Source organism: Longitalea arenae (assembly GCF_016924755.1).
GTDB classification, from domain to species: Bacteria; Bacteroidota; Bacteroidia; order Chitinophagales; family Chitinophagaceae; genus Niastella; species Niastella arenae.
In genome coordinates, this window is record NZ_JAFFJX010000001.1 from 1,038,089 (window position 1) to 1,153,431 (window position 115,343).

Annotated in this window: 69 protein-coding genes and 1 pseudogene (2 of these 70 running past the window's edge); 60 read left to right on the forward strand and 10 right to left on the reverse strand. The window is 47.0% G+C overall.

Annotation, left to right across the window (positions count from 1 at the left end; all coding sequences use genetic code 11):
- Positions 1 to 4,151, reverse strand: the 5' portion of a protein-coding gene (locus JT717_RS04415) for a LamG-like jellyroll fold domain-containing protein (protein WP_205508958.1). It extends 526 nt beyond the left edge of the window; only the first 4,151 of its 4,677 coding nucleotides appear in the window; its start codon is at positions 4,149 to 4,151; its stop codon lies beyond the left edge, outside the window.
- 785 nt (positions 4,152 to 4,936) lie between these two features.
- Here JT717_RS04415 and JT717_RS04420 point away from each other — a divergent pair.
- From JT717_RS04420 to JT717_RS04440, 5 genes are all read left to right on the forward strand, one after another.
- Positions 4,937 to 5,404 (forward strand): RidA family protein, encoded by a 468-nt coding sequence (locus JT717_RS04420; RefSeq protein WP_205508959.1) that lies wholly within the window; start codon positions 4,937 to 4,939, stop codon positions 5,402 to 5,404.
- A 219-nt stretch (positions 5,405 to 5,623) separates the two neighbouring features.
- On the forward strand, positions 5,624 to 6,838 hold the full coding sequence (locus JT717_RS04425) for an aminotransferase class V-fold PLP-dependent enzyme (RefSeq protein ID WP_205508960.1): 1,215 nt from the start codon (positions 5,624 to 5,626) through the stop codon (positions 6,836 to 6,838).
- Positions 6,839 to 6,931: 93 nt separating this feature from the next.
- Positions 6,932 to 8,182: an amidohydrolase/deacetylase family metallohydrolase gene (locus tag JT717_RS04430; RefSeq protein WP_205508961.1), complete on the forward strand. Its 1,251-nt coding sequence runs from the start codon at positions 6,932 to 6,934 to the stop codon at positions 8,180 to 8,182.
- Positions 8,183 to 8,205: 23 nt separating this feature from the next.
- On the forward strand, positions 8,206 to 9,126 hold the full coding sequence (locus JT717_RS04435; RefSeq protein WP_240347807.1) for an RraA family protein: 921 nt from the start codon (positions 8,206 to 8,208) through the stop codon (positions 9,124 to 9,126).
- 162 nt (positions 9,127 to 9,288) lie between these two features.
- Positions 9,289 to 10,422 (forward strand): bile acid:sodium symporter family protein, encoded by a 1,134-nt coding sequence (locus JT717_RS04440; protein ID WP_205508963.1) that lies wholly within the window; start codon positions 9,289 to 9,291, stop codon positions 10,420 to 10,422.
- 16 nt (positions 10,423 to 10,438) lie between these two features.
- On the opposite strand, the gene JT717_RS04445 is transcribed toward JT717_RS04440, so the two are convergent.
- Complete coding sequence (locus JT717_RS04445) at positions 10,439 to 10,816, reverse strand: winged helix-turn-helix transcriptional regulator (protein ID WP_205508964.1); 378 nt, start codon at positions 10,814 to 10,816, stop codon at positions 10,439 to 10,441.
- 264 nt (positions 10,817 to 11,080) lie between these two features.
- On the opposite strand from JT717_RS04445, the gene JT717_RS04450 reads away from it, so the two are divergent.
- From JT717_RS04450 to JT717_RS04515, 14 genes are all read left to right on the forward strand, one after another.
- Positions 11,081 to 11,782 (forward strand): DsbA family oxidoreductase, encoded by a 702-nt coding sequence (locus JT717_RS04450; protein WP_205508965.1) that lies wholly within the window; start codon positions 11,081 to 11,083, stop codon positions 11,780 to 11,782.
- Positions 11,783 to 11,943: 161 nt separating this feature from the next.
- On the forward strand, positions 11,944 to 12,513 hold the full coding sequence (locus JT717_RS04455) for a YceI family protein (protein WP_205508966.1): 570 nt from the start codon (positions 11,944 to 11,946) through the stop codon (positions 12,511 to 12,513).
- Between the two features lie 11 nt (positions 12,514 to 12,524).
- A complete protein-coding gene (locus JT717_RS04460; RefSeq protein WP_205508967.1) occupies positions 12,525 to 13,058 on the forward strand; it encodes a YceI family protein in 534 nt (177 codons plus the stop codon).
- Between the two features lie 13 nt (positions 13,059 to 13,071).
- Positions 13,072 to 13,461 carry a hypothetical protein gene (locus tag JT717_RS04465; RefSeq protein ID WP_205508968.1) on the forward strand — a complete coding sequence of 130 codons (390 nt, stop codon included), beginning with the start codon at positions 13,072 to 13,074 and terminating at the stop codon, positions 13,459 to 13,461.
- A gap of 374 nt (positions 13,462 to 13,835) precedes the next feature.
- Complete coding sequence (locus tag JT717_RS04470; RefSeq protein WP_205508969.1) at positions 13,836 to 15,083, forward strand: Pycsar system effector family protein; 1,248 nt, start codon at positions 13,836 to 13,838, stop codon at positions 15,081 to 15,083.
- Positions 15,084 to 15,096: 13 nt separating this feature from the next.
- Positions 15,097 to 17,148, forward strand: a complete 2,052-nt coding sequence (gene ppk1 / locus JT717_RS04475; protein WP_205508970.1) for a polyphosphate kinase 1 — start codon at positions 15,097 to 15,099, stop codon at positions 17,146 to 17,148.
- A gap of 9 nt (positions 17,149 to 17,157) precedes the next feature.
- A complete protein-coding gene (locus JT717_RS04480) occupies positions 17,158 to 18,027 on the forward strand; it encodes an SdiA-regulated domain-containing protein (RefSeq protein WP_205508971.1) in 870 nt (289 codons plus the stop codon).
- 12 nt (positions 18,028 to 18,039) lie between these two features.
- Positions 18,040 to 20,577, forward strand: coding sequence for a BamA/TamA family outer membrane protein (locus tag JT717_RS04485; protein ID WP_205508972.1), 2,538 nt, complete (start codon positions 18,040 to 18,042; stop codon positions 20,575 to 20,577).
- Between the two features lie 170 nt (positions 20,578 to 20,747).
- Positions 20,748 to 23,111, forward strand: a complete 2,364-nt coding sequence (locus JT717_RS04490) for a GAF domain-containing protein (protein WP_205508973.1) — start codon at positions 20,748 to 20,750, stop codon at positions 23,109 to 23,111.
- A gap of 94 nt (positions 23,112 to 23,205) precedes the next feature.
- Positions 23,206 to 24,228 (forward strand): lipid A deacylase LpxR family protein, encoded by a 1,023-nt coding sequence (locus JT717_RS04495; RefSeq protein WP_369411684.1) that lies wholly within the window; start codon positions 23,206 to 23,208, stop codon positions 24,226 to 24,228.
- A 254-nt stretch (positions 24,229 to 24,482) separates the two neighbouring features.
- Positions 24,483 to 25,706 carry an ROK family protein gene (locus JT717_RS04500; protein ID WP_205508975.1) on the forward strand — a complete coding sequence of 408 codons (1,224 nt, stop codon included), beginning with the start codon at positions 24,483 to 24,485 and terminating at the stop codon, positions 25,704 to 25,706.
- Positions 25,707 to 25,831: 125 nt separating this feature from the next.
- The gene (locus JT717_RS04505) at positions 25,832 to 29,203 is read left to right on the forward strand and encodes a SusC/RagA family TonB-linked outer membrane protein (protein WP_240347808.1); all 3,372 of its coding nucleotides are present in this window, start codon (positions 25,832 to 25,834) and stop codon (positions 29,201 to 29,203) included.
- 25 nt (positions 29,204 to 29,228) lie between these two features.
- Complete coding sequence (locus JT717_RS04510) at positions 29,229 to 30,782, forward strand: SusD/RagB family nutrient-binding outer membrane lipoprotein (protein ID WP_205508976.1); 1,554 nt, start codon at positions 29,229 to 29,231, stop codon at positions 30,780 to 30,782.
- Positions 30,783 to 30,874: 92 nt separating this feature from the next.
- Positions 30,875 to 32,242: a DNA recombination protein RmuC gene (locus JT717_RS04515; RefSeq protein ID WP_205508977.1), complete on the forward strand. Its 1,368-nt coding sequence runs from the start codon at positions 30,875 to 30,877 to the stop codon at positions 32,240 to 32,242.
- 187 nt (positions 32,243 to 32,429) lie between these two features.
- On the opposite strand, the gene JT717_RS04520 is transcribed toward JT717_RS04515, so the two are convergent.
- On the reverse strand, positions 32,430 to 33,212 hold the full coding sequence (locus tag JT717_RS04520) for a DeoR/GlpR family DNA-binding transcription regulator (protein ID WP_205508978.1): 783 nt from the start codon (positions 33,210 to 33,212) through the stop codon (positions 32,430 to 32,432).
- A 412-nt stretch (positions 33,213 to 33,624) separates the two neighbouring features.
- On the opposite strand from JT717_RS04520, the pseudogene JT717_RS04530 reads away from it, so the two are divergent.
- From JT717_RS04530 to JT717_RS04575, 10 genes and pseudogenes are all read left to right on the forward strand, one after another.
- A pseudogene (locus JT717_RS04530) lies at positions 33,625 to 36,774 on the forward strand (SusC/RagA family TonB-linked outer membrane protein).
- A gap of 22 nt (positions 36,775 to 36,796) precedes the next feature.
- Complete coding sequence (locus tag JT717_RS04535; RefSeq protein ID WP_205508981.1) at positions 36,797 to 38,326, forward strand: SusD/RagB family nutrient-binding outer membrane lipoprotein; 1,530 nt, start codon at positions 36,797 to 36,799, stop codon at positions 38,324 to 38,326.
- Between the two features lie 191 nt (positions 38,327 to 38,517).
- Positions 38,518 to 40,155 (forward strand): alpha-L-fucosidase, encoded by a 1,638-nt coding sequence (locus JT717_RS04540; RefSeq protein WP_205508982.1) that lies wholly within the window; start codon positions 38,518 to 38,520, stop codon positions 40,153 to 40,155.
- 3 nt (positions 40,156 to 40,158) lie between these two features.
- The gene (locus JT717_RS04545) at positions 40,159 to 42,456 is read left to right on the forward strand and encodes a family 20 glycosylhydrolase (protein WP_205508983.1); all 2,298 of its coding nucleotides are present in this window, start codon (positions 40,159 to 40,161) and stop codon (positions 42,454 to 42,456) included.
- Positions 42,457 to 42,471: 15 nt separating this feature from the next.
- The gene (locus tag JT717_RS04550) at positions 42,472 to 43,788 is read left to right on the forward strand and encodes a gluconate:H+ symporter (protein WP_205508984.1); all 1,317 of its coding nucleotides are present in this window, start codon (positions 42,472 to 42,474) and stop codon (positions 43,786 to 43,788) included.
- Between the two features lie 23 nt (positions 43,789 to 43,811).
- The gene (locus tag JT717_RS04555) at positions 43,812 to 44,273 is read left to right on the forward strand and encodes a RidA family protein (RefSeq protein WP_205508985.1); all 462 of its coding nucleotides are present in this window, start codon (positions 43,812 to 43,814) and stop codon (positions 44,271 to 44,273) included.
- 87 nt (positions 44,274 to 44,360) lie between these two features.
- Positions 44,361 to 45,398, forward strand: a complete 1,038-nt coding sequence (locus JT717_RS04560) for a sugar kinase (RefSeq protein WP_240347809.1) — start codon at positions 44,361 to 44,363, stop codon at positions 45,396 to 45,398.
- A 115-nt stretch (positions 45,399 to 45,513) separates the two neighbouring features.
- Positions 45,514 to 46,623 (forward strand): dipeptidase, encoded by a 1,110-nt coding sequence (locus tag JT717_RS04565; protein WP_240347810.1) that lies wholly within the window; start codon positions 45,514 to 45,516, stop codon positions 46,621 to 46,623.
- A 533-nt stretch (positions 46,624 to 47,156) separates the two neighbouring features.
- Positions 47,157 to 48,242, forward strand: a complete 1,086-nt coding sequence (locus JT717_RS04570) for a glycosyltransferase (RefSeq protein WP_205508986.1) — start codon at positions 47,157 to 47,159, stop codon at positions 48,240 to 48,242.
- A gap of 28 nt (positions 48,243 to 48,270) precedes the next feature.
- The gene (locus JT717_RS04575) at positions 48,271 to 48,675 is read left to right on the forward strand and encodes a hypothetical protein (RefSeq protein ID WP_205508987.1); all 405 of its coding nucleotides are present in this window, start codon (positions 48,271 to 48,273) and stop codon (positions 48,673 to 48,675) included.
- A gap of 6 nt (positions 48,676 to 48,681) precedes the next feature.
- On the opposite strand, the gene JT717_RS04580 is transcribed toward JT717_RS04575, so the two are convergent.
- Positions 48,682 to 49,251 (reverse strand): RNA polymerase sigma factor, encoded by a 570-nt coding sequence (locus tag JT717_RS04580; RefSeq protein WP_205508988.1) that lies wholly within the window; start codon positions 49,249 to 49,251, stop codon positions 48,682 to 48,684.
- 149 nt (positions 49,252 to 49,400) lie between these two features.
- On the opposite strand from JT717_RS04580, the gene JT717_RS04585 reads away from it, so the two are divergent.
- From JT717_RS04585 to JT717_RS04655, 15 genes are all read left to right on the forward strand, one after another.
- A complete protein-coding gene (locus JT717_RS04585) occupies positions 49,401 to 50,405 on the forward strand; it encodes a FecR family protein (RefSeq protein ID WP_205508989.1) in 1,005 nt (334 codons plus the stop codon).
- 33 nt (positions 50,406 to 50,438) lie between these two features.
- Positions 50,439 to 54,161: a SusC/RagA family TonB-linked outer membrane protein gene (locus JT717_RS04590; protein WP_205508990.1), complete on the forward strand. Its 3,723-nt coding sequence runs from the start codon at positions 50,439 to 50,441 to the stop codon at positions 54,159 to 54,161.
- Between the two features lie 4 nt (positions 54,162 to 54,165).
- Positions 54,166 to 55,779, forward strand: coding sequence for a SusD/RagB family nutrient-binding outer membrane lipoprotein (locus tag JT717_RS04595; RefSeq protein ID WP_205508991.1), 1,614 nt, complete (start codon positions 54,166 to 54,168; stop codon positions 55,777 to 55,779).
- A gap of 240 nt (positions 55,780 to 56,019) precedes the next feature.
- A complete protein-coding gene (locus JT717_RS04600) occupies positions 56,020 to 57,462 on the forward strand; it encodes an alpha-L-fucosidase (RefSeq protein WP_240347811.1) in 1,443 nt (480 codons plus the stop codon).
- A 52-nt stretch (positions 57,463 to 57,514) separates the two neighbouring features.
- Positions 57,515 to 58,978: an alpha-L-fucosidase gene (locus JT717_RS04605; RefSeq protein ID WP_205508993.1), complete on the forward strand. Its 1,464-nt coding sequence runs from the start codon at positions 57,515 to 57,517 to the stop codon at positions 58,976 to 58,978.
- A gap of 33 nt (positions 58,979 to 59,011) precedes the next feature.
- The gene (locus JT717_RS04610; RefSeq protein WP_240347812.1) at positions 59,012 to 60,886 is read left to right on the forward strand and encodes a beta-galactosidase; all 1,875 of its coding nucleotides are present in this window, start codon (positions 59,012 to 59,014) and stop codon (positions 60,884 to 60,886) included.
- Positions 60,879 to 63,041, forward strand: a complete 2,163-nt coding sequence (locus tag JT717_RS04615) for a glycoside hydrolase family 3 N-terminal domain-containing protein (RefSeq protein ID WP_240347813.1) — start codon at positions 60,879 to 60,881, stop codon at positions 63,039 to 63,041. Before JT717_RS04610 ends, JT717_RS04615 begins: the two co-directional genes overlap by 8 nt.
- A gap of 86 nt (positions 63,042 to 63,127) precedes the next feature.
- Positions 63,128 to 65,737 carry a glycoside hydrolase family 2 protein gene (locus tag JT717_RS04620; RefSeq protein WP_205508994.1) on the forward strand — a complete coding sequence of 870 codons (2,610 nt, stop codon included), beginning with the start codon at positions 63,128 to 63,130 and terminating at the stop codon, positions 65,735 to 65,737.
- Positions 65,738 to 65,784: 47 nt separating this feature from the next.
- A complete protein-coding gene (locus JT717_RS04625) occupies positions 65,785 to 67,776 on the forward strand; it encodes an SUMF1/EgtB/PvdO family nonheme iron enzyme (protein ID WP_205508995.1) in 1,992 nt (663 codons plus the stop codon).
- 507 nt (positions 67,777 to 68,283) lie between these two features.
- Positions 68,284 to 71,364, forward strand: coding sequence for a SusC/RagA family TonB-linked outer membrane protein (locus JT717_RS04630; RefSeq protein ID WP_205508996.1), 3,081 nt, complete (start codon positions 68,284 to 68,286; stop codon positions 71,362 to 71,364).
- A gap of 33 nt (positions 71,365 to 71,397) precedes the next feature.
- Positions 71,398 to 73,014 carry a SusD/RagB family nutrient-binding outer membrane lipoprotein gene (locus tag JT717_RS04635; RefSeq protein WP_205508997.1) on the forward strand — a complete coding sequence of 539 codons (1,617 nt, stop codon included), beginning with the start codon at positions 71,398 to 71,400 and terminating at the stop codon, positions 73,012 to 73,014.
- A gap of 72 nt (positions 73,015 to 73,086) precedes the next feature.
- Positions 73,087 to 76,428: a VCBS repeat-containing protein gene (locus JT717_RS04640; RefSeq protein WP_205508998.1), complete on the forward strand. Its 3,342-nt coding sequence runs from the start codon at positions 73,087 to 73,089 to the stop codon at positions 76,426 to 76,428.
- 1 nt (position 76,429) lies between these two features.
- Positions 76,430 to 77,875, forward strand: a complete 1,446-nt coding sequence (locus JT717_RS04645) for a vanadium-dependent haloperoxidase (RefSeq protein WP_240347814.1) — start codon at positions 76,430 to 76,432, stop codon at positions 77,873 to 77,875.
- A gap of 741 nt (positions 77,876 to 78,616) precedes the next feature.
- Positions 78,617 to 79,477, forward strand: a complete 861-nt coding sequence (locus JT717_RS04650) for a helix-turn-helix domain-containing protein (protein ID WP_205508999.1) — start codon at positions 78,617 to 78,619, stop codon at positions 79,475 to 79,477.
- Positions 79,478 to 79,535: 58 nt separating this feature from the next.
- Positions 79,536 to 79,943: a DinB family protein gene (locus tag JT717_RS04655; protein ID WP_205509000.1), complete on the forward strand. Its 408-nt coding sequence runs from the start codon at positions 79,536 to 79,538 to the stop codon at positions 79,941 to 79,943.
- Positions 79,944 to 80,060: 117 nt separating this feature from the next.
- On the opposite strand, the gene JT717_RS04660 is transcribed toward JT717_RS04655, so the two are convergent.
- The 3 genes from JT717_RS04660 to JT717_RS04670 form a co-directional block, all read right to left on the reverse strand.
- Positions 80,061 to 80,243 (reverse strand): hypothetical protein, encoded by a 183-nt coding sequence (locus JT717_RS04660; protein ID WP_205509001.1) that lies wholly within the window; start codon positions 80,241 to 80,243, stop codon positions 80,061 to 80,063.
- 15 nt (positions 80,244 to 80,258) lie between these two features.
- The gene (locus JT717_RS04665; RefSeq protein ID WP_205509002.1) at positions 80,259 to 81,920 is read right to left on the reverse strand and encodes a sodium:solute symporter family protein; all 1,662 of its coding nucleotides are present in this window, start codon (positions 81,918 to 81,920) and stop codon (positions 80,259 to 80,261) included.
- Between the two features lie 310 nt (positions 81,921 to 82,230).
- Positions 82,231 to 83,238, reverse strand: coding sequence for a LacI family DNA-binding transcriptional regulator (locus JT717_RS04670; RefSeq protein ID WP_205509003.1), 1,008 nt, complete (start codon positions 83,236 to 83,238; stop codon positions 82,231 to 82,233).
- 177 nt (positions 83,239 to 83,415) lie between these two features.
- On the opposite strand from JT717_RS04670, the gene JT717_RS04675 reads away from it, so the two are divergent.
- The 7 genes from JT717_RS04675 (at position 83,416) to JT717_RS04705 (ending at position 95,514) form a co-directional block, all read left to right on the forward strand.
- Positions 83,416 to 84,303 (forward strand): inositol oxygenase family protein, encoded by an 888-nt coding sequence (locus JT717_RS04675; protein WP_205509004.1) that lies wholly within the window; start codon positions 83,416 to 83,418, stop codon positions 84,301 to 84,303.
- A gap of 233 nt (positions 84,304 to 84,536) precedes the next feature.
- Entirely contained in the window at positions 84,537 to 87,563 is a 3,027-nt protein-coding gene (locus tag JT717_RS04680; RefSeq protein WP_205509005.1) for a SusC/RagA family TonB-linked outer membrane protein, read from the forward strand.
- 22 nt (positions 87,564 to 87,585) lie between these two features.
- A complete protein-coding gene (locus JT717_RS04685; RefSeq protein ID WP_205509006.1) occupies positions 87,586 to 89,235 on the forward strand; it encodes a RagB/SusD family nutrient uptake outer membrane protein in 1,650 nt (549 codons plus the stop codon).
- Between the two features lie 306 nt (positions 89,236 to 89,541).
- Complete coding sequence (locus JT717_RS04690) at positions 89,542 to 91,803, forward strand: GH92 family glycosyl hydrolase (protein ID WP_205509007.1); 2,262 nt, start codon at positions 89,542 to 89,544, stop codon at positions 91,801 to 91,803.
- Between the two features lie 19 nt (positions 91,804 to 91,822).
- Positions 91,823 to 93,268, forward strand: a complete 1,446-nt coding sequence (locus JT717_RS04695) for a glycoside hydrolase family 28 protein (RefSeq protein ID WP_205509008.1) — start codon at positions 91,823 to 91,825, stop codon at positions 93,266 to 93,268.
- Between the two features lie 301 nt (positions 93,269 to 93,569).
- A complete protein-coding gene (locus tag JT717_RS04700) occupies positions 93,570 to 94,211 on the forward strand; it encodes a hypothetical protein (RefSeq protein WP_205509009.1) in 642 nt (213 codons plus the stop codon).
- 349 nt (positions 94,212 to 94,560) lie between these two features.
- Positions 94,561 to 95,514 (forward strand): CvpA family protein, encoded by a 954-nt coding sequence (locus JT717_RS04705; protein WP_205509010.1) that lies wholly within the window; start codon positions 94,561 to 94,563, stop codon positions 95,512 to 95,514.
- A gap of 94 nt (positions 95,515 to 95,608) precedes the next feature.
- On the opposite strand, the gene JT717_RS04710 is transcribed toward JT717_RS04705, so the two are convergent.
- Positions 95,609 to 95,776 carry a hypothetical protein gene (locus JT717_RS04710; RefSeq protein ID WP_205509011.1) on the reverse strand — a complete coding sequence of 56 codons (168 nt, stop codon included), beginning with the start codon at positions 95,774 to 95,776 and terminating at the stop codon, positions 95,609 to 95,611.
- 201 nt (positions 95,777 to 95,977) lie between these two features.
- On the opposite strand from JT717_RS04710, the gene proB reads away from it, so the two are divergent.
- On the forward strand, positions 95,978 to 97,012 hold the full coding sequence (proB, locus tag JT717_RS04715; RefSeq protein WP_205509012.1) for a glutamate 5-kinase: 1,035 nt from the start codon (positions 95,978 to 95,980) through the stop codon (positions 97,010 to 97,012).
- Positions 97,013 to 97,023: 11 nt separating this feature from the next.
- Positions 97,024 to 98,265 (forward strand): glutamate-5-semialdehyde dehydrogenase, encoded by a 1,242-nt coding sequence (locus tag JT717_RS04720; protein ID WP_205509013.1) that lies wholly within the window; start codon positions 97,024 to 97,026, stop codon positions 98,263 to 98,265.
- 10 nt (positions 98,266 to 98,275) lie between these two features.
- Here JT717_RS04720 and JT717_RS04725 read toward each other — a convergent pair whose 3' ends face one another.
- Positions 98,276 to 98,428 carry a hypothetical protein gene (locus JT717_RS04725; RefSeq protein ID WP_205509014.1) on the reverse strand — a complete coding sequence of 51 codons (153 nt, stop codon included), beginning with the start codon at positions 98,426 to 98,428 and terminating at the stop codon, positions 98,276 to 98,278.
- A 54-nt stretch (positions 98,429 to 98,482) separates the two neighbouring features.
- Between JT717_RS04725 and JT717_RS04730 the strand changes: the two genes are divergently transcribed.
- The gene (locus JT717_RS04730) at positions 98,483 to 102,604 is read left to right on the forward strand and encodes a hybrid sensor histidine kinase/response regulator transcription factor (RefSeq protein WP_205509015.1); all 4,122 of its coding nucleotides are present in this window, start codon (positions 98,483 to 98,485) and stop codon (positions 102,602 to 102,604) included.
- Between the two features lie 187 nt (positions 102,605 to 102,791).
- Here JT717_RS04730 and JT717_RS04735 read toward each other — a convergent pair whose 3' ends face one another.
- A complete protein-coding gene (locus tag JT717_RS04735) occupies positions 102,792 to 102,980 on the reverse strand; it encodes a hypothetical protein (protein ID WP_205509016.1) in 189 nt (62 codons plus the stop codon).
- Positions 102,981 to 103,230: 250 nt separating this feature from the next.
- Here JT717_RS04735 and JT717_RS04740 point away from each other — a divergent pair, with 250 nt between their 5' ends.
- From JT717_RS04740 to JT717_RS04765, 6 genes are all read left to right on the forward strand, one after another.
- Positions 103,231 to 106,092, forward strand: coding sequence for a TIM-barrel domain-containing protein (locus tag JT717_RS04740; protein ID WP_205509017.1), 2,862 nt, complete (start codon positions 103,231 to 103,233; stop codon positions 106,090 to 106,092).
- An 87-nt stretch (positions 106,093 to 106,179) separates the two neighbouring features.
- Positions 106,180 to 109,287 (forward strand): SusC/RagA family TonB-linked outer membrane protein, encoded by a 3,108-nt coding sequence (locus JT717_RS04745; protein ID WP_205509018.1) that lies wholly within the window; start codon positions 106,180 to 106,182, stop codon positions 109,285 to 109,287.
- Between the two features lie 18 nt (positions 109,288 to 109,305).
- Positions 109,306 to 110,877, forward strand: a complete 1,572-nt coding sequence (locus JT717_RS04750) for a RagB/SusD family nutrient uptake outer membrane protein (protein ID WP_205509019.1) — start codon at positions 109,306 to 109,308, stop codon at positions 110,875 to 110,877.
- Positions 110,878 to 111,067: 190 nt separating this feature from the next.
- Positions 111,068 to 111,886, forward strand: coding sequence for a hypothetical protein (locus tag JT717_RS04755; protein ID WP_205509020.1), 819 nt, complete (start codon positions 111,068 to 111,070; stop codon positions 111,884 to 111,886).
- Between the two features lie 610 nt (positions 111,887 to 112,496).
- On the forward strand, positions 112,497 to 113,492 hold the full coding sequence (gene mgrA / locus JT717_RS04760) for an L-glyceraldehyde 3-phosphate reductase (protein ID WP_205509021.1): 996 nt from the start codon (positions 112,497 to 112,499) through the stop codon (positions 113,490 to 113,492).
- Positions 113,493 to 113,865: 373 nt separating this feature from the next.
- On the forward strand, positions 113,866 to 115,343 hold the 5' portion of the coding sequence (locus JT717_RS04765; protein ID WP_205509022.1) for a glycoside hydrolase family 2 TIM barrel-domain containing protein. It continues 862 nt past the right edge of the window; the window shows 1,478 of its 2,340 coding nt (coding positions 1-1,478); the start codon lies at positions 113,866 to 113,868; its stop codon lies off the right edge, out of view.

Consider the following 115,343-nt stretch of genomic DNA (forward strand, 5'->3'; position numbering starts at 1 on the left):
GTGGGCGCAAACACCGGATTGGCAATGGCTGAATCGCTTAGGCCAGCGGCGGGGCTCCAGCTAAATGCTGCTGTTGTTGTATCGGTGGCCGTTAATTGCAATTGCTGGGAACCATAACCCAGGTAGATGGTATTGGCCTTGCCGCCCGTGTAGACCATATTGCGGCTTACTGTAATAGCAGGGGCTGGCATGGAACCAATGACTGTAACTGTTGCCGTAGCGCTGGCGCTGTTGTTGTTAGAATCTATTACAGTCAATTGTACTTCATTGGCGCCGATGTTCGAGCAATTGAACAAAGTTTTATCAAGCTGGTATAAGAGAATGCCATACCTGTCTGAAGAACCATTGTCAAGATCCTGCGGGGTAATGGATGCGCTTCCATTGGCCAGAGTAATTGTTATGTTTTTGGTGCGTACGGTTGGCGGCACGGTATCAACAGGTGCCGTAAATAAAGCGGTTATTTCTCCTGGTGATAATGCATAGTTGTATAGGCGCAGATCATCCATTACATCATGAAATGGTTTATTCTCCGCTGAATTGCCGATCAACAGGGGCAGTGCTTTGCCGATGGTGCCATTGGTGGTATACGTTTTAGAACCGGCCAGCACGCCATTTACATATAATCGCAGCTGTTTGGCCGCGGTATCTTTTACGGCAACTATATGGCTGAAATTATTATTAAAGATATGGTGCGCAGAAGCTTTCTTCAGGCTTGCCGTAACATCGCTTTTGGCCGATGCATCGTCTATGGCAAAAGTAAGGGCACTGTCACGTAACTGAATGCCATACCACTTGCCGCCGGGGTCAGTGAACTGCCCTTTGTGGATCAGGTAACAGTCTTTCCCGGAATTATAATTACTGGAGCCGTTGGTGAGTTTTACCCAAAGTGAAATAGAAAAGGAATTGGCATCGAATAGCAGGTGTTCTGCATGGGGCACCTGCACAGCACTGCTTGCCACCGGATCGAGATAATGCAGGGCATTGTCAAATTTACCGGCGGTAAAGGTGGCTGCAGGCATATTCACAATGGCGCCGTTCTGATGGTAATTGCTGTTATCGGCAACCATAGTACCGCTGCTTTCATTAAATGTCCAGTGGCCGGTCATGCCCTTTGGCGATACCGCCCTGAACTTCCAGGTGGCGCCGGTAGTTAAACCAGCGTCGCCTTCCGCATCTACACGCCAGTAATAATCTGTTCCTGCAGTAAGGTTGGTAAAAGTATAGGTGGGGTTATTCAATGCCAGGGTTGAGACAAAAGCCAGTTTGCTGGAATCCGTTCCGGCGTATAATTTATAACTATTGGTTTTCAGGCCGCCTTTCCAACTGATGCGAAGGCTATCACCATAACCTTCCAGGGCAGCGCCATTGGCTATCGAGGGGCTGTGCGGCTGCAGGGGGAGTGGACTCGTATGATACAAAGCCATTACTTCATCGGCGCTGAGCGCATAGTTAAAGATTTTCAATTCGTCGAGTTTGCCTTTGTAAGGCGACGGTTTGTTGGCGGTAGAAAGAAATTCCAGGGCACCAATATTACCGATGATAAGATCGCTTGCCTCCCCGATGCCTGCATGGGCTTTCGTAATAGCCGTTTCTTTTACCAGGGCCCCGTTCATATATAAACGCAGTCTTTTAGCTGCCGTATCCCTGATGGTGGTAACATGCACCCAGTTATTGGAAAAGAAGGGCGTGCCGTCGGCCTGCAATTCATCTTTACCACCTCCATTCGCGTCGTTATCATCGTCGATAGCAAAACGCAGTTGTTTATTCTTGAATTCAATATCGAACCGTTTACCGGTGGCGCCGGTAGTGGCATTGCGGGTAATAGAACCTTTGCACAGCAGGTAAGCGCTGGTGCTGTTATCAGCTGGCAAAAGAGAAGGATCGGCTTTCATCCAGAACGACAGGGAGAAAGAACTTTTATCCAGGTACAGGTGATCCTGGTGCGGCACATTCACCACATACATATTTTCACTGGCAGTAGAAAAATCAAGCGCATTGTTGATCTTGCCGGCTACCCGGATGTTCTGGTTATCATCATCGAGGCCCAGGACCCCGTGCGCTTCATAAAGAGAAGAATCAGTTACCTGCCGGCCTTCGGTCTCATCGAAGCTCCAATGGCCAACAATGCCTGGTGGAAATGCTTTCGATGTTCTGAACTGCCATATAACGCCCTGGGTGGTACCCAGCGCATTGATGGCATCGATACGCCAGTAGTAAGTAACAAATTCAGCGAGGCCGGTGATATTATAAGAAGCGTTGGCGGCATAAGCGATCTCTGCCTTCTTGACCAGCCGTGCCGTGTCGGTGCCAAAATAGATCGCATATTTTTCTGTATTGCTGCTGCCCGACCATCTTAAAGTAAGGGCGCCGCCGTTTAATTCAACGTATAATGCACCACTGGCAGGCACCGGCGAAGCGGCGGCTGCAGGAGCGGAAGGCAAGGGCGGTGTTTTTACGGAAGCAGGTGTACTGTAAGAGGAAAAACCGGAAGTATTAACGGCTTTGAGGCGGTAATAATAAGTGGTATTCGGTACCAGTGCGTTACTGTCGCTATAGGAGGTGGTATTCGCTGCCGGTTGCGCGATCTCGGAATACGTAACCGCATCAGTTGATCTTTCGAGCACGAAATGGTCTTCATTGCTGGCATTATCGTTCCATTGCACCAGGATCCTGCTGTAAGGTGCGGGCAGCTCAAAAGTGGAAGCCGTTAACAGCAGGTTGGAAGGCGGCCTGATAAAAGCGGCCGGTGGCGTTGATAAAAGCGTATTCACGTATACCTCAATGTTCAGGTATTCAGGATGTGCAGTATTGTTTGCGACGGCATCCTGCGCATTGTTTTTGTTCAGCCCATGGGCATCCTCCCAGCTATCGGGCATACCATCCTGGTCAGCATCCGGTGGGGCGGGAGCATTGAAAACATTTCCCAAACCGCCATTGGTAAAGGGCAGATCAGATTCGCGGTATACGTAATAACCTTTTGTTCCGCGGGAGCGTACTTCTTCTGCCAGTAATGAATCTACCTGGTCGCGGCGCGGATAGCAGGCGCCTACACTATCGATGACCCATGCATATGCCTGGTTGGCAGTAAAGAGCCGGTTTGCCTGCGGATAGGGGTAAGGCTGCGTTCTAAAACCTTCCGCAGCGATGCCCGGATAGCCTGTTGTGTCGTAGGGAACAAGGCTTCCATCTGCAATGCCATTTTGGTTATTATCGAAATAATTGCCGGCGCCGTATAAATAAAAAGTGCCGGTACCACGGGAAAAGGGTGTTGTTTTGGCAGGAGGCGTTAGCGGCCCGCCCATAAAATAGTTGTTAATGATATTCACCTCAGAAACGCCGGAAGAACCGCCCATAATATAGGCATCGGCCGACCAGCCATAGTTGAGGTTATCACCCAGGCGGTTTCCATTGCCCCAGCCATAGACCACGTTGTTTACAAATTCATTGATGCCTTTTACTTTGGGATTGCGTGTTTTATTGCTGATGTAGAGGTTCCTGATCAAACTTACTTTGCCGCCATCAGGTGTTTGAATAAGGCCGCCGGCAGAGTGATTCTCCCGGTGCAAACCCTGTGCAATGATGGAGTTTTGAATGGTGATATTGTCGGGCGCAGTTCCTTTGTTGTCCCAGTTAATGGAAAAAACTTCATCCATACCCCAGCTGAAAGACATATGATCGAAGATGATATTGGCGCCATTGGCAAGGCCGGAAGCATCTTTGCCCGAGTTGTTGGTGGCGCCCAGGCGGATGCGTAAAAAGCGACAAATAGTATTATTGGCGCCGGTAAAGGTTACCCGTTTATTGAACAGCGTAATACCATCGCCCGTTGCGGTTTGTCCGGCAATGGTAACATTGGGAGCAACCAGCACATCGGTTAGCAGGTTAATGATACCCCCAACCGCAAAAACCACAAAGCGCCCGGGTGTACTCACGGCATCGCGGAAAGATCCCGGGCCGCTGTCATTGAGATTGGTAACTACATACACGGATGGATGGGCTACACCCCTTGCTCCTGTGGCAAAGCGGCCGAAACCGGTAGCTCCGGGAAAAGCGAGTGTTTGGGCATGGGAAACAGAAATGGAATGGAAAAATAACAGGGAAAGCACTGCAAAGCCAAGGGCTTTGCGCCTGGCTGGGTCAAATTTTCGCATGGCAATTAAATATGGATTGGTGTTATTGGCAATCGTTTAGTGCACACTGTATACAACATCCGCAATTGTGATCAATGTTAAAGAATTGCAATAAAGGCATTGTCCTGCACCATCCTGAAATGAGGCGAAGGAGAACAAAGCTAAGCGTTTGATTAAATGGGGTTCGTTTGAGCGGGCGATTAGAAGAAGTATTGGTTTACTGTCTGGAGTGGTTCTGCAAAGCTTGTAAGTAACCAGTGGAACGAAAATGAGAGGGCGATGCAGTGAAAGAAATCGCTCCGTCACTTCAGTTCATTCTGGAGAAATGTTTAAAGACTTTTCCTGTTTGAGCACCTGGAAGAATTGTTCGTTCACCTCGGTGATTGTGCTGGTTTAATTAAAAGAGTTGTTGGTTCAACTAGAAGAGTTGCTGGTTCACTCATGACCGAAATAATATAATCGAATGGGTGATTGATTTGACTATTCGCCGGCCATGAATCCCCAGGGCTTTTAATTGAATCGACTGGTGAAGCAATTTACTCGTGTCATCCGTTTCAGTAGAGTACTTGGAGGTACAATACAGGAATTCTTTTGATCATGAGTTATGGTCCTTGTCCGCAAAATTTGCGGATTCCTCCCTTGTTAGCTTCGTATTGAGCGCTGGAAATCATCCTTATTTTTGCTCAGTCAGTGGATTTCTGCAAATAATTTGCAATTCTTTTTGCAAATTTCCGGAATGGGGGCTAAATTAGTGGAACGATTGCAAAATGGGTTTCCGCTATCACTAACACTTTAAAGTAATGCAGATGATCAGCCAACGCAGAAATGCCCTGAAAAAGCTATTGACCACGGTTGCGGGAACGCTGGGTTTCAGCGTTTTAGCCAAAGCCGAAACTACTGCCTCCGCACCAGACGAAAAGGAAGTATACAATGTAGTGGACGACCAGGATGTGCCCCTGTTTTCCGGCGCCACCAAATTCAAGGGACTTATATTCATTGCTGGTAAAGGTGCACACTTTGCCGGTGATATTAAAGCTCATACCGATCACGTATTAAAAGAACTGGAAAAAGAACTGAAGGCCGCGGGTTCCTCCATGGAAAAAGTGCTGAAAGTAAATGTATACCTCGACGATATAAAAGATTACAAAGACATGAACGAAGTGTATAAAGGCCGTTTTGGTAAGAAGCCGCCGGTACGTACGACGGTGGCCGTTGCCAAAGGCGGCGTGCCGGGCGATTCACTCGTTGAAATGGATTGTATTGCCTATGTATAATTCCTGTTTATTGCTACAGTTGCAATGGTAGCATTAACATAAAACAGCATTCAGGTTAAGGTTCGATTATACACCGCAGTGTCGCAGTTCTTACTCTCTTATCGCAGCGACCCTGCGGTTCTCAATGTTTTTGTTCATACCCGCTTACCCGTTTCCGATTTCCCTGTTGATGAAAATGTAAGTGATCCAACCAAACGGGTTCACGCTAAAACTAACTGTATGCAACGGAGAGAATTGCTGAAATTTTTTTCGCTGGTTCCCATGGCTGGCAGCGCTGCGCTTATTCCCGGAGCCGCTGCTATGGCCGCACCACCACCTGGCCGAAGGCGCAATCTGTTTAAAGAACTCGGCGTGCGTACTTTCATTAATGCGGCTGGTACCTATACCGCTATGACGGGTTCCCTCATGCACGACTATGTTGTTGACGCCATAAGGTCTGGCGCCGACGAATTTTGTTACCTCGATGAATTGCAGGATAAAGCGGGTGAAAAGATCGCTGCCCTTGTGCATGCGGAAGCCGCCGTGGTGACCTCCGGCGCTTTTGCCGGCATGACCCTGGGCCTGGCCGGCATTTTAACCGGTATGGACCAACGTAAAGTTGAACAGTTGCCGCACCTGGAAGGTACGGGCATGAAATCGGAAGTGATCATTCAAAAGTCGCATAATATCGTATATAATCATGCACTGAAAAATACCGGTTGCAAGCTCATTTATGTAGAAAGTTCCGCCGAATTAGAAAATGCCATTAACGAGAAAACGGCACTCTTACACTTCCTGAACATCGAAGCAGACAAAGGAAAAATTCAACATGAGGAATGGGTAGCGCTGGGGCGCAAACACCATATTCCAACTTCAATTGATATTGCCGCAGATGTTCCGCCTGTATCCAATCTCTGGAAGTTCAATGATATGGGATTCAGTTTCGTGGTGATCTCCGGCGGCAAAGCAATTCGCGGTCCGCAAAGCGCAGGACTGTTAATGGGTAAAAAGGAGATCATTGCCGCAGCGCGTTTGCACATGCCGCCCCGGGGCTTTAATATCGGCCGCGGCTTTAAAGTAAATAAAGAAGAGATCCTGGGCATGTATGTAGCCCTTGAAAAATATATTCAACGGGACCACGACAAAGAATGGAAAAGATGGGAAACGGCTATTGCAAAAATTGAGCAGGCGGCCGGATCGGTAAACGGGGTAACCACCAGTATTACCATACCACCACTCGGGAATGTAACCCCAACATTAGAAATAAGCTGGGATGCAACTGCGATTAAACTCACCGGGAAAGAGCTGCAGGAAAAATTGCGCCATGGGCGTCCTTCTATAGAGATCGGTGGTGTAAAGGATAACAGTATTACCATTACCGTTTGGATGCTGAAGCCGGGACAGGAAAAAATTGTGGCCAGGCGTATCCGGGAAGAATTGATGAACGCCCGCTGAAGACGGAAGGTGAGCCATTCACCATTGACCCCGCCCGAACGACGTTCAGTCGGGCGGGCATTCACCCTTCCGGCAACCATAAACCTGTAACAGATGTTCAAAGCATATACTTTACTCTCGCTGTTAACGATCGCCTGGCAGCTATCAACAGCCCAGCCGTACCATATATTAATTAAAGGCGGGCATGTGATCGATGCGAAGAACAATATCAATGAGGTGATGGACATCGCCGTGCAGGACGGTAAGATTGCCCGGGTGGCAAAAAATATCGATGCCACAAAAGCCAGCCAGGTCATCAATGCCAAAGGACTTTATGTAACGCCCGGACTGATCGATGTGCATGTTCATGTTTTTTATGGAACCGATGCCGACCGCGCTTACAGTAATGGACCACTGGCTACTATTCCAGATGCTTTCACGTTCAGGACCGGGGTCACCACCGTTGTAGATGCGGGCAGTTCGGGCTGGCGGAATTTCGCCCTTTTTAAGAAACAGGTGATCGACCTGTCGCAAACCCGGGTGCTGGCATTTATTAACATCGTTGGCGAAGGCATGCGGGGAGGCGTATACGAACAGGATACCAAAGATATGGATGGCAAGCTGACGGGCATGACAGCGAGGCGCTATAACGATCATATCGTGGGTATTAAAGTAGCGCATTTTGTGGGCAGTGAATGGACGCCGGTGGATGAAGCGGTAAAAGCGGGCAAGCTGTCGAACAAACCCGTGATGATCGATTTTGGCGGCAGCACGCCGCCCTTATCGATAGAGGAACTATTCACCCGGCATTTGCGGCCCGGCGATATATTCACGCATTGTTTTGGGCAGTTGCGCGACCGCGAACCGGTCGTGGATGTTCAATCGCAACAGATAAAGCCCTTTGTTGTGGAAGCGCAAAAAAAAGGAATTGTATTTGACGTAGGTTATGGCTCCATCAGTTTTGCTTTTTCGCAGGCAATACCTGCATTGAAAAGCGGATTCTATCCCAATTCCATCAGCACCGATATTCATGCCAACAGTATGAATGCTTCCATGAAAGATCTGCTGAATGTAATGTCTAAATTCATGAGCATCGGCATGAGCCTGCCCGGCGTCATACAGGCTGTTACCTGGAATCCGGCCCGCGAAATAAAACATGAAGAGCTGGGGCATTTGAGCGAAGGCGCTATTGCCGACATTGCCATCCTGCATTTACGCAGCGGTAAATTCGGCTTTTTCGATCATACAGGCTATAAAGTAGAAGGAACCCAGAAACTGGAATGCGCCCTAACCATAAAAGGCGGAAAAGTCGTATATGACCTCGATGGCCTGGCCACCCCGCCTGTTCCGGCCAGGGGCGGCTAATTAAAACATTACTGACCATGAAAATGAGCGCTATTATATTTCCTGTTATAATCATGTGTTGTTTAACAGTTGCCGTGCAGGCCCAAACCATACCGCGCGATGAACTGATCTTTCTGACCTCGGCCTGGAAAGGGGAGCGGTTTGGGGATGGGCGGCCAAAAATTCCGGAGGACCTGCTTCGGCGCGCGCGCCATATTGCCATTGAAGATGCATGGACGATCCTGAACAATGAAGGGTACATCTGTCAATATGAAGGCAACTGGAAAATGGTGCATACCGATACCCCGGTAGTGGGCAGGGCCTTCACCGCCTGCTTTATGCCTACCCGTCCGGATGTAGAGAAGAACATCAAAGAAAGAGGTAAAAAGGAAGGACGCGTTGGCAATACCAATGCATGGCCCATTGATATGCTTAGTAAAGACGATGTATATGTAGCGGATGGCTTTGGCAAAATATCCGGCGGAACCTTGATCGGAAGTAACCTCGGTAACGCCATTTATACCAAAACAGGCACCGGTGTCGTATTTGACGCCGCCGCCCGCGACCTGCAGGGCTTGTCGGAGATAAAAGGATTCAATGCGTATGTGCGGGACTGGGACCCATCCTACCTGAAAGATGAGGTGCTGATGGGATTGAACGCACCTATCAGGATCGGGCATGCGATGGTAATGCCCGGTGATCTGGTAATTGCCAAAAAAGGCGGCGTATTATTTGTTCCGGCACATATGGCCGAAACGGTGATCGTCACTGCAGAGTTCATCACATTGAAAGATAAGTTCGGGATCAGCATGCTGAAAGCAGGCAGGTATACGCCCGGTGAGATCGACAACCAGTGGACCGATAAAATAAAGCAGGATTTTCTCGACTGGTTACAAAAGAACCCGCAGGAGATACCCATGACCCGGGCACAGCTGGATGAATATATGAAGAAGCGCACCTGGTAAACCAATGTGGTCATTGGTCAATCCCGCAGCCGGGGATACGTTGTGCAATACGCTGATGGGAATACTGTCACTGCGCCGCTCCCGGCTTTGCGCCCTGTAGTTTATCTCATGCAACGAATGCCATAATGTAAGCATCTATAACCTCTCATAACCATACTGACCATGACAAAAATTGCCTTGCCTGTAGCAGCAGTATTCCTGGTAGCATTTATTGTATTTTCCATTATCAATGGTGCTGCACATGCCGGGCCCTGGCTGATCGCTTTTTTTATCAGTTTGTCAATCGGTTGCCGGTCGTACGAGGCCCTGAAAGGATTTTCATTTACCATGCTCATCTTTGCTGCAGTTTCTACAGCACTTTATTATCCGCAATACTTCGACAGCTGGGGTGGTGTTAAGCTGGCTGGCTTTTTCACGCCTTTATTGCAGATCATCATGTTTGGAATGGGCACTGAGATGGGTATTAAAGATTTCGCCAATGTAATTAAGATGCCCAAAGCCGTGCTGATCGGTTTGGCGGGCCACTTTACATTTATGCCCCTGGCCGGTTATACGCTGGCAAGCCTGTTTAATTTTCCACCCGAGATAGCGGCTGGTGTGGTATTGATCGGCAGCATGCCCTGCGGCATGGCATCCAACGTTATGTCGTACCTCGCCAATGCCAACCTGGCCTTGTCGGTAACGCTAACGGCCATCGCTACCTTATTATCGCCTTTTTTAACGCCGCTGTGGATGAAGGTGTTGGGCGGACAATTCATTACTGTTGATGCAGGCGCCATGATGTGGGATATCATCAAGATCGTTGTACTGCCCATTGGCGCCGGTTTATTGTTCAATCGCTTTTTTAAGGGCAAAGTGAACTGGCTCGATAAAATAATGCCGCTGATCTCGATGTTTGGTATCGCCTTTATCATTGTGATCATTGTAGCGGCCGGGCGCGATAATCTGATCGTGATCGGACCGGCGCTGATCATTTGTGCCCTGATCCATAATACCACCGGTTACCTGTTCGGGTACTGGATAGGCCGCCTGTTTAAATTGGGTGAACGTGATGCGCGTACTATTGCCATTGAGGTGGGTATGCAAAATGGGGGATTGGCCTCGGGACTGGCGCGTGAAATGGGCAAGGCGGCTACCCTCGGATTAGCCCCTGCGATATTTGGTCCGCTCATGAATATCACGGGATCGATATTGGCCTCTTATTGGCATAAGCATAAGCCGGTTGATGAAGCCGTTGGTGAGGAGAACGCAGTTGGTAAGGTGGACAGGCTTGCGGTTGATGAGTTGACTCGTTAAGGAGTTGGGTGTAAAACTAACCCGTTTTGCTTTGTGCATACTCCGCCCTGTTCTTCAAGATACAGTCCATATGTTTGGCAGCCCATTCTGCCAGCTGTTCAATATGCGGTAATAAACTTCTGCCGAGGTCGGTCAATTCATACTCCACGCGCGGCGGAATCTCCGGGTACAGTTTACGCGAGATCAGTCCATCCGCTTCCAGTGACCGCAGGGTAACGGTCAGCATCTTCTGCGAAATATCCCCGATCTGCTGGTTCAATTCATTAAAGCGCTGCTTTCCAACATGTCCCAGGATTGAAATGATCAATATACTCCACTTGTCGCCAAAGCGATCAAGTATATGCCGGATCGAGCAATTAGAGTGCTCTGGTTTTTTTTCTGAACAATTTTTCATGTCTGAACATTGATAATCAATTACTATACTGTGTGTAAGTTACTATCAGACAGGTTACTACTTGGATGGTATTAACTTACTTCTTAGCTTTGACTCTCCAAAAGAGAGTAAGGAACTAATAGAATGCAAGTTAAAACAAAAAACTATTTAACACAAGTTCGGCGCTAAATTGACCCTATTCATGCTTATAAGTTTCTGAGAATGATCAGGATATGAAAGCGCTTGCCGAAATATAAGTTCTATAAAGCTCTGGAGGGAAGTATTATGAAAATAGAGATATGGTCAGATGTGATGTGCCCGTTCTGCTACATTGGCAAACGGCGCTTTGAGAATGCATTACAGGAATTACCATTTAAAAATGAGATTGAAGTGGAATGGAAGAGCTTTCAGCTCGATCCTTCCCTGAAACATGAGCCCGGTAAAAATATCAATCAGTACCTGGCGGAGCGGAAGGGCATGTCTGTGCAAAAAGCAAAAGAACTGAATCAACAGGTTACCAGCATGGCAGCTACAGAAGGATTACAATATGATCTTGATAAAGCGGTAGTCGCAAATTCATTTGATGCGCACCGGTTCTCGCACCTGGCCGCAAAATATGGCAAAGGTGATGCGGCGGAAGAAAGTTTATTCAGGGCCTATTTCACGGAAGGTAAGAACATAGCCGATCGCGATACCCTGGTTGAATTGGGAAAAAATATCGGCCTTGATGGCGACGAAGTAAAACGAACCCTGGAAAGCGATGCCTATGCGCAGGAAGTGCAGCAGGATATTGCAGAAGCAGAAGCGATAGGCGTGCGTGGCGTACCTTTCTTTGTTATTGACCGCAAGTACGCTGTATCGGGCGCCCAGGCTGCCGATACTTTTAAACAGGTTTTTGAAAGGGCCTATTCCGAATGGAAAAAAGAGAAAGGTCAGTTCACAACCATTCAGGGCGAAGTTTGTTCTACTGACGGCGACTGCAAATAAGTTCGGTTACAGGATAAAGATATATATTTGCTGCCCCCTGAGCGGCTTACCGTAAACGATTGCATTTTACATTTTTATTTACAATGAATTTTTTCAAACGAATACGTATTGGAAAAGTTACGGATCATTATATATACATTAAATACTCAAACAATAGAAACATGAAAAAAGCAACTATCATCGCAGCCTTATTGATCTCATCAGCAGCCACATTTGCACAAACCTGGACTGTTGACAAAGCGCACTCAAGATTAGGATTTAACGTAACGCACCTGTCAGTAGCAGAACTGGGTGGTACTTTCAACAGCATCGATGCCAAGATCACTTCATCAAAACCTGATTTTACCGATGCAGTGGTTGAATTGACCGCCGATATCAACAGCATTAATACCGACAACGAACAACGTGATAATCACCTTAAAGGCGCTGACTTTTTTGATGCTGAAAAATTTCCTACCCTTACTTTCAAAAGCACTTCATTCAAAAAAGTAAGCGACAAGAAATATAAAGTGAGCGGTAACCTCACGCTGAAAGGGGTGACCAAACCCGTAACACTGGATGTAGTACTGGGCGGTACCACTACCAACCCAATGAGCAAGAAACCTGTTGTAGGTTTTAAGATCACCGGTACCATCAAACGTTCTGATTTTGGTGTAGCTGCTGGTATGCCTGCTGCCATGTTAAGTGATGAAGTTAAATTGAACGCAGGCACTGAATTCGTAAAAGAATAATAAGATCTGATATGAAGAAGCTGATCTTTTCTATGGCAACACTGCTGGTTTTTACAGCAGTGTTCGCCTTCGCGGTAGCTCAAAAATGGGCCATAGCCGGTAATTACAGTATCAAGTTCTCGAGCAGCGATGTTTCGGGGATCTTCAAGACTTTTTCCGGAAATATCGTTTTCGATGAAGCGAACCTCGCCGCTTCAAAATTTGATGTATCCATTGATGTGAACTCTATCAATACCGGGAACGGTTTACAGAACAAACACGCCAAAGGCGCTGAGTGGTTCGATGCCGCCAAATACCCGGCGATCAAATACAGTTCCAAAAAGATCGTAAAAGCAGGTAATGGTTACCAGGTAACAGGCGACCTGCAGATCAAAGGGATTACAAAGGAATATACGATCCCGTTCACCTTTAAAAAAGCCGGCGCCGGTGCTACATTCAACGGCAGCTTTACCGTAAACCGGTCCGATTTCAATATCGGTAAACCCGGTGGCGATGTAGCTGAACAGATCAAAATTGACGTAGCTGTTCCGGTTAACAAAGGCTAATAAACCAACATGTATGTTTAAAAGATTATTGTTACTGGGGTTGGTATCGGGTGCGCTGGCGGGGCTGGCGGCTTTGATCTATCAAAAAGTATATTTCAAAGCAAATGAGGCTGATTTCTCCGCCATTGTAACGCCGGCGAAAATCTTCATCGGTGGTATATTGATCAACCTGCTGGCTTCGGTTGTTTACGGGTTGCTGATCAAATGGGCGCCAAAGACCGGTGACATCCTGTTTAACCTGCTTTTCGTAATACTCACGTTTGCCGCAATAGTAGTGCCCATCGGCTATATACTGCCACTCGATTACGAGCAGCCCGAATTATTCCCCGGATTGACCGTGCCTATGCTGTTTTTCCCGGCGTTGGCCTGGTTTACGTTCAAACCGGTTTTCATTAAGAAGTAAACAAGGATCCTGCGACTTGCAGGTAAAACGAGCTGTTGATGCGAGTTTACAAGGCCGGAAGTGTGAATCAGAAGATTACAGTCATTGAAAGGTTATATCGAAAGGATGATAGTTGTAAACTTCCGGCCAATTTTTGCATTTTTCAGCGCAGATATACATAAGGAATATTGCTCAGGCCCTGACGCTACCGTCAGGGCTTTTTTGTGTAAGCCGCGCCCGGCACGGGTCAGCGGCAGAGCAACCATTTTTTATACCCCCGGTCTTCATAAATGAGTTTACCTTTGGGTTATACAGGCATAATTCTCAATAGCTGACAAATAATTTTACCTGATTATATTTGTTATATACTTGTAGACAGTAAAAGAATTCCTTATATGAATTACTATACGTTATTGGATGATATAAAGCAATACGTAACCAATTTCTTCCACACCCACCCGAGTGATAAAATAATTTATCATAATCTGGTGCATACCGAAAATGTAGTGAATGCAGCTGTTGAGATCGCCAATCATTACCGGCTGAACGACCAGGATTATTTCATCGTTGTGACGGCCGCCTGGTTCCATGATATCGGTTATTATACCGACCCAGCCCGGCATGAAGAGAAAGGGGCCGAAGAAATGGCTTCTTTTCTGAACAGGAAGGGAGTTGAAGAAAAAGTCATCCAAACCGTAGCCAACTGTATCAGGGCCACCCGTATGCCGCAAAATCCGGAAACAATGCTTGAGAAAATTGTTGCCGATGCCGACCTCTATCATTTGGGCACCTCCCGGTTCAGTGAATTCAATAAGGAATTGCGAAAGGAATTTATCGCATTGCATAATATAGATATCAGTAAAGACGAATGGCGTACCAAGACCATCCGACTGCTCGAGACACACCAGTACCATACCGACTATTGTCGGTTGTTGCTGAGCGATACCAAGGCCAGGAACCTGGAGAAATTGAAGACAAAAGTGAACGGGAAACAGCCGGAGCTTAAAAATGCCAAACCGGTTTTACCCGAAATACCATTGCAGCAGCCGGCCAAACCGAAAGTGAAACCGCTCCTGCCCGAACTGGCAGACGATGATAAATCTAAACGGAAGAGCCGGCCCGACAGAGGTATTGAGACCATGTTCCGCATAACATCGGCCAACCACCAACGGCTAAGCGACATGGCCGACAGCAAGGCGCATATTATGATCTCGGTAAATTCGATCATAATATCCGTTCTGCTCAGTGTATTATTAAAGAACCTGGAACAATTCCCTCAATATACTTTGCCTGCACTGACCCTGCTGACCGTTAGCCTGGTGACCATTGTTTTTTCAATACTGGCTACCCGGCCCAATATACCCCGCGGAACATTTACCCAAACCGACATCAGTGAAAAAAAGGTAAACCTGTTATTCTTTGGAAATTTCTTTAGAATGAGCATGGAAGATTATACTTCGGGTATGTTGCAGATGATGGACGATCGCGACTTTTTATACCGCAGCCTTATTAAGGATGTGTATTCACAAGGGGTAGTGCTGGGGGCCAAATACCGGCGTTTGCGCATCTCCTACAACGTATTCATGTATGGATTGATCATATCTGTGATCGCATTTTCCATTGCCGCAATTGTAACTACTTAGAACCGGTAACAGCATGCAATCAGCATTTTTTTTCGATAGGGATCTCAGCTGGCTTTCTTTTAACGGACGGGTGCTCGAAGAAGCAGGTAATAGTCATGTGCCAATACTGGAGCGCATCAAATTCTTATCTATCTATTCGTCCAATCTCGATGAATTTTACCGGGTACGCATGCCCGCGGTCATGGCCCTCGAAAAGATCCATCAAAAAGGGGCCGACCAGCAGGCGGCGGAGGCCAAAACTGCCATATTAAAAGAGATCACTACCATTATCAACCGGCAGCAGGAAAGGTTTGGTGCTATCTTCACCACCGAGATTTTGCCCTTGCTGAAAGAAAAAGGCATTCATTTAGTGTATAATGAGCCTATGCCCGACAGTATAAAAGAAGAAGTGTCGGCCTACTTTTATACCCATGTAATGGCTTTTTTGCAACCGGTGTATTTATCCATTTCCGGCATTAAATTCTTTCCGGAAAATAACAAATTATACCTGCTCACTGTAATAGAAGGCGAGCGGGGATTCAATGAGCTGGTCATAATAAATATTCCTTCCGATAACCTGCCACGCTTTTATGCGGTTAAAGCGGATAATAAACAATATGTAGTTTTTCTGGATGATATTATAAAGGATAATCTATCGGCCATTTTTAAACATGCTGTTATTAAAGGATGTTTTAGTTTTAAAATAACCCGCGATGCCGAGCTCGACGTGGAAGATGATTATGAAGGCGACCTGGCCCGTAAAATTGAAGATCAGCTGACCAAACGCGATTTTGGTTTGGCTACCCGCCTCCTGCATGAGCCCGGCATTGAAGACGGACACCTGCAATTATTGGTAATGGCATTGAAACTGCAGCATGCCAGCATTATCAGGGGAGGCTGTTATCACAACCTGAAAGACCTGGGTTCTTTTCCCGTGAACGAAGCAGGTATGAGCTATGATAAATGGCCGGCGATCAGGGTAAAGGCCGGCGATGGCTCCCTGTCATTATTTGAAGCAATTGAAAAGAAAGATCTCTTATTACATCCGCCGTATCAGTCTTACGACCTGGTCTTGCGGTTCTTCAATGAAGCGGCGGTTGACCCCGATGTTTCTGAGATCTATGTTACATTGTATCGAATTGCGAGTGATTCAAGGATCGGCCATGCGCTGGTGAGTGCTGCCCGCAATGGTAAAAAAGTGTCGGTGCTGGTTGAATTAAAAGCCCGGTTCGATGAAGCCAATAATATCCGCTGGGCAAAAAAGATGAAGGCGGCGGGGGTTAAAATAATCTACAGCGCCTTATCGCTGAAAGTGCATGCTAAAATTGCCCTCGTAAAAAGGAAAAAGGAGAAACGGATTTCCTGTGTAGGACTGCTGGCAACGGGCAATATGAATGAAAGTACCGCCCGCTTTTATACAGATCATATCCTGTTCACGGGGCATCCTGAAATGCTCCGCGAGATGGAATTGCTGTTCATCTTCCTGGGGCACCGGAAAAAAGCCGGCAATCCCGGCCTTATCAATTTCAACCACATACTGGTAGCGCAGTTCAACCTGCAGGAGCGGTTCCTGCAAATGATCGACCGCGAAATAACCAATGCCCGGGCCGGTAAGGAGGCTGCCATCACCATCAAGATGAACAACCTGGAAGAAAAGGTTCTGATCAGCAAGTTGTACGAAGCTTCACAGGCAGGTGTACAAATCCGCTTGATCGTGCGAAGTATTTGTTGTTTGAAACCCGGTGTGCCCGGCTTAAGTGAACATATTACCGTTAAGCGGATCGTTGACAGATACCTGGAGCATGGGCGGATCTTTGTTTTTCACAATAACGCGGCTACAGAATTGTACATGGGCTCGGCCGACTGGATGAACCGGAACATTTACCGGCGTATTGAAGTGTGTTTCCCGGTGTATGATGAAACCATCAAAGATCAGATGCTGCAATTGTTGCAACTGCAGCTCGACGATAACGGGCAGGCGGTGGCCATTGACCAGCACCTGAACAATGTACCCCTGCCAAAAAATGGAACCCTGGTGTATTCGCAAAAGGCTATCTATGAACTGTTGGCCAAACAGCAGGGATAAACAATGACTATGTGTACTATAAAAATAAATACAGGATGGTTCATTGTGTTGGGTTTTGCCCTTACCGTGGCCGCCTGTAAACCAAAACGAAAATTTGAAGGACCACCTGGTTATGATGTCAATGCCCCCAAAAAATTTGTTATGCCGCCCAGTTTGCAGGAGATCTCGGGCATTGCTTTTTACCAGGGCAATAGCGATACCGTATATGCCCAGGAAGATGAGAATGGTAAACTGTATTTCCTGAAACCGGGCGATAAAAAATCTTCCAATTTTAAATTTGCCAGGCATGGCGATTATGAAGATGTAGCCATCTGCAACAATACGGTGATCATGTTGCGCAGCAATGGCATCCTGTTCAGTTTTCCATTTGCCGATATTCACCTGGTAGAAGAGAAAGGGAATGTTATTGAATGGAAAGACCTTTTGCCCAAAGGCGAATACGAAGGCATGTATGCCGATGAAGCAAGCAGGCTGATCTATATCATTTGCAAGGATTGTGCGAATGAAAAAAGCGGTAAAACGGCAAAAGGGTATATCTTGCAGCTGTCAACCGATGGAAAGATCAGCCAGCAAGGCGAGTTTGCGGTGGATGTGAAGGAAATAGAAGAGGTTACCGGCGTCAGGAAAATAAACTTTAAGCCATCTGCTCTCGCATTTAATCACATTACCAGGGAATGGTACATCATATCATCGATCGGTAAATTACTGGTGGTAACCGATAGTAACTGGAAAGTAAAAGCTGCCTACAATTTAAATCCAGCCCTGTATTATCAACCTGAGGGAATAGCCTTTGATAAAATTGGCAATCTGTATATATCCAATGAAGGCGGAGATCTGCATGCCGGAAATATTTTAAAAACTACCTGGACGGGAAAGTAAACCTGGGAGCCTATGCCAAAGCGAATTTTACACCTTGCACTGCTTATTGTATTGTCTGCACCAATTGCCAATGCGCAAACCGATAGCGCCATTGCTCAGGCGCATCCTTCTTATGACAGTGTAACCCGCATGCATCGAAGATTGTTCGGTGAAAATTTCCGTAAGGAATGGGCCGCTCCTGTAAAGCTGCCGGTGATCAAATTATCAGAACGTGGCCTTACCATATTACAACGGGGTGGCGGCAAACAAACCCGTTCCCTTCGCCTCAAAGATGCCAGTGGCAGGGAATGGGTATTGCGCAGTATTGAAAAAAATCCCGAGATCATTTTGCCCGAACCTTTGCGGGTAACCTTTGCGGCCGACTGGTTTCGGGATGCCATGAGTGCACAACATCCCTACTCACCATTAATAGTGCCTGTGTTGGCAGAAGTTGCACAGGTACCACATGCCAGTCCTTTGATTGGATATGTAGCGCCGGATCAAAACCTGGGTCAATATGAAAAGGAGTTTGCCAACACCATGTGTTTACTCGAAGAAAGGGAGCCTTTCGGCGACTCAGACAATACGCTCAAAATGCTGGAGCGCCTGAATGAGGACAATGATAATATAATAGACACCATTGGCTTTTTCAGGGCCCGGCTGCTCGATATGTTCATCGGCGACTGGGACCGCCATGAAGACCAGTGGCGTTGGTTTGATGAACAGCAGGGCAGTGGCAGGAAGTATGTAGCCATACCCCGCGACCGCGACCAGGTACTGCGCCGTACGGAAGGATTTTTTCCGAAAGTGGCTGCCCGCAAATGGATCGCTCCTTTCTTAACCGGTTTCGATGGTGATATCAAACGCCAGAATCACTTCTTCTTCAATAGCCGCAAACTGAATGCCCGCTTCCTGATCCAGCTTGATCATGACCGATGGATGGCGATGACACATGATTTTTTGGCGCTTATGACGGATGAGCTGCTGGAAAAAGCCCTGTTGAGGTTGCCCCCGGAAGTATATGTGATGAAACACGATGAGCTGTTACAGAAAATGAAAACGCGGCGAGCCAACATGCCCAGGGCCATGGAGAAATATTATTATTTCCTGAACCGGATCGTTGATATACAGGTATCAAATAAAAACGAACTGGTGGAGATTACCGATGGTCCCAATAATGGTTTGTCGGTGGTCATTCATAAACTGTCGAAAAAGGGAAAGGCAGATACTCAACTGTTCGCCCGTACCTTCTTTCCCAGGGAAACCAAAGAGCTGCGTTTCTTTTTGCGCAATGGTAACGACAGCGTAGTGCTGAACAATTCCCAAAAGAAAATAAAAGTAAGGATTGTAGGCGGCGAGGGTGCGAAGGTGTATGCCGTACAGGCGTCAGGCAAAAAAGTGAACGTATATGAGAAGGAAACCGGCGCCACTTTTACCGGGAACACCAATCGGTTGAAAAAACACTTGTCGAACGATACGGCCAACACCGCTTTTGTACCTACCAATCCCTATGGCATCGTAAGGCCGGTGGTGGTGGCCGGTTTCAACCTGGATGATGGCCTTTTGCTGGGGGGCGGCGTTAAGATCATAAAACAGGGATTCAGAAAAATACCATATGCCAGTGTGCAGCAGATAAGCCTGGCGCATTCTTTTTCAACAAGCGCCTTTCGCATCCGCTATAAAGGCGAATGGTTACAGGCGGTTGGAAAAGCAGATATCACCATGCAGGCTGATATCTTTGCGCCCAACAATACCCGCAATTTTTTCGGCCGGGGCAATGAGACCGAGTATATTAAGGTGGGCGATTTCAGAAGGTTCTACCGTACCCGCTACAATGTGTTCCAGGCCAATCCTTCCCTGCGCTTTCATATAGGCAAAAGCACCACTTTGAGTGCTGGTCCGGCCATTCAATACTACCATTCAGACAGCGTCGAGAACAATGGACGTTTTATAAACAATAAGGCACTCATTAATTCATACGACAGTAACACTGTGCATGTAGACAGGTTGCATGGAGGTGTAATATTAGGCCTTGTACGCGACAGACGTAATAACATACTGATACCCTCGGAAGGGCATTATTTTAGTGTTATAACGCATGCCTATGCCGGCTTAAATGATGAAAGTGAATCATATGTGCAGGTAATACCGGAAATAGCCGTGTATAAGAACCTGAGTAAAAAAGGGACCGTGGTGCTTGCAGAACGCTTAGGCGGTGCTGTTACTTTCGGTAAATCAGCTTTTTATCAATCTGCTTTTTTAGGCGGACATGAAAACCTGTGGGGATACCGGCAGTACCGTTTTGCCGGTGAGCATATGTTGTACAACAATCTTGAGTTTCGTATAAAGCTTGGTAACTTTGTAAATTATATCCTGCCCGGGCAATATGGCGTTACTGGTTTTTATGATGTAGGCCGGGTATGGGTGAAGGACGAATCATCCACCATCTGGCACCAGGGAGTAGGCGCGGGAATTTATTTTGCACCTGCTCAAATGGCAGTATTCCAGTTTACGACCGGATACTCAAAAGAAGGCTGGTTCCCCTATGTGATCATGGGTTTCAGGTTTTAACAACGGCGGCTTTCATATGTTATTATAACCGGTAAACCGGTGCGCGGGATGACAATCCTGCTGTTTTTCAGTTGTGGCATCTTATTGGGAGTTAGCTCCGGGCTAAGTGTGCCACACCTGGTTATTACGCAAATTAGGTGTGGCACACCTTGCGACAAATAGGCTCTGGTATGCAAACGATGACGATCAACATTAATGAGAAGTTTACGCTGGATCATGTGGATACGGCTTTTTCACTGCGCCCATTCATTAACTTTTTAAGAAAATCGCTCAAGAACGATTCGTCATTAAAAGATAAACTCACCGCATTTTTACTGGAAAAGATGGAACAGTATCCTGAACTGGAAGGAGATGTGGCCATCGATTACATGGACAAATACCGCGACATCCTGGAGCTGATCTTTGTGAGCATGTCGAATGTAACGGAAGATGAGAACCGCTTACCGTGGGCGCTGGGTATGCCTTTACGGCCGCTGTTTGTATACGGCACCAATGCTTTTTATAACCTGATGATCGACGGCAAACACAAGAAACTGAAGAAAGCCGTGACGCAGAGCGATGATAAAATGATGCGCATCCGTAACCTGCGCATTGCCTATTCTTTTATCCTCGAGCGCTTGTACAATTTCTCGCCATTTCATAAAAACGAGATCATTCATACGTTTGTTGATGAAGACACCGGCTTGCTGAGGCATTTAAAAATAAATATAGACACCCGTTTTATCGAAGTTACCCCCGTTGGCGAACTGCCCAGTTTTGCCAGCATTTCCAATCATGGCCACCTCGACGAAGAGCATGGTTTTGAAAGGCTGCAAAAGCTGTTGCCATTGAGCCTGTTCAAGTTCAGGGGTATGTCGGTAGTAACCATAACCGATGAAACTGTAAAATATGCGGTAGAAACGATTAAGAATACCATGATGACACGTCACCAGCTCTCGGAAAATGAGTGTTACTGTGACGTTTCCAAATCGCTGAAAACACTGGTGCAGAACAATGCCATTGACTTCAATATAACGCCCCTGTTCCGCATCAATGATAAATTAGTGCTGCCGTACATGCACGAGATCAAGAGTGTGCTGATAACAGAGGATTGCCAGAGCGAGGCGGCACACAGCGCTTATCAATCTTTTGCAGAGGAATATATCCGCAATCCGCGGCCGCTTATTTATAAAACCATTTCGAGCAAGGAAGCTAAATTATATCCCTTCTTATCAACCTGTACCCGAAGCGGCATACAATCGTTCATGGTATTACCGCTTTTTTCCAATAATAAGATCTCGGGGATCCTGGAAATTTTTACGAAGGAACCGGGCATACTGGATGAGAAGATCCTGGCCATGCTGGAGCCGGCTTTTCCGGTGCTGGAGCAACTGGTGCAAATTTCGATCGACGATTTTAACCAGGCCATTGACAATGTGATAAAAGAAAAGTTCACTTCGTTGCAACCTGCCGTGCAATGGAAGTTCAACGAAGCGGCCTGGCATTATGTGCAGGAGGTTGACAGTAAGGGCAAGGGAAAGATTGAGACCATCAGCTTCGAAAATGTGTATCCGCTGTATGGCGCCATCGATATTCGCAATTCAACAGTAGAGCGTAATAAAGCCCAGTTTGGCGATCTGCAAATGCAATTTTCTATTCTGCTGGAAACCTTGCAGGAAGTGAAAAAGCATTACAATCTCGCGTTGACCGACGAAATGATCTACAAATGCCGTAAATGGAAAAATACGCTGGACGATACGTTAACACCCCATGGCGAAGTAAAGCTTACCGATTTCCTGGAGAAAGAAGCGGTCTCCTTTTTAAAACATTTCAAGCTCACCCATCCCGGATCGGCCGGTATTGTTGAAAGATATTTTGAAGCCATTGAAGAAACCAAGGGCATTGCATGGACGAACAGACGCCAGTTGGAGGAGTCGATGCAGATGGTGAACACGGCCGTGAACAACTACCTCGATCTGATGAAGGATGAATTGCAGTTATCGTATCCCTGCTATTTTGAGCGCTTCCGCACCGATGGGGTAGAGTATGATATTTATATCGGGCAATCCATTGCACCGCAAAAGCCTTTTGATATCCTGTACTTGAAGAACCTGCGGCTTTGGCAGTTGTCATCGATGGCCGCCATTGCGAAGATCACGCATGAAATGCTGCCCAAGCTGTCGAAACCATTGCAAACCACCCAGCTGATATTTATCCATAGCAATACGATCGATATCAGCTTCCGTAATGATGAGCGGCGTTTCGATGCAGAAGGCGGCTACAATATCCGTTACCAGGTGATCAAGAAACGGATCGATAAAGTACATGTGGCCGATACCAATGAACGGTTGACCCAGCCCGGAAAAATTGCGCTGGTCTATTTTAACCGCCGGGATGCCGATGAATATATATCTCACATTCAATACCTGCAGGAGCAGGGGATCTTACTGGATGACCTGGAATTCCTTGACCTGGAAGAATTGCAGGGTGTGGCCGGATTAAAAGCCCTGCGCGTTGGCATTAATCTCGAATATGATCATAACCAGGCTTCCTGATAAATACAAATCAGGTAACGAAATTTTAATAGAAGAAATCCTTTTATAATTTCGCCCTCGCTGCAAGTTGACTTATCTTCAATGGATAGTACTTATGAAGCGAGGGCGATATTTTTTTCTGGCGTTGTTAGCAGTTTGTATAGCAGGGGCTGTACATGGGCAGCAGACCTATAGGCATATGCTGCGGCTCTATGAAGACAATGACCTCTTTAATGTAGTGGGCGGCATTACTGACCGCGGTTACACGAATGGCACCCGGCTCGATTATTTCTTCCAGCACCATAATTCATCCCGTTTTTTTCTCAACCGGATATTACCGAAAGCCGGCGACAGCAGCGTTAATACGAATGGCTTCAGCATTATGCAGGTAATAGTTACGCCGAAGAACATTTTAAAGAGAATACCTGATAAAAATGATTATCCCTATTCAGGGGCGCTGTTCGCAACCCATAGTTTGCATTCGACCAATGCCGTCAGAAAATACAGTCTGCAAACGGTGTTAATGGCCGGTATAATGGGGCCGCCTTCGATGGCCAAAGAAACCCAGCAATTCAGTCATCGCCTGGTGGGTTACTTAAGGCCCCAGGGCTGGGACTACCAGCTCAAGACGGACCCGCTGCTGAATGTGCAGCTGGCCGCAGAAAAACAGCTGGCTCAGATTCAGAAAAGCGTTGAGGTCATCGGCGGAGCGCAGGCTTTCGCAGGTACGGCCATGAATGGGCTTGGCGTTTATTCGCTCATCCGCCTCGGCAAAATGGAACCCTATTTTAATGGATATCTCACACGGTTTGCCACGCCGCCAGGGAGGGGGCGCCGTCAACAGCTTTATCTGGTGATCAGGCCGGCGCTTGAATGGATGCTGACCAATGCCATGATCGATGGCGGCATTTTTAATGGACATAAGAAAATACTACCCGACCAGCCTGACGATCCCAATGATGATGAACCACCCATGGGCGACAGGGTGCGTAACCGCCTGGTAGCCAGGTGTGATTATGGTGTGGTGCTGTCCCTGGGCCGCATCTGTTTTTCCTTCACGCAATCTTCCGCTACGCCCATGATAAAGGGAACGGGCAGGAAGGACATGGCCAATATTTCTATAGAACTTGCCTGGTAATATATAAGCCGTTTTGGTAAAGCCACCACGTTTTGAGCGTGGTGGCTTTACCATTTTTAGCCGGTCTTTAACAGAAATGAACGGCGGATATGGCTGCATGTCCTCATAGAACAGCACTGCTTTAGAATTTTTTTAATTTGATAGTCAATAAACTAGCGTCAGTAATAGAAAAAAGTTAAATACTTTTCTAAAAAAATTAAAAACATATTTTAACTTACCGTTAAATTTGAAAAAAGAACCTGCTAAGGACGCACATGGAAAAAAACTTATTGTATAAAAGGAGGATCGTAAAACACCTTTATTTTGGCAATATGCTTTCATGTGCCGATTTGAGCGACAAGATCCATAAAAGTATACCACTTACCACCAAGATGCTTGGTAAGTTGATGGAGGAGGGGATGGTGACAGAAACAGGGTATGCCGCCTCGACGGGCGGACGCCGGCCTGTGATGTATTCGCTGAAGCAGGATATCATGTATGTGGTGTCGGTGGCCATGGACCAGCTGGTTACCCAGATTGCCATCCTTGACATGCAGAACAGGAATGTGACCGATATTGAGCTGTTTGAGCTGCCTCTGACAAAAAATCCAAACGCCCCCGCAGCACTCGCCGAAAAAATAAATGAGATCATCACCAGGTCTGGAATTCCGAAAAACAAAATTGCCGGGGTAGGTATTGGCATGCCTGGTTTTGTGAATTCGGTAAAAGGCATCAACTATACCTTTCTCGAGACAGACGGCTATACCATTAGCCAGTACATTGCCGGCAAAGTAAAATTACCGGTGTTCATCGATAACGACTCGCGCCTGATCGCATTGGCCGAACTGAAGTTTGGTGCGGCCCGCAACAAAAAGAATGCGCTGGTCATCAATGTGGGTTGGGGTGTAGGATTAGGAATGATCCTGGAAGGCGAGCTGTTCAGGGGGCACGATGGCTTTGCCGGGGAGTTCAGCCATATACCGCTTTTTCTGAATAACAAATTATGCAGTTGCGGTAAAAGCGGTTGTCTGGAAACGGAAACCTCCCTGCTGATCGTGATTGAAAAGGCCAGCAATGGATTGAAGAATGGGAAATTGTCGATGCTGAAGGAAAAAGAATTATCGGCTGATCATCCTGAAAAGGCTTTCCAGAATATAGTAACGGCTGCAAGCAAGGGCGACAAGTTTGCGGTAGAGATCTTATCGGAAGCCGGTTACAATATTGGCAGAGGTGTAGCTATCCTCATCCATTTATTGAATCCTGAAGCGGTGATCCTGAGCGGACGCGGTTCTTCGGCCGGTAAGATCTGGCAGGCGCCGATACAGCAGGCATTGAATGAACATTGCATCCCCCGTTTATCGGTGAATACCGAGATCGCCGTTTCGGTGCTGGGGTACAATGCCGAGCTTACGGGTGCAGCTGCCCTTGTTATGGAGAATTATGAAAGAGAAGAAGCCCGACCCCTTATCTATGAAAATAAACCGGATGTGTTCATTTGATCCGGTTCCTACCTTACCTATTTCACCTACCTACCTATGAAAGAATTGAGCACATGATTGCGAAAGCAATCCAATATCTGCAACATAAATCATCAAACTATTTATTGACAAACAAACAAACTGCTATGACGAAAGCAACAATCCGGTTACTTCTGATCATGCTGGCAGGAATCTGGGGCCTTACAGGAACTGCACAGGAAAAAAAGATGATCACAGGAGTAGTAAAGGATAGCGCTGGTAAAGCCTTGCCAGGTGTATCCGTTTCCGAAAAAGGAAGTTCTTCTGCTACTGTTACCGACATGAACGGTATGTTCAGGGTCCAGGTTTCCACACCAAACCCGGTCCTGGTTTTCACATCCATTGGTTTTGACCGAAAAGAAATTGCTGTAGGGAGCCAAACCTCCCTCGATGTTAGTCTCTCTGGTGAGGTTACCAGCCTTGAGGGCGTGGTGGTCACTGCGCTGGGTATCAAAAAAGATCAACGAAAACTGGGGTATGCTACTACACAGGTGTTAGGGAAAGACATCGTGCAATCAGCGCCTACCAACTTCGGCTCAGCATTGTATGGCAAGGCGCCCGGCGTTACTATTAACACAAACCCTGGTGGTGCCACCAGTGCGGTTGGTATCCAGATCAGGGGAGTTAACTCAATTAACTATCAACGCCAACCCTTACTGGTTGTTGACGGTGTAGTTACCCGCAACGGCGACGCCAATAGTGAAGGATATTGGGGTGGCAACCAGCGCCTGAATGGTAATGGTTTGCTGGACATTAACCCTGAGAACATCGAAAGCATCAACATCCTAAAGGGAGCTGCCGCCTCTGCGTTGTATGGTTCTGATGCCAACTTTGGAGTTATTGTAATTACTACAAAGAATGGTAAAGGCCGTAAAGGATTGGGTATTGAAGTTAACCTCAGTGGTAATGTGGAAAATGTGGCAGTTACACCTGACCTGCAAACAAGTTGGGGCCCGGGTTATGAGCGCACAGTTAACATTGCGTCATTTGGTGCAGATGATAAAGGCTGGTTGTACAATGCAAATGGGGATAGATATCCCATTTTCCGGGCATGGGCACAGTATGGCCCTAAACTCGATAACGGCCAAGTGTACTGGTGGGATGGCCAGATGCGTGAATACAAAGCCCAATCCAACAACTGGAAAGAGTTCTACAGAACAGGGCATAGCGAGATCGCTAACATTGCCGTCAGTAATTCCAGTGAAAAGATGAATTATCGTTTTTCTTATACCCGCAACAATTATAAAGGTATACAGATAGGCGGTAAACAAGAGAAAAACACATTCAACTTCAATTCAACCTATAAGCTTAACAATAAGGTTTCAATTGACTTGGTTGCCAGTTATGTAAATGAAAAGGTGCATAACAGACCACGTCAGCTGTTTTATGTAACCAACAACTTTGGCGGTTTCTTCAGTCCGGCTGAGTATATGGACGTTTTATTTGATAAGTATAAAACCTCCAAAGGTTATAAATGGGTTCCTTTTAATTCAAACGTTGATGTTGATGAAAGAATAAAATATAACATAAGGGCAACGGACTTTCTCGACTTTTTGTGGAATCAACTGGCGAACAGTTTTGATGAAACCAGCAACCGTTTTCTTGCCTCTGCGACAGTTAATTACAATATCGCTAAAGGCTTGAACTTCCGTGGCCGTTATGGTACTGATTATACTGGTTATTTTGCCGAAAACAAGGAGCGTTCAACGCAACCCATTTCCTTTGGAGCAACCGGCCGGTACTCTACCAACACCAATCGGTTTGTATTTAATTATGGTGATGTGCTGTTAACATATGAGCGTAATATTACAGACGATCTGAAAGCCACTGCATCTATCGGTTACCAGGGCCGCAGGGAGGAGTATCGTTACAATGAAGCTTCCACCCGGGATGGATTGTCGCAGGAGAACTGGTTCAGTTTAAATGCTTCCAAAGGCAATGCTACGGGTTCTGCCCGGAGAACGGTACTTGTAAAAGATGGCATGTTTGGTATGCTTAACCTGGAATACAAAGACTTCCTTTTTGTGGAAGGTACTTTGAGAAGAGAACGTACTTCATCTTTGGCGCCGGGCAACAATACTTTCTATTATCCTGGTGTCAGTGCTGCTTTGGAATTGAATAACGCATTTGAATTGCCTGAATTCGTTAGCTACAGCAAACTGCGTGCAGCTTATGGTGTGGTAGGTAACCCACCTGATGCTTACGTAGGCAATGTATTGTACTTTGCCAATCCAATATCTAACATCGAAGGAATTCCCATTCTTTATCCTCCAACTGAAAAATATGGTAATAAAGAGTTGAGGAACGAGATGAAAAAGGAAATGGAGTTTGGCTGGGAGAACAGGTTTTTCAATAACCGTTTAGGTTTTGACCTTACTTATTACAATAACAAGATCATAGATCAGATCACCGCGCTTACTACACCGGCCTCTATTGGCGCAACCAGTGTAATTGTAAATGTGGGTAATATGCGGAATTACGGTGTCGAGCTGGGATTATTCGGTACACCTGTAAAAACCAGAGATTTTGCCTGGGATACAAGGTTGAATATGGCATTTAACCGCAACAAAGTTGTTTCGCTGAAGGAAGGTTTGGAAAGCATCCAGTTGGGAAGCGTTGATAACGGCGCTTTACTTGTAATTGCACAACCAGGCCGGCCCGCAGGCGATCTTATGGCTTACAAAAGGAAAACAGACGATAAAGGCAACTTTATTGTGAATGCAGCAGGCTTTTATGAAGTTGACTACAGCAAACAACAAGTGGTTGGAAACCTGCAGCCCAAAGTTAATGGTGGTTTTATCAATAGCTTTACATATAAAAATTTCAACCTGAATGTGGTTGTTGACTTCCGTTTTGGCGGCCAACTGGTTTCACCAACCTGGTTATACGGAACCGGAGCAGGTATGTATAATAACACGTTGTTTGGAAGAGATGCCGAACATGGTGGCCTTTCTTATTATTATGAAGTGGATGTCCCAGATGCAAATGGTAAATATTCAAATGGTAATATAAAACCGGAGAATAAGAAAATAGGGATTGCGACAGGTTCAGCAAAGGGTCCCCAAAATCAAAGAGTCTTCGATGACGGCATGATACTGAAAGGCGTTACAGCTGACGGTAAAGAAAATACGACGATAGTAGAAACACCTGCTTATTACCGGTCGAGATATGCCTGGGGCTCCGGACCAAATGCTCAGAACTATAGCAGCTATCAAGATGCTATATTTAACAACGACTTTATTAAAATGCGTGAAATCACGTTGTCTTACACACTTCCCCGTAAGGTGGCTGGTTTCATTAAAGCACAAAACCTCACCTTTACTGTGTTTGGACGTAACCTGTTTTACTTTAGTAAAGACTTGCCCTACTACGATCCTGAAGAAGGTGTGGGTACTAACTGGGTTTCCCAGGGTTCCACTAATGGTTCAGGTAATGCCGCTACCAGATCTATCGGCGGCAGCCTCAGGGTTTCATTCTAAACACATTTGTTAAACATCGACAATTATGAAAAAACTTATTATAGCAATCCCGCTTTTAATCATAGCGACAGGCGCACTGCTGACGGGGTGTAAAAAGTCTGATTTTGAGGATAATTATCAGAATCCAGACGGGTCTGTTTCTGCCACTATCCCAAGTTTGTATGCCGCGCTGTTTTTTAATGAAAGAGTTTTGCCAAGGTATTGGGGTCTTTTTACTTTTCAGGTGCCGGTAATGGGTACTTATTCACAAACTTCAGGATATTCACAGGGTGATAAAATATATGAGCAACCAGTAACCTATACAGAGGACCGTTGGGAGTATTTTTATAATAACACCATGGCCCGTTATCGTGAAATAGAGAAGTTCTATAACGGTCTTACGAACGATGCTGATAAAGCCGGTTATCAGTTGTTCCTTGAAACTTCGCGGATATTCGTTTATGATCAGGCGGCCCAAATGGTCGACATGTGGGGAGATATTCCTTTTTCAAACGCTGGTCAGTTAAATACAACAGGTACTATTATTATGCCATCCTATGACAAGGCTGCGGATATTTATGCCTTCATCCTAACTGATCTAAAACGCATCTCCGATTACCTCACTACTGCTAATTTGGGGCAGTTTTATAAAGACCAGTTAACCACCTATGATTACGTAAACAAGGGTTCAATTTTGCAATGGCGTAAATATTGTAATTCACTGTTGTTGCGTTTGGCTATGCGTATTTCATATAAGGATGAAACAACCGCAAAATCGCTGATTCAAACCATTTTGAACAACCCATCACAATATCCAGTGATTGATGCTGCCGCCGAAAGCATAAAAATTCAGCCTAAGAACATCCAAAGTTCATTGGTTGTAGTGAATGATATAAGAGAGGGGATTGAGGTCAATCCGTTTGCGCCCGGTAAAATGGTTGAAGATGTAATGGCTCCGGCAACTGATCCTCGTTTGCCCATTTACTTCACTGCAAATAAAAACGGCGAATATCGTGGCGTGCCGAATACCTGGAGCGCTACGCGGGTGGCTGACTCAATCAGCAAAAATTATTTCTCACGCTGGGATTCAACCACTTTCTCTGAGAATAATTTGTTTCCGGGCATCATTATGACCGCTGCTGAAGTAAGTTTCCTGAAAGCCGAAGCATTTGAAAGATGGGGCGGGGGTAACGCCAAAACTGCATATGAGACTGGTATTAAGCAATCTATTCAATTTTACGTAAGCATTAATAATAATAGCGATTACGGTGGTGTAAAAGAAGCTATGCCATCGGATGCAGCTATTAATACCTATCTGCAAAATTCCATAGTGGCATATGGCACCAACAACCTGGAAAAGATCGCTACCCAGAAGTGGATCGACTTTGGCGTGATGCAGGCGCACCAGGCATGGGCCGAATACCGCCGCACCAAACTACCGAATTTGAATTTTATTAACGATCCTTCTTCAGTGGGATCACCTAAACCACCTACCAGGTTGGTGTATCCTAACACTGAAGTTACTTTAAATGCAACCAACTATGCAGAAGTAAAAGCAGGAGATAACGTTACTACCAAGATCTTCTGGGATGTAAAATAAGTTAATATCAAGTGTTGAGAGTTACGGCCCCGATATTCATATCGGGGCTTTTTTATTTTTATTCCTTAAATTGACCCATCAATACCGTTGACATGGAAACTGTTTTAATTGTCTTATTGGTGGGTATTCTGCTGATAACCATCATAACGCTGATTATTGCCTGGAAAGGAGCCTCCGCCCGCAACAATACAGACTGGATGGCCGTGAAATATAAACTGGAGAACATGACGGCGGAGCTTGCCCGCTTTGAAGCGGCCGTAAAGCAGGAACTGGTGACCAACCGCCACGAATCGGGTGATAATACCCAACGTTTACGCGCCGAACTGGCCGCTTCCCTTAAGAATTTCGGCGACCTCATTCACCAAACCATGGCCAATGCCAGTACCGTACAGAAAGATAATTTTTTTGCCTTATTGAATAAACAAAGTGAGCAGAACAATGCCACTTCAGCCCGGCTCGATCAAATGCGCGAAACACTCGAAAAGAAAATGGCCGAGCTGCAAAACGGCAATGAACGCAAGCTCGATGAAATGCGCGCAACCGTAGACGAAAAATTACAGAAAACACTCGAGGCCCGCTTGGGCGAATCTTTTAAACTGGTGAGCGAAAGGCTCGAAGCCGTGCATAAAGGGCTGGGTGATATGCAGCAGCTGGCCACCGGTGTCGGTGATCTGAAACGGGTGCTTACCAATGTAAAAGCAAGAGGCGTGTTGGGTGAATACCAACTGGAAAGTATCCTCGAACAGATCCTGACTATTGATCAATACGGACGGAATGTTAAGACCAAGGAAGGTTCCAATGCGCTGGTAGAGTTTGCTATAAAACTCCCGGGCCGCAGCGATAAGGAAAAAGCCGTATGGCTGCCCATTGATTCAAAATTTCCCAAAGAAGATTTTGAAGCGCTGATGGATGCTTATGACCAGGCATTGCCCGACCTTATTGAAGAACATCGCAAAAGTTTTGTCAAAGGCATCCGCAAATGCGCGGTAGACATCAGCAGTAAATATGTTGATCCGCCGAACACAACAGACTTCGCCATCCTCTTCTTGCCCTTCGAAAGTTTATATGCCGAAGTATTGCGCACCCCCGGCCTGTTTGAATCCATCCAGCGGGAGTATAAGATCATTATCACAGGACCTACCACCCTGGCGGCCCTGCTCAACAGTTTGCAAATGGGATTCAGGACCCTGGCCATTGAAAAAAGATCAGGAGAAGTGTGGCAACTACTCGGAGCGGTAAAAACGGAGTTTGGAAATTTTGGCGGTATCCTGGAAAAAACACAAAAGAAATTGCAGGAAGCCAGTAATGTAATAGAGCAGGCCGGCGTACGGTCAAGGGCTATTGAGAAAAAGCTGCGCGCTGTGCAGGAATTGCCCCGCGAAGATGCAGTGGCATTGATCGGGAAACCAAACCCTTTACAGCTGGATGAAGAAGCTGACAATGCGGAAGAACATTTGTAAAGCCGGACTGTATGCCGCCCGGCCTTACGAAATAAATCTAACAACTGCTGTATGCCATTAATAAAAAGTGTAATGTTAACACTGAATATTAACAGTGCGCAATATACGCTAAAAGGGGCAGGCGCCTGTAATTGCTGCTAATGCACTCAAGTAAATAGTTATCCACTTTCTATTTACCGTAATAAGACTATAAAAGAGTGAGGTTTTTAGCTTTGTAAGCCTGCAGCTCATTGCTTTCGGGAGCCAGTTCAGTGACCAGGTAATCGATCTCGTTCACATCGGCAATTTTCATTTGCATGGCCGAGTTTAGCTTTTCAGAAATGGTGAGCACGGCTACTTTTTCAGCCGCCTTGATCATGGCTTTTTTTACCTGGATGGTTTCCCAATCGGAATCGGTGAGCCCGCTATTCGCATCAATGGCATTGATGCCTAAAATGCACAGGTCGGCTTTTATATTACTGAGGTATTGAAACACTTCACCGCTTACCGTCATCTGGCTGTAGGTGGAGATCTGTCCACCGATCATGATGGTCTTGATCATCGGTTTGTCGAGCAATTCAACAGCCGTAAGTACGTTAACCGTAATAAAAGTGGCCCTTAGTGTAGTAGGTATCTTTTTAATGAACTCCCGGATAGTAGTTCCCCCACCGATCAATACGATCATATCTTCTTTCAGCAGCTGCACCGTCTTATCGGCAATCACTTCCTTATTTTGCTGGGAGTAAGTTTGGGATTCATGGCCAATATGATAGGCGGCCGACATAACGCCTCCCTTAATGCGAATTACCTGTCCTTCTTCGGCCAGTTCATTTACATCACGGCGAATGGTATCTTCTGATACATCTATCAGTTTTACCAGGTCGGTGAACATTAAACGGGTATGGATATTCACCTGTTTGATGATCAGCTTTTTTCTTTCCTTTTTTTGTAAGGCAACAGGCGCCGGCGTATTTGGGTTGTTATTTGCCATAAACTGTTCAGACGTTAATTGGATCAGGTTTTCTTTCCAACTGACAAAATTCAATATTTACATTGATATAATGTGGCTAAGGCTTGAGCTATTTCTTTTTTGAACACCGATCTGTGCTTCAGTTCCCTAACGAATTCTTCTTCTGCAATTATTGCAATAGTACAAAGATTGCAAATATTTCGCAAAGTGCTGCATGCCCGTTGGTAATCGCATTGTTTATTTTCTCATTTTGTTGATACTCAAGTGAAAAATTTCTAAACTTCTCAGAAATATAAGATGGCAACTTTTTTAGCTTTCCGCCTTATTTGCATGGTTGAGGATTTTATTTGCAAATAATTTGCAGAAATTGCATTTTGTTCTTTAAATTGAGACAGAATTCGCAACGTAACCAAACAGTCTCAACAAATCGCTTATGAAACGAGTCAAACTAATTGCTTCGGGCAGTCTGCTGCTATGTTTCCATTTCCTCATCACCCTCTCTGTTTTAGCGCAAACTGCAGCCTTAAAAGGAGTGGTTAAAAATGAAACCGACCAGTCTGCCATTCCCAATGCCACCGTAACCGTGGTTGCCGGCAACAGCCAAACCTCAACCACCACCGATCTCAGGGGCAACTTTACTTTAAACGTACCTGTCGCCGTCCGTTCATCTTCCGTTCAATTAGTGGTCACCTGCGTTGGGTATGAAAAAAAACAGCTTCTTATAGACCCGGCCCAGAGTACGGTAACAATTGTATTAAAAGCAGGCAACGGAGATATGCTCGATAATGTAGTGGTAACAGCACTGGGCGTGAAAAAAGACCGCAAGTCGGTAGCCTATGCCGTATCTGAAGTAAAAGGAAGTGAATTTACCCAGGCCCGCGAAAATAATATTGCGAATGCCCTTTCGGGAAAAATTGCAGGCGTTAATGCCGTAGGTTTATCAACCGGTCCCGGCGGCTCAAGCCGGGTAACCATTCGCGGTAATGGTTCTATGATCGGCGATAACTAACCTTTATATGTTATTAATGGAATGCCAATTGATAATACCGTTCCCGGCGGAGCGCCTACCGTGAACGGTACTACCAGCAATGTTGATAAAGGAGATGGGATCGCTGGCATCAATCTGGATGATATCGAATCTATCACCGTGCTCAAAGGCGGTACCGCCGCTGCCTTGTATGGCTCACGCGCCAGTAACGGCGTTATCCTCATCACTACTAAAAAAGGCCGGGCGCAAAGAGGCATCGGTGTTGAATACAATTCCACCTTTACTATGGACAATGTTGCCGTGATCCCCGATTTTCAATATGAATATGGTCAGGGATTGGATGGCGTAATGCCAACGACCCTGGCCGCAGCGCAGGCATCCGGCAGAAGATCATGGGGTGCTCCCATTGACGGTTCTACCAATTATATGGGCGTAGATGGTAAAACCCATCCCTATGTTGCCCAGAAAAGAAATTTCCAGAATTTTTATCAGACCGGTACCACCTTCACCAACAGCATTGCTTTTTCTGGCGGAGGCGAGAACTTTACGTACCGCTTCTCCGCAGCTGACCTCAACAGCCGGGGCATTTTACCAGGCACCACGTATAAACGAAAGACTTTTAACGTAGCGTTGAGTGGCAAACTGGGTTCCAGGTTAAACTTTGAAGCCCTTGCCCAATACAATCTCGAACAGGGGCATAACCGCACCGGCGCAGGCGATGCATTGGGTAATCCCAACTGGACGCCACTGGAGATTGCCAATACCGCCGATGTACGCTGGCTGGCTCCTGGCTATGATTCTGCCGGTAATGAAACCATCTGGAACGATGCGGCTATCGCTTCGAACGGTTATTTTGTAATTAATAAATGGAAGGAAGACGATGTGAAGAACCGCTTTATCGGTCAGGCTTCTGTCTCCTATGAGCTTTTCAAAAACCTGGTGGTGAAAGGAACCGTGAGCCGCGATTTCTATAACTATAATTACGTAAATATCTTACCCACCGGCACCCTCTATACACCTTTAGGTGAATATGTGGGCCTCAAATCGGATCTGTCTGAAACCAACAGCATGTTGAATGTTACTTATAGGACCCGGTTTGCTGAGCATTTTGGTCTTACGGCCATGGTGGGTGCCAACTCTAGGAAATATGAGAACAAGGATTTGAGCATGACCGGCAAACAATACATTATTCCCTATTTCTACAGCTTCTCCAATCTGGCTTCTTCCACAACCCGGCCCTTTACTGGCCGCTCTACCACCAATTCTGTGTTTGGTTCTGCTGACCTTGATTTCAAGAACCTTTTCTTTCTGACATTTACGGCACGCGAAGACTGGTTCTCAACATTGAGTCCGAAGAACAACCATATTTTTTATCCCAGTGTGGGCGGTAGTTTGATCCTGTCCGATGCCTTCAATATGCCATCTTTTATCAACCTGGCGAAGATCCGCGGATCATGGGCGCAGGTAGGCGGCGGAGCGCCTGATCCCTATGCCATTAACCTCACATATAGTAATGTGCCCAGTTCGGGGCAACCCCTGCTGAATGTTACGCAGGATCAATCGGCGCAGAACGCTATTTCCAATCCTAACCTGAAACCATATACGTCGACCACGTATGAAGCCGGTGTTGAATTGCAAACCTTCAATAACCGCCTGGGTATCGACTTCACCTATTACAACCGCAAAACGACTGACGATATTGTTAAAACGACCATTTCATCTACTTCAGGTTATAGCTCCGTGATCATGAATGTGGGCGAGTTAAGAAATCATGGCATAGAATTATTATTGACCGCTAAACCTGTTCGCCGCGGCAATTTCAGCTGGAATGTAAGCTATAACATGGCTTATAATGAAAGTAAGGTAGTGGAACTGGCGCCCGGTTTAACTTCTGTTCAAATTGCCAGTTCTGTGGGCGGCTGGGGTTTGTTACAACATATAAAAGGTCAGCCATATGGTACTATTGTAGGCACGCGTATGAAACGTGATGCGCAGGGCAACGTGATCTTCAACAGGGGCAATCACCTGCCGGTCATGAGCGACCTGATGCCATTGGGTAATAGCGTGGCGCCCTATACCATGGGACTTACCAATGAATTCAGGTATGGTAATTTCGGCCTGAACGTGTTGATAGACGGAAAATTCGGAAATAAGGTCTTCTCGATATTCGAATTGTATGCAACCCGCATGGGCAAATTGAAAAGTACCCTGCCCGGCCGCGATAAAGGTTTGCAGTTAACCGGGGTTGACCAGAGCGGCGCTCCCTATGACACCACCATTACCCAGGCCGGTGGTGTATTGCGCAACTACTACGATAATTATAAAGTGTATTCTGAACTCTTCCTGCACGATGGCAGCTTTATCAAATTGCGCCAGGTTATATTGTCGTATAATATTCCGGTCAATAAAATAAAGATTGCAAAGATCCAATCGGCCAGTGTTTCATTCGTTGCCCGCAACCTGTTCATCCTGTACAGAGAAACCAAAAACTTCGACCCTGAGCAAAGCTTTACCAATAGCAATGCACAGGGCTTTGAGTCCATCGGCCTGCCACGCACCAGGTCCTACGGGTTGAACCTTACCATTAAATTATAATCACTTAAACAGAAAGAACATTATGAAGAATATACTTAAATATACAGGTGCTGTGTTGGGAATGATAGGTATGGTTTCACTACAATCGTGCGACAAGGATTTCGAGGAAACAAATACCAATCCGGATGCTACTGGCAGGGTGATACCACAATATGTTTTTACCAAGGCGCAATATGATGGTACTTCCAATATGCTTAACTTTCTATTGGGCACCATGCAATATACCACCAGTTATAACGATGTGGCGGGTTTTGGTTCCAAGTATAATGCAGCGCAGATCTCGCAAACCTATGCCGCTTTTAACAATGCCTACCCAAATGAGATCAATGAACTGGGCATTGTGATCAAGGCGGTTAAGGATGATGAATCGAAAATAAATCTGTACGCCGAAGCCCGGATCTGGCGGGTATATTGTTTCAGCCGTTTGACCGATCTGTATGGCGATATTCCCTATTCGCAGGCCGGACTGGGCTATGATTCCTCTGTTTATAAACCGGCTTATGATCCGCAGCAGGCGATATATGCAAATATGTTAGCAGAGCTGGAAGCTGCTGCCCAAAGCCTCGATCCTGCAAAGCCTACTTTTGGTGCAGCCGATCTTATCTACGGGGGCGCCACCGATAAATGGAAAAAGTTCGCTTATTCTTTAATGTTGCGCCTGGGCATGCGGATGACAAAAGCAGATGCCAATGCGGCCAGAACCTGGGTTACCAAAGCCATTGCCGGTGGTGTTATCACGGCAGATGCCGACATTGCCAAAATGAGTTATTTAAGTGCAGGCCAGGATATCAATAAGAATCCATTGGCGCTGAACCTCTGGAACAGCGATTATATAGCCCAGAATGGCAATACCAATACCGAAGGCGGCAAGTACCAGGATGTGTTTATCACTTATCTGAAGAACACCAATGATCCGCGCCTGCCGGTGATTTCGGTAGTATGGAACAATGGTGTGCCCGATACATCGGTAGCCCTGCAAAAAGGGATGCCGGCTACCCTTACCAATGCGAAGCCCGCCAACTTTGTAAGCTTTTCTGAACCGAATCCCAAGACCATTTTATTACTGAATTCACCCCGGTTGGTTTTTACCGCTGCCGAATCATATTTTCTGATGGCGGAAGCGGCCTTACGCGGCTGGTATAATGGGGCTACGGCAAGCGCCTTGTATCAGAACGGCATTCAGGCAGCTTTGCGGCAATGGGCGATCATTGGCGGAAGCGCCGGTACCATTCCTGCGGCTGCGATCAATAATTATGTAGCAGCCAATCCGCTCAATACTGCCGGCACATTCGACGATCAGATGAAACAGATCTATACGCAATTCTGGGTGAGTATTTTCCCCGATGCGCAGGAAGTATTTGCGAGCTTCCGGCGTACCGGCTACCCTGCATTGGCGCCCAACAATTATGCAGGCAATGCTACGGGTGGTAAATTTTTCCGGCGAATGCTGTACCCGCTGACTGAACAAACCCTCAATACCGAATCGTATGCTGAAGCGATCAGCCGGCAGGGGGAGAATGATCTGTTGACCCGTGTGTGGTGGGACAAGTAATCAATGGGCAATTGGCAATGGACAATTGGCAATGGACAATTGGCAATCGGCAATGGGCAATGGACAATTGGCAATTGGTACTCAGATCAAGGATCCTAAAGTTTCTCGTACATATTACAAGTAGGTTTTAAGTGTAACAGGGGGCATGTCTATGCCCTCTTTAATTCAACTAACCCTAAGTTCTGGATGCTATGAAAAGAATCTTTCTTGTGTTTTTTTGTTTGATCCAATGGCTGATGGTATGGGCGCAGCACGATGTTGTAAAAGATGGTGAAGCCAGTGAATACAATCTTAATAAGCCGGAGCGGGAAGAATGGTTGCGCAATGCCGCCGCCGGCTTGTTTATTCATTTCAGCCTGGATGCACAATTGGGCATTGTGATCAGTCATTCCCTGGTGGGCGCTTCAACAGATTATGTAAACCGGTATTTTAATGAGCTGCCAAAGACATTTGATCCATCGCGCTTTGATCCCGGAGCAATAGCTGCCCTCGCAAAACTGGCGGGCATGCAATACATCATGTTCACTACAAAACACCATTCCGGCTTTTGTATGTGGGATACAAAAACAACCACATTCAACATCATGAATACGCCCTACCATAAAGACCTGTTGAAAGAATTCGTTGAGGCTACCCGTAAGGCAGGATTGCAGGTGGGATTTTATTTCTCGCCCGAAGATTTTCACTTCCTCCACACCCACGAAATGCTCATCAGCCGGGATGATGTGGTCATGAGTGAGGTGGTGAAAAAAGAATTCGATGCATTCACCCGTGCTCAATGCGAAGAGCTGATGACGAACTATGGAAAGATCGATCTTTTGTTTATTGATGGCGAGCCAAAGGAAGTGGTGAAAGCTACCTGCTGGAAGCTGCAGCCTGACATCCTCATCACCAGGGGAGCGCTGAAAACAACCGAACAGATGCTGCCCGGTGTTACCATTCAAAAACCCTGGCTCTCCTGTATTACCATTGGCACCGCCTGGCAGTTTCAACCCACCAATGAGCGGTATAAATCCGGTACGGCATTAATTGAATTACTGATAGAAGCCAGGAGTAAAGGCGGATCCTTACTCTTGAATACCGGACCAAAACCCGATGGCGCTATGGCCAGCGAACAGGAAGACAGGCTGCGGGAACTGGCTGCCTGGTATTTTATTAATAAAGAAGCGGTAGATAGTGTACAGCCCTGGGTCATCAGCCGGGAAAAGAATATCTGGTTCACGTCAAAAAATAACAAGCAAACAGTATATGCCCTGGTAACGGGCTTACCCGCTTGGATAGAAGGTGAGCAAAAAAGTTTTACGCTGCACTCGGTAAAAGCCAGCGCCAACACTGCCATCAGTGTGCTGGGCCAAAACGGCATCATCCAGGAATACAAACCAGGAAAAAAAGTAAGTCCGTCCTATAAACAAACTGATACCGCACTGGTGGTATCGGTCTTCCGTACCCAACGCATTTACGACGATCATAAATGGCCCAATCCGCTGGTGATCAAACTCACGAATGTGCAGCCGGCCATTGAAGCCGTTCAGGTGGTAACGTTAGATGCCCATTCATCCGCATCAGCCCTTGTTTTGTCGGGCAAAGTATTAAACTTTAAACCAGCCACAGTTATGAAAGCCCGTTTTTATTACCGGCCCTATCATGGACAGATCGAAGACCTGTACACCGGCCCCTGGACAAAATCGGTCACCGTACCCATTGACAATAAGGGTGGTTTCAAATCCATTATTAACGGCTTGAAAAAAGGGCAGGTATACGAGTACAAGGCCGTAGCAATTTATAGCGGAATAGAACTTGAAGGCGACAAAAAATTGTGGCAACCATAAGTTATGCATTATAAGCGTATATACAGGATCGCTATTACATTGATCAGCTGGATGCCCATGACCACAGGGGCGCAGGCAAGCAAAAAACCGTTTGCTGCCCTGATCCCTATGCCGGTGCACATAGAGCAATCGGGTGCGCCCTTTTATATTACTGCAGCGACGAAAATTGTAGCGGCTAATAAAGGCTTGCATAGTATAGCCGGGTTGTTAAACGGGTATCTGGCAATGGCAGGTGGTAAACAATTACCGGTAATTACTGCTGGGCCAAAGGAAAATTACATCCTTATTGAAATTGATTCATCAGTCATTTCCCAATCAGAAGGGTACCGGTTGCGGATTGATAAAGGGGCGATCCAATGTACCGGCCGCGATGCAGCTGGGCTCATGTACGGCTTGCAAACCCTGCGGCAGTTATGGGTTGCCGGAAAAAATAAGTTTAGCGTGCCAGGCTGCATGATCAATGATCACCCGCGGTTTAACTACCGAGGCATGTCGCTCGACGTTAGCCGGCATCTGTTCCCGGTTTCATTCATCAAAAAGTATATTGATCTGCTATCATTATACAAGTTCAATACGTTTCACTGGCATTTAACAGATGACCAGGGCTGGCGAATAGAAATTAAACAATATCCGAAGCTGCAATCGATCGCGGCCTGGCGCGATGAAACATTGATCGGTCATAAAAAAGAGTCACCGCATCGTTTTGATGGCAAACGCTATGGCGGTTATTATACGCAGCAGGAAATAAAAGAGATCGTACAATATGCTGGCGACCGCCAGATAACCATTATTCCGGAAATTGAAATGCCCGGTCATGCATTGGCGGCTTTGGCTGCTTATCCCCGGCTGGGCTGTACCGGTGGCCCCTACAAGACCGCTACTTTCTGGGGCGTGTTTGATGATGTGTATTGCGCCGGCAATGATAGCACTTTTACTTTTCTTCAGAATGTACTCGATGAGGTACTGGCGCTTTTTCCCTCACGCTATATTCATATCGGAGGTGATGAATGTCCGAAAAACAGGTGGAAAGCCTGTGCCAGATGCCAGCAACGCAAACAGCTTTTGCAACTGCCCGATGAACATGCCTTGCAGAGTTATTTCATTCAACGCATAGAGAAATACCTGAACAGTAAAGGAAGGCAGATCATTGGCTGGGATGAAATTCTCGAAGGTGGTCTGGCCCCGAATGCAACGGTCATGAGCTGGCGGGGCGAAGAAGGCGGGAAAGCAGCTATTGCCCAACATCACCGGGTGATCATGACGCCGGAAGCATATTGCTATTTTGATTATTACCAGTCATTATACCCGGAAGAACCACTGGCGGCCGGCGGTTATACGCCTTTACAGAAAGTATATAGTTATGAACCATTGCCGGCTCCGGCCGATTCAGTAAACGAACAATTTCTCGCTGGCGTGGAAGGACAGGCCTGGAGTGAATATTTTACCAGTGACGCAAAAGCGCTGTACATGATCTTTCCGCGGGCCCTTGCACTGGCCGAGCTGGCCTGGACGCCCCCTGGCAAACGCAATTACAAAAATTTTCTGCAACGCCTGCGGGCACAAAAAACCTTGTTACAACAGGCAGGTGTTCCTTATGCAGCGACATTCGATGAGATCGTTTTTCAATCCGTTCACTCTGCCGGCAATACGGTACAAGTCAGCTTGCAAAGCGCACTGCCCCAAAGCATCATCCGGTATACCATTGACAACAGCGAGCCCGGCAGCGAAAGCGCCGTATATTCCAAACCCATCGTGCTCTCAAAAACAGCTACGGTGAAAGCCGCATTGTTCGATGAACAGAAACAAAGGGTGGGCCGGCTATTTAAGCAATCATTCCGGCTGCATAAAGCAGTGGGCGCACCGGTCGTGCTTCAAAACAAAGCGGTGGACCGGTTTAATCCGGGCCCTGCTGTATTGGTAAACGGATTGACCGGCAGCAGCCGGTATAACGACAGCCAGTGGCTTGGTTTCAGCGGCAATGATCTGCAGGCAGTGATAGATCTGGGCCAGCAACAAACGGTTCACCGGTTGGCATTGCAGGTGCTCAATTATCACTGGCAAAGGATGTGGGCGCCGGTGTGCCTTCAGTTGCTGGCATCGAAAGACGGCCATTTATATACTGAACTGTACCGGCAGGATGCATTTCCAGTGAACGGCATCAACAAAGTGGAAGTGCCGCTGCAGGCGGTACAGGCGCGATACATTAAGGTCATTGGTATAAACAAAGGCGTTATACCCGGGGGTGAATATGGCGCCGGCGGCAATGCTCTTTTACTGATAGATGAAATAGTAGTTGAATAAACTCAATATGAAAAAATGTCGATAGCAATAGTCCTGATATGCATTTTGATCCTGATCCTGCTGATCACCTGGGGCAAGCTGAATACGTTTCTGGCTTTCCTGCTGGTATCGGTAATGGCCGGCTTTTTATTGAAGCTGCCTGGCGAAAAGATCATAACGGCTGTTCAGCAGGGAATGGGTGAAACCCTGGGTTCGCTGGTGAGCATTATTTGTTTGGGCGCCATGCTGGGCAAACTCGTGGCAGAGAGCGGGGCCGCACAAAAGATCGCAACTGTATTAATGAATGCATTTGGTGTGCGTTACCTGCAATGGGCGCTTATGATCACTGGTTTCATTATTGGCATCCCCTTATTTTATGGCGTAGGATTCGTATTGATGGTCCCCCTGATCTTTTCCGTAGTGTACCAGTATAAATTACCCGCTGTATATATTGGGCTGCCCATGCTGGCGGCCCTGTCGGTTACACATGGTTTTCTGCCACCGCATCCATCGCCTTCGGCATTGGTTACACAATTCGGGGCCAGTATGGGTGTAACCCTGTTGTATGGATTGCTTATTGCCGTTCCGGCCATTGTGCTGGCCGGCCCATTATTCACGAGAACCATTAAACATATAGCAGCAGAACCATTGGCAATGTTCCGGCCACAAGCCATTGAAAAAGCAAAACTGCCTGGAGCTGCCAATAGTTTTATCACATCTTTGTTACCTGTCTTCCTGATCACGGCTACAACTGTGCTAAATTATTATTTTCACACCCATAAGTCAGTGAAGAACGTTTTGGTGTTACTAAGCGAGCCGGGCCTAATTATGCTCATCTCGGTCCTGATGGCAGCTTATACCCTGGGTATTGCTTGCGGCCGAACGATGAAAGCTGTGATGGCGATCTACAGTGAAGCGGTTAAGGATGTTGGTATGATCCTGCTCATTATTGCCGGCTCTGGTGCATTAAAACAGGTACTCACCAGCAGCGGCGTAAGCCGGCAGATTGCCTCGGCCCTGGAAAGCTGGCCTGTACATCCTTTGGTATTGGGCTGGTGTATGGCCGGCATCATCCGCGTTTGTGTGGGGTCGGCTACTGTAGCCGGACTCACCACCGCAGGCATCATAGCTCCTTTGTTGGCAAAGAGCTCCGTAGATCCTAACCTGATGGTATTGGCTGTAGGTGCTGGCAGCTTACTGTTCTCGCATGTAAACGATGCCGGTTTCTGGATGTTCAGGGAGTATTTCAACCTGAGCATAAAGGATACGATCAAAACCTGGTCCGTGATGGAAACCATTGTAGCTGTAGCCGGCCTGGCGGGTGTCATGTTATTAAGTTATATCGTAGGTTAAAAATAAATTTCAAATCAAACCAAATGAACGCAGAAGAAAGATTCAACAAACTGGGATTGAGATTACCGCCTGCTCCCGCCCCTTTGGGAGTATATAAACCTTATTTGATCGATGGAAAGTATTTGTATTTATCAGGACATGGTCCTGTTCGCGAAGACAAAACCCTGATCATTGGCCGCATTGGCAGCGAACTGGATATTGAAGAAGGAAAACTGGCTGCGCAGCAGGTAGGCCTCACTATGTTATCAACGATCTGCACGCATGTGGGCAGTTTGAATACAATAAAACGGGTGATCAAAATACTGGGAATGGTTAATTGTACGCCCGACTTCGAACGGCATCCTTATGTAATAAACGGTTGCAGTGAATTATTTGCTGCCATATGGGGCGAGGAGAACGGCATTGGTGTTCGCAGCGCCGTGGGCTTCGGTTCCCTTCCCGATAATATACCGGTGGAAATTGAAGCGATGTTTGAGTTAGAGTAACGTTGACAGGGTCCATAAGATGTCACCGCCGATAAAAGATGGAAATGGCGATTCCCGAATTTGTGCTATAATTGTTAAAACCACTTGATGATGATGTCGCCCGTTAATGGTCCGGTACAGGTAACAGCATTTGGTGAATTCCTGATGCGGTTGCATTGCGGCGGATCACAACGTTTTTTACAGACCCGCGAATACACCGTTTATTATGCCGGAGCAGAAGCCAATGTTTGTGTATTATTGTCCCGCCTCGGTATAAGTACCAGCTATGTTACCCGGGTTCCGGATAATGATCTTGCGCTGGCCGGATTGGCACAATTGAAAAGCCATGGCGTGGCCGTTAACCATGTAGTGTTTGGTGGCGAAAGGTTGGGACTGTACTTCACGGAGCCGGGTAATCATATCCGGCCAACCCGGGTGATATATGATCGTACCGGCTCTTCCTATGCAAGCCTGCAACCAGGTATGATCAACTGGCAGCGGGTCTTGAATGATACCCGCTATTTTCATTGGTCGGGCGTAGCGGCTGCGGTTTCCCAAAGCGCCGCCGATGTATGTGCCGAAGCGTTGACAGTAGCCAAAGAAAAAGGCGTTATCATTTCTGCAGACCTCAATTATAGAAGCACGTTATGGAAGTATGGTAAAAAAGCAGGCGACATTATGCCTGCTTTATTACAAAACAGTGAAGTGGTGGTAGCCGACCTGGATGCTGCTGCCGTATACTTCGGAATAAGCACCGATGCCAATGCATCACTGGAAGACCGGTTCAAACAATGCGCTGAAGCATTACAAAAATATTTGCCGCGCCTGAAAACGCTGGCCATGAGCTTTCGCAAAACCGATGGAACAATACACGAGTATTCAGGTGCTCTCATGCACAATGGCCGCTATTATTTTTCGGCCGCTCACCGCCTGCCCCTGGTAACCGACCAGATCGGCAGTGGCGATGCGTTCACTGCCGGTATGTTATATGGATTGCTGCATGGTTATGAACCTGCCGCAACCATTGCATTTGCAACGGCCTGCGGCGCCCTGAAGCAAAGTATTCCCGGCGATTGGGCCATGCTCACGAAACAGGAAGTGGAGCAGTTTATACAAATGGGCGCATCGGCCAGAATAATCCGGTAAGCCGGTTATGGTGAATGGCCAAGGGTGAATGACCGAAAAAAAGTGAAGACCCAAGGCTTGAAATAAGAGTACGGGTGAATGGCGGCGGTAATGAATGTCACGAATTAATAATTAAATGCTTAAAAAACTCCGCCACCCGGCGGAGGAAAGAGAGAATATGTTTACCATAGATGCACACCTCGATCTGAGCATGAATGCCATGGAATGGAACCGCGACCTGCGGCAGCCGGTTATGGAAATTCGTAAACGCGAGCTTGGAATGACCGATAAACCAGACCGTGCGAAAGGTACTGTGGCTTTACCCGAGTTAAGGCAGGGCAATATCGGGTTGGTGGTAGCTACACAAATAGCCCGCTATGTTGCGCCGGACAATCCTTTGCCGGGTTGGCATTCGCCTGAGCAGGCCTGGGCGCAAACGCAGGCGCAGCTGGCCTGGTATAAAGCCATGGAAGCAGCCGGCGAAATGGTGATGATAAAAACAAAAGACGATCTGGACAGCCACGTGGCCCTTTGGCAGAATGGAGCGCCGAATGATGATAAACCCATCGGTTATATCCTGAGCCTGGAAGGCGCCGACTCCCTGGTAACCCTGAAACATCTTGAAACTGCCTGTGAATACGGGCTGCGGGCCGTTGGCCCGGCCCATTATGGCCCCGGGCGCTACGCCAATGGAACCGATGCCTCCGGTAAACTGCAGCCAGCAGGTAAGGAATTGCTGCGTGAAATGGCGAAGTTGAACCTGATCCTGGATGCCACCCATCTTTGTGATGATGCTTTCTGGGATGCGCTGGAAATTTTTACCGGACCTGTTTGGGCAAGCCATAACAATTGCCGGGCGCTGGTAAACCATAACCGCCAGTTCAGTGATGATATGATCAGGGCATTGATAGAAAGAGGGGCGGTGATCGGCGGTGCGCTCGACGCCTGGATGATGGTGCCGGGTTGGGTGCGGCAGCAATCTACCCCCGAAGCTATGCAGTGTAACCTCGATAAAATGATCGATCACCTCGATCATATCTGCCAGCTGGCGGGGAATGCCCTGCACGTAGGTATTGGCACCGATCTGGATGGCGCTTTTGGCAAGGAGCAATCACCTTATGACCTGGAAACCATTGCCGATCTGCAAAAGATACCGGCCCTCCTTGCGAAACGGGGATATTCATCTGCCGATATTGAGCTCATTATGCATGGCAACTGGTTGCGTTTTTTGTGCCAGGCCTGGTAATGGCTGCAACCATTAATGTTTAATGGTTTTTGTCTGCAAGTATATATCTTTAAACGATTGTGGGTAATGCAAGCAAATTAGCTTTCATTTAAATGTGGAATTATAAGCCCGCTGGCCCTGTTTTCATGGACTATCCCAGGTAAATATGAATTCGGGGTAAAAATAATAACCGACTGGTTATTAGCAATTTACCTGGTAATTTTTAAGCGCGGTGTCTTTTAAGGAAAGTTTTATGAACAATAGGCATAAAAATGGCTTATAGCTGCATGGCTGCCTCGCGCGGTCACAACACTGAGCAACGATACCCTCCCCTCAACAATCAGGGCCCTGGAAAGCCTAATACTGATTTGTAGCAGCTTCCATATTTACTTTAACTGCATAATGGCATACAAACATAATAAGTGGTATGCGTGAACAAAACACTGTTATGCACCCAACGGCTATATAATATGCCGCCGTACTGTTATAATTTTAAATAAGCACCATGAGCAAACTATACTTTATAGTATTTAATTGATTTATAGAACACTTATATGAAGATCGTACATGTAGTAGAGCCTTTTGCTTCTGGGATAGCGGCATTCGTTCAATCCATCGTTCAAAACCTGCGCGACGACTATCATATCGTTATTCATGGCGAACGCGAGTATGTGATGAGTTCTTCGGAAATAATAAAATATTTTCCCGATGATAATGTACAGTTTATCAGGTGGCGTTCGGCGCAGCGCAATATCAGCCTGGTAAAAGATACGGCCGCCCTGCTGGAGCTCTGCCGCTTGTTAAGAAACCTGAAGGCGCGCGATATGGTTGATGCCGTGCACCTGCATTCTTCAAAAAGTGGTTTCCTGGGCCGGCTGGCCTGCCGCCTGATGAATATTCCCAATGTGATCTATACGCCGAACGGCGCTCCCTTTCTGTTAAGTAATATGAACGCTATTAACGTATTATACAAACTATTCGAAAAGGTGGGGTCCTCCTTTGGCGGTAAAGTGGTTTGCAGTTCGCAATCGGAGCGCGAGGCGTACCGCAAATTAGGCATCAAGGCACTGAGCATCAATAATGGCATTGCCATACATGCCCGCCATAGCAGTAACGATACACCGCCTGAGTCGGCCAGGTTCCGCATCATTACCTGCGCCCGTATTGTACCACAAAAGAATCCGGCTTTATTTAATGCGATCGCCACTTATTTTAAAGGTTTCGATCAGTTTGAATTTATCTGGGTAGGCGACGGGGAGGAAAGGCATCTGCTCACTTCTCCCAACATAACTGTTACCGGCTGGCTGAAACAGTCGGAAGTGCTGCAGTTGCTCAACGGTGCCAATTTATATTTATCAACGTCCCAGTACGAAGGGTTGTCCTTTTCGGTACTGGAAGCGTTGTCGCTTCGTAAAACCGTGCTGTTGCGGGATTGCATCGGCAATCGGGACATTGTAAAAAAGGGCCTGAACGGGGATCTTTTCACCAGTGCACAGGAGGCAATTGTTAAAATTTTCCAATATTATAACAATCCTGCCATGTTACGGGTGATGGGCGAGTATTCCGGCTGGCTCTGCCATAAAGAATTTAATGTAGATGCAACGTGTTCACTGTATCGGAGTCTCTATGAAAGGGTATAAAAGTGATAAGCATAAATATAGAACCAATATGGAAATTTCTGTAAACGGGCACAAAGGCATAAATGAAAAACCGAAGGGATTGGCTAATGGACATGCAACAAGCGATGTCTCTTATAAGCACATCAACGAAAAGCTGGAAAAGATCACCCAATATCTTTTGCAGGAAATTGACAATAAGCAACGCACCATTGCAGACCAGCGGCAGGAAATTGAAGCATTGAAATGGCAGATCAGTAAAAAAGCGGAGGAAGTGGCTGATCTTCAACGACAATTGAGCCAAAGCGCTGAAAGTACAGAAGGGCACCGCCAGCTCATCAATAAATTATTGAATGATATCGCCCATTTTCAGAAAGATATCGACTGGTACAAAAGGACTTATGAAAAGAGAAGCATCCTGGGGGTATTAAAGGATAAACTGCTCAAAAAGAAATAAGTATTACTAACACAGCAGGAAACACACAAAAGCCACGGTCGTCAGCAGTTTTTTTAATGATTTAATGGACTGGTACAGCAGGTTGCGGGCCGCCTGGTAATTAATATTCATTATTTCACTTACTTCTTCATAACTCAGTTCCTGATAATACTTCAGGTAAATGATCTCCTTTTGCCGGTTCGAGAGCCGGGCGAGGGCCTGCAATACCCTGGCTGTTTTTTCGGCATCCAACTCCCTGCCTACCAGCAGGGATTCGTGGCTTAGTTCAAACAGAGCATCGCTGTGATTTTCATTGAAGGGACCGGCGGTCTTCCGCTGGTGGGCCCGGTACAGTTTATATTTCAGTGATTTAAATAAATAGGCTTTTACCGATTGCACCTGGGTCTGGCTCTTGTTCTGCCAGAGTTCGGTGAATAATTCCTGGATACAGTCCTCCAGCACATCGTTGCTATTGGTGAGTTTGCTGCCGTATTGAACGAGGGGTTCATAATAGCGACGGAACAACAAAGCAAACGAATCGTGATCGCCTTTCTGGTAGGCCTCCCATAATGCTATATCCGGCTGATTGGCTATCAATGTATTATACAGCTAAGCTAGTTTTGTGAGTATGAAACAGAAACAAATGTGAATTTAGGATATGTTTTATTCGAAATTGATAAAAAAGCGGAAAAATATGATTACAAAAATTGATTTTGCAGTACTAAATTAGAAGCGAAACCTAATATATGGATGTATCGATCAATACTGTTGAAGAACTGTTAAGTGATGAGAGCTTTTTGGCGTGGTATTTTAAATCCGACCCACAGGCAATAGATCAATGGAACACCCGGATAGCCAGTGATCCTCTGCAAAAAAAACGGGCCGATGAAGCCGTACAACTGCTTACCACCATTACCCTGAAAGAGCAGCAGGTTGATGAGCAACGCCTTTTAGAGGCGGAGCAAAAACTATTAAAAGCCACCGGCATCGCCGATGAGAACCATCTTTCCGGCCGGGTGCTTCCCATGCGATCGCGCCGAATTAAATGGTGGGCCGCTGCTGCAGCTGCTGCAATTATTTTCTTAACTTCAATTATATTTTGGCAATATAGCCGCACAGCCGGCAAACTCTCAATACAAACCGCCTATGGGGAAACCCGGCAGGAAATATTACCCGACGGATCGCAGGTAATGCTGAATGCCAATACCACCCTTGATTACACGAAGTGGACTGCGGGCAAAGACCGCGAAGTGTGGGTAAACGGCGAGGCCTTTTTCCATGTAAAGAAAACAGCTCAAAAAGACAGGTTCATTGTACATACCGGCCATTTTGATGTGGTGGTAACAGGAACCCAATTCAATGTTATTAACCGGAATAATAAAAGCAATGTTTTGCTGAAAGAAGGGAGTGTTACGGTTCAGCGCGATGCGCATCAGGTGAAAATGTTGCCCGGCGATTACGTTGAATTCAATAATAGCGGTATTCAAAAGAGAACTGTCAACAGCGCACCTGTTCTTGCATGGACTGAGCGTAAATTCATATTTGAGAACACTCCTATGAAAGAAGTGGCTTCACTGGTAACCGAACTGTATGGAATAAAAGTTACCCTGGCCGATGAAGCAGTAGCCGCTTCATCAATTTCTGGCATCATGCCCAATGATAACCTGGAGGTTTTTTTACAATCATTGGAAGCCTTACCTGAATATGATGTAGTAAAATCGGACAAAGAGATTCTGATCAGAAAGAAATAAAGACCAGGCAGGTTTATGTTTTAAAATCTGCGTATGAGGAAAAAAGGCTCGGAGAGATTTCTCCGGGGATGTTTTTTCACGGTTGCCTTAATGATTGTTTGCTGCGTAGATGGGCAAGTTGGTGTTTCATTGAACCGGAAAAAGCCACCCCGGCAATCTTTACATGCAGGCGTTTCAACCCCGGCAAAAGATACGACTATTGCCCGCCAACCCCTTTTTGCCATACTGAAACAATTGAATCAATCAAAAGGCATCTTCTTTCTTTTCTCGAATAAAGCTTTTGGCGATGTACTTGTAAGACCGGTGATCAATAAGAACCGGCCCGTTGAACAAATACTCGAAGAGCTGCTTCAGTTCACCGGCCTGCATTATAAAAAAGTAAATGATAAGACCTTTGTCATCATCGCCGCCGCTCCGCTCACGAAAAACACCGATGCTCCTGACGCCACAGAATTAAAAAATACCGCAACAGAACGAAAACGTTCACTCGTAAAAGGCCGCGTAACCAGCGTAGACGGAAAGCCACTGGCCAATGTAAGTGTTTGGGTGAAGGGCAGTATTCGGGGCACGACCACCAATGCCGATGGTGAGTTTGACCTGGAAGGCACAAAAGGCGATGTACTGCAGCTGACAAGTGTTGGCTATGAGAAAAAAGAGATCCATCTGCATAATTCCGGCCCCATCATATATCTCAATGCACAACTCGCGGTAGAAGACAACCTGATGAATGAAGTGGTGGTAACCGCCCTTGGTGTAAACAAATATTCCCGCTCCCTCGGTTATTCATTAAGCACAGTAAATGCAGAAGACCTTACCTCATCGGGTAACACCAATTTCGCTTCTGCTTTATATGGCCGTTCGCCGGGTGTATTGATCAATACGGCGCCCGGTGGGGCTACCAGTGCCGTTCAGGTTCAGATCCGGGGCGTGAACTCGCTTAACTTTAATGCGCAGCCTTTGTATGTAGTCGATGGCATCATCATTCGCAATGCCAATGAAAAAGGTATTGCCGGCATCAATAATGGTGGATACTGGGTCGATCCGCGCATTCGCGGCAATGGCATCCTCGATATTAACCCGGCCGATATCGACAATCTTTCCATTTTAAAAGGCGCCAGCGCCACGGCGCTTTATGGGTCAGAAGCGGCAGCCGGTGTGGTGGTGATCACCACCAAAAAAGGCAGTCCCAAAAAGCGATTGGGAGTGTCTGTGAATTATACCAATACCATTGAAAAGGCGGCTTTTTTGCCGAAATACCAGCAGATCTATGGTCCCGGCGCCGACCGGGCCACCAATCTCTCGGAAGGTGCTACAGAGGAAGGCTGGATCCCGGTTGATACTGATAGCGATGGCATCAACGACGATCTGCGGCCCAACTTTGCCGCCTATGCGCAGTTTGGACCCAAATTCAATAATCAACATGTGCCCTGGTGGGACGGGCAAATGCGCCCTTATACGGCGCATGAGAAAAATTACCGCCAATTATACCGCACGGGTTTCAATTCCATCTTGAATACCTCAGTAGCAAACCAAACCGATAAATTGTCTTACCGCTTATCGTATACCCGCAACGACTATAAAGGCATACAACAAGGAGGTGATCTGCAGCGCAATACCGTTCACCTGAACAGCAATATAAAGATCAACGATAAACTGAATGTAGATGTGATTGCCAACTATTTTAACAGCAAGGTGCATAACCGCCCTTACCAGTTGACCAGGATCATTGCCGCTTATGCCGGTTTTTTCAGCCGGGCCGAAGATATGTCGGTAGTCTTTGACAAGTATAAAACCAGTGAAGGGTATAAATGGGTGCCTTTTAACCAGGCACAGCGAAATCCTGCTGAAGCGCTGCGCTATAATGTGAAGAACGAAATGCTTGATTTTTTATGGATGCAGTTACGGAACAGTGAAGATGAGTACCAGGACCGTTTCCTCAATAGCGTAACCCTGCATTATGAATTGAACAAACACCTGAAGTTCAGGGCACGCCTGGGTAATGATTTTACCAGTTTGAAAACAGCGACCAAGCAATACAATGAGTATCCTACACGATTTAATGCTGCCAACAGCAGTACGGGGCAATATAAAATAGCCAATGGCCGGTATTCTATCCTCTATGGCGATGGACTGGTGACCTGGTCAAACAAATTGCACAATAACTGGAATCTTTCCGTAACAGGCGGTTTCCAGTCACGCAAAGAAACATTCAACGATCAGTCCTCAGAAACTACCGATGGCCTCTTGCAGGAGAACTGGTTCAGCCTCGAAAATTCTTTCCGCCCCGTAACCACCATAACCGACAGAAGCGCCATTTTGAAATATGCTTTCCTCGGCTTTTTTAACCTCTCATATAAGAATTACCTGTTTTTTGAAGGTACGGCCCGCCAGGAATATTCCTCTACTTTGCCGCCGGGCAAAAACAATTATTTCTATCCATCGCTTAATACCGGCTTTATCTTTAGTGAGTTGGCGAAGCTGCCGGCCTGGATCTCGTTCGGCAAACTGCGCGCCTCTGCAGGGATTGTTGGCAATGCACCGCCGGCTTACACGTCGCCGGTTGCTTATACCCAAAGAACGCTGTCGACCATGACCGGTCCCGTGGCCGCATTGAACTCACAAATGAATGCCGGTAATAACGATATTCGTCCGGAACATAAATATGAACTGGAAGTAGGACTGGAAACCATGTGGTTCAGGAACCGGCTGGGCTTCGATATAACCTGGTACAATAGCCGCACCATTGACCAGATCGTGCAATTGAGCATTCCGGCCAGCTCCGGCGCCATAACCAAACTGGTAAATGCCGGTGAATTACGCAGCAATGGCGTGGAAATGCGCTTACATGCTATTCCGGTAGCCATCAATAAAATTAAATGGACAACCCTGTTGAATGCCTCCCTGTCGCGTTCAAAGGTGAGCAAATTGGCGCCAGGCGTAAACAATATTGTATTTTATGAAGCCGAGCAAAACGCCGTAAGAATAGTGGCGGAAGAAAATGAGACGGTAGGCAATATTTATATTTATCCCCGGTTGAAAGACGATGCCGGCAACTATGTAATTGGGTCAAACGGTTTATATGTGATAGACAACAACCGCTATGAAAAAGTAGGCAATGTAATGCCCCGGCTTACCGGTGGTTGGTTCAACTCTATTAACTGGAAAAACTTCACCTTCGATTGTGCCATCGATTACCGGTTCGGTGGGAAACTGGTCTCTCCTCCATTGAAATATAATACCGGGGCGGGCATGTATGAAAGCACCCTGCAGTACCGCGATGCGGAACATGGCGGATTGCCTTACTATATTAACCAGGGTGGTGAAAAGATCTTACTGCCTCATCACCAGGCGCCGGCACCGGATGGCGGCAAAGTATACCATGATGGCGTTATCTTGCCGGGGGTAACCGTAAACGGAAAAGAAAATACCCAGATCGTGGATGCCGCCTATTATTATATGAACACCTTCATCTGGGGTGCTTCCGCAGTGAATGAAAGTGTTGTGGTAGACAATAGTTATATCAAATTGCGAGAGCTTGTATTGGGCTATACCTTACCCCAGAAGATCACTCATAAGATGCATTTCAACAGCATCCGGTTCTCGCTTATTGGCAGGAACCTCTTGTATTTCTACCGTACCCTCAAGAACATCGATCCCGAAGCCACCATTGGTTCCAACTGGATCAGGCAAAGTGTTGATGAAGGTTCCATGGCGGCAACGCGCAGTTTTGGATTTTCTGTAAACCTCGATTTTTAGAGAAATGACCAAACGGGTTCTATATATAATTTCCTGGGTGCTGTTACTGGCCTTACTGGCAGGCGGCTGCCGCAAAAAGCTGGCAGACCTGTATTATGATGCCGATCAAACGGTACAGCCTTCCATGGAAAAGTTCTTTACTGAGATGCTGCACAACGACCGCGTGCGGCCCTCTTACTGGAACATCCGCACTTTTGTAGTGCTGCATACCGGCATCTATACCCAATCGATAGGTTATTTAAACGCAACAACGGCTTACCAGCAGAACGCCGGCTACACACAGGACAGATGGAATGACTTTTACCGGCCCGGCACCGCAGCAGAAGGCGGTAATGGCGGCATAATGGCCCATTACCGGTTGATTGAATCGCTGTATGAATCCATAACCGATGAACAGCAGAAAAAAGAATTGAGCCATTTCTATATGGCGGCCAAAGTAGTGATGTTTGACCAGGCTTCGCAAATTGTTGATCTCTGGGGCGATATACCCTTCAGCGAAGCAGGCAGTGTAAGTAATTCAGGCAGGTTGATGGAGGCAAAGTTCGATAATGCTGCAGCGGTATACGATGCTATTCTCGATGGACTAAAAAATGCCGCCCTGTATTTTTCCAGCACCCAATTATCAGCCGCTGCACATGCCTCGTTCAGCAAGCAGGATATCTTATTAAACGGGCAATTCGAAAAATGGCAGCGTTATGCCAATTCCATCCGCTTGCGGCTGCTGATGCGGTCCTCCTTTGTAAATGAAGAAAGGGCAAGGAATGAAGCGCTGACCATTATCAACAATCCATCTTTATATCCGCTGATCGATGGGGAAGCGAATTATCTGCCGGCACAAACCGATGTTTTATTACAGCCGCTTACCAGCTATACCGATGACCTGCACCTGGCCCTCTCTGAAGTGTTCAACTACTCAGCGCCGGATCTTATGCTGAATACGGTAATGAAACCCTGTGATGATCCACGCATTCCCGTCATGTTCGATAAATATGGCAGAACAGAGGGCGATCAGTTCATACCCAATGCCGATTACAATGGGCTGCCGGTAAGTTTTAATGCCGAGCAGCAACAGGTGAACCTGGGCCGCTATGCCATACTCGATTCCGCCACATTTTTATTCAACAGCAAATTGCCGGGCATTGTGATCACGGCCGCGGAGGTAAATTTTTTAAAAGCAGAGGCCTGGGAACGCTGGGGTGGGGGCGATGCACAGGCGGCCTATGAGAAAGCCATCCGGCAGTCGATCGCCTTTTACTATTATTTAAACAGCCTGAACACGGCCACTCGTTTGCCCCTGGCGGCACCAGCGGCTGGTGTCATTGATACCTTTTTACAAAAGGATCAAATAAGATATACCGGAACGGTGAATGAGAAACTGGAAAAGATCTGGACCCAGAAATGGCTGCATTTTGGTTTTTTGCAATCGGTAGAGAGTTGGGCCGAATGCCGCAGGACCAACTACCCGGTTTTACAATTTTATCCTTCTACTTTGCCGGGCTATGAGTTGCCACCTTCCAGGCTGGTGTACCCCTCGAGTGAAACCTCATATAATGCAAACTATGCATCCGTGAAAGAAAAAGATCTGCGAAATGCCAGGATATTCTGGGATGTTAACTAAATCTAAGTTCGGGACTTTTTAAAATCCGGCATGTATCGTTGAAAATTCTTGGTCAGTACTTAGTTTTGGCCTCCCGTTTAATTCAATATCCTGTACCATTACCTTTTATTTTTTGTATTGCCATCTTAACAAATGACGCGGTCGTCTTCCTGTAGGGAAGCCAATTATTCATCTAAAAACCAGCATCAGCTTATGACCATTAGCAGTATTGCCCCTTTACAAGTCGCGAAACATTGGGTTTTGCGGAGCGCACTTTGTTTTTCGCTGACCGGCCTTTTGAACAAAACTACGGTACAGGCACAGGAGCAGGGCGTTCACCCGCAATCAACGAAGTATGAATGGCCTGCTGATCCGGCAGTAAAAGAAAAACTGGAAACCTGGCGCGATCAGAAGTTTGGAATGATCATCCACTGGGGCCTTTATGCCGTACCTGGTATGATCGAATCCTGGGCTTTGTGTTCAGAAGACTGGATCAGCCGCGACAGTACCAGTGATTATGGTGATTTTAAAAAATGGTACTGGGGCCTGAGCAAGGATTTCAATCCCGTTCAATTCAACCCCGAGCAATGGGCCCAGGCCGCCAAAGATGCCGGCATGCGTTACCTGGTTTTTACGACCAAACACCATGATGGATTTTGTATGTTCGATACCAAAGAAACAGATTTCAAGATCACGGCCGGACCTTTCGCCGGTAATCCCAAAGCCAATGTGGCCAAACATGTGTTTGATGCTTTTCGGCAGAAAGGATTTATGATCGGCGCTTATTTTTCTAAGCCCGACTGGCATTGCCCTTATTATTGGTGGCCAATGTATGCCACCCCCGATCGAAATAATAATTACGACATCCGCAAACATCCCTGGCGCTGGAATAAGTTCAAGGAATATACGTATAACCAGATCAGTGAGCTGATGCATGATTACGGTTCTATGGACATCCTCTGGCTCGATGGCGGCTGGGTGCGTCCGCTGGAAACGGTAACAGAAGAAGTAAAAGCCTGGGGCGCGGCCATACCTGCCTGGAGCCAGGATATTGACATGCCTACCATTGCCACCATGGCGCGCAAAGCACAGCCCGGTCTGCTGATCGTAGACAGAACCGTTCATGGCCCCTATGAGAATTACCAAACACCTGAACAACGGGTGCCCGATAAACAGCTTGATCATCCCTGGGAAAGCTGTATTACATTGGGTGATAACTGGGGCTATGTACCTGGCGATAAACTGAAATCAACCGGTAAGGTCATTCATCAATTGATTGAAGTAGTGGCTAAAGGCGGCAGCCTCCTGTTGGGCGTTGGTCCCAAACCGGATGGCACCCTGGATGCGCCTGCCGTGCAGCGGCTGGCCGAGATCGGCAGCTGGTTGAAAGCAAATGGCGCGGCCATCTATAATACCCGCCCTATTCAGGGTTATCAAAGTGGCAAAGTGTATTTCACGCAATCAAAAAATACCAGGTCGGTATATGCATTGGCGCTGCTCGATGAGAACAGTCCGGTGCCTGCTACCCTTGAATGGGATATTAATATTCCGGCCAAAGGATCGAAACTGAAATTGCTGTCAACCGGCGCTAATGTTAAATATGCGGTTAACGGTGAAAAAATAAAAGTGACAATACCGGCGGCCGTACAAAAAATGAAGGGTATTCCTGCACTGGCATTTGAGTTCGTGGTAGCCGGAGATTAACATAGCATCATTATAGAAATTGAATCATTGACATATATAATCAGGAGCAAGTATGAAATTCAGTACAGGAATTATAATAACAGCAACAGCGGCATTGGTGTCCATTGGTTTTTTGCCACCGCTTGTTCGCCCCGTTGATCCACCGGCAGCAGTTGGCCCGGTTCCCTCGCCGGCGCAGCTGGCCTGGCACCAGATGGAAACAAATGCATTTGTACATTTTACCATCAATACCTTTACCGACCGCGAGTGGGGGATGGGCAACGAGAGCCCGGCCCTGTTCAACCCCAGGGGAACCGATGCCATGCAGTGGGCGCGGGTGCTGAAAGAGACCGGGTTCAAGCAAATGATCCTTACCTGTAAACACCACGACGGATTTTGCTTATGGCCTACCAAATACACAGAACATTCCATAAAGAACAGTCCGTATAAAAACGGCAAAGGCGACATTGTAAAAGAAGCATCCGATGCCTGTAAAAAATATGGATTGAAATTCGGCGTATACCTTTCGCCGTGGGATCGCAACCGGGCAGATTATGGAACGCCGGAGTATATCACTTATTACCGTAACCAGCTGAAAGAACTGTTCACTAATTACGGGCCGGTCACTGAAATGTGGTTCGATGGTGCGAATGGCGGGGATGGTTATTATGGCGGCGCGAATGAGAAACGCCGGATCGATGGAAGAACCTATTACGACTGGCCGAATACGTTGAACCTGGTGCGCCAGCTGCAGCCGAATGTTATCTTCTTCAGCGATGCCGGCCCCGGCGTGCGTTGGGTAGGAAATGAACGTGGTGTAGCCGGCGAAACCAACTGGAATACGATTACCCCCGATACCCTGTATGCCGGCAAAGCAGGCATTGAAAAACTGTTGAATGAAGGATCGCAAGATGGTACTCATTGGATCCCGGCCGAAGTAGATGTATCTATCAGACCAGGCTGGTTCTATCATAAAAAAGAAGATTCACTGGTAAAAACGCCTGAGCAGTTGTTTGATATTTACCTCACTTCTGTTGGCCGCGGTTCGGTATTGTTGCTGAACATACCACCCGATCAGCGCGGCATTTTTCATGAGCGGGATATCAAATCATTATATGGCTTCCGGAATATCCTTAACCGCGAACTGGGTAAGAACAAGGCACAGGGCGCCGCTGCAAGTGCCAGCAACTATCGCGGTAAAGAAGCTGCTTATGCACCCGCTAATGCGGTAGATAACAATCCCGACAGCTACTGGGCAACAGATGATGCAGTAACTACGGCATCCCTGGAAATAAATACCGGGAAACTGCAAACGATCAAATATGTGATGCTGCAGGAGTACATTAAACTGGGGCAGCGGGTAAAATCCTTTACGGTAGAAGTATGGAACAACGATGCCTGGCAACAGGTGGCCAGCGGAACAACCATCGGGTATAAGCGCATTCTGAAGCTGGCACCGGTTAAAGCCGGCAAAATCCGCATCAATATCACAGGTGCCAAAGCCTGCCCCGTCATTTCGAATGTGGCCATTTATTAATTCAAATTATTAAAAACAATCGAAGCAGATAGTATGAGATATTTCTGGACTGGCTTACTGTGTTTGCTATTAGCCGGAACGTCAAAGGGGCAAATGAATTCCAGTGCGGTAAAAGTGCATTCGTTTGAAGTAAAGAACGGGCAGTTCCTGTACGATAACCAGCCTGTACAGATCCATTCGGGCGAAATGCATTATGCCCGTATTCCGGCGCCTTACTGGCGCCATCGCCTGAAGATGATGAAAGCAATGGGTTTGAACACGGTAGCTACCTATGTATTCTGGAACTTTCACAATCCGGCTCCCGGGGTATGGGATTTTAGCACCGGTAATCACAACATCGCCGAATTTTTGCGTATTGCCAAAGACGAAGGACTATTTGTGATCCTGCGTCCCGGCCCTTATGCATGTGCTGAATGGGAATTCGGCGGATATCCCAGGTGGTTGTTAAAAGATACGAGCCTGGTCATCAGGGCAAACAACAAACCCTTTTTAGATTCCTGCAAAGTATATATCAACCAGCTGGCCGCGCAGGTAAAGAATTACCTGGTGAACAGGGGCGGGCCGATCATTATGGTGCAGGTGGAAAATGAGTTTGGTTCCTATGTATCACAACGAAAAGATATACCCCTGGCAGAGCACCGCAAGTATAATGAAGCCATATACCAACAGTTGATCAGTGCCGGGCTCACCGGCCCCTTCTTTACCTCAGATGGAAGCTGGCTGTTCGAAGGCGGCTCCATACCGGGTGTACTGCCTACCGCCAATGGAGAAGACAATGTAGAGAACCTTAAAAAAGTGGTGAACAAATATCACAATAATGAAGGGCCCTATATGGTGGCGGAATACTATCCCGGCTGGTTACATCACTGGGCTGAACCCTTCCCCAACATTTCGGCGAAACAGGTTACGCAGCAGGTAGAAAAATACCTGAAGAACGGCGTGCATTTTAATTTCTATATGGTACATGGCGGCACCAATTTCGGCTTCACTTCCGGCGCCAATTATAACAACGAACATGATATTCAGCCCGATCTTACCAGTTATGATTATGATGCGCCGATCACTGAAGCCGGTTGGGCATCGCCCAAATACCTGGCGGTTCGGGAACTGATGAAACAATATGTAAAGTATCCTGTTCCCGAAATACCGGCCAAAATACCGGTGATCACCCTGCCGCCCATTCAAGTCAGCAGATCGATGGACCTGTTCGACTGGAAGAATTCCATACAACCGGAAGTGGCAGATACGCCTTTATCGTTTGAAGCACTGAACCAGGGGCATGGGTATGTCTTGTACAGCAAACGGTTCACTCAACCCATCCAGGGTACCCTGCAATTGAAAGGCCTGCGCGACTTTGCCGTGGTATATGTAGATGGAAAGAAAGTAGCCGTGTTGAACCGGGTGGATAAACAATACACGGCCAGTGTAGACATTCCATTCAATGGCACCCTGGAGATCCTCGTTGAAAATATGGGCCGGATCAATTATGGCAGCGAGATCGTGCACAACAACAAAGGCATTATTTCACCGGTGCTCATTAATGATATGGAGATCACCGGTGGGTGGAAGATGTACAAGCTGCCGTTTGCGCAACAACCGCTGGTAGGAACCGGAAAGCAAAAAGCCGGAAAAGCAGCCTTGTACAGCGGTACCTTTACCGTAACCAAGCCTGGCGATGTATTTCTCGACATGCAAAAATGGGGGAAGGGCATCGTATTTGTAAATGGCATGAATCTCGGCCGTTACTGGCAGGTAGGGCCACAACAAACTTTATATCTGCCAGGCTGCTGGCTTAAAAAAGGCGTGAATGAGATCGTGGTGTTTGAACAGCTGAACGATCATATTAACCCGGTAATTACGACTACAGATAAACCAGTGTTGACTCAATTAAAATTGGATCATGAATAAGCATATTTTCTTCACCATATGTTGCTGCATCTCGATGACCGTACAGGCGCAGAACAATTCATCATTATTTCGCAATGCAAACCAGCCCATGGAGGCCCGGGTGAATGACCTCTTAAAGCAGTTGACCCTGCCTGAAAAGATCTCCCTGCTGGGTTATCGCAGTCAGGAAGTACAACGGTTGGGCATACCTGCTTATAACTGGTGGAACGAAGCCCTGCACGGCGTTGCCCGCGCAGGGGTGGCAACCGTGTTCCCGCAGGCCATTGGTATGGCGGCCACTTTTAACGACGATCTTTTACACCAGGCCGCTACGGTTATTTCCACAGAAGCCCGCGCCAAATACAACCTGTCAACCGGCAAAGGCAACCGGCTACAATATATGGGACTTACCTTCTGGTCGCCCAATATCAATATCTTCCGCGATCCACGATGGGGCAGGGGGCAGGAAACCTACGGGGAAGATCCATTTTTAACGGCCAGGATGGGAACCGCATTTATCAAAGGTTTGCAGGGTAATGACAGCCGCTATTTGAAGACATCGGCCTGCGCCAAACATTACGCCGTTCACAGCGGTCCTGAAAAAGGCCGCCATACATTTAATGCAGTCGTTGATGAAAAGGATCTGCGGGAGACCTATCTCTATGCTTTCAAGGCACTCGTTGATGCAGGCGTGGAATCGGTCATGTGCGGTTATAACCGGGTAAATGATCAGCCCTGCTGCACCGGCAATATTTTACTACAGGACATCCTGCGCAAGGAATGGAAGTTCAAAGGGCATGTGGTAACCGATTGCGGGGCGCTCGATGATATTTTTATGCGCCATAAAGTAATGCCTTCAGGGGTAGAAGTAGCTGCTGCTGCTATCAAAGCCGGAGTAAACCTCGATTGCTCAAATATTTTACAACGGGATGTGATGAAAGCCATTGAACAAAAACTGCTCACCGAAAAAGAAGTAGACAGTGCACTGGCTGGTATATTACGTACGCAGTTCAAGCTCGGTTTTTACGATGCTGCAGCTGCAAACCCCTTTGCAGCCTATGGCGCCGACAGTGTTGCCAATGCAGGGCACGCTGCCCTGGCGCGTACCATGGCGCAACAAAGTATGGTGCTGTTAAAGAACGATCAACAGTTACTGCCGATCAGTAAAGAAAAATATCCGCAGATCATGGTGCTGGGCACCAATTCCGCATCCATGGATGCTTTGCTGGGTAATTACCACGGCGTTAGCAGCCGCGCGGTCAGTTTTCTCGAAGGCATTACCAATGCAGTAGATGCCGGCACGCGGGTAGAGTATGATCTCGGAAGCGATTACACCGATACCGTACATTTCGGCGGTATTTGGGCCGCAGGCAATGCCGATATCACCGTAGCCGTGATCGGTTTAACACCCGTATACGAAGGCGAAGAAGGCGATGCCTTCCTGGCAGCGCAGGGGGGCGACAAACCCGACATGAGTTTGCCCGCTGCACATATTGCGTTCATGAAAGCATTGCGCAAATCGAATAAGAAACCCATCATTGCCGTTGTAACAGCCGGCAGTGCTGTTGATATTTCGGCCATTGAACCTTATGCAGATGCCATTATTCTCGCCTGGTATCCCGGCGAGCAGGGCGGTAATGCTTTGGCAGATATTTTGTTTGGCCGCGTATCACCAGCCGGCCGCTTACCGGTCACCTTTTACCAGTCTTTTGCCGATGTACCGGCATACGACAATTACGCCATGAAAGGCCGTACCTACCGTTACTTCAATGGTAAAGTGCAATACCCTTTCGGTTATGGATTGAGCTATACTTCCTTTGCCTATGAATGGCAAAAGATGCCGGCCAATATCCGTACGGCGAAAGACAGCATTCAGCTTTCCATTAAAGTAAAAAATACCGGTACGCGCGACGGCGATGAAGTGGTGCAGGTATATGTCGAGTATCCGCCGGTAGACCGCATGCCGGTAAAAGAACTGAAAGCATATAAACGGGTATTTGTAAAAGCAGGCAGTGAAGAAACCGTTCAATTCAGTATTCCCGCTGCAGAACTGCAAAAATGGGACCTGGCTACCCGTAGCTGGAAATTGTATCCGGGCAACTATACGATCTTCGCTGGTGGTCATTCGGCTGATAAGAAAATTGTTGCCAGCGTAAAAGCAGGAGGCAGGAAGTAAATCATTTGTGAATTGCCAGTGGCAGCTGTGCTACACTTCTAAAGTGTGGCACAGCTCGTTAAACGGAACAACAAAAGAAACAGAAAATGAAAAAATTAACTTGGTTACTCCTGTTGGCTGGACAAGTTACCATTGCTCAGAACCGGTATGAATTGAACAGTGGCTGGCTTTGTTCACCCATAGGATCGGTAAAAGTAAATGGCGAAAAAATATCGGCGTCATCGTATTCCACAAAAGGATGGCTGCCGGCCACGGTGCCAGGCACGGTGTTAACCACTTTGCTGAACAATAAGAAAGTGCCCGATCCTTTTTACGGCATGAATAATGAAAAGATCCCCGACATCTATACTACCGGCCGGGATCACTATACTTACTGGTTTGTAAAAGACTTTACAGAGAAAGCGCCCCAGGGCAATGAACAGGTCTGGTTACAATTAAGAGGCGTTAATTATAGTTGTGATGTTTTTCTGAATGGAAAAAAACTGAACAGCGGCCGCCATTACGGTATGTTCTTGCGGCAGACCTACAACATTACCCGCTCACTGAACCCTACAGGAAGCAACCGTCTCGCGGTGATTGTATATCCGGTTGATCCGGTGGGTAATCCCAATGGCGGACAAGGTGGTGATGGAACCATCGCCCGCAATGTATCGCACCAGTATGTAGCCGGGTGGGACTGGATACAACCCATGCGCGACCGCAACACCGGCATCTGGGATAAAGTTTATATAGAAAGAACCGGATCAGTAAATCTAAAGAACCCGCATATAATTACACAAGTTCCTGGTGTACGTTCGCCCAATGGTCTGCAAGAACCTGCGCAGATCATCGCCAGTGCAGAATTGGAGAATCCTACAGATACAAAAAAGGAAGGAGTGCTGCAGTATAAGCTCGACGGACAAACCATCAAACAAAATGTAACTCTTGAACCAGGTGCGGTAAAGGAAGTAAAAATGCCGGTCTTCCAGCTCAATAATCCGAAATTGTGGTGGCCCGCTGGTTATGGTGCACAAAATTTATATACCATCCGTTTCCAGTTCCTCGAGAACGGAGAAACGGTTACCGACGAAGAGCAGGTGATTACTGGTGTCCGGGAAATTCAAACGGCCTGGAATCCCACCACCCGAAGCAAACAAATTGCAGTGAATGGGCAGAAGATCTTCATTAAAGGAGGGAACTGGATCATTTCCGACGCCATGCTGCGTTTCAGCGATCAGCGATATGATGCAGAAGTGCGCTACCATCGCGATATGAACCTGAATCTCATTCGCGTCTGGGGCGGCGCCCTGCTGGAAAGGCCTGAGTTCTTTAACGCCTGCGATAAATATGGTTTGCTGGTGATGCAGGATTTCTGGATGTCGGGTGATTGCAATGGCCGCTGGGTGGATCCTATGAAATCGGAAGATCAATGGACGCGCCGGAAATACCCCAATGATCACGCACTGTTTTTACGATCGGCGGCCGACCAGGTGAAAATGGTGCGCAATCACCCTTCGCTGGCCATGTGGTGTGGCGGCAATGAGATCACACCGCCCCAGGACATTCTGATGCCCCTGAAAGACTCCATCTTACCAGCCCTGGATGGTACGCGCTGGTTCGTTGATTATTCCAACAGCGATGAAATGTCGTACAATTTCCTGGGCGGAAATGGCGATGGGCCTTATGGCATTCAAAATCCACTCACCTTCTGGGAACACCGTACTTATCCTTTCAACTCTGAAGTAGGATCGGTAGGTGTAGGGGATTATGCCTCGCTGCAACGTTTCATTCCCCCCAGGAACATGCAGTTCCCGCAGTATGCATCCAAACAGGTAGATTCAGTATGGGAATACCATAAATACATTGGCTATAACGAGCACCTCGATCCCTATGGTGCACCAAAAGATATCTTCGACTTTACGCGCAAAGCACAGCTGGTGAATTATGATCAGTACCGCGCCCTGGCAGAAGGATTCAGTAACCGCATGTGGGATTGGTACACCGGATTTATCATCTGGAAAACGCAGAATCCCTGGACGGCTTTACGCGGACAGATGTATGATTATTACCTCGATCCCAATGCCTGTTTGTTTGGTTTACGCGCAGGCAGCGAGCCGGTGCATGTAATGTACAATCCCACCGATGGCATGGTGACCATTGTGAACAACAGTTTTGCTGTGCAAAGAGACCTGATGCTGTCGGTACGCTTTTATGAAATGTCGGGTAAAGACAGTTTTGTAACGCAGGTATTTACATATGTGGAACCATCATCGGTAAAACGGATCTTATCAGTTAAAGAATTAAAAGAGAAACTGGCAAAGGACATGGGTGTTTTTCTGTCGTTGCAGTTAGTGGATGAAAAAAAGCAGGTGGTGAGCGATAATTTTTACTGGTTGCCTGATGAATCCGGTGCTTATTCCGGATTGCAGGCAATGGGCCATGCCGCATTGAAAGTAAAAGCAAGTTCAATTGGTAAAGGAAAAGTGCAGGTAACGCTCACCAACGCGGGCAATAATCCGGTTGCCTTTTTCAACCGCATTACATTGCTCGATGCGAAAAAGAAAGAGCGCATTCTGCCGGTATTTTACAGCGACAATTATGTTTCTGTGGTTCCGGGTGGTGACAGGAAAATTGTAGTGGAGCACGATCATACCGGGCAATTGCTGATCGGTGTCGAAGGCTGGAATGTTTCGCCTGTCGAAGTGCCGGTAGAGTAGACAATATTGTTTATTTTACAAGTCATTTTCAACCAACATCTGCATTTATGGTTCATCGGTGGTCTGTTCTCTTTAGTTCCTTCCTTGTTTTCGTCGCTTTGCCAGGGATTGCCCAGCAGAAGAATTCCATTGGTATGCAGCTGGTAGATATCCGCCCGGGAACTTTCGACATGGGATCGAACCGCGGAAAAGAAGATGCCGACGAAAGCCCGGTGCATCCCGTTACCATTACCGCTGGTTTCAAAATGTCGGCCACTGAGGTCACCAACAAACAATATGAAGCCTTTGATCCGGCCCATAGCAAATTGCGCGGTAAAAATGGATTCTCGCTGAAAGATGATGAAGCAGTTGTATTTGTGAGCTACGAAGAGGCTGTCGCATTTTGCGCCTGGTTATCGCGCAAAGAAGGTAAGCCATACCGGCTGCCCACCGAGGCGGAATGGGAATATGCCTGCCGTGCCGGTACTACCACCGATTATAATACCGGTAATGAGCTGCCTGCAGCGTATCAAAAATTACAACATACCAACCGTACGCCGGTACCGGTTTCCCTGCAGGTGGCACAAACAGCTCCCAATGCCTGGGGGCTGTATGACATGCATGGCAATGTAGAAGAATGGTGTTATGACTGGTATGGCCCTTACCTGCCCGGTGCACAAACAGATCCCGTAGGCCGGCAGGCGGGCATGAGCCGCGTTACGAGGGGCGGAAGCCATAACACGCCGGTTCGTTTCCTGCGCTCGGCCAACCGGCAGGGTATGCTGCCGGAAGATAAACACTGGCTTACCGGTTTCAGGGTAGTACAAGGCGAGATGCCCCGTACCAAAGCCATTGCCGCGGAACCCCTGCCTGCCAATAGTTTGCAGGTATCACAACAAAAACATAGCTGGAAAAAAGAAACGCAAGCCATTTTTGAAGCGCCTGTTCCCTTTGTGATAAAACCCGATAGTAGTCTGGGCATTCCCTTTTATAAGCATAATCATTGTCCGGCCATCACCTGGTGCCCCAATGGCGATCTGTTGGCAGCCTGGTTCAGCACCAATGCCGAGAGCGGCCGCGAAATGGTCATACTGGCCAGCCGTTTGCGGGCCGGTCAAAAGAACTGGGATACGGCTTCCCTGTTTTTCTGTGTACCAGACAGGAACACGACCGGCACCTCTTTGTTATATGATCAGAAGGGAACGCTTTATCATATCAATGGACTGGAAGCTGCAGGCGACTGGCAGAACCTGGCCATGGTAATGCGCACCAGTACGAATAACGGGGCTGGCTGGTCAAAACCGGTATTGATCGCACCGGAACATGCAAAGCGGCATCAGGTGATCGCGGGTTCATTGATCACGAAGCAAGGATGGCTGGTGCAGTTGTGCGATGCAGATCCCAGCTCTCGGGGCGGCACTGCCGTACACATCAGTAAAGACAAAGGGGCCCATTGGAGCACACCCTATACATTGGCCGTTACACCACAGTATGAAAATGGCGCTGTGGGTGGTTTGATTGCGGGTATCCATGCCGGTATGGTGCCTTTAAAGGACGGCCGTTGGCTTGCTTTCGGCCGCAATGATAATATTAAGTCAGACAGCCTGGGCGATAGAATGCCCATGAGCATTTCCAATGATGCCGGCGCCACCTGGTCATATGCCCCCTCCATATTTCCACCCATCAGCAGCGGACAAAGGCTGGTATTGCGCCGCCTGAATGAAGGGCCCTTGTTATTGGTATCATTCACCCACTGCCCCGGCAAATCAGGTGTCGAAGGAATGGACTTTACCAGGTCCAACGGGGAAGTATATAAAGGGTATGGTATGTACGCCGCCCTTTCTTATGATGAAGGTAAAACCTGGCCGGTTAAAAAGCTGCTTACAGATGGCACCATGCGGCAGCTGAACGGGGGCGCCTGGACAGGCCTCTTCACAATGGATAGTACGCATGCAGAACCAAAAGGATACCTGGCCGCCACCCAAACGCCCGACAATGTGATCCACCTCCTCAGCAGCAATCTCCACTACCGGTTTACTCTCGCCTGGTTACAGCAGTAAATTACAATTGGCAATGGTCAACGGGCGATGGTCAATACATCTCCGCTGCAGGAATTCAATTATTCATTTCAAGCTGCGTGAACCATTGACCATTGACCATTCACTATAACGGTAACAATATAAAGTGCCGGCGAAATAGTGACTGTAATCATATTTTTAAATTTTTTTCTGCCGCTTGCATCATATTACTGAAAATGATTGCCTCTAAAAAAAGAATTGTTAATTCTTTATTACAAAATCCTATTTGCTTACACTTATACTATGCAACCATGTGTAATTGAGTACACATGATTGGGGATGAATAGACAGAGAACCTACATGCTATTTAGTTAAGTAGTACCGAAACTAAAACCAATACTTCACCGACCCCTTAACTGAAAGGGCATTAACACCATTAGGGAGTTTTCAAAATGATCGCGGTCTGTAAACAGACAGCCAGCCCTTGCTATGTCATTTTGTTACCATCTTCTATTGGGAGTTATTTAATCATCATAAAACCAATTGCTAATGAGACATGTTCACCTGCTAATTGCATTTATTCTACTGCATTCAGCAGTACTGGCCCAAACCCGACAGCTATCAGGTTTTGTCAGAGACAAGGCTGGTACTGGTATTCCCGCCGTCACAATTAAAGTAAGAGGAAATAACAATCAGACCGTAACTGATATAAACGGTGCTTTTAGTTTGCAGGTACCAACTGGCAATATTCAACTGGTAGCGTCTTCGGTAGGTTATTCCGAACAAACCATCGACGTAGCTGAAAACCAGGCGAACGTTACCATTAACCTCGAAGAAGGTGCAGGACAGCAGCTCGGCGAAGTGGTTGTAACTGCATTAGGTATTTCCAAAGAAGCCAGGAGGGTGGGATATTCTGTGTCGACCGTTGTGGGTGACCAGCTGAATCAGGCCCGCGAAACCAATGTGGCCAATTCACTGAGTGGCCGCGTGGCGGGGTTGAAAGTATCCGGTACCAATAGCGGTCCCGGCGGTACGGTAAAACTGTTGTTGCGTGGTTTGCCCAGTATGAATAATCCTGGTTCGCCGCTCTTCGTTATCAACGGGGTGCCTATGGATAATACACAGCGAGGTGCTTCCGGTGAGTGGGGTGGCGCCGATTATGGCGATGGTATCGGTAACATAAATCCCGATGATATTGAGACCATGACTGTCTTGAAAGGTCAGGCCGCTTCTGCTTTATACGGATCGAGGGCTACCAATGGGGTGATCCTCATTACTACCAAGTCGGGCAAACGCGGTGATTTTTCTGTTGACTATAACCTGAATATAATGGTTGATGACGCCATTGACTTTACTGAGTTCCAGTACGAATACGGCCAGGGAGTGAATGGCATGAAACCGGCTACCAGGTCAGCTGCACAGGCATCCGGCAGATTCAGCTGGGGCGAGCGGCTGGATGGCTCGCAGGTCATTCAGTTCGATGGCAATACCTATCCATATGTTGCACAGAAAGATAATATCGAGAATTTTTACCGGCTCGGTCCTTCTTTTACCAATACGGTTGCCGTTTCAAGAGGTGGTGAAAATGGTTCTTTCCGCTTATCATTATCAAACCTCAGTAATGAGTCGATCATCAGAAATAGTGGCCTCGATAGAAAAACAGCAAACCTGAATATTGAACAAAACATCACCGATAAGCTCCAGATAAAAATGATGGCCAATTATATAGATGAGCGTTTTAAGAACAGGCCGCAGTTGAGTGATGGGCCCATGAATGCCAACAACGGGCAGTTCCTGGCTACCAATATCGACCAGGAGATATTGAAGCCGGGATATGATCCTGCAACCGGTTATGAAATTCAGTTCAGTGATGATGAATATGTGACCAATCCCTGGTTTGTGGTGAATCAATATATTAATAACGTGGATCGTAAGCGGTTCATTACATCCACTGCTGCACGGTACAATTTCACAAAAGGGATCTATGCACAGGCACGCCTTGGTTATGATATCATGCATGACCGGTTATTTAAGGTAGAACCCTGGGGAACTGCTTATACAACCAACAGGGCCGGTAACCTGCAGGACCTGGCGTCTTTCGAGCGCTATGAACTGAATGTAGATGGATTGATAGGCATCAATCAAAGGATAACTGATGACCTGAGCTTTGATGCAGCCGTAGGTGCCAACCTGCGTAAGAACCAGGATGAGAAGATAAAGATCGGTGGCGGTCCGTTCATCCTGCCTTACCAATACAGCTGGAACAATGTACAGAATTTTAACCGCGAACATATCTTTAATAAGACGCAGGTAAATTCTGCTTACTATACCGTTGACTTCAGCTTCAAAAATTTCCTTACACTCGGTACTACCGGCCGGTATGATGCCTATTCTACACTGCCTGAAGATAACAACACGATCTTCGTGCCATCAGTATCGGCCAGTTTGATCTTTTCTGAATTAGCCAATATCAACAGACTCGATTTTGGTAAACTGCGGGCATCCTATGCAGTTACCAGCAATGAGCTTACCAGGCCCTATCAAACGGATATCTATTACTCATTGGGTAATCCGTTCAATACTGTGCCGATGGGACAGTTCAATACTTCCCTGCCAAGCGGTTTGTTGAAGCCATTCACGGTAGCAGAATTTGAAATTGGTACAGAGTTAAGAACGCTCGGTAACCGGTTGAATTTTGACGTGGCTTATTTCACCAAGAAGACCAGGAATGAGATCATGAATGCCACCTTTAGTATTGCTACAGGTTACACCAGCGGTTATATTCCCAACGGTCAAACGCAGAACAAAGGTTTGGAAGTGATGATCAATGCGGTGCCGGTAAGAACGAAAGATTTTAGCTGGACCACTACTTTGAATTTCACCCACATCAATAACAGGGTACTTAGGACCGATGCCGCAGGTAACAACGTAAACCAGGGCCAGAACCGTGGTACATTAGGGAATGCCATCACGGCTTATGTGCAGGGATTTGCCGGTCCGCAGATCCTGGCCTATGATTATAAACGCGATTCCAAAGGCGATATGGTAGTGGATGCTTCCGGTTATCCGGTGCGGGGCGACAGCCTGATCGCCTGGGGCAGTGTATTACCGAAAGTGTATGGTGGATTGAATAACGAAATTACCTTCAAGGGGCTCGCGCTTTCATTCCTCATCGATTACAACTACGGTAATAAAATACTCAGCGCTACTAATTATTATGCCATTTTACGCGGCTTGCATAAAATGACCCTGGAAGGACGGGATGGTATCACAAAAGGCGTTACAGAAACCGGCGCCCCAAATACCGTAAGAGCCGATGCACAGGGCTATTACCGGGCATTGGCACAGCAGGTAACTTCGGTGACTGTGGTCGATGGCGACTTCATCAAATTGCGCCAGGTGCAGTTAAGTTATTCCGTACCGTCGAATATTGTCAGCAAATGGCCATTGTTCAGATCAGTGCAAATTTCATTGGTTGGACGCAACCTGTGGACCATCATGCGAAAGAGCGATAACATCGATCCCGAATCACAATTTGGTTCCGATGTGAAGTACTATGGTATTGAAGGTACCAGTCTGCCTTCAACCCGCACGTATGGGGTAAACCTGAATTTGAAATTTAAAAAGTAGTGATCAGGCTATTTAAACATTAAAATGTTTCAGATGAAAAAAATATCTCTATATATAGGTTTGGTGGCTCTTGCGCTGGCAGCGGGATGTACAAAGGACTTTGACGCCATAAATACGGATCCTAACCAAACGCCTCCTGCTAATTTCAATTCCGATTATTTTTTATCGGGCAGCCAGTGGAATTATATCAATGGTATCACCGGTTATAACGGCTCTATTTTATTCCAGAGTGGCTGGGCGCAGATTTTCTCTTCCACTTCATCGGGCGCCGCCAATTATTACAGCAATGCCGATAAATACGTACCATCTGGCAATACCAACGATTATGCGGGCCGCGGTTTCGATCTTATGTATAAAAGCGCCCGCTTGTCGCAGGAGATCATCAATAACTATGGCAATAATGCCGATAAAGTAAATGTGGTAAGTGCGGCCACTGTTATGAAAGTGCTGGCCATGCATTACGCAACTGACCTGTACGGCGATATTCCTTATTCCCAGGCTTTCCAGGCGGCTACCAATGTTACACAGCCTGTTTATGACAAACAACAGGATGTTTACAATTCCCTGTTGAATGACCTGGATGCAGCGTTGACAAAATTTGATCCGTCAAAACCGAAACCTGCCGCTGACCTGTTCCCATATCAGGGTGATGTGGCCAAATGGAAAAGGTTCGGTTATTCGTTGATGCTGCGGATCGCCATGCGGTTAACAAAAGTGGATCCCGCCAAAGCACAGCAATATGCGGAAAAAGCAGCGGCTGGCGGAACCATGTCTTCTGTTGCAGATGATGTATGGGTAAAAGGCGATAATGCCGCCGGTTACCGCAGCGAGAACTCGCGTGCACTGATAACGCCGGCCGACTTTTACAGCGTGAGATGGAGTAAGACCCTGATGGATTTCCTGCAATCAACCAATGATCCGCGCATCAGCGCCATTGCCGAAGTGCCTCCTCCGGGGCTGGCTGGCAATACCGATGTCACTAAATCGGGCGATAACACAGCTGCCAACCAGATCGGTCAACCGCATGGCTGGGACCTCAATGGCGGTGCAACAGATATCAGGAACTCTCCCGGTTATCCCGGTGGTACCGGTAGCGGCGGCGATTTTACGCCCATAGGGAGATATTCCCGTCCACGCCTGGTTGTATACACCGACCTTAACAGTCCCCAGTTCGTAATGACCTATGCAGAATCGGAATTGTTACTGGCCGAGGCAAAAGCAAGAGGCTGGAATGTGGGCGCTACTACCGCCGCCCAGCATTATGCCAATGGTGTATCTGCCGGTATTCAATCTGTGGGAACATTCCATAGCAGTGCGGTGATTTCACCTGCAACGGCCAATGCCTATGCAGCAGCAAACCCCCTCAATACTTCTTCACTGGCTGCCTCATTAAAGCAGATCAATGAACAGTATTGGGCAACCACCGGCATACTTATGAATTTTGTAGAAGCCTGGAACAACTGGAGAAGATCAGGATACCCGGTACTCACCCCGGTTGTATATCCCGGTAATTTTTCGGGCGGCGTTATTCCCCGAAGACAATTATACCCCACAACCGAACCAACCGCCAATCCCGAGAACTACAGGATGGCAGTGAGCAATCTCACTGCCGGCGATGCATGGAACTCGAGAATGTGGTGGGACAAGTAGTCGATGTGATAATTTGATAATGGAAAACAGCCGTGTCACGATTCAAACCGTGGCACGGCTATACTGTTAGTTATGAAAAGAACAGCCATCATCATTACCCTGCTTTGCTTCATTAGCGCGCTTACTGCCGTGGGACAAAACCCTTTGTTTGAATTGTTAACGCCGAAGCAAACAAACATACATTTCGCCAATCGTATCAATGAAACCGAACATCTGAATGTGCTGGCCTACGAGTACTTCTATAATGGCGGTGGCGTGGCCGTGGGTGATATCAATAACGATGGACTCGAAGACATTTTTCTCGTCGCCAATATGAACGAGAATAAATTGTACCTCAATACCGGTAACCTGCAGTTTAAAGACATCACCAAAGAAGCCGGCGCCGCACTTGCGGGAAGACCCAGGAGCTGGAAGACCGGCGTTACCATGGCCGATGTGAATGGCGACGGCTGGCTGGATATTTATGTATGTTATTCCGGTAAGGTAACCGACGAGCTGCGCCGCAACCAGCTATTTATCAACCAGGGCAATAGTACCTTTAAAGAAGAAGCGGCCGCCTATGGCCTAGATGACAAAAGCTACAGCACGCAGGCTGCCTTTTTCGATTATGATAACGATAGTGATCTGGATCTTTTCCTGCTAAATCATAGTATAAAGAAGGTCGATAATATGGAACTGGCCCGCTACCGCGATGAAGTGGATGAGCTGGCAGGCAACAAACTCTACGAGAATCAGAACAATCATTTTATCGATGTTTCCAAAAAAGCCGGCATCCGGCAAAACCCTTTAACGTTCGGACTGGGCATAGCCATTGCCGATATCAATAAAGACGGCTGGCAGGATGTATATGTGACCAATGACTATAATGAGCCCGATTATATGTACATGAACAATGGTGATCGCACTTTCACCAATGAAGCCGATAAAAGCCTGCGTTATCTTTCGCAATTTTCCATGGGGGTAGATATTGCCGACTTTAACAACGATGCCTTACCGGATATTGTTACGCTCGATATGCTGCCCGAAGATAACCGGCGGCAGAAGTTATTGCAGCTGCAGGAGAACTATGAATCCTTTGCGCTGATGGTGAACCAGGGTCTAAACCCGCAGTATATGCGCAACATGCTGCACCTGAACAATGGCCTCATGCCGAAGGCTGCTGATTCTGCCTCCACCGGAGGGCGCGGGGGGAAGGGCGGTTCCCTCACTTTCAGCGAGATCGGTCAACTGGCCGGTATTTCCAATACCGACTGGAGCTGGTGCCCGCTGCTGGCCGATTATGATAATGATGGCCTCAAAGACCTGTTTGTTACAAACGGTTACTTACGCGACTATACGAACAAGGATTTTCTGCGTTACTGGGGCGATTACAAGGTGAAGAAAGCGATGGACCGCCAGCCGGTATTGATGATGGACCTCATACGCGTTATGCCTTCCACTACACTCCCGAATTATATCTTTAAAAATAATGGTAATTGCACCTTTACCAACCAGCAGAAAACATGGGGAATGGATAGATCGGCCATCTCATCAGGGGCGGTATATGCAGACCTGGATAACGATGGTGACCTTGACCTTGTGATAAATAATATCAATGAGCATGCGTTTGTGTACAGGAATACCGCGAGAGAAAACACAAAGGCCGGCTATCTTTCCCTTATGCTGCATTACAAAAAGCCAAACTGGTTTGCCATTGGCGCAAAAATTTGGGTCTATAACCAGAAAACGGTTCAATATGCAGAGGTAAATCCGGCGCGGGGTTATCTTTCCTGTGTAACTACCCGGCTGCATATGGGTATTGGCAGCGCCACGACGGTAGATTCAATAAAAATTGAATGGCCCGATCGCAGCGTACAGCTGCTGACCAATGTAGCAACGAACAAAACACATTCGATCAACTGGCAACAGGGCGGTGCGGTCATAGAAGAAGACCCGGTATATGCGAGGACGATTTTTACACCTGCCGAAAAATTATTTACTTATAAACATAATGATCTCAGTGAAAATGATTTTAAACGTCAGTTGCTGATGTTGTTTATGTATTCAAAGACAGGGCCTGTAATGGCAAAAGGAGATGTGAACAAGGACGGCCGCGAAGACCTGTTTGTAAGTGGCGATAAGAACAAACCGGGCAAACTATATGTACAAAATGCCAAAGGATCGTTTTATGAAGAACCGAATTTCTTTGCCGGGGATGAAACCAGCAGCACCATTGCAGCTGCCACATTTTTTGATGCTGATGGCGATGGCGACCAGGACCTTTATGTGGCCAAAGGGGGGTATGCTTTATATGAACCCGGCAGGCCGGCTTTGCAGGATGAACTGTATTTAAATGATGTCCGCGGACAGTTTAAACTGGCGAGCGGCGCCTTACCCAATCTGAGCGCCAACAGCAAATCCTGTGTGCGGCCCTGTGATTTTGATGGGGATGGCGACCAGGACCTGTTCATCGGCGGCCGCGTCATTCCCGGCTATTATCCATTGGCGCCCACTTCTTACCTGCTGCTCAATGACGGTAAAGGAAAGTTCTCGTCGGCCAGCGTACCATTTGCCCAAATTGGAATGGTTACCGATGCCCAGTGGGCCGACCTCGATAAAGATGGCCGCAAAGACCTGGTGTTATGTGGAGAATTTATGCCTGTAACGGTTTTTATGAATACGCCCTCCGGTTTTGTTGATAAAACCAGCACTTACTTCGATGGGGCAGCCAATGGCTTCTGGTTCTCGCTGCAGATCGCCGATATTGATAATGACGGTTACGAAGATATCATTGCCGGTAATTTGGGATTGAACACCTGTATAAAGGTGTCGGCTAAAGAGCCCGGGGAATTGTATTATGCCGATTTTGACGGCAATGGTTCTGTGGATCCTTTCTTTAATTTTTACAACCAGGGAGTAAGTTATCCGTTCGTAAGCCGCGACGAATTGAATGAGCAGATCTATCCCATGCGGAAGCGGTTTACTTCTTATGCCGCTTACTCGCAGGCTACCATCAACGACATTTTTACGAAAGCCGAACTCGAAAAGGCTGGTAAGTTACAGGTCACTGAAACCCGCACCCTGGCATTTTTAAACAGGGATGGAAAATTTCTGGCAACAGCATTGCCCATGCAGGCGCAGTTTTCATCGGTGACAAAGATCCTTGCCAATGATTTTAACAGCGATGGTAAAAAAGACCTGCTGTTGTTAGGGAACCATTCGGCTAACCGGTTAAAGATCGGCTGTATAGATGCCAGTTATGGTTGTTTGCTTACCGGTGATGGCAGGGGCGGCTTTACCTACGTGGCGCAGCCCAATTCAGGACTTTGCCTCAAAGGCGATGTAAAAGCGGCAGAGGAAATAAAGGTCAATAATACCAGGTATGTAGTAGCAGGCATCTGTAATGATGCCATGCAGTTCTATAAAGTAGAGTAACATGAAGTTAATCGCAGTTTGTTTGTTTGATTTGTCATACCGGCGTTTGTTCCCAAACGCCGGTTTATTGCATTTTTTGGGTAGAACCGTTTTTCATCGGGTGCTGCTGTTAGCCCTTATGTTATTGCAAGGGCAGCTTGCCAGCGCGCAAACCAAAGCGGCCAAAGCAAAGATGGTGCATAAGGAAGAAGCTGTTTTCGCCCGTTACCTGCAGCCGGCTGTCTTTTCCTTATCAAAAATAATGATGCATGATGTAGTGAACCCGCCGGCAGCGGCGCGTTATTATGCCTATTGCATGTTGGGCGCTTATGAAATTGTTTCGCAGCAAGACACTTCATTGACATCCCTGCAGCTGCTGTTGCATGAATACAAACGTCCGCTGATAAGTACCCGGCCAAAAGACTATGATGCCCGCATAGCGGCCATTTATTGTATCCTTGAAACGGGGCGCTTATTATTGCCATCAGGTTACCGGTTACAGGAAGAGGAAGAACAGTTTATTGCAGAACAGAGAAAAGCTAAAGTACCCCGCGCAGTCATTGACAGTTCCATACAGGTGGCAAATTTCATAGCCGCGCGTATTGCAGATTATACGAAAACAGACAGGTATGGCAAATTAAGTGCGCAATTGCGGTATACGCCGGTGAAAGGGGATGAATACTGGTATCCGACACCACCGGCTTATATGGAAGCCGTAGAACCTAACTGGAAAAGCGTGCGTCCGCTGCTGATCGACTCCTGTAACCAGTTCCTGCCTTTGCCCCCGGTTGCATTCAGCAAAGACAGCAACAGCGCCTTTTACCGCCTGGCCCTTGAAGTGTATGAAACCTCATTAAAACCTACGCAGGAGCAATTGGATATTGCTGCGTTCTGGGATTGTAATCCGTTTGCCGTTGCCACCTCGGGGCATATGGCTATTGGATTTAAGAAGATCAGTCCGGGCGGGCATTGGATGAATATTGCCGGTATCGCTGCGCAGAAAGCGCGGTTGGGTTTTGCAGCTACTATAACGGTACAGATGCTAACCGGTATTGCCATCATGGATGCCTTTATCTGTTGCTGGGATGAAAAGTTCCGCTCAAACCGCATAAGGCCCGAGACCTATATCAACCGCTACATCAATAAGAAATGGGAGCCCTTGCTGCAAACACCGCCTTTCCCCGAATATACCAGCGGGCACAGCGTGATCTCTACCACGGCGGCGGAAGTGCTTACCTATTTGATGGGCGATAATTTTAACTTCACCGATAATTCAGAAGAAATATTCGACATTCCCGCACGAAATTTCACCTCTTTTCGCCAGGCCGCAGAAGAAGCAGCCATCTCCCGCTTGTATGGCGGTATTCATTACCGCGATGCGATTGTAAACGGACAGCAGCAGGGAAAACAGCTGGGCGCTTTTATCGTCGGACGGCTAAAGGCGGCTGGTATACAGCCGGTACAATAGCCTTTTGCAGTCATTTATCCCGATTGTCATCGGCTAAAAGGACATGATTGAAATACGATGTCTTTCATCTGGATTACAATCCCCCTGATCTGAATGCAAAAGGCGTAAACCTGTTGCAAAGAGCAGGAATATAATGATCGTAGTTTTGCATTTGAAAAAAGGTGCAAATAGTAATTGCAAAGTCAGCATGATCAATGATGAAAACGAAGGCTTACGGGTGAAAATTTTAATAGTTGATGGCTGAGAGGTTTTGTCGCACGAACTTGATCAGAATAGTAATAACATTTTCAACATATCAGTTGGCTAAACGGCCATTGCATTCAAATAAGATAGCTTGCCTTTCATACCAGATATCTTGCTTTTTATATTAACGTTCGTGTTTATCTATTTGCAGGGCTTGCACGGCAAACAACGAGGTTGGTTCATTAAATTAAACCGGTTGGCGCGTAAAGAGCTTAATTTTTTATAAGATCTCTGTGTTACATTGTAATAACAATAAAGCTTGTTATCAGATCGATCCTTTTTGTGCTGAGATCCATTGATCACATGATGATAAGTGAGCTTTTTTGTAATGACATTGTTTTTTTTGCAGTCAAACCATGGCGAGCGCATGGCAAACAATGGGTTTCATATCCGGGGCCAGCTGGCCGCCCTTTCAGCAAATGCGTTTTGTATTTGGAACATAGGTGCTGTTGGCCATGAATCTGAGACGGACAGGCTAAAAATTTGTAATTTTAGCCAATGGATGCAGATATTCACACATTATATGAATCTGATTTTTATCGCATCATGGATTTCAGGTGCAAGTGTATAGATTGCCGTACATCAAAACCGGAATACAACACTACATTCTGCATCAGCTTTGTGCGTAAAGGCAATTTCCTGTTTAATGTATTTCGCGAGTCGCTGGACTCTTATAACGGCTGTGTGTTGGTCACGAAACCGGGTTACGAACGCACGGTAACGCATACGCATACTGTGCCCGACGAATGCACCATCTTCGAATTTAAAGAAACATTTTTTTCGGAATTGCTGGAGCATTATGGCGGTATTCCTTTCTTCAAGCAAAAAGATTGGGATTCAACGCTGATCAGGACCAATGCTGAGACTGAGTTCCTGCACTTTCAAATAATCCGGCTTATTCTCAACCGGTCGAACAGTAAGCTGCAGCTGGACAATATGGTGATGGAAGTGATTGAAAAAGTGCTGCGGAAGATCACCGACTACAAACCCGATCATCGCATCAATGCCCGCTTAAAGCAAAATCATTTGATCACCATAGAACGGGCTAAAGAATATCTGTCCCAGCATTTTACCGACGATATTTCCCTGATGCAGGTAGCCACCTATTGTTATGTAAGTCCTTTTCATTTCAGCCGCCTCTTTAAAACATTTACCGGAGAATCGCCCCATCAATACCTGCTTAGCCTCCGCCTCAAAAATGCCGAGCTCTTATTGCGCAATACATCGCAGCCTGTGGCCGACATCGCTTTTGCTTCGGGGTTTAACAGCATTGAACATTTCACCGCTGCCTTCAGGCAGAGATATGATTGTCCACCTGCGGCTTATCGGCAGCAGAATGAAGTGGCGCACCACAATTAGCAAGATTCCTTAACCCGCCCGGAAAACGGCTATATAGCTTTGCTGAAAATACAGCATCATGAAAGAACAATTATTAGCAACTGTTGAAAATTCAAAGAATTACACATTGCAGGTGGCCAATGCCATGCCCGACAAAGGGTATCAGTACAAACCGGCGGGCGCTGGTTGGAATTTCGGCGAGTTATTGCACCATATCGGTTATGGGATCCAATGGTGGCAGGATAATTACATTACAGGGAAAAAAACCAGTTGGGATCCCCCACCCGCAACGGTTAACAAAAAGGAGATCATCACCTATCTCACTAACGCCTATAATACCCTGCAAAAAACGATCAAACAACAATCACTTACCGAAGAAGCCCGCAAAGGAGTTCATGCCACTATAGATCACATTACCCATCATCGGGGGCAAGCCGTTCTCTATTTGCGGACAAACGGAATAGAACCACCCGAGTACGTATATTAAAGTATTGCCAGTTACCGGTTACCCGTCGCCAGTTGCCAGAAAGAGAGATCTCCGTGAAAATTCTAGTGAGTTATGCATTATGGTCCTTGTAACCGGTGACAAGTAACCGGCGACGGTTTATCGCCTCCTCCCCCTTATCAACATCATTGCCAGTCCGAACACCAGGAAGCCGCCACCGGTATATGTATTCAACGGACTGGCACTGTTGTTCCCTAATAGTACATTGAACAATAAGATAAGCGATACAATGGTAAAGAAAAGCCCTATGACAAATTGCAGATCGTTTAATTTTTTTAACATGGAAGCAAGCTTTAATTAGAAGAAAATAATATTCAGCACTAAGGTGATCGCCAGCAGCAATATACCCAATGGCACTACGCGCAGATACCATTTCTGTTGATGGTATTTGGGTTTTTCTGTTAACGAATATACTAAACCCCTGAGTTCTTCATCGGGTTTCGGTTTTGTTACCAGGCTTACAGCAATGGTGGTAAAAAAGTTTACGATCCAGGAAACGGCGGCTACGATAAATGCCTGCCCCATACCACTCTTGATGGTATACAATCCGGCGATCCAACCGCCTTTGCCTTCCGCAACGGTTACGCCATGCGTAATTGCAGCGGCCAGGGTGCCCGCTACCAGTCCCCAGAAAGCACCATGCCCTGTTGTCCGCTTCCAGAACATGCCCAGCAGGAAGGTGGCAAACAGCGGTCCATTTACAAAGCCAAATACCAGCTGCAGGAAGTCATTGATATTATTGAAGCTTTTGGCAATGTAAGCGGTGGCAATGGAAATGAGGATGCCGATGACTGTTATACCCTTGCCAACGAGCAGGTAATGCCGGTCGCTTTTGTTCTTTACAAAATAGGATTGGTAAATATCGAAGGTGAATACCGAATTGAATGCAGTCACATTTCCCGCCATACCACTCATAAAGGAGGCAATCAGCGCCGTTATACCAACACCCAGGATGCCGGTAGGGTAGTAGTGCGCAATGAGGGAAGGTAAGGTCATGGTATAGTCCAGCTCCCCATCAGCGGTTGAAGGAATCCGATATCCTTTCGACAGCAGGGCAGGCTGCATTAAAGTAATGGCTATCAAACCGGGCAGCACAACGATCAGCGGCATTAACATCTTGGGAATGGCAGCTATGATCGGTGTGCGTTGCGCATCGCCCATATTCCGGGCGATCATTGCTCGCTGCACCACCAGGAAATCGGTGCACCAGTAACCGAAAGACATTACAAACCCTAGTCCGAAGATCAAGGACATAAAATGCAGTCCCATGGGATTGTCATTGGCATTGCCCATGTATTTCCAGGCATGGGTCATTTCAGGCTGTAAAAGGGCTTTGATATTTTCCCAGCCGCCTGCATCCTGCAGGGAGATCACCACCAGGGGCGAAAGGCCCAGTACGATCAGGAAGAACTGCAATACCTCATTGTATACTGCGCTGGTCAATCCGCCCAGGAAAGTATACACCATCACGATGCCCGCCGATATCCAGATGGAAATGTCAAAATCCCAGTGCAGGATCGTTTCCATGAGTTTGGCCAGTGCGTATAAAGAAATGCCCGAAGAGAAGACGGTCATAACGGCAAAGGAGATGGCGTTCAGGCCGCGTGTTTTTTCATCGAAACGCAGCGACAGGTATTCGGGTACGCTGCGGGCACGGCTTCCATAATAGAACGGCATCATAAATACGCCGAGAAAGACCATAGCGAAAATGGCGCCCACCCAATAAAAGTGTACGGTCATGATACCATACTTGGCGCCGGACGCTACCATCCCGATCACTTCCTGTGCACCGAGATTGGCTGAGATAAATGCAAGACTCGTGATCCAGAGGGGAATGCTTCGGTTACTCGTAAGAAAATCGTTACTTGATTTAATTTTCTTTTTTATAAGGAACCCAACACCAATAACAAAAATGAAATAGACCAGAATGATCAGGTAATCGGCTAGTTGTAGGCGCATGTGCAATCGTTGACTGTAGGTGATAGTTTCTGGCACAATATATTTCTTTCATTCCATTATTATGACTGGAATCATATATTGGCCAAAAAAGTTACGAATACGATTTCGGGGAGCAAATGTTACCAGTTACCGGGTACCAGTTGCCAGGAATTCATAGCCCTGGGTTATATGTTTCAGGTTACAAGGCTTAATTGGTTTGTTGTAACGATTTAGTAGTGCATGGATAATTCGGAGACCTGAAATAACGGTCGCGGTAACTGGCAACCGGTGACCGGCATCCGTGTAACCTGCAACTTGTAACCTGTAGCTCTTACTTAGTTGACTCCCGTTCAATCAACAGAGAAGGTATAACCATACGCTCCTTGCTAAGATCAAAGGCACTCTTCTCGATTCCTTTAAAAAGCACAGTAGCCGCGGCTTTCCCGATCTCAAAGGCCGGTTGTGTAATGGTAGTGAGCGGGGGATTCAGGATCGGGGCGGTGTCAAGGGTAGCGAATGCAATTACTTTTACTTCATTGGGAATACGAATATTCAGTTCGTGGCAGGCCAGGTATACCGGGGTAACGATCTTTTCAACAGAGGCAATCAAACCGTCGGGCCGGTCAGCCGCTTGCAGTAATGATCTTACCTGGTCATACATGCCATCGTTATCGGTACAATAAACGATCTGCATGTCTTCTTCCCGTAAACCGGCCTGTTGAAGCGCTGCCTTATAACCTTCCATCCGGTTTTGGCAAATGGGCAGGCTTTGCGAAATGGAAAGGAATGCGGGCCGCCGGCAACCTTTTTGAAGCAGGTGATTGGCAGCCATCAGGCCACAGTCAAAATCGTTCGTAGTTACCCGCGCCGTTTTGATAGCTTCCTGTTCACGGTCGAAAAAAACAACGGGAATATTCTGGTTTTGTAATTTATTAATGTGTTCTGCAGTATTCGTTTCACTTGAGATAGAGATCAGCACGCCATCCACCCGGCCGCTTTGGCAATCTTCCAGAATGTTCTTTTCATTGGCGAACTTCTCATGGGAAAGATAGATAAGTACATGATATCCTTTCGATTCCGCTATCGATTGAATGCCATTAATAGCGAGGGAGAAAAAGTTATCGGCTACTTCGGGCAGTACCACTGCTATGGTCTTACTCTTCTTTCGGCGCAAACTGCTGGCATAAGGGTTGGGAATATAATTTAACTGCGTAGCCAGTTCCAATACCTTCTTTTTTGTCTCATCGCTGATCTCATAACTGTCGCGCAATGCCTTTGAAATGGTTGACACCGAAAGCTGCAACTGATCTGCTAAAACCTTTATGTTTACCTTGCTCATTGGGGATTTAAAGCCTTAATTGTTTGTATTACAGACTATTTCACACTGCAAAAAGCTGCATTTTTTCGCAACCGTTTTCGTAAATAAAGTTAATTGATGGCTAACAATCTTTAGCAAAAAATTAGAACTTAGTTTCGGAATCAAATACAAACCTGTTTTAATTTAAAAACGATTGCAATGGCAGCTCCTGGTAAATTCTCCGAGAAAGAAATCAATCCCCTGGGAAGTTTGGATGAGTGGGAAGATGATGTACTGCAACGCTATCCCGATCCCGAAACGATCGCAAAAGAAAAATCAAAAGACGAATATCGTAATTACGACGATCCTGCCCGGGATACGGTACGTGAGTTCTACCGGTTGAATCATACCTACCAGACCTATGCCTTTGTACAGGAAAAGAGGAAAGATTTTTTACAGTTCAACCGTAAGGAGATGTCGGTTTGGGATGCTTTTAATTTCCTGAACCAGCTGGTTGATGATTCTGATCCCGATACTGATCTCGACCAGTTCCAACACCTGCTACAGGCTTCTGAAGCGATACGCGCCGACGGTCATCCCGACTGGATGGTATTAACCGGTTTGATGCACGACATGGGTAAAGTACTTTGTTTGTTTGGTGAGCCCCAATGGGCTGTTGTTGGTGATACGTTCCCGGTTGGCTGCGCTTATTCAGATAAAGTGGTATATCCTGAATTTTTTAAATTAAATGCCGATTACACGGATCCTGTTTTCAGCACTAAATTAGGGGTATACGAGAAGAATTGCGGCTTGCGCAATGTGAGCATGTCATGGGGCCATGATGAATATGTGTACCAGATGCTGAAGGATTATCTGCCAGAGCCGGGTTTATACATGTTGCGGTATCACTCATTTTATGCCTGGCATCGCGAAGGTGCATATGACCACCTGTTAGACGATCACGATCGTGAAATGTTGAAATGGGTCAAGTTATTCAACCCTTATGACCTGTATTCGAAATGTCCCACACCACCAGATTGGAAACAGCTGCGGCCTTATTATGAAGATCTTGTGGCTAAATACCTGCCATCGACCATAAAATTTTAGCATATTCCCACCCGAAACTTTATCCATTCCTTATTTGAATAAAAGGAAAAGGCAACCTATGTGGTTACACATATAGCTTACAAACCAGCACGCATATTATTGATCAGCTTTATAAACACAACCTTCAGGTAGTTGTGTTTTTTTTAGAACTATGCACTTAAGTGTAGTGAGTACATTTAATTGTCTACTAAAATCAGAAGGAAGAATTAACACTTTAACCTAAAACGTTTGTTATGAGATTGCTTTGTCGGTCGCTCCCGAAAGGCGCGGGTATTCGCCTATTGCTGCTACTTTGTTTAACGCCACTCTTCATGCTGGCGCAATCCCAGGAAATTACCGGAACAGTAAAAGATTCAACAGGCCGCCCGTTGTCTATGATATCGGTTGCTGTGAAAGGAAAGAACATTGTTACGGTCACCAAGGCCAATGGAAGATTCAATATTCCTGCACAAACCGGTGAGACCCTGGTGTTCAGTGGGGTTTCGCTCGAGAATCAGGAAGTATTGGTTGGCAGCAGCCCGAATATCGATGTCACCATGGTTGCATCGGCCCTGGTAATGACGGATGTGGTGGTAGTTGGTTATGGTAAAGCGTCGCGCAAGTCCCTGACGAGCGCAATAACCACTATTAAACCCGATGAAATGAACAAGGGCGCCATAGCCGACGTAGGACAATTACTGCAAGGTAAGGTGCCCGGCCTCAATATCACGGCAAGCGGTGATCCCAACAGGCCTGCGGCAGTGGTATTGCGTGGCGCATCAACTATTAATAGTCCGGGTGGACCATTTTACGTAATTGATGGTGTGCCGGGAGCCGATATTGCCTTGATCGCTCCAGCTGATATCGCTTCTGTAGATGTATTGAAGGATGCAGCTGCTACCGCTATTTACGGTAACCGCGCATCCAACGGTGTTATCATTGTTACTACCAGAAGAGGAAAGAAAGGGCAGGCCCAGGTGTCGTATGATGGATTCGTGGGTATTGAGAAAGTATCCCGCCGCCTTGAAGTAATGGATGCCGGCCAGTTAAGGGAATTCCTTGCAAATAATAACCTCGCCTTTACACCACAGGATGATAAAGGCGCCGATACCGACTGGCAGAAAGCCATTCAACGCAACGAGGCAGTATCTACCAGCCACAATATTTATATTGGCGGTGGCGGTGAACACGGCACGTACAGCGCCAGTTTGAACTATTTCAGTAAGCCGGGTATTTTGCTGAACAGTAACCTGCAGCGCATCATTGCCCGCCTGTCTGTTGAACAGAGCGTATTGAATGATAAATTGAAACTTGGCTTCAATGTTACCAACTCAAGTAATGATGCGGATGATATTCCTTACCGCAATACAGTTTTGTTGCAATCGGCTACCTTTTTACCCGTGTCGCCCATTAAAAATGATGATGGCACTTATTTCGAGAACTTCACGAAATCAGGTTACTACAATCCCGTCGCTATGTTGAACCATAGCCAGTCGAACAACAAGTACAATAACCTGATGGCCAATTTCACGGCACAGGCAAAATTGCCTTTCGGCTTAACCTATGACCTGAACGTGGCTTATATCAATAATTCGAATGTTGCTGGTTCTTACCTCGACAAATACTTTACCACCAATTATAACGGGATGTATGACAATCCGGATCCTACCACCTATGGGCATGGACTGCAGGCTTTTGGCACAAACGGCCAGGCGTACCGGCAGTCTTACCGCAATACCAGTAAGATCCTGGAAACTTACTTTACCTGGGATAAGACTTTTGGAAAACATGTTATCAATGCGGTAGTGGGTTATTCATGGCAGGAAAATGAGAACGGCGATGGCTTCCAGGTAACAACATATAATTTCCCTGTTGATAATATCGGGTACCGCAATCTTGCCTTAAGCAATGCATATGCTTATTCTACGCGCATCGGTTTTGGCGGAACCGGGGTTTACCAGAAAACGCGTCTTATTTCTGATTTCGGCCGGTTGAAATACACTTTTAACGACAAATATATTTTGCAGGCATCTGTGAGAAGAGATGGTAGCTCGGTGTTTGGCGCTAATAATTACTGGGGTTACTTCCCCGCTGTGGCGCTTGCCTGGCGCCTCAGCGAAGAGGATTTCATGAGATCGCAGAACGTATTCAGCGATCTGAAGTTAAGAGCAAGTTATGGGATTACTGGTAACGCATTTGGATTTGGTGCTTATACCGCACAATTCCTGATGGGCGCCCAAGGTACATACTATTATAATGGCACCCAGGTAGCGGTATATGGACCGACAGTGGCCGCTAACCCCGATCTGCAATGGGAAGAAATTGCCACCACGAACCTGGGTGTCGATTTCACCCTCCTGAAAGGCAAACTGGGCGGTTCAATTGATGTGTATAAACGCAAGACGACCGACATGATCTTCAGCTACAGGGTTGATCCTATCCTTGTTCCCGTGGGCAGCATTTGGGCGAATGGCGGAAGCATCGAAAATAAAGGTATTGAAGTAGCGCTTACAGGTAATATCATCTCTAACAGCCAGTTCACGTGGACGAGCAACCTCAACCTGGCCCATAATAAAAATGAGATCACCAGCCTTAAAAACCCTTTATTCGCTGGTGGCGACTCTACCGCTGTGGGCTTCCCCGAGGGAGCAGGTCAATCGGGCAGCTCACTGCAATTGTTAAAAGAAGGATATCCGCTCGGACAGTTCTATTCACTGCAATATACAGGCAAAAACGACCAGGGGGTTTCACAATTCCTGGCCAGGGATGGAAAGACCTCTACGACCAGTCCTTTGCGTGGAACCGATTATCATTACATCGGTAATGCCCAGCCTAAACTGTTGCTCGGTTGGACTAACAACTTCCGGTATGGAAATTTAGATCTGAAAGTGGCTGTACGCGGCGTATTTGGCAACAAGATCTTTAATGCTACACGTGCCGACCTGTTCCGTCCAAATACCGCTCAATTCACCAACATTCTGGTGGATGCCGCCGGTGAATCAACTGCCGATTTCAATGCGTATCGATATTCTTCCCGCTTTGTGGAGAGTGGAAACTATGTGCGCTTAGACAATGCCACTTTGGGTTACAATCTTAAGAACATAGGCAATTATATCAAATCGCTCAGGTTATACGTAACCGGAAACAATTTGTTCGTAATTACAAAGTTCACCGGTGTAGATCCTGAAGTGAACCAGGGAGGTATTGCGCCAGGTATCGATTACAACAATTTCTATCCAAAAACACGTACGTTTTTATTTGGAGCAACTGTATCCTTTTAATTTAACCAGCAAAATGAGTATTATGAAAAAACGATTGATATATATAGCCGCTTCTTTGTTGGCTGCTGGCGTGGTGGTGTCGTGTCATAAAGTAACCGTGGAAGCGACCACAGAATTAACGCCCGATGTGTTCCCGCAGGACTCGCTTTCCTACATTTCCGCTTCAGGCCCTGCATATGTAGCCCTGAGAGGTAATGTGGCTGCGGAATATTTCTTTCAGCAAACCTACAGCACAGATGAAGGCATTATGCCTGCCAGAGGCGGTAACTGGTACGATGGTGGCCAGAATATGGAAATGCATTATCATACCTGGACCAAAGACAATGGTTACCTGAATGGTAACTGGTACTGGTTGTCTACCATCATCGGAGTGGTTAACCAGCAGTTGAACATCCTGGGTAGAACACAACCAGAGGGGGCAGCCAAGGACCAGAACCTGGCCGAACTGAAAATGGTGCGCGCGCTTGCCTACTTTTTTATGATGGACAACTACGGTAACGTACCCATTTATACCACCTATGGCGATTTTACCCCACGCGATAAATCGCCACGTGCTGAAGTATTCGCTTTTATCGAGAAGGAGATCAAAGACGCTATTCCTAACCTGAGTACAGCGGTGAATACCGCTACCTATGGCCGTTTTACCCAGTATGGCGCCTATGCCCTGTTGGCCAAAATGTATCTAAATGCAGAATATTATACAGGCACCAAAATGTATAACGAGTGTATCGCTGCCTGTGATAATATCATCAATTCAGGAAAATTCAGCATAGCCAGCATGGCCAACTATCTGAGAGCTTTTTATCCTTCCAATGGTCCAACCGCTGTGGGCAGCAAGGAAGAGTTCATTTTTGCCATCCCATACGACCCCACCTTCACGAACACATTCCCCTTCCGGTCTGCAAATTACCATGCCCGGTATGATGTGCCGCGTTCGATGGGGAAAGTGGCTCCGGGTGCAGGTTATAACTACTTTAATATCCCATATGTTCCCGGAGGTCCGGCAAGCACTTTGCCTGAATTCTATAGGCACTTTAATGATCCGAATGATATCCGTAACAAACAATGGCTCGCTGGCAAACAAACCTTGCCCGACGGTGTAACGCCCTTGACTATCACGACTACCAAAGCCGGTTACGATTCTAAGACCTTTGCCGGTGATAATACGCCGTATACCTTCCAACTGGAGCTTACACCGAATATCGTGCTGCGCCAAAGTACCGCCACATTCGATGTAGGCAACGATGAAGTAGGTTGGAACATGGGCTACCGCAACATTAAGTTTTATCCCGATGCCACTTCAGCTACCCGCGATCAGAACAATGATATTCCCATTTTCCGGTATTCAGATATCGTGTTGATGAAAGCGGAAGCGATACTCCGCGGCGGTGCTGTTACGTTGGGGCAAACGGCCTTGTCGCTGGCGAATAACCTGCGCGCTAACCGAACTATTTCCCCTGCCTGGAGTAATATTACGCTGGATAGTATTTACAATGAACGTAGCCGTGAGTTTGCCTGGGAAGCCTGGCACCGGAACGATATGATCCGGTTCGGTAAATACGAAGGTAAATGGGGATTCAAAACCAATGCCGAAGAATATCGAAGAATATTCCCTATCCCAACAAATGCTTTTGCAGTGAACCCGCAACTGACACAGAATCCAGGATACTGATAAAAAACTTGTTTTTAGGAAAGGCGATGACAAAGTGCCGGGTCTGCCCACCGGGGCCCGGCTTATTAAAAATTACCCGAGCGCTTTTAAAATCCAATAGCATCCGTTACCCTTTTCTTGCCAATAACTTTTTTTCATAATCATGTAGCAGTAAATACTGACCCTCCGGGCTTTCCAGCCTGGAGTTTTTTTTACTTTTCGTTTTTAAGTTATTCGAGTTATTAAGTAAATACAATCGCGAGGCTAAACTGAATAAGTGAATAACCGAAAAACTAACTTTAAATTCTGAACTATGAATATTTAATTATGAATTATAAACTCACCATATTACTCATAACCTGTTTACCATTAAGTATACGTAGCCAGGACCTGCTAAAATATGTGCAACCCTTATCCGGTACCGCCCCCTCAACCACTACCGCTGCCCAAAAGCACAGTGAAGCAGGTTCCGAAAAGAATGCCAATACCATTCCGGCTGTTGGGCTCCCATTCGGTATGACGCAATGGACACCCGAAACCCGCCCCGGCGAAACCAAATGTATTCCGCCCTATTTTTATAAAGACAGTGTACTCAGCGGCTTTCGAGCTACCCATTGGATCAGTGGTTCCTGTATGCAGGACTATGGCAGTATGACCATCATGCCCGTGACGGGCGCTTTACGCTTCTCCGGTTATGCCACGCCCTTCTCTCATGCCAGCGAGGTAACTACGCCGGCTTATTATAAAGTGCAGTTGCCTGCTTATCATTGTACCACAGAAATAACTGCCACAGCCCGATGCGGTATGATGCAGTTCACCCTGCAACAGGACGATAGCTTGTTCCTGCTCATCAAACCTAATAGCGACAGAATGGAGGGGGAAGTATATTTTAACGCCAAAACAGGGGAGGTCTGGGGTTTTAACCCGGTGCACCGCATTTACCAGGGCTGGGGCAATAGCGCCGGTTTCAGTGGTTATTTCCATATACAATTTGAAAAGCAACCTGTGCGCGGCGGTAAGTTCAGCGATGTGGCCATAACTGCCGGCAGCAACCGCAACAGCGCCGTGTTTGCCGGGTTCCAATTAAAAAAAGGTGAAAAACTCCGTGTGCGTATAGGCACTTCTTTCAGCAGCGCAACAGAAGCGAAAAGTAATCTGCAGGCCGAGATCAGCACCTGGGATTTTGGGGCCGTACTGGCAGCCGCCCGGTTAAGCTGGCGACAGGCCCTTGCCCAGATCCAGGTGCGGGGTAACAGTGAGAAAGACAAACGGATCTTTTATACCGCCATGTATCATGCGCTGCAGCATCCGCGGCTGTTCAGTGATGTTAGTGGCAGCTATCCGCCGTTTGGGGGTGGACTGCCCCTAAAAAAAATAAGCGATGGCCATTATTACGATGATTTTTCCATGTGGGATATCTACCGTGCCCAGCTGCCTTTATTACAGCTCCTGCAACCGGCCCGGGTAAACCAGTTTGTTACTTCCATGATCCTGAAAGGGCAGCAGGGTGGGTGGTTGCCCATTTTTCCCTGCTGGAACAGTTATACCGCTGCCATGATCGGCGATCATGTGACGGCATTTATTGCTTCCTGTTATACCAAGGGCATCCGGAATTATGATGCGGAAGCCGCTTATAAACTGATGCGGCAAAACGCATTCGATATTCCCAACAAAGAAGATTATGTAAATGGAAAAGGCCGCCGCGCCCTGTCATCGTATTTGCAATACGGTTATATTCCGATGGAAGACAGTGTGCCAGACGCATTTCACAAAAAGGAGCAAGTGAGCCGTACACTCGAATACGCCTATGATGATTATGCATTGGCCATGGTGGCTAAAGAATTGAATAAAACGGCCGATTTTAAGGAACTGCTTCAGCGTGCCGGCAACTACAAGAAGGTGTTTGATACCACCGTAGGCCTGGTGCGGGGAAAATACAGCGATGGCCGCTGGTATGAACCGTTTTATGCCGACAAGCGGGAACCCTATATCACCGAAGGCACACCGCGTCAATATAGTTTTTATGTTCCCCATGATGTGAACGGTTTGGCCGGTTTAATGGGCGGAAGCAAAGGGCTGGAAAATGCACTCGACACCCTGTTTGCAAAAAACGAATACTGGCATGGCAATGAACCGGGGCACCAGATTCCCTTCCTGTACAACTATACGGCCGCACCCTGGAAGACCCAGCGGGCAGTGCGCTTTATTCTGCAGGAAGAATACAGCGATGGCCCGGGCGGGCTGAGCGGCAATGACGATGCCGGTCAAATGAGCGCCTGGTATGTATTTGCTGCCATCGGTTTGTATCCGGTTGATCCTGTTTCGGGTGAGCATATCCTTTGTTCACCCATTTTCGATAAGGTTATTGTGCAATTGCCCAATAATAAAAAGCTGCAGATCCTTTGCCACAAGCGATCGGCTGGCGATAGTTATATCAGTCAAATTCGGCTGAATGGCCAACGCTATCAAAAGAATTTTATATCCTATGCCGACATCATGAAGGGTGGCGTGCTGGAGATCTATTTAGTACAATCGCCCACGAACTGGGGCGCTGATGTAAAGTCCCGTCCCGGTGCACTTCTAAAGTAAAAATCAACAAACGATGAACATGAAACTGTTTTTAATAAATGCCTTATTGTTTATCAGCGGCGAACTGGCTGCCCAGCGTATCTACAATGTAATGAGCTATGGCGCAAAAGGCGATGGCAAAACGAACGATGCGCCGGCCATTCAAAAAGCGATCGATGCCTGTTCGAAGGCCGGCGGCGGCCAGGTCCTGTTGCCAGGCCGGCATGTTTTCATGGCGAGTCCTTTTAACCTGAGATCTAATGTCGATCTGCACCTGGAAGCAGGGGCCAAACTGCTGGCCAATCCCGATGAAAAAGTGTACACCAAAAGCGCTTTCCGCCAGAATCCTGGTGAAGGCACGGTCTGGATCGGCGGAGAAAATATCGAGAATGTAACGCTCAGTGGAACGGGAGAAATTGACGGCAATGGCGTTTCTTTTATGGGTAAGGAATTGGATGACTCCTATGAATTGAAACCATTCAATGTACTCGATCCCCGGCCGCATGTGCTTACCATCGTGGGTGGAAAGAATATTCGCATCAAAGACCTTCGCATTGGGAATTCCGCCTACTGGACCATTCACCTGGCTGGTTGTAATGATGTGGTTATTTCAGGCATTACCTTATTAAATTCCCTGAAAGTGCGCAACAGCGACGGGATCGATGTTGATCATAGCAAAAATGTACGCATCAGCGATTGTTATATAGAGAGCGGTGATGACTGCATCTGTTTAAAGAACCGGCGCGAATATGAGGAATTCGGCCGCTGCGAAAATGTTACGGTGACCAATTGCACAATGACATCACGAAGTTGCGCCATCAAGATCGGGTCGGAAAATATGGATACCATCCGGCAGGTGGTTTTCAACAATTGCATCATTAAGAACAGCAACCGGGGCGTGGGCATTCAGAACCGCGATGAAGGCGTGGTGCACGATGTGATCTTTTCGAATATGATCATCGAAAGCCATTTATTTTCCGATGTATGGTGGGGAAAGGCAGAGCCGATTTATGTAACGGCCTACCGGCGGGCAAAGATCAATCACAAAGACGCCAACTGGCGTTTTCCCAAAGGCGCTACGGAAGGCAGGGTAGGCATGGTGTACAATATTTCTTTCAGCAATATCAAATGCATCAGTGAGAACGGCATTTATGTAAGCGGCGAATCGGCCGATAAAATTGCCAATGTGTATTTCGATGAAGTAGACGTGCAGCTCAATAAAACGACGCCGATCGCCGGCGGCGTCTACGACCGCCGCCCGGCCAATGTGGAAGGGTTCGTAAAAGGCCGTACTTCCGCCTTTTATTTCGACCAGGCGCAAAATATCCGGCTCCGCAATTGTTCCGTAAAATGGGGGCCGCACCGGCCCGGCTATTTTGCCCATGTGGCAGAAGCCCATGGCGTAGATAGTTTTTCGGTGTATAATCTCCAGGGACAGGCGGCTTTTCCTGATAAACTGGTTCCCGTAAAGGAGGAAAAACAGTGATCGTGTTCAGTTCCCGCTTACCGGTTACCAGTTCACCTGTTACAGGTTCCAGGATCCAGGTTGCAGTGAAATACCAATACCTTTGCCGCCGGTTTGCGAAAATCGCTCTGTCAGGCGCTGCTGTTGTCAGAGACAGGTAATTTCGAATGAATGACCTTGTAACCTGTAACCTCTACAGTGAACCGGGTAACCTGAAACCCTTTCCGCTTCCTTTGTTAACAATGTTTTAGCTTAAATTCCTGTCTTTCTCTTTATTTTCGCCGGGATCTATTGCTATTTGTCAACACAACAACACTATTCTATGCGATCCATTTTATGCCTGTGTCTGCTGGCCCTGCACCTGGGCGCGATGGCCCAGGATGAACCCCTGCCCGATCTTCGCAACAAGAGAGAAAGTTTTGCAAAATATCCCAAAGGCGAGATCCGCGACGATCTGGCCACCTTTACCATTGGCGGCATCGATGAACGTATTGGCAAAAAACCGCTCGAAAGGATACCTGCGACCGATTATAATATGCGGTCAATAACCTTTGAAGGTAATAATACAAAAGTGATCATTACCAGTGGTCCATTCGACGCTTCGAAACACAAGCTGACCTATTATGCTGAGAAGAAATACGTGGTCAAGATAGATGGTAAGCCCTATTATGGAGATTATGGCACCATACCAACAACAGGAATCGCTTCGGTTATAGTTATAGTTAATAACAAGGATACCGTGGCCCTTCCGCCTGCAGCGTATGCCGATCTTTACCATCCTGATTTCACCTATTCCGATGGAGGTACGATCAAAACACATAATGCAGTGTACCTGTCGGCGGATAAGCGCAAAATGTACATCTATATGGTGAACAGCGAAGCCATAGGTAAATACGAGGTGACCTGGATCTTGCAGGATAATAAATATGTAGGACGTGTTATAGATTCAGGGATCATGCGATAATCAGTTCTTTCAATACCGGTATACGAATGTACGTTGGTGCAAATGCAGGGCGGCTGTTGACTATTTATTAATAGGTATAAACAACACATTTTCAGCCTTGAAAAATATTTTTCAGCCCCAGACAATTTGCGAAGCACGAACACCGTTAGTATATCGGTTTTTCATAGGATATTGGATTTTTAACAGGCCTGGATTTCTATCCGGGCCTTCATTTTTTCAGCACGTCCTAGGCGCTGAAAAAGTGTAGAATTTTAGCAACATTACGACCTCCTGGTATGTAAATCTTACAAATGCCAGCCGGAAAATCCAGACGCTGCCGGTAGCATGGTTTTTTCAATACCAAGCAGGTATGAATTGGATTGATATATTGCTATTGATCATAGTAGCCTACGGTATATGGGATGGTTGGCAAAAAGGATTTATCCTCGAATTGCTCTATTTGCTGGGGCTTGTTGTCAGTATCGCCGCTACTTTTTTATTATATCCCTATCCTACTATTTTTATCAACAAATACTTTCCTTCGCTTGGCTCCTGGGCATTGCCCCTTTCCTTTATAGCTACTTATGTTGTTGTTCGGGTGTTAATAAATTTACTCACCAATAAAACTTTACATACCATTCCGGTGGAAGCACATGGCCGTTGGGATAATAAATTCCTGGGCATTTTACCCGGTGCGTTGAATGGTATTGCACATGCCGTGATCGTCGCCGCCCTTCTCCTGGCATTGCCCATCAGTAACAAGATCACTGATAAAACCCGGGAAAGCCGCTTTGTCGTTATGTTATCGGTTCCTGCCGAATGGATCGAAACAAAATTGTCGCTCGTATTTAATGAAGTCGAAAGAACCATGAACCGGTTGACGGTTAAACCCGGCTCCGATGAAACTGTCATTCTTCCTTTCACGGTAATTGCGCCACCGCCCAGGGCCGACCTGGAAACACTGATGTTAAGCTGGGTGAATGGCGAACGGATAAAAAGAGGCTTGAATATCGTAAAAGCCGATCCGGAATTAACGGCAGTTGCCCGTAAGCATTCGGTGGATATGTTTCAGCGCGGTTATTTTTCACATGTGTCGCCCGATGGCAAGGGCCCTTTCGACCGGATGCGCAATGATGGCGTTCGATTTACCAATGCAGGCGAGAATATTGCACTGGCACCCACACTCGATATAGCGCATAGTGGATTAATGAATTCCCCTGGGCACCGCGCCAATATCCTTCGGCCCGAATTTGGCCGTCTGGGTATCGGCATTGTAGATGGAGGCAAGTATGGATTGATGATCTCTCAGGAGTTCAGGAATTAGTTGCAGGTTCCGGGGTTTCAGGTTCCAGGGCAATAGCACTGCAACCGGCGATCTTCCCTGCAACTTGTAACATGTAACTGGTAACGATTCTTTTTTATCTTCTGCGAAACAATTTACTGACGATCCAGAATATTACCGCAATCACCACGACTACCATTATAATTCCCCACCACATGCCTACTTTGAAGATGGTTTCTATGGCCGCACAACTACCATAAAATACGGTCATCAGCAACAGAACTAAGCCATAATACTTTTTCATATTTCCTGTTTTATATTACTATCTAAAATGACATGCCCGTCATAGTGTATTGATTGTCATAGCATTTGATCTATTTCTATGTAGAATTAATTACTCGATTGCGCTGAGTCTGACTGCCCTCGGCCTGCTTCATAAACCATAGATGACTGTGAACGATGAACTTTGAACTGGAAACTTGGAACGGGGAACTTAATTTTGCGCATGCAAAAACCGGTTTTAGTTATTAAGCTTGGCACTGCGGTCATCACCAACGAGGAGGGCGTCATCAGCCATACCATTATTAAAAAGGTAGCGGCTGAGATTGCTGCATTATTTGCAACGCACCGGGTGGTGCTGGTGTCGAGTGGGGCGGTAGGCAGCGGCAAAGTATATATTAAACACTATAAAGGCAGCATTACAGAACGCAAAGCGGCCGCAGCAGTAGGCAACCCGCTGCTGATCCAGTTATACCAAAAGCATTTTGCGAAGTATGATATTCCTGTAGCGCAGGCTTTGTGCGAACGGCACCATTTCAGCAACCGGTTCCAGTTTGTTCAATTAAAAGAAACCTTTGAAGCATTCTGGCATAACGGCATTTTGCCCATTGTGAATGAAAATGACCTGGTAAGTAATGTAGAGTTGAAATTCTCCGACAACGATGAGCTGGCGACCCTGATAGCAGTAGGTTTTGATGCGGAGACACTCATCATTTGTACCTCGGTAGGCGGATTTATGGATGATTCCGGCAACATCATGCCGCGCGTAGAAAAGATCGACAGCCGGGTGATGGGATTTGTACAAAGCGGCAAAAGCAGTCTGGGCCTCGGGGGCATGACCTCCAAACTCACTTTTACGCGGCTGGCAACATCCCTGGGTATCAAGGTCATCATCTGCGGGTTGAATAGAAAAGAACCTTTTTCAGAAGCCCTCGCCCATAAGAGCGGAACTACTTTTATGCCCCAGCCTTCGAACTTGAAAGCCCGCCAGAAATGGCTGGCCAGCGGTTCCATTACCCTGGGTACGCTTTCGGTTGACAAAGGCGCTGCCAAAGCATTGCTGCAACGCCGCAGTTTATTAACAGTGGGCGTAACGCATGTACAGGGAAAATTTGCAGCGGGCGAAGTTGTACAAATAAAAGACGAAGACGAAAACATCCTGGGCGTTGCCAAAGTAAAGCTCGATGCCAATGCCATCCGCGATGGCATTTCGCAGCGGAATGTACTGGCAGCCCATGCTGATGATATTGTAATTTTTTAAAAGAAGGCCTGATGAACACCATACAACCATTGATAGTAAAGACCTGGAAAGCCGCCATCAACCTGCGGCAGGCGAGCGATAAACAATTGAAAGCAGTGCTGCTCCAGCTCGCCGATGAGCTGGAAAAGAACAGCAATGCTATCTTGAAAGCGAATCAGCTCGATGTGGAAAAGCAGGATCCTGCGAATCCGAAAGTCGACCGTTTGTTATTGAACAAACAACGCATCGCCGGTATTGCCAACGCCATCAGGAAGATCAGCAAATTGCCTAACCCTTCTGGCAAAACGCTGGAAAAACGCCGCCTTGATAATGGTTTACTGCTTCAAAAAATCGCCGTGCCCCTGGGCGTGGTTGGTGCTATTTATGAATCAAGGCCGAATGTAACTTTCGATATAGCTGCCCTTTGTTTGCGCAGCCAGAACGGCTGTGTGCTGAAAGGCAGCAGCGAGGCAGATAATACCAACCAGGCAGCCATAAAACTGATAAAGAAAGTATTGAAGGCCAACGGTATTGACCCTGACTGTGTAACGCTGCTGCCTGCAGACCGGGAAACCGTACAGGAATTGTTCACAGCCACCAAATATGTAGATGTACTGATCCCGCGTGGTTCCGATTCCCTGATCCAGTTTGTAAGGAAGAACAGCCTGGTGCCGGTGATTGAAACAGGCGCCGGTGTTTGCCACGTATATGTGGAAAAAGAAGCCGCCATTAAAAAAGCGGTGAACATAGTAGTGAACGCGAAAGTATCGCGGCCATCCGTATGTAATTCGGTAGATACGGTATTGGTTGATGAACAGGTAGCGCCTCTTTTCCTGAAGCAGTTGCAACCCCTGTTCAATGAGCACCAGGTAGAAGTATTTGCCGATGCCAAAGCCTATAAATTATTGAAAGGATATCCACATTTACAAAAAGCTGCTCCGGAAGACTTTGACCGCGAATTCCTTAGTTTGAAATGCGCCATCAAAGTGGTAAAGAATATCGACGAAGCCCTTGAGCATATCCGTGAACATTCTACCAAACATTCTGAAGCCATTGTGTCGAACAACAAAAAACATTGCGCACGTTTCTTACAGGAAGTAGATGCGGCTGCCGTATACACCAATGCTTCTACCCGTTTTACCGATGGAGAAGAAATGGGCCTGGGCGCTGAAATAGGCATCTCCACACAAAAACTACATGCGCGCGGTCCTTTTGCCCTGGAGAAATTGGTCACGGAAAAATGGCTGTTACAGGGAAATGGGCAAATAAGGTAAAACCAAACCCCTAAGGGAGCGCATAGCCCCCGGTTCCTGGTTGCCTGTTATAGGGTTTCAATGGCCGTAAGAGTAAGCGGTAATTGGAGACCGGTAACTGGTGACCGGTAACCGGTAACCGGTAACTGGTAACCGGTAACCGGTTTTTTGCGTATATTGTCATCGCAACAATTACTCAGTACTTATTAGTGATTTTGATTTTGACTGCGATTGCCTTATGCTTAACCGGATACTGATATTAACGATCACCTGCTTATTGAACCTCCTTGCTGTAATTGCACAACCGGTGCAATATCCTTTTTCACATCTCGATATTTCCAACGGATTATCCCATAACCAGGTCACTTCCATTCTCAAAGATGCGAGGGGATTTATGTGGTTTGGCACTGCATCGGGCCTGAACCGCTATGATGGGTATACATTCAAGGTGTTTCGCCACAAAGAGAACGACTCCACTTCCCTCAATGACGATCTTATTGTAAAGATCCAGGAAGGGCCACATAATACCTTCTGGATCGATACCCGCAACGGACAATGCATTTTTGATCCGGTTTCAGAAAAGGTCATCGCCGGCGCCACCGCATATTGCCGCCGGTTAGGGATACCGGCTGAGCCCGTTACTGCCATTGTAAAAGACAAACAGGGATCTTATTGGTTTGCGCAGAACGGTCAGGGTATCACCCGGTATGATCCCGTTGCACATACGGTGAAACGGTTCCAACGCCAGCCGTTTACCGGGGCGGCGCATGATGTCACCGGTATGGCCGTTGACAATGCCGGGATGGTATGGGTCATTTATACCGACGGATGGCTGGAAGCTTATAATGCGGCCTCCGGCAAAATCGTCTTCAGCAGAGGCGGGATCTTTAAAAATTCGGAGGCCAAACAGTACCGCTTGTTTGCCGATGCGGCCAATGACTTATGGATCTATACCCAGGTATATCCACAGGGCGTCTGGTGTTATACTCCCCGCACCAATAAGCTGCTGCATTATGACCGCGATACCAAACCCACGCGATTAAACAATAACCTGGTAACCGGTATTCATCAGGATAATAACGGGTTGGTCTGGATCATCACCGATCATGGCGGGGTAAACCTCCTGAACAAAGAAACAGGGACCATAAGCTATCTCAGTAATAAACCCGAAGACCGAAAGAGCATCAGCCAGAACAGCATCAATGCCATTTACCGCGATAACACGGGCATCATCTGGTTAGGCACTTATAAAAAAGGAATTAACTATTACCATGAGAACATCATTAAGTTTCCCGTATACCGGCATTTACTGACCGATGCACGCAGTCTGCCATTCGACGATGTGAACCGTTTTGTGGAAGATGATAAAGGCAACCTTTGGATCGGCACCAATGGCGGTGGATTGATCTATTACGACAGAAGCGCCGGAAGCTACCGTACTTTTAAATATGACCCAAACAATGCCAACAGCGTTTGCAGTGATGTGATCGTCAGCTTATGCATTGACCATAATAAGAAACTATGGATCGGTTCCTATTATGGCGGTCTCGATTGTTACGATGGGGAACGGTTCATTCATTATAAACATGATCCCAATGATGCTACCAGTATTTCAGATAACAGCATCTGGGAGATCTACGAAGATGCCCAACAGCAACTGTGGGTAGGCACATTAAGTGGTGGATTGAACCGCTACCTGCCAGACATAAACGGGTTCCAGGCTTACCGCGAGGCGCCGGCTTCGCTGAACTCCAATTACATCGCCGCGCTGACGGAAGACCTGCAGGGAAACCTTTGGATCGGTACCGAGTCAGGCATTAATGTATTGAACAGAACAACCGGAAAATTTACCTATTACACGCACGATCCAAAGAACCCGCGCAGTCTGAGTAATAACAGTGTAACCGCTTTGCTGCGCGACAGCCGCGGCAATATATGGGCGGCTACGCGTAATGGATTGAATCTGTTCGACCGAACCGCGAATGCCTTCCGCCATTTTACGCAAGCAGATGGGCTGGCTGAAAATAATATCCTTACCCTGCTTGAAGATAATGCACATACACTTTGGCTGGGAACCACCAATGGCCTCTCCCGGGCCTGGATGCAAAAAGACGCAGCAGGCGTACTGCAGATCCAGTTCCGGAATTACGATGAGCGGGATGGGTTGCAGGGCCGCGAGTTCAACGAAAATGCAGCCCTTAAAACAAAACGTGGTGAAGTGATCTTCGGTGGCGCCAATGGATTCAATCTCATTAATCCGGAATCAATCGCTCATAATACCGTAGTGCCCGAGGTAGTGCTCACCGATCTGCGGGTATTTGATAAAAGCCCCCAACCCGGTGAACTGTTCAATGACCGCGTGCTCCTGGCAACGAATGTTTCGGCCGTAAAGGAAATAACGCTGAAATACCATGAGAATATCTTTTCGCTGGAATTTGCAGCGCTTAATTATTCCAATCCCGAAAAGAATCAATATGCCTATAAACTCGAAGGATTCAATGATGACTGGTTAATGACTGATGGCGCACACCGTACCATCACCTATACCAACCTTGACCCGGGCAAATACATATTCCGTGTAAAAGCCAGTAATGGCGATGGTATCTGGAATGAGAAGGGAACGGCATTGGCCATTACGATACTGCCGCCGTTCTGGAAAACGGTTCCGGCATTTATCATCTATGCCGTGCTGGTAGCCGCTATTTTATTTGCAGCCCGCCGGCTCACTATTCAACGAGCGCATATGCGTTTTCAACTGGCGCAGCAAAAGAAAGAAGCAGAACGTATTCATCAGCTCGACCTGCTGAAATTGAAATTCTTTACCAACGTCAGTCATGAGTTCAGAACCCCCTTGTCACTGATCCTGGCGCCGGTAGAAAAAATGCTGAAACAAAACCAGGAGACGGAACAAAAGAAACAATACCAGTTGATATACCGCAACGCCCGCCGCCTGCTGGCCCTCGTAAATCAACTGCTCGATTTCAGGAAGCTCGAAATGCAGGAACTGCGTTTATATCCTTCCGTGGGTGATATTGTTTCATTTGTAAAAGAGATCTCGCTCTCGTTTTCCGATATGGCCAGTTCCCGGCATATTCAATTCAGTTTTTCAACCGGTATCGATGCACTACAGATCTCCTTCGATCCTGATAAAGTAGAGCGTATCCTGTTCAATCTCTTGTCCAATGCATTCAAATTCACTCCCGAGTTCGGGACCATACAGGTGATCGTGGGCATGCAAAACGACAGTAACGACAAACTGAAGTCAAATTATGTTTCCATAAAAGTGAAGGACAGCGGTATTGGTATTCCGCCCGAGGATCAGGAAAAGATCTTTGAGCGATTTTTTCAGCACGATGTCCCGGGCAGTATTTTAAACCAGGGCAGCGGCATTGGCCTCGCCATTTCCAAAGAATTTGTACGCCTGCACCAGGGCAGCATTACGGTAGAAAGCGAACCGGGCAAGGGTACCTGCTTTACGGTGCTGCTACCCGTAAGCGCTCCTGTTAATGAGCCGGTAACCGCCGCAACTGAAGAATTGCTGGCAGCAGCAGTGACAGAAGAACCGCTTGATCAAAGCAGCAGATCTTCGCGCAAAAAACCGGTTATCCTCATCGTTGATGACAATGAGGACATCCGGTTTTACCTCAAGGACAACTTGCGCCGGAATTACATTGTGCTGGAAGCCGTGAACGGGGCAGAAGGGTGGGCGATCACCAAAAAACATCAGCCCGACCTGGTGGTCAGCGACGTTATGATGCCGGTGATGGATGGACTCGAATTGTGCCGCACCATCAAACACGATAAGCAAACCTCACATATTGCAGTTATCTTATTGACCGCCCGTTCCGCAGCCGAACCCAAACTGGAAGCATTCCAGGCGGGCGCCAATGATTATGTGACCAAGCCCTTTAGTGTTGAAATGTTGCAGTCGCGCATCCGGAACCTGCTGGCCCAGCAGGAAGCCATGCGAAAGTTGTTCCAGAAGCAGGTGGAAGTAAATCCCTCCGAGATCAGTATCACGTCGGTGGATGAACAGTTCATCCGCCAGTCGATCGAGACCGTTGAAAAGAATATTTCAAACCCCGAGTTTTCGGTAGAAGACCTGAGCCGGGCTCTGCACATGAGCCGCGTAGCGCTTTATAAAAAATTACTGGCCCTCACGGGAAAGTCGCCCCTTGATTTTATCAAGACCATTCGTTTAAAGCGGGCCGCGCAATTGCTGGAGAAAAGCCAGTTATCTGTTGCAGAGATCGCTTATGAAGTGGGCTTTAACAATCCCAAATATTTCGCCCGCACCTTCAAGAAAGAGTTTGGCCTGCTGCCATCTGAGTATGCTGTGCAGAAATCCAAAATCAGATAAAGGAACAGCCTCCAGCCAGGAGAATAAGTGGTCAGTTATGGCTTCCCGGTTTGCAGATGGGTGGTCCACACATGTTTGAGTTTAAAACGCTCCCACGCAATCGGCATCTGGCGATTTGCCGCAATGCTGTCCATCGGTTCCCCCTTCGGGGTGATTAGGGCGCCCTTTCAGAAACTGCCCGGGGAGTTTAGTGTTTCTTCTTTTGATGTCCCGGTGCATAGTTTCTGGCCGATTTATCACCATGGATCTTCTTCGCATGCCCGGGCGGCATCTTGTGCACGTGGGTGGATTTTTTATGCACCACTACCGTCTTGCGACTACAAGCTGATCCGATCATCACGATCATTACTGCCAGTACCAAAAATTTGACCTTCATTCTTCGCGTATTATATTCTGGGAAATAAGTATATAAAAAACAATTATAGTGTTAATTCTTCTAATATGCAAGCCCAGTTTCCATTATACCATTATTATATTATCACAACATGTGCCCGCGCTGCGGGATTGTCAAATTAACATTTGTATCCCCATTTAAAAACATTTGACACCCGTTCCCGGCTGGCTATCCAATTAATTTTGAGCATACTATAAAATATCGTTTTGCCATATCTCAAAAATTGGATTTCATGAAGCTGCCGATCAAAACATTGCTTGTTGGTTTTTTTGCGCTTGTGCTTGTTGGATCAATTGTAATAATATCCGCCCAAAAACCTGCCCCCCGTGGTTTTACCAAACTTGAAGACGGGGTCATCGTCAAAGTGGAAAAGCCTTATGCTGGTGGAGCCGGAAATGTAAAGCTGCAGGTAGTGAACGATCAGATCATTCATGTAAGCGCCGCCGCCGGCGATACATTTTCTGCCACGGCCAGTTTAATGGCCGATCCAAAAAAGCGGAACCCCGCCTGGAAACTGGAAGAAAAAGGAGACGAACTGATCCTGCAAACAGCTGTGCTCAGGGCCATCGTTTCGCGGTCAAGCGGCAACGTACGCTTTACTGATCTGAAGGGGCAGGTGATCCTGAAAGAAGTGCCCACGGCCGGAAGATCCTTCGTAAAACAAAAAGCCGGCGACAAAGCTACCTATTCCATTTCCCAGTCTTTTGAATCGCCGGAAGGCGAAGCCTGGTATGGGCTCGGCCAGCACCAGCAGGGCCTGTTCAATTACCGTGGCACGCAGGTGTCGTTGCTGCAACAGAATTCGGAAGTGGCCATCCCGTTTATGGTATCCAACCGCAATTACGGACTGCTTTGGGATAACTACTCCATTTCCCGTTTTGGTGATTGCCGTCCGTTCGAACCCTTGCATACCTTATCATTGACTGGTGCAGATGGCTCCTCCGGCGCCTTAACGGCTACCTATTATTCCGGCAAAAACGCCGATAGTGTGTTTTTGCGGCGGAACGAAAGGGAGATCGATTATGAATTTATTCAATCCCTGTCAAAACTGCCGGCCGGTTTTCCCCTGCAGAATGGCCGGGTAGTATGGGAAGGAAGCGTTACCTCATCTTTTACCGGCCAGCACAGCTTTTTGTTTTCCTCGGGTGGTTATTTAAAATACTGGCTCGATGGGAAATTGCTGGTGGATAAATGGCGCCAATGCTGGAACCCCATTACCACCCTCGTACAGGCAAAGCTTGAAAAAGCAAAGAAATACCCGGTTAAGATAGAATGGATCCCTGATGGCGGCGAATCGTACCTGGCCATGAAATGGCTGAGCCCCATTCCCGACAGCAACCGCAATACATTTTCTTTTTGGTCAGAAGCTGGGGATAATATCGACTATTATTTCGTTTATGGCAGTAATATGGATGAGATCATTGCCGGTTACCGCGAATTGACCGGCCGAGCCACCCTGCTGCCCAATTGGGCCATGGGTTTCTGGCAAAGCCGTGAGCGGTATAAGACCCAGGAAGAATTATTATCGGTAGTTAAGGAGTTTCGCCAAAGAAAGATCCCGCTCGACAATATTGTACTCGACTGGTTCTATTGGAAACCAGATCAGTGGGGCAGTCATGAATTTGATGCCAGCCGTTTTCCGAATGCGGAGAACATGATCAAAGACCTGCATGAAAAATACAATACGCATTTCATGATCTCCGTGTGGCCCAAGTTTTATACCGGTACGCAGCACTATGACCTCTTCAATGAAAAAGGCTGGTTGTATAAACAGAATGTATTGAACAATCAAAAAGACTGGGTAGGGTATGTGTCTACCTTCTATGATGCGTATAATCCGCAGGCGCGGGAACTGTTCTGGAAACTGATGAATGAGAAATTGTATTCCAAAGGCGTTGATGCATGGTGGATGGATGCTACCGAGCCTGATGTTTTATCAAATACCAATATTGAAGAGAGAAAAAAACTCATAACGCCGGCGGTACCGGGTTCTTCCACCAGCTACTTCAACAGCTATGCCCTCGAAAATGCCAAAGGCGTATATGAAGGACAGCGGCGGACAAACGCATTGGACCGCGTATTTATTCTCACCCGTTCGGCATATGCCGGCATGCAACGATATGCTGCGGTTACCTGGAGCGGTGATATTGGCGCCCGCTGGAACGACCTGCAAAACCAGGTGGCGGCCGGGATCAATTTCTCCCTTTCCGGTTTACCCTACTGGACCTCTGACATCGGTGGTTTTTCCGTAGAAAAAAGATTTGAAAATGCTACCGGCGCAAACCTCGATGAATGGCGCGAACTGATGACCCGCTGGTACCAGTTTGGTGCTTTTTGTCCTATCTTCCGCGTGCACGGACAATTCCCCTACCGCGAAATCTTGCACGTAGCCCCCGCTGATCACCCTGCTTACAAAAGCATGTTGTATTATAACCAGCTGCGCTACCGCCTCATGCCTTATATCTATACCTTGGCCGCACAAACCTACCATAATAATTATACGATCATGCGGCCACTGGTGATGGATTTTCCGAATGACAAAGCGGTATTGAATATTGGTGATCAGTATATGTTTGGTCCATCCCTGTTGGTGAACCCGGTATATACCTACAAAGCGCGCAACCGTACGCTGCACCTGCCTGCGAATACCGGCTGGTACGATTTCTATACCGGCGTTTACCAGGCGGGCGGACAAAAAATAAATGCCGCGGCTGCTTATGAACGTATGCCGCTCTATGTGAGAGAAGGAAGTATTGTTCCAATGGGCCCCGATCTGCAATATACCGGTGAAAAGCCTGCAGACCCCGTCACGCTCTATGTTTATACCGGCAAAGACGCCGCCTTTACCCTGTATGAAGATGAAGGCACCAATTATAATTATGAAAAAGGCGCTTTTGCCAATATACCCATTAGCTGGAACGAAGCCAATAAAACATTGACCATTGGCAAACGGAGCGGTTCCTTCCCCGGCATGTTGAACAACCGCACATTTAATATCATGTGGGTATCAAAAACGAAAGCTCTTACCCAAAACAACAAGCCGGCTGCCACTATCCGCTACCAGGGAGAATCGGTTTCGGTAACTATGAAATAAAAAGATCCATGGGCCGGCCTGATTGCATCGGGAGGCCTATTTATTTGTTACTGCTTTCATCATTATAAAATCGACTAATAATTGCATATGAAAAAAACCAAAACACTTCACCGATGTGAGCACCTGAACGGCGCTTTTATTGGTTTGCTTATGCTGTTCAGTTTGCTGCTGTGTTTGCCGGTGTTCGGGCAGGAAGCCAGGAAACTGACCGGTACGGTAACAGATGCCAATGGCCAGCCGCTGGCAGCTATCAATGTAACGGTGCAGGGAACACGTAATGGGGTAAGTACCGATGAAGCCGGCCGTTTTTCGCTCTCGGTGAAACCCGGTGAAGAACTGCTGATCTCCGGCGTAGGATTTCAGGCGCAACGCATCAAAGTGAGTGATGAAACCAACCTTTCCATCAAGCTGGCTGAAGCAGGTAATAACCTGAATGAAGTAGTAGTGATCGGGTATGGTACACAAAAACGGCTAGAAGTAACCGGCTCGGCGGTACGTGTGGGCGGCAGCGACCTGGAAAAAACACACAGCACATTCACGCTACAGGCTTTGCAGGGCCAGGCAGCCGGCGTGCAGGTCTTATCCAATTCGGGCCAGCCGGGTGATGCTATCAAGATCAGGATCCGCGGCTTGGCCACCAATGGCAACAGCGATCCGCTATTCGTGGTAGACGGTATGCAAACCGATGATATCAGTTACCTGAACCCCGCCGACATAGAAACCATGGATGTGCTGAAAGACGCGGCATCTGCAGCTATTTATGGTACCCGCGGCGCCAATGGCGTCGTATTGATCACCACCAAACGCGGAAGAAGCGGTAAGAAGACCGTTACCTTCGATGCTTTTTATGGCTGGCAGAATCCTTCCCGTAAAATGGGTGTTCTGAATGCCAAAGAGTACGCGACCATCATGAATGAAGCGGCGCTTAACTCAGGCAAACCGCCTTATTTTGTTTTCTCCCAGGCCCAGATCGACAGTATGGGCAGCGGTACCGACTGGCAGGAAGAAGCTACCAATAAAAATGCCGCTATGCAGCAGTACAATCTGGGTTTTTCAGGAGGTAATGAACAGAGCACCTTCGCAGCGGGATTGTCGTATATGAAACAGGACGGTATAGTAGGGCAGAAGGACAAATCGTATTACGAACGGATTGGCCTGCGCCTGAATTCAACCCATAAATTAATAGGCGATATCGTACGTTTTGGCGAGAACCTGAACTATGTACATTATAGTAACAGTGGTATTGGCACCGGCAATATTTACGGCAACTCTATCAGGGGCCTCCTTAATACCAGTCCGGTCTTTCCTGTATACAATGCCGACGGCAGCTTTGCCAAATCAACCATGACGCCCGATGAAATGAACCCCATAGCGGCCATGGATGCGCTTAATAATAATAAGACCATTGGCGACCGCATTGTGGGCGACATGTACCTGGAAGCTACGATTGTCAAAGGCCTCACCTTCAAATCTGATTTTGGGATTGACCTTACCTATTATTCTACAAATAAATTCATTCCGGAGTACAACCTGGCTACCAATAACGTGACCACCACTACAACGGCTGAAATGGGCCTGTACCGCAACATGACCTGGAACTGGGATAATACCCTTACCTATCAGCGCAGTTTTGGCGATCACAAGATCACCCTGATGGCAGGTACTACGGCGCAGGAATACAATGGATTTAATGTATTCGGCAGCAAACAGGACCTTACCATTCCCGATTTTGACCATGCCATCATTGATAACGGGAAAGAAGGTACGCAGAAAGCCACAGGCCGGCGCGTGGAAAGTGCGCTGAATGCTTATTTCGGCCGTGTCAATTATAATTTTGCCGACAAATACTTATTTTCTGCCATTATTCGCCGTGATGGTTCTACCCGCTTCGGCAGCAACAATCGCTATGCTACCTTTCCTTCCTTCTCTGCAGGATGGGTGGTAACACAGGAAGATTTCTTTACCAAACCTGGTTTCCTGAACTTTTTTAAGATCCGCGGAGGTTGGGGAAAAAATGGGAACGACCGCATCGGCGATTTCCTGTATATGGCAACGCTGAGCTCTTCCTTTATGGGTTATTATTTTGGTGGTATCAATGCAGGCGGGCAAACGATTGGTACAGCACCTGATAAAATTCCCAATCCCGACCTGAAATGGGAAGCAGCCGAACAAACCAATATCGGCTTCGACGCTACCCTTTTTGATAAACTGAATATCACTTTCGACTGGTTCAATAAAGCCACCAGGGACTGGCTGGTACAGGCAAAAGTGCCTGATGTGGTAGGTACCGGCGCTCCTTATATCAATGGCGGCGATATCGTGAACAAAGGCGTTGAGCTGGGCCTGAACTATCAGCGGAATTTTGGCCAGGTACGGGTGACCGTAGGCGGCAATATTGCCTTCCTCAAAAATACCGTGCGGGCCGTGCCCAATGAAGAAGGCGTCATCCATGGCAGCACCAATGTGCTTTCTTCCAATACCGAAGAATTCTATCGCATCCAGAATGGATATCCGGTAGGTTATTTCTGGGGTTATCAAACCGCCGGTTTGTTCCAGAACCAGCAGGAGGTTACTGATTATAAAAGCAAGACCGGCGCTATGATCCAACCCAATGCATTGCCTGGTGACGTGCGTTTTGTAGACCGCAATGATGATGGCCAGATAACCGTAGCCGATAAAACCCAGATCGGCAGTCCGATTCCCACGCATACCTATGGTATCAATTTATCGGCTTCCTGGAAAGGACTGGATATTTCATTATTACTGAGCGGTTCCGGTGGCAACGATATTATTGATGGAACCCATGCCCATGACCGCTATTATAATAATTACAGCACCCGGATCCTCAAGCGCTGGCATGGCGAAGGTACTTCCACTACCATACCCCGCGTAACCATGGGTGATGAAGCCAATAAGAACTATAATAATTTTTCTGACCTCTTTGTGCACAATGGAGCGTTCATGCGCTTGCGCAATCTGAATATCGGCTATGACCTGAAAGCTGGTTTATTACGTAACCTGCCTTTACAGCAGCTTAGATTTTATATTAACGGCACCAACCTGCTCACATTCACCCATTATAAAGGCATCGATCCAGAAGTAGGTTATGGTACTGAACCCTGGGCTTCGGGTATTGACCTGGGTTATTATCCCCAGCCACGTGTTATTTCGGTTGGACTGAGTGCAAAATTTTAATAAAATAATTGAGAATATATGAGACAGTTATTTTTTGCTGTGCTGCTGGTTTTGCTGGTAACTGCCTGCAGCAAAAGTTTTTTGGAGAAAACCCCGATCAACCAGAAAGTGGAATCTGATTTTTATAAAACGCCGGGCGATGCCTTCGAAGCCCTGGTCGCGGCTTATAGTGTGCTGAACTACGACGGCCATGGCAATATCTGGCTGAGCTCGGAGATCGCTTCCGATAATTGTTTTGGCGGCGGCGGCACATCCGATAATGGTTTAAGACAATGGGATAATTTCCAGTCTTACCTCGATCATAACGCCGCAGCCTGGAAGAAATATTATACCGGCATTTACCGCACCAATATGTTTCTGAAAAAGATCGATGGCGTTAATTTCGGCGGTGATGCCGCCTTAAAAGACCAGTACACCGGCGAAGCCAGATTCCTGCGCGCTTATTTTTATTTCGATCTGGTACGGATGTTTGGCAAGGTACCCCTGCTTACAGCGCCCATTGAAGGCACTAACTTCAATGTATCCCAATCAACACCAGATAGTGTATACGCGCTTATAGCCAGTGACCTTAAAGAATCGATCACCCTTTTGACAGCTTCGGCCAAAAAATTCAATCAAATACCTGCAGAAGAATATGGACGCGTGACCAAATGGGCCGCAGAAGCCTTACTCGCACGCGTGTATTTGTATTATACCGGTTATTACACTAAGAACGACCTGGCCGGAATCGTGACCAAACAGGAGGCAATAAACGCTGCAGAAGATGTGATCCAGAACAGTGGTTATGACCTGGTGGACAAGTTTCCCAGCCTGTTCCGGGCATCCGCCGGAAGTAGTTTTGCCGGACAGAATAATAAAGAAGGCGTTTTTGTGATCCAGTACACTGATAAAGGACTTGGTAACTGGAACCAGCAGAATGGGAACCGCGTACAGGTAATGGTAGGTATCCGCAACCAGGTGCTTGATCCCTATTACAAAGGCTGGGGCATAGCTCCCGTGAATGGAAAACTGTGGAATGCGTATGAAACAGGCGATGCCCGCCGGTCGGCAACCATTATTTCCATTGTTGACGAGAACCTGCCTTTCAATACAGCCACCACCGATCAGGCGCAATACACGGGATATTACTGGAAGAAATATACGCCGATGGGTGGCGCCGACAGGCCTGATGCGAATGGCGGCGATTTTCAAATAGATAATTTTGACAACTATGCAGTGATCCGTTTCGCCGATGTATTGTTGATGGGCGCTGAATTGAATCTGAGCAGCAATCTTGCGAAGGCCCAGGGCTATTATGACCGGGTACGAGACCGCGCTTTCAACAGCACTACCCGCCGCAATACACTTACCAACGATGCCAACGGCTTACAACTGATCATGACGGAACGCTGGCTCGAACTGGCCTTGGAGGGACACCGTTACTGGGATCTGCTGCGCCAGGGATTGACCACAGCGAAACAGGCGATCGACAACAATACCGGCAATGAATTCAATGTAAGCTTTCGCACTGAAACAAAGGGTTTGTTTGAAATACCGCAAACCCAGATCGGATTATCGAATGGAACGATTACGCAGAATGGGGGCTGGTAGCAAATGTGGCGCCTTATGCTATTGAAAGAAAGACGTATAAACAGATGTTACAAGTTTAACAGGTTTCAGGTTACAGGAATACAAAAACCGGTAACCCATGGCCTGAAACTTGTGACCGGAACCCCGGCCTCAGAAACCTTAAGCTCGAAGCCCTGTAACCTGGAACTTGTAACACATAAAATCGATCACCATGCAACAATTAAAACTAGTTATATTAATAGCAGTGGTCTTATTTATCGTCCGCTGTTCACCATCAGAAAAAAGGGAATCATTGCCTGCCCCCCTCACCAAAGAGGACCTGAAATTCTCTGTGACCCAGCAAACCAATAAAGACAATGTGGTGTATCTGAAAAGTTTCACCAGCAATGCCATTCCCTCATGGACCTACGAGGGCGGTTTCTCTACCCGTGAATACGACACCCTGGTCTTTCCCTTTTCGGGTGAGTATGTTATTAAGTATGGCGCCAGCTCTGGGGGTGGCTTTGTAGCGGGTGATTCTGTAAAAATAAAAGTCAGCAAAACAGACTTGTCAACCATCACCGATCCGGAATGGGAATGGCTGACCAATGGACAGAACGGTAAGACCTGGGTACTGGATATGGATTTCCCCATCGGCTGGTATGGCCTCGATTATGGCAAACCCAGCGGTGATAACTGGTCATGGCACCCCGACTATGCAGGCAATTCCTGGACAATGACAAAGCGGGACTACGGCTCCATGTATTTCGATCTCAACAATGGAAAGAACTACACCCGCGTCTTGCTGGATGCAGGTGGCAATGCGACCACCTGCACCGGAAAATTTGATATTGATCTGAAGAACAAATTGGTAAAGCTGACCGGCTGTGAAATGTTATACGGCGGTGATTATTACAAAAATTCGAGCAACTGGAGCACGCTCCGGATCATTGATATGTCGGCCACCTCTATGACCCTGGCGGTGATCCGCGACAAACCAAACCCCGGCGACGGCATTTGTTATATCGGCTTCCGGTTTAAACCCCAATAGTTTACAGTTCGCAGTTCACAGTTTGCAGTTGTCCTGAGCTGCAGCTGTCCCATAACGGCGTGACCCAGGATTTTTAATGGCCAACTGCCAACTGCGGCAGCGGGTGAACGGTGAACTATGAACTGGAACTTTGAACCGGCTAGCTCTTCCTTTCCAGGTTGTTCGTCAGATGCATGAGCAGCCTGGTTTTTACGCCTTCCCACCAGCGATAAGCCATAATCTTTACACTTCTGGCTGCCAATGGCCAACTGGCAACCGGCTTTCATTAGTCCTTGCCCAGCAAGCAGTTATCCCGCCAAACGCAGGCCCCGCCTATATAAATTGTTAAAGGAACAGTTGTTAGTTTTATGTTTCAACATAATTAATTAAGGGATGTTGCGTTTAACATATGTACAGGTTACACCAGGGGAAGATGCGTAGAACTGTGTACAGTAAGATCCCGGTAGCTAAAGTATTATTCTTATATATACGTACTTAATTGATAGTAAGAAGCGTTATATATATTACGCATTGAATAACCTGGGTTATGTGTATTGGTACTCAATGCTGCCGTGGCTTCAGGATCGTGCTTTTCAACTAATTTTAAGCATTACATTAATCAATAACTAAGATGGCATATACTCCGTCTTCGACCCGTTATGATGCCATGACCTATAATCGTTGCGGCAATAGCGGTTTATTATTACCCGCTTTGTCACTGGGTTTGTGGCATAACTTCGGCGGCGTAGACGATTTCAAAAATGCGCGCCGTATTATCCGACATGCGTTTGACAAAGGCATCACCCATTTCGATCTGGCCAACAATTACGGGCCGCCGCCCGGCTCGGCAGAAGAGAATTTCGGGGCCATGTTGAAAAAAGATTTCAGTGGTAACCTGCGCGATGAGCTCATCATTTCATCCAAGGCAGGTTATGTAATGTGGGATGGACCTTATGGCAACTGGGGCTCCAGGAAATACCTGATGGCAAGCCTCGATCAGAGTTTGAAACGGATGCGGTTAAATTATGTCGACATCTTTTACTCGCACCGGCCCGATCCTGAAACGCCCCTGGAAGAGACCATGATGGCCTTGCATGATATCGTGAAAAGTGGAAAGGCCTTGTATGTTGGCATTTCAAATTATAAAGCGCCTGAAGCAAAAAAGGCGCTGGAGATCTTAAAGCAGGCAGGCACTCCTTGCCTCATACATCAGCCCAAGTATTCGATGTTTGAAAGATGGGTGGAAGACGGCTTGCTGGATGTGTTGGAGGAATATGGCGTAGGATGTATTCCTTTCTCGCCTTTAGCGCAGGGCTTGTTAACAGACAGGTATCTGAAAGGAATACCGGCCGATTCAAGAGCGTCAAAAGCGCATGGCTTTTTAAAGTCAAATGAAATTACGCCGGAGAAGCTGGAGAAAATTAGCAGGTTACATGTTATAGCTCAACGGCGTAACCAGTCGCTCGCGCAAATGGCCCTGAGCTGGTTGCTGAAAGATAAGCGCATAACAACGGTGCTGATCGGTGTAAGCTCAACAGAACAATTGGATAATAACCTGGCCTGTCTTGATAACAGGCATTTCTCAAACGAAGAGCTGAATGAAATTGAGTTGATATTGAAGAGCTAATAAATGGTTGTTTGCAAAATAATAAGCTAAAACGGCGAATAATATATAAGAGCATTGAAAGGATCTAAAACGCTTAGACAAAACAAAATTTAGTATTATATTGCACCGTTCGTAGAAACTACCTATCCATTTTTCCTGTAATGCATGTGCGCGTTGCAGTCATTGAATAAGGAGAAGTACCCATTCTATTCAATGAAACTGTTTCTCAAAGCATGCCTGAACTATAGGGAAAAAGTATAACCCCGCCAACAAAAACCGCAGAGAAGAGTAACCGCTGAGGTATTCTTACTGCTGGCGAGTTATATCTGGTCAGTAGTGTTTATACGGTTATGTCTGATATCTTATTTAGTAGCTACTTATCCATACACCTGAAATGAAAAAGACTATCCTGCATTTGTTGATCATGCATGGGATTTTAACCCAGGCGCTTGCACAGGGAACCGCAACCCACCCGCATTTAGGGACAGCTGAAGACCATTCCGCTTTGCGAGGTCTTTATGGTTCCAACGATCGTGCCAATAACAATATTAGAGCCAAGCTGCCGCTGCCTGCCTTACTGGGACAACAGGGACTTGCCAATAATACTTATAGCACCGCAGCCCATAACCGGGTGTTCGATTCTTATATTGAGCGGGTAACTATTGATGCCAAAGCATCCGGCGATTTTACGATGCAGGTGTTCAGTAGCGGTATACAAGCCGGCCAAACCATCGAGTTCCAGGTACTTGATCCCAATGGCAAACCGCTTGGCGAACCGTCTCAGGTGAATGCTGCTGAAAAAGCCGATATTAAAAAGCAGTTCTCCATGATCAGAACATGGAACCCCGAGAACCCCCACCTGTATCAGATCGTGTTGACATTAAAAGACGCATCTCAACAAGTATTATACACTTTTACTAAAAAATTCGGCTTCCGTACGGTAGAGTCGAAACCTGATGGTATCTATGTGAACGGCGTGAAAGTGATCTTCAAAGGCATTAACCGCCGCAGCGCCGAACTGGGTAATGCAAGAACTTCCGAAGAAGCTTACCTGTCAGACATCAATACCATGAAGGACCTGAACATGAACGCTGTGCGCTTGTCTTATTACCCGGTAGATCCTCACTTCTTCGACCTCTGCGATTCCATTGGTTTATTTGTGATCAGTGAGCTTACCGGCCCCGAACCGAAAAAAATGATCAAAGATGTCGTGTTCAGCGGTTTGAACCATCCTTCTGTAGTATGTTGGTCAACCGGTCCCGAACACGCCAGCAATAAAGAACTGGATAAAGAATTCAGCCTCTACGATGTGCAGAACCGTTATGTGATCCACCCCGTGGCCAAAGGCGGTAACAAACATTCAGATTTCAATTCTGTCGCCAATTCCATCATCTATGGCACCGAAGCCTTTATCCCGGTGGAAATTGGTAATGGGATCTATAATGGCGGCCGTGCGGCAGGGTTAGATGAGTTCTGGACAGAAGCCAGCAAGTCGTCTAAATTCTCTGGAACCTTCCTCGCTTCTTACCGCGATGAGAATGGTATTGAATCTGCCAGTGGTTATGATATAAAATCGAAAGAGAAATGGGCCAGCTATTATGCGATCAAAGAGATCTGGGCCCCGCTTGGTTTCGATATTAACAATCTTACTTCCTCATTCAATGGTGTGATCACTGTTGAGAACAAATTCCTGTATACCAATCTTACCCGGTTAAAGTTCAACTGGAAATTGGTCCTCTTCCCCAAAGCAACCCAGAAGACCCTGGAGCCGCTGGTAGTGGAAGAAGGAAAAGTGGAATCGCCGTATACCGGTCCTGGTGAAAAAGGCCAGTTGAAGTTCACCTTCACCCAGCCCTGGATGCATTGCAGTGC

Bases quoted from the DNA above. Each gene is read 5' to 3' on its own strand.
- JT717_RS04420 (WP_205508959.1), top strand. From the start codon at position 4,937: ATGATCAGCCAACGCAGAAATGCCCTGAAAAAGCTATTGACCACGGTT.
- JT717_RS04425 (WP_205508960.1), top strand. From the start codon at position 5,624: ATGCAACGGAGAGAATTGCTGAAATTTTTTTCGCTGGTTCCCATGGCT.
- JT717_RS04430 (WP_205508961.1), top strand. From the start codon at position 6,932: ATGTTCAAAGCATATACTTTACTCTCGCTGTTAACGATCGCCTGGCAG.
- JT717_RS04435 (WP_240347807.1), top strand. From the start codon at position 8,206: ATGAGCGCTATTATATTTCCTGTTATAATCATGTGTTGTTTAACAGTT.
- JT717_RS04440 (WP_205508963.1), top strand. From the start codon at position 9,289: ATGACAAAAATTGCCTTGCCTGTAGCAGCAGTATTCCTGGTAGCATTT.
- JT717_RS04445 (WP_205508964.1), bottom strand. From the start codon at position 10,816: ATGAAAAATTGTTCAGAAAAAAAACCAGAGCACTCTAATTGCTCGATC.
- JT717_RS04450 (WP_205508965.1), top strand. From the start codon at position 11,081: ATGAAAATAGAGATATGGTCAGATGTGATGTGCCCGTTCTGCTACATT.
- JT717_RS04455 (WP_205508966.1), top strand. From the start codon at position 11,944: ATGAAAAAAGCAACTATCATCGCAGCCTTATTGATCTCATCAGCAGCC.
- JT717_RS04460 (WP_205508967.1), top strand. From the start codon at position 12,525: ATGAAGAAGCTGATCTTTTCTATGGCAACACTGCTGGTTTTTACAGCA.
- JT717_RS04465 (WP_205508968.1), top strand. From the start codon at position 13,072: ATGTTTAAAAGATTATTGTTACTGGGGTTGGTATCGGGTGCGCTGGCG.
- JT717_RS04470 (WP_205508969.1), top strand. From the start codon at position 13,836: ATGAATTACTATACGTTATTGGATGATATAAAGCAATACGTAACCAAT.
- ppk1 (WP_205508970.1), top strand. From the start codon at position 15,097: ATGCAATCAGCATTTTTTTTCGATAGGGATCTCAGCTGGCTTTCTTTT.
- JT717_RS04480 (WP_205508971.1), top strand. From the start codon at position 17,158: ATGTGTACTATAAAAATAAATACAGGATGGTTCATTGTGTTGGGTTTT.
- JT717_RS04485 (WP_205508972.1), top strand. From the start codon at position 18,040: ATGCCAAAGCGAATTTTACACCTTGCACTGCTTATTGTATTGTCTGCA.
- JT717_RS04490 (WP_205508973.1), top strand. From the start codon at position 20,748: ATGCAAACGATGACGATCAACATTAATGAGAAGTTTACGCTGGATCAT.
- JT717_RS04495 (WP_369411684.1), top strand. From the start codon at position 23,206: ATGAAGCGAGGGCGATATTTTTTTCTGGCGTTGTTAGCAGTTTGTATA.
- JT717_RS04500 (WP_205508975.1), top strand. From the start codon at position 24,483: ATGGAAAAAAACTTATTGTATAAAAGGAGGATCGTAAAACACCTTTAT.
- JT717_RS04505 (WP_240347808.1), top strand. From the start codon at position 25,832: ATGACGAAAGCAACAATCCGGTTACTTCTGATCATGCTGGCAGGAATC.
- JT717_RS04510 (WP_205508976.1), top strand. From the start codon at position 29,229: ATGAAAAAACTTATTATAGCAATCCCGCTTTTAATCATAGCGACAGGC.
- JT717_RS04515 (WP_205508977.1), top strand. From the start codon at position 30,875: ATGGAAACTGTTTTAATTGTCTTATTGGTGGGTATTCTGCTGATAACC.
- JT717_RS04520 (WP_205508978.1), bottom strand. From the start codon at position 33,212: ATGGCAAATAACAACCCAAATACGCCGGCGCCTGTTGCCTTACAAAAA.
- JT717_RS04535 (WP_205508981.1), top strand. From the start codon at position 36,797: ATGAAGAATATACTTAAATATACAGGTGCTGTGTTGGGAATGATAGGT.
- JT717_RS04540 (WP_205508982.1), top strand. From the start codon at position 38,518: ATGAAAAGAATCTTTCTTGTGTTTTTTTGTTTGATCCAATGGCTGATG.
- JT717_RS04545 (WP_205508983.1), top strand. From the start codon at position 40,159: ATGCATTATAAGCGTATATACAGGATCGCTATTACATTGATCAGCTGG.
- JT717_RS04550 (WP_205508984.1), top strand. From the start codon at position 42,472: ATGTCGATAGCAATAGTCCTGATATGCATTTTGATCCTGATCCTGCTG.
- JT717_RS04555 (WP_205508985.1), top strand. From the start codon at position 43,812: ATGAACGCAGAAGAAAGATTCAACAAACTGGGATTGAGATTACCGCCT.
- JT717_RS04560 (WP_240347809.1), top strand. From the start codon at position 44,361: ATGATGATGTCGCCCGTTAATGGTCCGGTACAGGTAACAGCATTTGGT.
- JT717_RS04565 (WP_240347810.1), top strand. From the start codon at position 45,514: ATGCTTAAAAAACTCCGCCACCCGGCGGAGGAAAGAGAGAATATGTTT.
- JT717_RS04570 (WP_205508986.1), top strand. From the start codon at position 47,157: ATGAAGATCGTACATGTAGTAGAGCCTTTTGCTTCTGGGATAGCGGCA.
- JT717_RS04575 (WP_205508987.1), top strand. From the start codon at position 48,271: ATGGAAATTTCTGTAAACGGGCACAAAGGCATAAATGAAAAACCGAAG.
- JT717_RS04585 (WP_205508989.1), top strand. From the start codon at position 49,401: ATGGATGTATCGATCAATACTGTTGAAGAACTGTTAAGTGATGAGAGC.
- JT717_RS04590 (WP_205508990.1), top strand. From the start codon at position 50,439: ATGAGGAAAAAAGGCTCGGAGAGATTTCTCCGGGGATGTTTTTTCACG.
- JT717_RS04595 (WP_205508991.1), top strand. From the start codon at position 54,166: ATGACCAAACGGGTTCTATATATAATTTCCTGGGTGCTGTTACTGGCC.
- JT717_RS04605 (WP_205508993.1), top strand. From the start codon at position 57,515: ATGAAATTCAGTACAGGAATTATAATAACAGCAACAGCGGCATTGGTG.
- JT717_RS04610 (WP_240347812.1), top strand. From the start codon at position 59,012: ATGAGATATTTCTGGACTGGCTTACTGTGTTTGCTATTAGCCGGAACG.
- JT717_RS04615 (WP_240347813.1), top strand. From the start codon at position 60,879: ATGAATAAGCATATTTTCTTCACCATATGTTGCTGCATCTCGATGACC.
- JT717_RS04620 (WP_205508994.1), top strand. From the start codon at position 63,128: ATGAAAAAATTAACTTGGTTACTCCTGTTGGCTGGACAAGTTACCATT.
- JT717_RS04625 (WP_205508995.1), top strand. From the start codon at position 65,785: ATGGTTCATCGGTGGTCTGTTCTCTTTAGTTCCTTCCTTGTTTTCGTC.
- JT717_RS04630 (WP_205508996.1), top strand. From the start codon at position 68,284: ATGAGACATGTTCACCTGCTAATTGCATTTATTCTACTGCATTCAGCA.
- JT717_RS04635 (WP_205508997.1), top strand. From the start codon at position 71,398: ATGAAAAAAATATCTCTATATATAGGTTTGGTGGCTCTTGCGCTGGCA.
- JT717_RS04640 (WP_205508998.1), top strand. From the start codon at position 73,087: ATGAAAAGAACAGCCATCATCATTACCCTGCTTTGCTTCATTAGCGCG.
- JT717_RS04645 (WP_240347814.1), top strand. From the start codon at position 76,430: ATGAAGTTAATCGCAGTTTGTTTGTTTGATTTGTCATACCGGCGTTTG.
- JT717_RS04650 (WP_205508999.1), top strand. From the start codon at position 78,617: ATGGATGCAGATATTCACACATTATATGAATCTGATTTTTATCGCATC.
- JT717_RS04655 (WP_205509000.1), top strand. From the start codon at position 79,536: ATGAAAGAACAATTATTAGCAACTGTTGAAAATTCAAAGAATTACACA.
- JT717_RS04660 (WP_205509001.1), bottom strand. From the start codon at position 80,243: ATGTTAAAAAAATTAAACGATCTGCAATTTGTCATAGGGCTTTTCTTT.
- JT717_RS04665 (WP_205509002.1), bottom strand. From the start codon at position 81,920: ATGCGCCTACAACTAGCCGATTACCTGATCATTCTGGTCTATTTCATT.
- JT717_RS04670 (WP_205509003.1), bottom strand. From the start codon at position 83,238: ATGAGCAAGGTAAACATAAAGGTTTTAGCAGATCAGTTGCAGCTTTCG.
- JT717_RS04675 (WP_205509004.1), top strand. From the start codon at position 83,416: ATGGCAGCTCCTGGTAAATTCTCCGAGAAAGAAATCAATCCCCTGGGA.
- JT717_RS04680 (WP_205509005.1), top strand. From the start codon at position 84,537: ATGAGATTGCTTTGTCGGTCGCTCCCGAAAGGCGCGGGTATTCGCCTA.
- JT717_RS04685 (WP_205509006.1), top strand. From the start codon at position 87,586: ATGAAAAAACGATTGATATATATAGCCGCTTCTTTGTTGGCTGCTGGC.
- JT717_RS04690 (WP_205509007.1), top strand. From the start codon at position 89,542: ATGAATTATAAACTCACCATATTACTCATAACCTGTTTACCATTAAGT.
- JT717_RS04695 (WP_205509008.1), top strand. From the start codon at position 91,823: ATGAAACTGTTTTTAATAAATGCCTTATTGTTTATCAGCGGCGAACTG.
- JT717_RS04700 (WP_205509009.1), top strand. From the start codon at position 93,570: ATGCGATCCATTTTATGCCTGTGTCTGCTGGCCCTGCACCTGGGCGCG.
- JT717_RS04705 (WP_205509010.1), top strand. From the start codon at position 94,561: ATGAATTGGATTGATATATTGCTATTGATCATAGTAGCCTACGGTATA.
- JT717_RS04710 (WP_205509011.1), bottom strand. From the start codon at position 95,776: ATGAAAAAGTATTATGGCTTAGTTCTGTTGCTGATGACCGTATTTTAT.
- proB (WP_205509012.1), top strand. From the start codon at position 95,978: ATGCAAAAACCGGTTTTAGTTATTAAGCTTGGCACTGCGGTCATCACC.
- JT717_RS04720 (WP_205509013.1), top strand. From the start codon at position 97,024: ATGAACACCATACAACCATTGATAGTAAAGACCTGGAAAGCCGCCATC.
- JT717_RS04725 (WP_205509014.1), bottom strand. From the start codon at position 98,428: ATGACAATATACGCAAAAAACCGGTTACCGGTTACCAGTTACCGGTTA.
- JT717_RS04730 (WP_205509015.1), top strand. From the start codon at position 98,483: ATGCTTAACCGGATACTGATATTAACGATCACCTGCTTATTGAACCTC.
- JT717_RS04735 (WP_205509016.1), bottom strand. From the start codon at position 102,980: ATGAAGGTCAAATTTTTGGTACTGGCAGTAATGATCGTGATGATCGGA.
- JT717_RS04740 (WP_205509017.1), top strand. From the start codon at position 103,231: ATGAAGCTGCCGATCAAAACATTGCTTGTTGGTTTTTTTGCGCTTGTG.
- JT717_RS04745 (WP_205509018.1), top strand. From the start codon at position 106,180: ATGAAAAAAACCAAAACACTTCACCGATGTGAGCACCTGAACGGCGCT.
- JT717_RS04750 (WP_205509019.1), top strand. From the start codon at position 109,306: ATGAGACAGTTATTTTTTGCTGTGCTGCTGGTTTTGCTGGTAACTGCC.
- JT717_RS04755 (WP_205509020.1), top strand. From the start codon at position 111,068: ATGCAACAATTAAAACTAGTTATATTAATAGCAGTGGTCTTATTTATC.
- mgrA (WP_205509021.1), top strand. From the start codon at position 112,497: ATGGCATATACTCCGTCTTCGACCCGTTATGATGCCATGACCTATAAT.